We start from the raw sequence: 115,343 nt of genomic DNA on the forward strand, positions 1-115,343 counted from the left end.
AGGCTGGTAGCGATAGCGGTGGTGACCAGCAACCAGAAACCGTGGCGGCGCGGCGCTTCGGCTTCTTCATCCGCAGTTTTACTCACTCCTTCTTTCATCATGCGCACACCAAGCACAAACAGCAGTACAAAGGCTATCCAGTGATCCCACTGCATAATGTACTGGCTGGCGGCCAAACCTGCGGCCCACCCAATAATTGGGGTGATGGCTTCAATAACACCAAAAATCAACCCGGTGCGTAGCGCTTCGCTCACCGGCGGACGTTTTAACATCGCCCCTTTACCGATAGCGGCAGCAAAAGAATCCATCGACATGCCGAAAGCAAGAATACTTATTGCGTAAAAACTCATTGCTGACCCCTAAATGCCCACAGGCGAAGGCAAAAACGCAGACGCTGCGAAAAGAGCGGCAAGAATGCCATAGCCGAATAAAAAACGCAAAAATTACTTATTAATCATAAACATATAGATATTGCTATGTTTTATAGCGCTGGCTATGTTGTACGGCGCCCCACTCATTTGGCTGGTGAATTGAAAGCGATGTGGCATTTGATTTTGTTATATTATAACATTTCACTTCGTAACAAATGATAACCAGGGAGCGCAATATGATCATGAAGAAATCAGCCTTTGTACTTGGCATGGGAGTGCTGCTAATGAGCGCGCCAACGTTGGCGCATGACCACCACCACGGCAAACCGCTTTCAGAAGTGGAGCGTAAAGCCAGCGAAGGCATTTTTGATGATAAGGACGTAAAAGACCGGGCATTGTCCGATTGGGACGGAATCTGGCAATCCGTGAACCCGTATCTGCTAAGGGGCGATCTTGATCCGGTGCTGGAGAAAAAAGCAAAACAAGGCGGTAAAAGCGTTGAAGAGTATCGCGCCTATTACCAAAAAGGTTACGCCACCGATGTAGAAATGATTGGCATAGAAAACAACGTAATGGAATTTCACGTTGGCAAAACGGTCAATTCCTGCCGTTATGATTACGCGGGCTATAAAATCCTGACTTACTCCTCCGGGAAAAAAGGCGTGCGTTATCTCTTTGAATGTAAAGACGCGCAATCAAAAGCGCCAAAATATTTGCAGTTCAGCGACCATATTATCGGCCCGCGCCAGTCGCAACATTTCCATATTTTTATGGGCAACGAATCGCAAGACGCGCTGTTAAAAGAGATGGATAACTGGCCGACATATTATCCGTACAATATGACTAAAGCGCAGATTGTTGACGAAATGCTCCATCACTGATGGTTTAACCGCGGGCGAAAAATCCTTTCTCCCGCGGATGGTCATCCTCAAACGCATTGTCCACCATTCTCTTAACCGGCGCTCCGTTCGTTCTGGCTGGCTTTCAAGGCTTCCGGTGGGCACTCCTGATCAAAATTTCCGCCTCGGCAGAATAATGGATCAGTGCAAAAGTGGCGATTTATACCCTCTCCTCAGTGGAATATGCACTCGATAACCTTACACAGCTTGGTTATTTTAATAATCGAAATATAACCAGATGAGATAAAAAATTTGCCCCAGTTCAGCAGATTTATGAAGGTGGCTTAGCGGCAGTCATCAGTAATGTTAATAAACTTATCGTTGTAGATGATGAACTTGCCTCCTATACCTCGCAGCGAATCATGACGTACGCTTTCGCCAGGACGCAGATACCATGCCTTGCTGTCTTCTTCTTTTGTTTCACAATGTGGTTTCGCCAGTAGCTTAAACCATGTGTTACCACTGTTTTTTACGACGCCAGTTTGTGAGTCATAATCCCATTTGAAATTTACTTGTCGGGGTCGGACGACCAAAATCGTCTCCAGCACGATAACCGGCATTATGCTAACGGCGTTGCTTTTACCACTTCGTATGAGACGATTTTGTGGTGGGATTTCAGCAAATGCCACACGATAGTAACGCTCAATATTGTCTTGAGGTCCCCGATAGTAAAATTTAAAAAAATTACCTTCGCCCGGTTGTAATGTGATCTGGCGTGGTGAAAACAAAAGCTGGCCGTCTGTTAAGCTATGACGGATCTCATGCTCGCCGGGACGGTCAATGGCTGTAATCGAAATACGATACAGGCGCGCTTGTTCATTATTATTAACCACATATTTGCTAATCATTTTTTTATCTGCCGCCATGGAAAAAGTCAGATGCCCGACGGAAATAGCGTTTGATGTTGCGGATAGTCCCGGTAAGAGACAAAAGCAAAGAAGAATCTTTAATATCAATGCCATATAGCCTTCACGCGGATTTCTCCTGATGCGCTGACCTCACCGAACCAATCATCACCAGCGATAGTCTTTTGAGATTCAGGGGCATCCATATTGATTGAGAATGTTAAATTGGTTTTATTCATTACGCCGGAGCCTAGCGCAGGGTCGTACCATGGTGTGGAGAGCCACAATGCGCTGGTGATGTCATGCCATATAGAATCATCGCACCCGACGTCATAGGCTACTGACGCACCGGACTGATTCAAAAAAGACAACGAAGCAGGAAATGGCACTTTTATTTGCCCATCACTGGACGAAAAAATGCAGTATGGCCGCCCATTAATTGACTGTCCTGGACCCGCTACACTCGCCAGCACTTCATCAGCGGCCGTTTTCCCATTGGTAGTTACGATATATTCAAAATCCAGCGATGGCTTGCCACTACCGACCAGGCCCTGTCGATATGGTGCTTGCGAAAAATCTTTTGAGATAATACTTACGCTAAAATCGCGCGGTTTTATTATGAGCTGGCCAGATGTAGACATCTCATACCACCCGGATTCCAGCGCAACAGCATTACGGAAACGGAAATTAAAAAGATCCCGACTATTTATATCACTTATCCCAAGATTCACCATTTGTTTGAAAAAATTGTTTGATAAAAAAAGATAGACTGAATTGGACTTTTTCAAATCATTAAAATTATAGGCATAAGTGGTACCGCTGACCCCTTTCCAATCCTGCCCATTGAGACTGAATTGCATATCATAAGTACCAATCGCTGCCGACAATGCTGCATGATTAACTGAGGGGAAAATAGTAATAGAAGTATTATTCACGCCATTAGTTTGTAAGGTATAATTCAACATCTTACAGGCTAACCCGGAACGTGAACCAATAACCTGCAACTTACAGTCAGAATTCCCCTCCCCAATTGTTGGCATACCATCACTATTGATAAATACTTCCGAAAGCGAGTTGGTATTTAAGAATTTAAGATGTGCGCCTTTGGTGAAAGAAACTTTACGCACATACCATTGCCCACTCGACATTTGTACACAGCGCTCACCCGTCCCTGGCGAGTAATTAACATCTGTTTGGCATGTGTTGATGGTCATTGAAAAGTTGTCTCCAACAGGCATCTGGCGCAGATACTCATAAAACGTGTCAGACATCATCCCATGCATCCAGGTCGTTCCACCCGCCGGGACAGTGACACCATAAAAACCATCCGCATCCGTTAATATTGGCGGAATTAAGCTGGTTATCATATCGCAGCCTGAATACCAGTTAATACATCGTAATCCCAATAAAGGGTACGAAATGGGGCTATTTTCAATCCACATATCGAAATGCCAGCCGTGATTAAGAGGCGTATTGTAACCGTTATCAATATAGCCAAGACTCTGTTGATATATTGTGCCCGAACCATTATATTTCAGCCCGGTCCAACGATTTGAGCCCGTCATTCTTGGATCCAGAACTCCCGCAGGCGTCACAAAATAGTTATCATCGGTATCATTTTCGACAAAAACGTATTCGCGTGTTGCAGCATCGCCCCATACCGTTTTGTTTACCGCCGCTTCACCGCGACAGATAAACATAGCAGCCATGAAAAGAATTAATAGCCTTAGAAGATTACCCCGCATTTTTCGTACCTGGCCGTAGAGTGCTGACATATGATTTCAATCCCTGACAAATCACATCCCCAACCCAAACAGCACCACGTACGTTACTGAGTTCGAGAGCAATTTCGCAGCTTTCATCGCTTCCGTATTGGAAATCAATGACTGGATATTTTTTATCAATATCCATAATAAACTCGCCGTGTTCATCGGTATTGGTACGCCCAATATGATTACTGATACGAGCATGGGTAAGCAATGAGCCATCTTCAGCACGAATTCGGCCAAAAACCGTCACCATTTGCTTGACTTCCGGCCTCACAATAGCAACGTTGCCGGGGTATAACGTGAGCTTACTTTTCTTACCCGCAGAAATATCATAGCTATCTAATGAATCCTGGCTATTCATAATTTCAATTTCATAGCGACTGTAGGGATGCAGCGGAATATAATTTTGTTTTCCCGTCAACTGAAAATTTCGACCATTAATTTTAGCAATTAATTTCCCATCATTTTCCATATCAGTCCGCAATATAACACCTGAATCACCATCATCTTTACCGCTAAGCGCAATTTCATCCCCTTGCCAGCCAAAACTGCCGTTGGCTGACAGGTTAGTGTTGATATATCCATCGACACCGCGATTGATATTTAGCGTTCCGGAAGAGAAACGGGTTTCATAGTTTGTCCATACACCTCCATTAAGGGTTTTATCATCCCCTGCACGGCTACTTATTGCGCGAGAAAGATCGGCTCCCACCCCACGAATAACACCATCATAAAATTGTTTTTGCGCAGATAGGTTCGCCATAGTGTTACCATTTTGATGGGCCATACCTGCACGCAACCAATTACCCAGCGGCAAAGATAAATCCAGTGCTATATATTTTTCAGTTCCATTATCGCGATAGCCATTCTGGTAACGCTGTATCCCGGCACGCAAGCCAAGTGTACCCAGCGAGCCAGTGAAGATCGTCTGTGAATAATCACCTGTGTAATAGTGATTTCCATAAAGAAGATCTTCGTTATAACTACCACTCAATACGCCCAACTTTGACCATAAAGCATTCAGATTGATTGAGCCGCCAATAGCCCGGTTATTCGCATCGCTATGGCGTAATGTATTGCCGGTCATTGTTTTTTCCTGGCTAAGCCAGAGAGAAGAAAAACCACCCGGTAATGTTGCATTAATACTGTAAATACTGCTCCATGAGCGATCACTTGCCACCATATTTTGTAAGTTCAGCGATAATTTTTCCGTAACAGGCCAGGAGAGCTGTGTTTCACCAATTGTGAGTCCGTTATAACTGTAACCCGATGCTGACCACCCCAAGGTGCCAGCGCTGCCGGATAATGAGGCCCCTACCAACATGCTTGCTTTATGGCCGTCTTTTTTTTCAGAACGGGAACGAAATTGATGTGCATCCATCAATATTCTCCCGCCCCAAAACTGCCAGCGTAGCGGCATCCCTGTGCTTCGGTAGCGTGAAAAAATTTTGTTCACACGCTGTGTCGTTTTACTGGTAATTCGCCCATTGACCACAATTTCGACATTGACGTCATAAATACCGTATGGCAATCCACGCGTATCGACTTCATGGTTCCCCATGCCGAAATTCTGTACGCTAAGCAGCTTCCCTTCACGGTAGATATGAACCTCACCCGCAGCTGGCAGAAAGACAATAACAGGCGTGGCTGATTGGGCATTATCAAAAACGGTGGACTGTGCCTGATTTCCCCAGGACACTCCATAAATTTTTCCAGCGGCGATCCCGGTAATGGGGCCAAGCGACTGAATATTCCAGGCATCCAGCATCCCGGCGGCAAAGCGATGACCGGCAAAGTCGCGTTCATACATAAATTTATATAAAGCGCTCTGCCTATTAGACGTACCGATACCATAGAGCGAGCCATCAACCGCAATATGGTGTTCCCGTAATGATGTCACGTTACGATACGAGAGAAAGTTAGAGGTACTGCTACCACCTGCACGCATCTGGTTGTTATAAACACCCAGGTTATAGTTCAAAGTACCGCTCACTGCGTCTGTGCTTGATCCACCAATATCTTCGCTGCGAGAATGCAATACCATCCCCATAGCTTCCTTATTGACAATTAGTTGCAGCCGTAGCTGATGGAGGTTTAACTGAAGCCAGGCGTCGCTGGTTACCGCAACTTTGAGTTGCTCGTCAAACTTGACCTCTGTTATCGCAATCAGTTTTTGCTGCGTATTTTTGTTCAGAGTGGCATTTCCCTCGTGATCTTCGAGCTGAATCTGTCCAACTCGTAATTGGTAATCATCCAGCCAAACCGAAGCATTTCCCACGCGTTGATCGCTACGCGTTCCCTCTGTGCCATTCAGGTGTAAAAAGAGAGGAATTTTCATACCGTCGCGCAGTGCCAGGGTAAAAGCCTCAGGAATAATAATACCTGCGATCTGTTTAATTTTTGATGTACTTCCAGCGGTCGAATTAGCCACACCCAAAAAAAATAATGTACTGCACGTGATTAATTCCTTTAATCGAATTTTCATTACTGGAAAAGCCACAAATCGCCCCGTAAAAAAAGTTATTTAATCGGTACGAATTGATCGGACTGCCATAGAGCAACGTGTCCTTTTTTATTCGCGACATTCACCCGGGAAAAGATGCGGGATTTACCCGGCATCACATAATAATTTTCACGACAACTCTCTCCATCTTCAATTTTCTGACATGGACCATAAGCAATTACGCGGAGAGTTGCATTACCATTATTAATAATTTTCCCATCACGATAATGATGTGAAAAATTCACCTTACGTGGGACTACCACCAGGATCGTACTGATACGAGCAGACGCAGTCGCGACGGCATTTCGCTTCGATCCATTCTCCGTAGCATCGCTTAAAGCCTGATCAAGCCAAACAATACGATAATATCTTTCTTTATCATCCTGTGGCCCGTGGTAAAAAAAACGAATAACTTCTTTACTATTCGCAGGCATTAATAAACTTCCTGGCGTAAGTAATAGCTCGTTTTCATTATCCATCGGGAGCGCTACACCATCATCAAGTGGAGATGATACTTTTTCGATACGAACGTTAACTAAACGTCCGGTAGTCGTTGTATTTTTAATTTCCTTACTCGTAACAGAACGATCACTGCTGATAAATGTAGAAATATCTCCAACATCCAGTGCTCGAGCAGAAAAATTAAACACTAAAAAAGCAAAGAAAAGTATAAAAACATTCCTCATGAAACACCTTTAATATTAAACAGGGGAAACGTTAAAGCCTCCCCGATTTATATTGTCAAGAGTTAACTGGTCCAGGTTGCATCAAATTGAACACTAACATCACCACTCCAAATCCCTTCTGGTAGCTGGTTAAGGTCTGTTTCTGGAGTGGTACCATCAGATGTGGCACCAATAATAGAAAACGTAAAATCGTCCTGGGCCGTGGTACGTCCGGCCTGGGCAAAGTTATTAGACAATGCGCTAAGATTTCCCCCCTGAATGCCTGCAGAAGTATCAATCATGACAGTAGGTGTAGTTTTATCCAGAGCTGCCCCCAAATATTTCACACCAACGTCGAGTGTTGATCCAGAACCATCAAGCTGTGTCAGCGTATTGGCAACCAGACGGGAAGTAAGTTTAAATTCTTGTGCAGAAGTGTCGCCTTCAATCGCCACATCAAAGAGTCCTTTTTGTTCATTAAATCCTTTAATCCCTTCAGCATACTGAAAGGACAAAGAGCCTAGCGGTGTTACGACAAGCTTACTGGTCGTGTCTTTTTTTGCTGTGGCAGCCCAGGTTGCAACCGCCTGCGCTGTTGTATCTACAGCCATGGCATTTCCCATGCCGAGCGCAAGAATAAAAGGAATAGAGAGTAAATTACGCTTCATTCTGTCATCCGAATAATATGGTTAGAAATATTAAAAATCGTATACATCACTATTAACAATCACCATCGCTAACAATAAAAAGCGATTAATAATGATTGATAATATCCAGCTTAAAACATTAAAAAACAAACAACGCTGATAAATTGCCGATTCATTGTACAAATGAAAATGCATTTTTCAGACCAAGAGCCTATCACTGGCCTTTGACACAAAAAATATAAAATATATTATTAAGATAAAAAATAAGAAAGTAATGTCAAAATTAAAATCTTAAATGCATTCTTAAATACTCCAGATAACAGCAACCAGAACTTCACATGAACATTCAGGAGAAAAAAAACTGGCAAACGCTACTAAAATGAGAACATCGCTTCATGAGGTTTCAATAATATTGGTGATGGACCTGGCATGATTAATTCATCACCAAATAATATGACTAACACCACCCAAAAGAATGATTAAAATTCACATCTATTTTCTGAGTAATTTCCTTACCAAAACCCATATGTTACTGTGAGATATGCACGCAAAAGAGCCTTCAAATAAGCATTGAAGATGTATCACGACTCTCGTTGAATTAATACCGGCCACAACCGCAGCGTCGTGTCGATAATCTGCTGCAGCTTATCCAGACTGGCACCTTCGCGCGCGCTGACCGACATGCCATGAATAATACAGCTTAAAAAAAGCGCGGTGGTTTGCACATCTGTTTGCGACGGAATCTCACCACGCAACTGGCGTTGCAGCAAAAAAGCCAGCAGCGTTTGCTCCTGCGCCGTTTGCCGTTCCCGGATAGAGTCCGCTATCGGTTCCGATGAAGCGGAAACCGTAGCAGAAGTATTGATCAAGAAGCAGCCTGCCGGAGTATCACTACCGGCAAAACAACTGGCTAGCGCGTGCAGATAATCGCGCAACGCCTGCTCAACCGTTTTCTCTTCGCAGAAAAGCGCGGCCCTGTGTTTGGCAGAAAAGCGAGCCATATAGTGATCAAGCGCGGCTCTGAACAATCCCTCTTTATTGTTAAATTCCGCATACAGCGTCGGTGCTTTTGCGCCAGTGGCTTCAACCAGGTCTGCCAGCGATGTAGCTTCATAACCCTGCTGCCAGAACAGCATCATCGCTTTATCCAGCATTGCGTCCCGATCGAAAATTTTTGGCCGTCCGCGACCTTTTCTCGTACAGCATGTGACGTCGGTTGCCATTGTTCCTCCCTCGTTCACATCAATTTAGTTAATAATCATTATAAAAACATTACAAAGCGGCTGACCAGCGGAAATTTTTCGAAAAAATACACGACATATCCATTTGAATAATAAGTTATTTTAAATTATTTAAACGATCATTATAAAAATAGTATTGACGAGTGATGCAGATCACATTTATGATTTACCTATCGATCGTTAAGTTAATGCTTACGACCTCACACAAATCCAGATTCAGAAGGCAAAATTATGAAAACCATCAAATCCCTGATCGCCGTCGCTGTACTTAGTTCCCTATCTTTCGCAAGCGTAGCCGCCGTCGAAGTGCAGTCCACTCCGGCTGACCAACAAAAAGTGGGCGTGATTTCTGCCAATGCCGGCACCAATCTCTCCTCTTTGCAAAGCGAACTGGCGCAGAAAGCCGATGAAATGGGCGCGAAATCGTTCCGTATTACTTCCGTGACCGGCCCGAACACCCTGCACGGCACCGCGGTGATTTACAAATAAACGCTGCCGCATAAAACCGGCATTCATAACAGATGTTGAATCGGGCGTTATCGCCCAGCACAAATAAAAATTTAAGGAATAACATTATGAAAACCATCAATTCACTTGCTGTCGCTACTGTGCTTTCCGTCCTCTCATTTGGCGCTTTCGCTCAGAGTGTAACCGCCACGGCGTCCACGCTTGACGAGGCGGAATCCTTAATTGCTGCCAAAGCACAGCAGGCAGGCGCTTCATATAAAATCATTGAAGCCAACACTAATAATAATGTTCATATGACGGCTGAACTGACCAAATAAGTCTGCCGTTGTCGAACAACACACTCTAAGCGCCTGCGGGCGCTTTTTTTATGGGTAAAACGGTATTTTCCGTAGCGTGAATATCAGGGAGGGAATGTTGAAAGGTCGACTCATCTCAATAGCACTGTCTTTTTTAATTGGTATGGGGTGTTAATTTCCATCGTATTTATCACACCCCGTTTAAATTACTGAGTGGGATTACGTGGATCGATTCTCAAATGGGTATCACCGTTAGTATTCATATTGGCATAATTAACCGCAATTAACGCCAGACCTCTGTAATCGGCAATACTGTCAGCTCTGGAAGATACGAGGGCCGCACTTGACTTCCACAGCAGATTTACGCGGTTACTTTTCAGATATACCTTAGTGTCGTATGCATTGAGTGCTACCGCTGTTCCATACGATGTATTGGTGACTGTTGTGTCATATGCCCCGGTAATTCCATAGGTCGGTGTGTAGACCGTCGTTGCGCTGCCTGTAGTGTTCGACGTTAAGTTACCGCCACCGAGATAGTTATATGTGGTATTGGCATTTCCGTATGTCGTCGCTGAACTAATACCGGTCTGACCATAGATCGGCACAGTGACATTCCGTGTGCTGGTCACCGCCCCACTTCTTGCAAATCCTAATAATATTCCCTGATCGGCTTTTTCCGGCTCGTTAACTTGTATATATCCCTGACGTGTCAGCGATGCAGAAACTACTGCGGCAATTTGATTGTATTCAATCTGGTTAGCGTCATAGAGCGCCTGACTGGCTGGCAGGATGATGAAGCGCTTCCCTACACTCTGGCCTGAAGATAACGCATTTACCGTTACGAGTGGTTGTTGAGCGCATCCACTTAAAATCGAAATAGACAATAGAGCTATAAGTTTTCTCATCACGATCATCCCTATCAATAAAATGGCGATAAATTCAACATGCGTGCATAATGTTATGAACCGGCCATTAATATACACGCCACAAATTTTATTTGCGCGCGCCATGTGTAGGTCCTGCTAAATACAAAATATATCTTTAACGGGAGAGGATGAGATATTTCCGATTTACGTTCTGTCAGCTTCACGAGATATGCAGCGCCGGATTATTTAATCCAGCATGTTGTTATTGTCATAGATGAAGTATCGACAATGAAGCGAGGTATGATATGACGCGATGTCGCGTTACGTCTTGCATGCTCAACACGAAAAATGCCGGGTCGGACAAAACAAAATCAATGAATCGTAACTGGTTAATTTTGAAGGGAAGGTGGTGCGATAATAGGAATAGAACCCGCATCACAACTTATTGATAAAAATCAGTATTTCATGTTTAGAATAACCACATGCCCCCAATAATGCCCCCACTATCACCGAAGCTCAAAAACACGCATAAAATATGCACCAATGTCCCTATCATCCCGAATCTGGTTTTGGGCGAGCTTGTAGCTAATGGTATGCCATTTAGTAGAAGCATCTGGTCCGTTTAGAATTGAAGCACTTCAAGCTATACCTCTACACTTCAAAGAAGATGAAATACGCCAGCGCTCTTCAAGTCCTATAGATTCTTCTTGCGATATCACTCTATGTACGTATGACCTCTGATTGCCGAGGCAAGATACTTCAATAGTTTTTGGCAACTCAAAAGCGAGCACTCAAAATCCCCTGCAAAAGCTTTTTGCCATTACCTTGATGATTTAATGGAGGTAAGAACCTTATAGCTTCAAAAGGGATAAAGAGGTTGAAATCGCTTAAAAAATGATCAATTTTGTTGGGGGGTTGTTCGCTTTTGACTGGTCGGAGAAAGTGTAATGGGTGATGAAAGTCAGAAAAATCATAAAATTAGAGTCGCTCAGTATCTGAGGATGTCCACAGACCATCAACAATTCTCAATCGACAATCAGGCTCTTTATCTAAAAAAATATGCAGAAGATCACAATATGGTGATTGTAGAAACTTATGATGATGAAGGTAAAAGCGGAGTCTCCGCTTCAGGTAGAAAAAACTTCAACAGACTAATAGAAGATGTCGTTACAGGAAGAGTAAAAATAGAAGCTGTTCTTGTTTATGATGTCAGTCGGTTTGGTCGATGGCAAGATAATGATGAGGCAGGGCATTATAGTTATCTACTAAAATATCATGGGGTTAGGATTATTTATTGTGCTGAGAACTTAACAGATGAATCGCCTGAAATCCAAATGCTTACACTTCCTGCTCTTAGATATGCTGCTGGAGCTTTCAGTAGGAATCTTTCAGTAAAAGTTTTTGCGGGACATGTAAACCTTGTTAAAAGGGGATACTATCAGGGAGGAATACCAGGATATGGATTAAGAAGAAAGTTAATTGATAATAAAAATAGACCAAAAATGATACTTTGTCCTGGTGAAAGAAAGAGCTTGCAAACTGACAGAGTAGTTCTTATTCCTGGTACAAAAAAAGAAATAACGCTGGTAAAAAAGATATTTAATATGTTTATTTTTGATGGATTAAATGAATATCTTATCGCAACAAAACTAAACAGAGAGGGGTATACATATAGTGATAAAACAGAATGGAACAGGAGCAGAATACATTCAATTCTAATCAATATTCGCTACACAGGGAAATATACTTATAATCGTACTTCACAGAAATTGAACACCCAAAGAATTCAGAATCCACAAGAAGAGTGGATCGAATATGATTCATTTTTCAAGCCTATAATTTCACCAGAGAAATTTAGATTAGCTAAAGAAATCATTGATAATCGTTCAAAAAGAATGACCAATGAAGAAATACTTAATTTTTTGAAAAAAGTTCTCATTAAACATGGTAAAATTTCAGGTTTCATTATCGATGAAGATGATAATGGTCCGTCGAGTAGTGTCGTAGCAAGTCGTTTTGGTGGGCTTTTGAATGCCTATAAACTCATCAATTACACACCAGAAAGAGATTATCGATTTATAGAAATAAACTCAGCATTAAGGGTTAAACATGCCGACACTATTAAGACAATATGCAAGGAAATTACAAATAGTGAAGTAACAATATCTGAAAACAAACTCATTACGATCAATAAAAGCTTAACCTTTACCATAATACTTGCACGCTGTAGAATAACCTCTACAGATAAATGCAGATGGATTGTGAGATTAGACAGAAGCATTAATTCTGACATCAACATAATTGTAAGGATGAATAGCCTTAATAGCGTCCCCCTTGATTACTATATCCTCCCTTCTATTGATTCATTTGAAAATGAATTAAACCTAAAAGAAAATAACAGCCTTCTTTTTGAGATGTATCGATTCGACGATATCAACATATTTTTTAAAATGCTTTCGACCAATAAAAAGGAAGTAGCTTAAATGAAAGATGATCAAATCCACATGATTAAGATATCCGATATAAAAGTAGTCATCCCACGTTCACGAAATAAACTTCGACATTCGGAAATTACTGAAAGTATCGACACAAGTGGACTGAGAAAGCCAATAACCGTACGTCGAATCGTGGACAAAAAGTATCAATTCGCTTTAATTTGTGGTCAAGGAAGGCTCGAATCATTGACAGCTTTAGGAGAAGAATTAACACCAGCAATCGTACTTGATATAGATGAAAACAAAGCCTACATAATGAGTCTGGTTGAAAATATGGCAAGAGTAGTTCCTCGTGCTGGTGAACAGTTCCAACGTATAAAGGAAATGACAGAGCAAGGATTAACCAATAAGGAAATATCTAACTCGACTGGATTATCATTACACTGGATAACAAGTCTGACAATGCTTATCAGTAAAGGTGAAAATAAATTATTATCCGCTGTAGAATCAGGAAGCATACCTATCTCGCTTGCTGTTGAGATTGCAAGAGTCGATTTTGAAGGTGGTCAGGAATTGTTAATTAAAGCATTTGATAAAGGTCTAATAAAACACAAAGATGTAGGAAAAATACGTGAGATACTTGACTCACGAGATGAAGGCTTGAAAGGATACCTAAATAATAACTTTGGGATAACAAAGAAAAAGAAAAAAATGACTACAGATGAATTAAAAAAAATCTATCAAGATAACATTTCTCAGCACAGAAAGATTAAAAACAAAGCAGAATACGTTGAGATGAATTTGTTGATAGCAAATCAAATCTTTAAAGAACTTGTCAATGATGAAGAGTTTTTACGGATATTAGATGAAGAAAGCCTAAATGAAGTAGTAAATATTATAGTTAAAAACACGACCACTTGAGGTGCAAAATGATTAAATATTGCTTTAGTGAAAAAACAATCACTTTCAAATTATCTGATCTTGTTCATACTAAAAAGCTGCCTACTAACTTCAAAAATAGTAAAAAATATTCCCAGATCAAAAGCACCATATCAGCGTTGGGACTTGTTGAACCGATATTAATTTACATCGATCAAAGTGATAAAACTGCTAAAATAATCGACGGACACCTTAGAGTCGAAGCACTAAAAGATATTGGGGAAGATAAAGCAAACTGCCTAATTTCAACTACATATGATACTTATACACCGAACAAAAAAGTTAACCGTATAACAATTATACAAATACAGAGAATGCTGAAAGAAGCTGTAAGAGTGGGAGTGCCTGAAGAAATGTTATGTACATCATTAAATATAAGTATAGATTCTCTAAGAACCAACATGTCCGTATTGAAAGGGATATGCCCTCAAGTAGTTGATTTATTTAATGATAAAGATATTCCCATAAATACTTTTAGGGTTTTAAAAAGAATGGTTCCTTTCAGACAAATAGAATGTGCTAATTTAATGATAAGGTTTGATAATTACTCAAAACTTTTTGCTGAGTCTCTATATCATAGTTCCTCCCCTGAGTTGTTAATTGACAAAACTAAAAATAATATAGATACAAAAACTGGTAATAGAAAAGCTATTGAACGACTTGAGAAAGAAATGGCTCAGGTTCATTTTGACACACAATCAATACAAGAGAGTTATGGCTCAAATAGCTTGAAACTGACAATTCTCATTTCTCACATTAAAAAACTTCTTGAGAACCCTAAAATATTTCACTGGCTCCTTAGGAACAAAAATGAATACCTTAATGAACTGACTAAAATCTCTGACATTGATAAATTAAATTGAATCTTATTTTTTTTTGGGTTTACAAATTTTCTTTTTATAAATTGTGGGGTCTACATCTATCTTGCAGATCCTAACTTCGTATCCGAAATTAGAAATAGTTTTATTAAAATTCTTCAAATTTATCTTAGAAAACAAAGGCAAGTCATCTGGGAGGTTTTTACTTGTGGCAATCGCGAAAACTATTTTGTATTTCTGAGCCTCTGGCCTTAATGTATGGTCAGCTAATTTTATATGCGCTGGCAATTTTTCATTAAGCTTCCATCGAAATTCAGAATCGCTTATGAAAAGTTCAGAGCTTATAAATCCTTGTGAAAATAGATGGCTCATGCTTTGCGCACCGCTATAATATTTCACATGAATAAAATCAGTTGCACCTCTAATAATATCGCAAAATTCAATTTTACTTCGCCCACCACCATGATATATGAACTTTTGATCCATATGAGTAAAGCTTTGATCAGTAAGACAAGTTTCTTTATTGTATTGCTCTTCTCTTTTATAAGAATAAATCGGGAATTTGTCGGCTTCCTCATACAGCTTAATTCGTTTAATTTCATTATCAATGGTGGAAACAAACTTTCTATCAGCCACGTACCAAATTGAATCTCTCAGGATATAGTTTTGATCACCTTCCTTTATCTCAGCATACAGACATCTATAAAGAGACCATTTTTTTAAAGACTGATAATCTGCATCTAAAACATGCAAACTGCTTCCTTTGAGATCATTTAAAGTAATTTCAATCTTTTTGCTTTCAAAATACTCACAAATATGACTAACCGACAAACTTTCATAAATCATGCTTCTTTGCCGCTTCTCAAAACAATAGCCTATCTGATTCTCCCAATCTACAATTTCAGGTTCACCCAGCCATATGTCATTAAAATCTTTCGCCTTTATTAAATCGACCAGAATTGAATCAAGTATCTCAACTTCTGCTTCATCTGCCTCTTTTATATTATTAACCCATTCAAACTCTTCAGGGAGAGGCTGAGAATAAATGGAGTCTATTTTATTTAACAACTCTGGGATGGATTTCAGGTCAATATCAGGCATAATTACAAATGCATCTTTACCCGTTATTTTATTACCTAAAACATCTTCAGTGGAAGTCCCTGTCAGAGTGGTAAGTATATCCATCTCGGAATCAATTTTAAGGTTAAAAATATCAACCTCTTTACTACTTTGACTACGAGTTAATAAATTTGTTTCATTATGGCTGCCTTTATCCAAACTACGAATTTTGTTATGTTCAATACAATTAAGCGTAGTTTTAAGACCAAAACCTTTGACAATACTATTATCATTAATTAAGTGATGCCCTGTCCCGAAAGGAATTAGATATCTTGAGTTATTCATTTCAACAACTAAGACTGCACCAGTGCTACTATTTTTCCCGAAGAAATTATGATCCAATTCTGGCTTTTGGCTTGTAAATAAAGTTGTCCACTCAGGAGGCTTGGGATCTAAGAATTGTTTTGCATACAAGTACACTTTTGCCTCATCTATGTTGAACTCAATCGGATTTCTCACTCTCTCCAAATTCAAAACTTTTTCAATATCATCATTGAATCTTTTTGCTTTATATATCGAGAGTTTAATCTTCATTTCATTCCCTCCTGAACTCTTTAGCGGGCCAGAATATTTAACGAGTTCAATAATTGAGTATCCAATGTTTCAGTTGCTGGCGTTGGTAGTCCCTTCGCAATTCGGTAATTTTTTATAGACTGCCTTGTGGAGGGCCCCATTATGCCGTCAATATTCCCGTTGTAATAACCGTTGTCCAGCAAAGCGAATTGAACCCGCATGATTAAGCGCTTACGCTTTTCTGTACCAGAAGTCAGCCCATTACTTGCACGGTTAGCTTCTGTAGTTCCAACTGAATTCGTAGTAGTAGAATTATTGTCGTTAGAACGAAGCGAACGCACAGAAGAGGACGATGAGGAACTTGTTCCTGAACTTGAAGAACCAGATGAGCTTGGTGAGCTGTATGTTTTTGGATAATAAGGAGTGCTGCCACCATAGTACCCGCCACCTGATGATGATCGGTGAGAACTATGGCTCCGGTGGGAGCTATGACTGCGATGCCCTGCAATGTAGAATGGAACTTCGGTGTTAAGTGGTGCTATCACTAAATCATGTTCATTAAGAGTCATACCAGGCAAATCACTTGCTCCGGTGGATGAATCACTTGCCCATACAGAATTATTGAGCGCCAAAAATCCCGGAAGTAGAGCAGCAAAATTAAATTTTTTCATAAAATTGGTCTCGGTGGTTGATGAAAACGGCCTGTTGAGGAACTGAAATAACCAGTACAGGAAGACTTCTGAGTGCATTCATCACATTCTTTAGGATAGTAATTTTTCCAATCAGAGATCGACTGAGCAGCAAGATCCCAAGCTCTTTCAGGAAGATGACACAAAGGATAATTAAAAATTGTTAGAGGTATACCTGACCTGTGTGCAGCGTCTATGGCGGAGATTATTTTCTCACTATAACCGCTGTGCTCAATGAAGATTGTTGACCAATTCTTTCGTGCCCAACCGATTGATTCCAGCCCCATAAGGGAAATCTGATTGATGTTGGAGAACACACGGCCAACGAACTCTACAATATCATCCAATTCTGTATAGTTAGCCAGTGTCGGAATAACTCTAAGTTCGATATTAATCCCTGAGTTTCCTGCATTAATTAACCCCTTAACCGTTTCATTAAATGCGCCATCACTCCCTACAAGATGATCATGCACAAGTGGTCTTGATGAGTAGAGCGGGATACCAAAGGTGATTTTGATCTTTTTGCTTCGCTTTGCCATTTCCTGAGTAAAGTTGGTATCAGCGAATTTGCGTCCGTTTGTTAAAACATGCAAAGCAGTATCTGGTGAATTCTCGATGATAAAATCAATGAAGTGAAGGAAATCATCTCCATACAGCAAAGGTTCACCACCGCTGACCCCAACAACTCCATTTAAACCAAATGAAGCTATAGCAAGAGCTGATTGGGTAAGTAGCCAGTCATCATTTGATTTCTTTGGTGGCTGCGAACAAAACAGACACAAGTTATTGCAACGTTCCGTAACTAAGACAGTATTATGATTGGCTCTGCGGGATAGAATAACGCGTATCATATTGCCATTGTTGATTATCCCAATATCTCCATCTTCAATTGACTCAAATAATTCAGTGCTAATAACAGAGTAATCAAAGCATGGTAGAATCGCATCATTATTGCTTTCAGCAACTACCAGTAAATTGGGTAAAAAGAATAAAGGGTTCACTGGTTTTTTTTTGCATAACCGATAGAACCCCGTGGGCACATTATTTTTTGAAGCAAAATGAAAGATATCGTTCCTGATAACCTCAGACATATGCCCATCCTTTTAGCATCTCAGCCTTCGGACCACCTTCTGAGATGCAGTTCATCAGATACCTGAACATCCCCTTGTGATACTGACAAAACGTTGAACGACTCCTATCACCGACAGGCTCACCCTGTACACTTATGTTCTGGCATGGATCTGCACCGCAAAATGGTTGATATGCACACGTATCACAACCTGGCAGAGCAAAATTGAACGATGAACTCAATACTGCGTTATAGTAAGGACTCTTGGAAAATGATAGCGTCTTAACCTCACCCGCACTGAACTCCGTTTCAGGATTCACCTTCTGCAACATACGGCTCTCATCGCTACCATATACTCGACCGTCATAATTGAAAAGAATACTGTTAAGCACGACCCCGCTTGGCGACTTTAAATCCGCATAACCACTAAAGCCGGGATTGAAGATCCTTTTAAGATGAATGGAGGCCGAATGTTCCACAACCCTTATCCCTTCATTATTCATCTTAAGGATTTCATCTATCAACGAGGCATAGAAACTGAAGTATTCCTCCATAGAAAATGTGAACGATGCTTTTTGTGCAAACCCATAGGGACTTACAGGTCGGATAAACATGTCCTTGAGGCCAAGAGACAAGTGAGCCTGGACAATCGATTCAGGATGCCTAATGAGATCTTTAGTAACTGTAGTAACCGTTGCAACGCGACCAGCGCCTAAAGACTGTTTGATAGCCTCTACCCCTGACACTGTTCTACTGTACGCAAGCCCATGACCAAGAATTCGATTACTGTTGTGAACAACTTCCTCACCATCAAGCGAAACAGAGAACGTTATGTTCCTGTCTCTCGACCATTCAAGCATATCCTCATTCAAGACAGACAGGCTTGATGCTATCACCATCTCAAAATCGGTGCTTCCCAACGTTTCAGTACAATGCTCATAGATAGACTGAATTAAATCGAACCGCAAGAGTGGCTCTCCACCCTGTATCTCTATCTTGTAAGGTGGTGTCGATAGTTTTTTGATAGTCGAAATGATATCAGGGATGAGATCGGGATCTAGATCATAACCAGAGGCGTTCACTGAAGCTCTACTGACCTGACAATACTTGCAGGTATGGTCGCAGCGCAATGTGGGCACAATCATGAAAATTGGCCTGATCGCCAGTTCATTCATCAATCGTTTTGCAAAAGCAGAACTTAAAGCATAGGGAGCAATAGCTGATGAGCTTTCGTTGGTTATGAACAGCTTGCTTTCTAGTGCGTTTGATTGCTCCGCACTGATTTGCTCATCAGAAAGATCAAGCAGCTCTTGCTCATTAATGAAGTGATGAAAGCCAGCGAGGTTGCTTATAAAAACCCGTCCATTAGGCAATATGTCAAAATTGAATGGCATCAATTCCATTACGAAAGCCTTTCATCGACACTGCGAAGCACTTTATGGACAATAGAATCTCTCAACGCCCCCGTTTTATGCTGTAGTTTTTCTCGCAAAGCATAATCATTCAGCAGCCTCTCGAATTCATAGAGGCATTCGGGACCATCGTTTTCAAAAGAGATTGTCCAGGAGGATATATCTTCACAAAGTTTCCACTGAGTAAGAGAAGTCATCCAGTACAGGCTATTGCGTATAACCCATTCAGAATAAACATCTTTTTTTAACGTCCTTTCGCACATTGCCATTGCCTCACAAAACTAATAATCACAATCAGCAACCGCTTTAAAGCGGATTTTTCCTATAGAAATGAGGATACACCATTTAATTAATATGTTACAGGATGTTAGCATCTGAATGGCGATTCTGAAAAATGATGTTTCTTATCCCTATGTAAATAATGATATTTTCCGATTATCATCAGCAGCTCGGACAGGTGAAAATTTAGGAGGCTAACATGCCATTATAAGTATGGGCTTCAAGATCTTTTTGTCGGTCATGGGATGAGAGTTATTGCCTCAACAGTGCTTAAAGAGAAAGGATTTCCTCCTGATGTGATTGAAGCTGCGTTAGCACATATCGATACTTACGAAGTCAGGAGAGCCTACAATCGTGCTCACTACCTTGAACTGCGTAGAGAGATGATGCTCTGGTGGGGTGAGTATGTAGAAGCAGCATCCTTTGTTAGAAACTCATCAATAAGTGTTATTGGCAAGTTAACCTCAACAGAAGGATATACCGATTAAAATCTTTAGCTGCTCTCATAATTGAACTTTCTCACATTTATGAGCAAGATAGTGAACATTTTGCATTTCAATCGCACTAAAAATGATTAGTATGTCTATGTAAGAATTCTGATTTATAGCTATGTTCAGTAAAATTTTCATAGGATAAAAAATGTCTAGCATAGAGGAAACACTGCCAGAAAGTGCGATCAGTTCTTGGGGGGGGTTTGTTTACCAAGGGAAAGTAGCTCTTTATCACTGCCTGAAACTATTAACGGCAAAATCATTTCAACAGAGAATAATTGATAATTTTGAGTTGCAATTAGATAGCACAGATGACTTTGCTATTTATTGTGATGGCAAGGTGATATCAACTCATCAAGTGAAAGCAAAGCTATCGCAATATCGTTCTGAATATGTCAAAGCTATTTATAAAGCAGCATGTATAGCTACTGACTGTGATGAAAATACAATCAGATATTTTCATGTAGCTAAAGAACTTGATAATTTTGAAAATTATACAAGTAATGATGGGAAAATAGTGAAGTTTTACAGTTATGGCGATATTAAATACTGTTTACTATCAAAAATAAATGAATTGATTGATGAGCAAATTGAATTGTTTTTAGATACCAATAAGTTGATTAAAACAAAAAATTTAATTATTGAAAAATCCACTTTACTCTCAGAGTTAATAACTAATAAAGTAATTGTAATTCATAATTTAGTTCACAATGGACAAAAACAAGACTACGCAGCATATCATAATAGAATCGCAAGTAGCATTTTTTGGGAATTACTAATATCCCCCCCACTTAATCGGACAGACGAAATATATCAAGCATTATTAACCAAAGAAAAAATAACAAATATTATTGAAACTGAGTTCTATAATGACTTGGACGCTTTTAGCGTGAAGCAAATTGAATCGATATCAAACGTTTTCAGATTTATTTATAGCTTGAATTATAATTCTGCCATACAATTGCATACCTCTTTACAGCCTCACAGACAAAACAATGTTATAAATGAAGATGATGTCCGGGATTATCTTGATGTAGTATCGGCAATATCCCACATACCAAAACTAATGGGCTTGCCTCATTATTCTAAAAAAATAGATAAATATCTCCCAACAGCTTTGACAATTAGAGATGGAAGAAGACGAAACACTTCATTCCAAGAAGAGTTGAAAAATCACATAAGGGATAATGCTACACTTGCATCGTTGCTTTATGAATATAATAATATAATAGCCTATAAAGTATCAGATGATACGATAATTTCAGCAACCTCAGAAAAAATCACAAAAATTAACGACTCTAAAGAGAACAATAACCATATTGTTAGGGAATTTGATTTAAGGGTTATCTCTACTGATAAAGCAGAGGCGGAACTAAATGCTAAATAATTTTATAAAACAAGCTATTGAAGATCACCAATTTATAGAAGTTGAAAGTACGCTAGAAAATATTTCTTTTTTTAAAAAGGAGAAAGATGCATTACGTCGATATATAATAACCTACAGAACTGATAAACTTGAAGATGCGAGTTTCATTAATGAGTTAATTATTAACAACACCCCAACTGAACTTTTAGAAGCTCCAGCTTTTGCAAAAAACACTGATCTTATAATAGTTTTTCAACTCGACAAGCTTTCAAATTACAAGCAATATGAAAAAAGTATATTTGATATAGAAGAAAATGCTTATCATTTCAAAAAGTATGTATTGTATTATTCAAATGAAGAGAATCAATTAATTTCCGGGAAGAACTTTAATAATCTTAGAGCAGTTCTCTCAGATCATGAAGAATTCTCCACATATAAAGCAGATCCATCCCGACCCAGCCTGTATAACATGGCAGCTAGAATTTTCATTAAACTACCTTTTTTAGAAATGCCTGATATAGAAAAGGATATTGTTCCAATTGATCTCCAAATCAACACGCTGGTAGATTCATTAAATTTATCTGAGATATATACTAAGATCAGCACAGCAAATAAACAAAGTGATGTAAATTTAGAAATGCTAATTGAGGAATTAATAAATGAAGAACTGGAAGCTATCAAAGCTGAGAATAAATAACTTCAAAGCGTTTGATAAAGTCGAATTCGATTTTGAGAGTTCTTCTTTGTTGACACTTGAAGGTCCTAATGGATATGGCAAAACAAGCGTATATGATGCTTTAGAATTATTGTTTACAGGAAAAATAAAAAGAATTGTACAACTATGTGAAACAATAATGCCAGGAGGCATTAAAAATTATAGTGATAATCTTTTCTGGAACAAAACAAATGGAGAGGATGATATCGAAATCAGTGTCGAGATGTCGAATGATAATAATGAGAAACTTTACTTTTCACGCAGAGCACATGCAAAAGATTTAAAAATAATACAGAATAATAAAGCTGATAATTTTAGCATATTTAAACTCTATAAATTAGGTTTGTTAGACTCTTACGAAAACAGCACCTTAATTACACAAAATGAACTTGATGAAATATTAGGCGAAAAATTCACTGATAACTACAACTTTCTTAACTATCTTGAACAAGGACAGAGTTCATTTATTTTTGCTAACAGTATTAGGCAGCGAAAAAATGCTATCAGTGGTTTGATGAACGTTAGTGAACTAACTGAAATCATAAATTTATGTGGACGAGTTCAAAGTACATTGACGAGGAAATCAACCGGTCTGAATTTCATTCAAAAGAGGGATTCAATTACATCTCAAATTCAAGCGATAGATGTACCAGGAACAAATGATAATAATCCTGTGCAGTATGAAAAAATATCAACTCATCTGACTACGCCGTCATGGGATGTTGAGAACCCATCAATTTTTTCTGATATTGAAACAACAGAAAAAAATGAGAATAAAATTTCATTACTTAAAAAACTAATTACTAACAAAGAACAGCTTTGCGTAATTATTGATAATGCCAGAATAGAAAATTTCATAAGCAAAAATGAAAAGCTATTAACCGAGGTAATAAAAGTAGGACATCATATTGAAGCCTACCCGGAACTGGCTCAAAAGAATAAGATTAACAATGGGATGAATTTATCTTTAAGCATTTTGCGTAAGAAGGAAGATTCGATAAGTCAGGATGATACTGATAAAATCAAAGATAATACAAATATAAATATTATCGATTTTAAAAGACACTTACAACTTAGAGATAATTACAAAAAAGAAATAGGTGAGAAAAATGCTATTCTTGTAGAGATTAGCCAAGCAAGAAAGAAATTAATAGAAGAACATCAAAAGAAAACTTCTCTATCAGAAAAACATTGTCTACTTTGTGGGCATGACTGGATCACAAAAGATCTGCTATTAGACGCAATCGATATTAAAAGTAAATCTTTAGAAAGTTTATTAGATAATGTAGGGAAACAGCTACAAGCCGAACTCGATGAAATAAAACAATCTAAGGATGCTGAGATTCAGCGTTTGGTAGAAGCACAAACACAGCTTAAATTTGACAAAAAATTATTTGATAGTTTACAAAAGTCAGAAAGCATATTCGAAAAAATAAAAAAAATAAATGAAAGACTTTCACAAATCGGAATATCTTACCCGCAGACCTTTACAGATTTACCAGAAGAAATAGAATCAAGGAAACAATCATTAGTATCGTTGATACGTCAACAAAAGAAAAATGAGCTGATTTCACTTCCTGAAGGATGGGAATCAGTCTTGAATGAATCATTCGCTACACCAGATGATGTTTTCAACATAGACTTAGAACAGATCAATCGAAAAGATAAATATTTCTTATACAAAAAGAATGAAGCGAATAATCTTAGACTTAAAGCTTTAAAAAAAGAGCTTAACGATTTGTTAGATATGGATAAAGCCTTAACAAATGCTAAACAGAAAATTACCACATTAAAGGAACAACTCACTATACTAAACAAAGATTATTCTAAAAAAACCATCGCTGATATAGAGTTAACGTTCCATATTTATAGCGGTAGACTTATCCAAAACTACCAACGTGGCTTAGGACTATTTATAGATGAAGGGAATGGGGATAGACTGAGGTTCTGCACAGCAGAAAAATCAGAACATGACGCAACCATGTCAATGAGTTCTGGACAGCTATCGGCATTAAGCTTGGCCTTTTTCCTATCACTCAATAAAGTGTATGCAAAGTCCCCTCTGGTTCTGATAGATGATCCAGCTCAATCTCTTGACGAGATCAATATAGCTTCTTTAAGCGACTTGCTACGCTGTGAGTTAAATAATAGGCAGTTGATACTCTCATCACATGAAGATAATATTTCTTCATATCTCAGGTTTAGATTTATGCGTGCAGGCTTGACGCAAAAACCTTTCAACATGCAATCACATACTGGCAAGAAATATGATATCAACTAGTATAGTTTCATTCTTGGTTAATACCCTCTCAACTGATGACGTAACTTACTGATAAACAATAAAAAAACAAACTTGACAAAGACAACAAAAAGAAGTATAAATTAGTAGTCATTACCAAAAGGAGGAGCATATGAGAAAAACTTACCAATCAGGCTGCATCGAATCAGGTTGTATTGAGTCAGGCTGCATCGAATAAATTTAATTAATTTAACAAAAACAGAGCTGCGAGGCTCTGTTTTTTTTAGGTGGCTATCATGGCAGAAAAAAAAGAGAAATTAGATGGGAAAGCATTCCCAATTCTAACATTCGGTTTAGCTTTAGGCGTTTTTTTAATTTTACTAATCGTATACACTGTAATGAATTGGGAAACCTTTAAAAATAACATCATTACTGTTATAAATACTAATAACATTGTTCTTTTTGGGATTTTTTTTACATTAGCATTTCTTATTACAGACATTATTAGAATGGTTTTAGTTTCTAAATACCCAGAAATAAAGAAAACATTGAGGGTTATTTCAACGATATTTTTTATATTATTGATTATCGTTTTTTCTGTTTTATCTTCAGAAAATGGTACAAGTTATCAAACATCATTAACTGTTCTTATAAGCTCAATAGTGCTAGGAACAGGATGGTGGATTCAGGCGACAATAAATGCAGCTTCTGCACGTAAGTCCCATACAATCAATACAATAATGAACCAAAGACATAGCGTTCATTATTTCAACAAGTTAGATAATGTCTACCGCCACTTCGGATTAACTAAAACAATCCCACTGAATATTGCAAAACAGTACAGATGTGGTTTTGCTGGAGAAGACAGGAAAGTCAAAAAGGAATTAATTTCAGCTTGTCGTGATGCATCATATATCCTTAATTATTACGAATTCATATCAGCAGGTGTTTTAAGAGGGGATTTTGATGAAAAGTTAATAATGGAATGTTTTTTTGACCCAATGCAAAATTTTGAGCATAGAGCATTTTATATTATCGAGATTTTCCAAAAAGAAGCTGGGTCTAATGCGGGTATTTTTTCCAATTACATTGAGCTTTTAGACAGATGGATCTCGGACAATTCATTAACCACCCGCAAAAAAAATGGTGAAGTTATAAAATTATATGACATGTCTCACAACGAAGATAATTCTTATGAGGATGATATAATAGAAAACAATGAAAATAACAATAACACCGAAAATGTATCTTCACCAGAAATGAAACCCAACCATTTAAATGTTGTCGGGGAATCGGAAGAAAAAGCATCTTCTTAATTTTTTAAGCAAGGGCTAACTCTCAGCATCTCCTTCGGTGATACTTTGAGTTGCTCCTTGTTTTTCGCCCTTTGGTTGAAAAAATTAAAAGCAAAACCAACCACATGCATTGACATTTTCAGCATCTATCATATAAATAAAATAAGCATAATGGACATGCTTATTTTACTTTACTATATGAAAGGAGTTCATATGAATGATAGCAATCATACTTTTAATAAGTTCAAGCCATTCAGAAATTGTAGCTATGAAAATATTACTTCTGCTAAAACACCCTCCCAGCAGACACGTTCTCATTGTATTAGCATCAGATTAAATGATGCCGAGTTATATTACGTTGATGGTTCACGAGAAGATCTCAACCGTGCTGTTTGGATACGTATGTCAGCATTGAATCATCTCCCTCCCAAAATTCCTGAAATAAATCTAACTGTCTGGAAAGACCTTGCCAAAGCATCTCAGGATCTGAACAATCTCGTTCAGCATCTCAACACTAAATCACACGATAGTCCTTTTACTATCACCGAAATTTATACGGTGCAAAAAAGAATAAAAGCACTAAGAGATGCCCTTCTGTCAGCAAATCGATCTGTCAGTGATAAATAATGAAAGGGATGCAAAAAATCCGCAGAGGAAAGAGTTTTGCTGGTGTCGTCCTCTATGCGTTAAAGCCCTGTTCTCATCATAAAAAAGACCCTATCGTAATCGGTGGAAATATAACGATAGTTGGCAATCCCGCTAAAGATCTGATCGCTGAATTTGATAGCACCAAACAGCTTCGCCCTGACGTGCAAAAGGCTGTTTGGCACAACTCGCTTCGCTTACCTAAAGGTGAATCACTAACGGCTAAACAGTGGTCCTGCATCGCAGATGACTACATGACAAGAATGGGGTTCTCTGAAACGCATCTCAGATGCTACATCCTACATGACGACGAAGACGGCCAGCACATCCATATCATCGCAAGCAGAGTTTCTCTTGATGCAGGAAAGCTCTACCTCGGCAAGAACGAGAATCTGGCAAGCACAAGAATAATTCAGCAACTTGAAAGAGATTACAATCTGACAAGAACTAAAGGACCGAAAGCTTCTCCAGCAGCGCCCTCACCTAAACCGAAGCTCAAAAAATCCCGTAATGAGCTGATGATAGAAAAGAGAACTGGTGAGCTATGCCCAAAAGCAATCATCCAAAACGCCCTTAATGAACTGCTTGATACCAGGCAATCGATTACCGACTTCGCGCAACAGCTTATGGCACAAAATATCAGGCCAATCCCTAACATTGCTTCTGCGGGTAAGATGAACGGTTTTTCATTCGTATATAGGGGGATTGCTTTCAAAGCTTCGCAGCTCGGTAAGGGTTATTCTTGGTCAGCGTTGCAGAACAAACTCAACTATCAACCGGAACGTGATAATGCTTTCCTGTTTGAACTGAAAGCATCTGTCAGTGAAGCGCCTTGTACGTTCATTGCTACAGATGCTCCTGAAATCACAACAAGAGAAGTTCACAGCCCCATAGAAGCGCTTATCCATGATAACCGTGCTGGTCAGGACGAACACACTAACGCTTCTGTAAAGCAGTTTCACTTAGAAGATGGTGCTGGTGCTAAAGAATCGTTAAAAAAAGCCCCCGACCGAAGCTATGCAGTTTCAGCATTTAGGTGGTTGGAATACATCCCCTACCTCGATTTAATTTATCGTATGTTGAAAAATCTCAAAATACCAACCCTTAAACGCCCTAGAAAACACAAAACCATCACTGGCGTGAGAGTGGTAGAGATTATGCCTATCCCCCAAAAAACTCTCATCGAATCACCACCTCAATCCAGAAGAGCATCGCTTTCGATGTAAGGCTGGCAAGCCTTTTTTGATTAATATAGCCCAACACATTGATCGTTTATACCGATCGATAATCTAGTGTTGATAGTCTATACCTATCATTAATTCATAATCGATCGGTACAAGTGATTTGCGTTTCTTACGAACTAAGTCAAAATGTCAATTTACATGCAATCATCTAACGATATGATTTAGCTAGTCTATTTACTTATTCATTAGCTCAAACGCAGGGTTTGAAATGGCAACTACCATCTCAACTGTAAGCTTGGACGGTTTCATACATCACCGAATATGACTTCATTTTGAACACTAAGGAACTTGTATGAGCATCTCCGCTACGAAAAGCAGGAAGAAAGAAGCTGAAGCTGGTCTTTCTGATGATCCTCGGCAAACGGAAATCACGACACCCAATTTTGTGTTGTTTGGTGAAACTTTCACATTTATTGAGACTTTCTCTGCCACTGTCATCAACTCCGATCCAGGCAATGGTCATATCTGGGTAAAAACCAACACAGGGGATGAGAAGCAGATTTCTGACTATGGTATCCCTTTCAGAAGTTCACACACTATCCATAAATACGAACTTCGCCAATATAGTGAGGATGGTTCGTATGATACATATAAAGATGCGCTTATCGTTAATAAGAAAACGGGTGAACACGAGGTAAACTTAAAAAGAAAAACTATTATTATCCCCGCTTTTCTGACAATGCTATTTCATACTGCCTCCACAGCATCGTATTACAGAGCAATGCCTGTTCCAAAGTTTCTCACCGTTATTTTCATTTTACTTTGTTCTGCTGCACTTATTTCATTTCTCACACTACCCTGGGGATTTAAAGACGGCTACATGTGGAGCGACCACAAATACATGTGGTTTACATATCTTTTCTCAAGAGTTGGAAGTTTTATTTGTATCAATTTGATGAAAAGACGAAGCCAGAAATTTGAAAATGAACTTAGAAATCTTATTGAGTCAGTAAAGCGCTAAAATTTAAAAATAAAAAAGGAAAGTGTGGTATGAAAAAAATCATAATCGTAGGATTCGTTTTTCTGACCTTGGCAGGTTGTTCCTCAGTAGGCAACCAGTCATTGAAAAATGAGACGCAGGAAAGTGTGAAAACTAAAATTGTTAAAGGCAAAACTACAAAACAGGACGTGTTAGCATCGTTCGGTGAACCTGACAGCCGTTCTTTGATCGATGGTGAAGAGCAATGGTCATACACTATGTATAACAGTCAGTCCAAAGCAACCTCTTTCATCCCCGTTGTGGGACTGCTTGCAGGTGGAGCAGACTCACAAACTAAATCTCTGACAGTTTCTTTCAAAGGCGAAAAAGTCAGCACATACATCTTTAATGCTGGAACAAGCAACGTGAAGACTGGCATTTTTTAGATAAAAGACAAAACCAGCATCAAGGGAAAATTTAGCCCGCAGTTGAAACCTACGGGCTTTTTTACAGAAAACATAAATCACTTTTTAAAGAAAGTGATTATCTTTTTCAGCCTCCCCCAAACTTTGCTCTTCATTTCTACAGTCTCAGTATTTTCCTTTAAAGAGGATTTTATTGGCTCTGGCTCTGGCTCTGGCTCTGGCTCTGGCTCTGGCTCTGGCTCTGGCTCTGGCTCTGGCTCTGGCTCTGGCTCTGGCTCTGGCTCTGGCAAAGGAGTACTAAAATCTAATGAAGTTTCAATATTATATTCATGATTTTTATGGTCTATATCAGATACTGAAATGGGTTGTTCATTCAATGATGATACAGACAGATCATTTTCAATGTAATAATTACTATCATTATATGAGCTTTCAAATTTACCCAAGAAAGCCACATATACTAATTTAAAGTGGTTTGTCTTAAATAGAAACTTATCATTTTCATCCGGCATCCCAAAAAAGAAAACCGTCAGGTATTTTTTAGCATTCCTTTTATCTTTAAGTCCCTTATAATACCTATCAGCTTCCTTCCTTTGCTTTTCATATTCTTTCCAAAACACATCCTTCTGACTTTTATTCCAGTCAGAAACATCAATTTCAAGCGTAAATGGTTTTTGGGTCTTCTTATCCCTTGCGAGGAAAGTAATACAATGTTTATCTGAATCTTCGTGCAGACGAATATTAGACTGGACTACACCATAATAAATTGCAGGTTTGTAATAACGTATGTTGTTTTTGTAAAAAATAAGTTGAAACGTATCTTTATAAGATCGCGTGCCATATGGAGGGATTGATAGCTGTTCATTATGATTGCTATTATTTATGTAATAGTCAACGACTGGCTTAATACTTGATGAAGATACAGGATGTTCATTAGCTTTTTTTTCATCCTTGTGATTTTCATTTTTACTACTTCTGGCATTTTTAACACCACCTCTTGGCTTCACATCAATTTTTAAAAGTGATATAACCGGAGCAGGTGGCGAATTATGTTTTCTTTCGTCATTTGAAGTATGATTGTTTTTATATCTTGGGTCATGAATACCACATCCATCCTTATGTTTATCACCATATCTAAAATATGATTGATTAACATGTTTCATAGTAAAACTACAAGGTGTGGCTTTAATTTTACAAGGCTCGAATGGGCATTCAAAACTCGTTGTCTTAATGTAAAAATCATCCATTCCACGGAGATCATTTCCATGAATGATTTCATCAGTCGAACTATCCTTCGCAATCGTCATATCTTAACCCTATGAAAATCTATGTCCTTCTAAGGATTCTAGCTTTTTCTTATTGACGATCCAATCAAAAAATTGTATTCCAACTTACCAAAATACACTATCAAGCAGAAGTTATTAACTTAAGTGGTATAATTAGTATTTTTCAAAGAAATTAAATGTTCGACAGAACGATGCTGAATAATATCGCTAACCTTAGTAAGGTCAGGGAGTTGTTATACACAACTCCCCTCTATTATCCTTTGTTAAAGGTTCTGGGTATGTATGCATGGTAACAGTAAAAGCATCTTAGAGGATGCTTTTAAGCATTAATTAGATTCATGGAATTATAGATTTACGAATCTAATATTAAAATTTAGACTATAGATTAAGTAAGTTCAATGAAAATCATACAAACACTACAACCCATATCTTTTCTTTTTATCCTTTTTCGATAATTCTCTTTTTAGAGTTGAAGCCTCATATTTCCTTTTCTCATTAGCATAGACTTTCTCTGTTCGGCTACCATTACTGACTATAAAGTTAATCAATGAAGAACATATATTTTTCATACGCTCTTTGTTGATTAAATCATCATCCAGTTTATTTATATGACTATAATATGAAAGTAGCAGAAAGGTTAAAACAACCTCCCTGTTGGAGAAGGTCATTTTTTCGATACCACTTTGGTATTTGATATAAAATCCTGCACAAAAAAGATATGATTGTTCGACAATTCGTTGCTCTGAGAAACCAGATTCAGCGAGTTTATCAACGAATCGATCAAGCAGTAGTAGATACCTTTCCATTAAGTTAATATTTGTTTTATCCATAATATGCATCCTTGCAATAGTGAAATTTTGTCATCCTGACAATTAAAGAAATACCATAATTATTAATCATGTCAATAGTTAAAACCTATCCATTCTATTAAAGGTATTTTGTAGGTAACGGATTATTAAGTTCTTCAATCGTTATTTGTTTAAGGTGAGCATTATAAAGCCATACTTTGAACTGCTCTAAATAGCGTTCATTTAATGCCTTCAAAGCTTCATTTTCTGCTTCAAGTCTTCTAATTCGTTGAGAAGCCACTTTTAAATTAGCAGGTTTTACAGTGTATATTGCACCAGATTTGATAGTGGCTTTTTTCACACTGAAGCTTTCTGCAATCCTTACATGACTACTTAAGGATTGTCTTGATGGCCTTTTGCCAATAATCCTTACTAACCTGTCGCACAAAGCATCCCAGGTTAGTTTTTCATCTATAGACCATGTATTAATAACATCTACAATCTTCTTCTCATGATAACCATTTATATGCTTAGCCATTTATTCTCCTTTTTTTATTCTCTTATGAAATTCATACCATCTATCAGCATTTATGTTCCCATCATTTTTATCATACAGTGTTCTTTTTAAAATTTTATCGTGAATGTTTGAAATCGTTTCGTTATCTAAACCAGAATTCTCAATCGGATAATGTTCACACGGCTTAAACGCATATGAGTGTTTGCAGTAGCCATGTTTTGATACAAGTACTGCACCACTACTAAGTGAATCAAACTCATTAAGATCCACCACTGGAATATCCTTTATTCTGTGCTCATTAACACACACTGATAACTTTTGTTCTCTTATTGCTTTAGACATTTGAAGATGCGATCTGTGGTCATAAGAAACATTTTGAGAAATAAGCTTTCGTCCAGACCAGCGAGCAATACTGAATTCATCCATGCTATTTATTTGAGCAAATGTGTTGAGAAGATGCCTCAGTTGATGTGTTCTTAGCAAATATGGGCTACCATCTTCATTTATATAACCATATCTTTTAAAGATATTAAAATGTCCTTTTATATAATCAGAATCAACAATGTCAGTTTTAAAAAAACTCATTGTAGGTCTGAATAACTTATCTAACATTTTCTTTTTGTTTTGATTTAACTGTCCTTCAGTTAACAAGCAAAGCGCATTAGAATATTCAATTTTCTTCTCTCTATCATACCAAGGGAAATCTTGAGGTATATTCTCTTTAAGGGTCCCCATCGTTGAATTAGAGTGAATTTTTTGAAATTCAGCAGCCAATAACCTCGCTTGACTTGATAATTCTTTTAATCTGCTAATAGCCCTTTTAGCTACAGGTATCATTAAAGTTGGAATCCATTTTATATTACCTTCATACCCTTTTGCTGAAAAAAATCTCAATCCGTATCTTTGAATACCCTTTCCATCACATTCTGTAATTTCACAATCCGCTGGCAAAGCTAAAATTTCTGATATCCTACTTGGTGCGCACATAAGTAAAGCAAGCACAGATGTAGTAAATATATCTCTTGAAGATAATTGTTCATCCCGCTTTGAAAAAATCTCAGCAATCGCAATAACTGATTTGATATCAGGCAATCTAGGATGCCCTTCAAGTGAAGAATCATAACCAGTCCAAGACTGAGTAATCCTATATCTAATTGGATTTACCCAAAATAAATAAGATGAATTAGTCATCATATTATCACTTAAAAATGAACTCAATTTCTCAAGTTCTTTCCCAATAGCAAATGCATGTGCTTTAGAATACTTTTCAGAAGCTATTCTTATGCATTCATCAAAAACTGAATTGTTGCAATAGATTACATTAGCTTGCATATTGATTTTCAGTAAAACGAATTCTACAATCTTCAACATTGATAATGTTGAGTGTTTCGTCTTAGATTTATTGAATGAATGCACATGCAACATATATGCTTTAGCAAAGTTAATAAAACTAACATCTAAGCATTCCTTGCTGTTTAGGTTGTTTTTTGTGTTAAACTTAGTAAACCTATATAAACCTTTCCATTTATTGCTTTCCCAGGAAGTTGTTAAATTATTATTAGAAATGGTATCCTTACAAAACTCGATGAACTTAATAACATTATCGTGTGGGTTGTTTCTATTACTCGGTTCAAAAATAAATATATTATTCATTATACTCTCCAGGGGTTGAATTTTTTACAAGATAAACATTTAAATTCCTCTTCCGTATCTTCTAATAATAAAAATGAATCTAAAACATACTTGATAAAAAAGTTCTTGTTTTCTTCAATCTCTACGCCCATAAGTATTTTAGATAAGGGGTTAAAAAATGCACTTAGTTTCTTATCGATATCATAAACACTGTCAGGATTATTTTTTATATAAATCATAGAAGAGTTTGCTGATTTATGATCTAACGCTTTAGCAATCACCTCAATTGAGGCTCCTTCATTAGCCAGTCGACTCCCTAATGTATATCTGAATCTTCTGGCATTAAGCTCTATATAGCTGTTAGTCCTTTCTGATCTAACATCGAATTTTGAAGGAAAGCGTTTTAATAGCTTTGACATGACTGAATTTTTCATATGGAAAAAATCTGTTGTTAAATCAGATAAAAAACCCTCAATTCTTTTTATTTCCGTAATCTTGTCTAAATCCATGAAGATTGGCAATTCGCCTCTATAGTTATTAATCCCAACACTAAATTTATCTTCGACAAACACCTGATTTTCATTAATTAGCATTGATAAGCTGTCATATAAGAACTTTTCTATCATTACCATGTTAAATTCATTTCTGAATGATTTCCTTTGTTTTACTTTTGGTACATTTAAAAAATACCCTTTCTCATTTTTAATGAGATCCTTAGCTTTTAGAGAGATTAATTGTAATGGCCTTCTTCCTGTTATTGCCAACAGAAGAATATAACAATATAAGAAGCGTTGAATTTTCTTCTGAAGATAAAGTTTGCTAACAGAGTTAAGGATATAATTTAGTTCCGTTTCAGTTAAAGGTCCTTTATTTGGATCTCGTCTTTTAACTGCCTCTCCTGTTTGGTTTGGAATGATTTTTATTTTCTCCAACATTCTAAGGGCAGTCGCTTCTACTCCAGGGTAATTGAGTTTTCTCCATTTAGTGATGAAGGCCTTAACTATGTTTAGCTTGTAGTTTCTCGCTGAACCTAAATAAACATTCAATTGATATATGGCTTTGTCATCAATAGTATCGATAGTCATCGCACCAAACCACTTATAAAATAGATTGTTAATGCTTTGAATATAAAAAGAACTATATTCAGACGCATAGTAAGCCAATGTTTTTAAGTAGCTAAGTTTCATTTTTGTAGGCATTCTATCTACAACTTTATGAGGGTATACGCAGTTTTCTTTATCCAGTTGCCATTTCTTATCTGACAGTTTGAAACTATACCTATTCATCTTAGCAAAAAAGATTTGCTCACTTTCAATACATTTGTTTTCCATACTAAACTCCACTAATTATTTTACTTACTGATTTATAGACCTTTAGGACGACATCCTTCTCTTGTTGCGATATATATTTATAGTTGTATCTATCACACATTATTGACTCCTTTGACCAACCCATTAGATAATTCCTTAAATCTTTCCTTCTACTATATTCTAATTCAGCACCTTCTATTCCTTTAGAATACATATAATTCCAAGAGTGCCTTAACCTATGGCCTGAAAGATTATATAGCTCTGGACTTGCTCGTTTCAGTGTTGATATCACCTTCTCATAAGCTGAAATACTTAAGGGTTCTCCTGCGTTTTTTCCGGTGCAATGAGCCACCAATAAGAAATTATGCTTTTTTCTTTTTGTCATTTTTTCTCTGCTATTGCTTATGTAATCAAAAATTTCACAGGCTAACTCATCAGATAACGGAATAACCCTTTCTCCAGTCTTTACTAATGGTTGATAAGATCTTCCATCTTCTTTTGAATCATGTCTTCTGACTACACTTAAAGTGTTGTCTCTGAGATCAAAATCATCTATTTTAAGATTGAGCAACTCTCCAGCCCTTAAACCTAAATTTAAGAGCAAGGTAAATATTAGTCTGTTCCTGACCTGTACTTCCTTATGGAAAGGGTTTTCAATCCCGCCAATTTCTAATAGACGGAAAAGCACTTTGATCTCTTCTTCATTTAACGATTTTTCAGATATTTCATTCATATTCAATGAACTGTTTCTTGGAATATGTGCTCTGATACTTTCAATAAATACGTCTACTTCATACTTTGCATGAATCCCCTTTGACGAATGAACTAATCCACATAACCACTTAAGGTAGCGTGAAAAAACGTGTATTCTATAACTAAAGGTTCTCTTCGCAATAAACCTATTACTTGCTGATTTTATATTTATAATTTTTTGTCTGTCGAATCTTTGTTTCGCATATCTTACCAGATCATCTATTTCTGCAACGCTGAGATACTTTTCAAGCTCAATTCTATCAACTATATTAATTTTCCTACTATCTAAGAAATTACTAAAAATTAGTAAGTTAGTTGCAACTATTTCCATAGTTGAGGCGGTTGCGCCTCTATTTCTTATGTCGGTAGTAAGAAATAGATTTTGATAGTAAGCTGGTAGATTACTATTTTTATCAAGGATCAGGCATCCTCGCTCCCCATTACTCATGATGAATTTCTTTACTTTATATCCCATTTTGACCTCATTCTTTACAAATTAATATCACTCTCACTTATTAAATATATTCCAATTCAAAATAATTCAAATTTTTTACAATGACTTTAGTTTATTTGGTATATATATTAATGGCTTGGAAAAATTTATTTGACGTCAAATAAACAGGTACGGCTAGTTATTTGTATCCATACCCGATATTAAGAAAACCATCTCTAAATCTTATAGCAAAAGCTCTGCCAGAAAAAAAGTAAAGAATTCCGTTAAATATAGTATTTTTTTAGATTTAAACTTTACAAAACCTCGTTTTTTTTGAAACTCAGTCAGTGAACTTATAAGGCCTATAAATTTATTTTCTTAATATTATTAAAAGTTAAAAGATCGATGTAGCAACATTCCTCTTAAGCAACATGCTTTCTTGAATTCTCTATAGTTAATTGAATCCATTCATCGATTTCGCTTTCGATAAAAGCAATAGCACGAATACCGATCTTTACAGGCTGTGGAAACCGATTTTGGCTGATAAGACGATAAATCCAAGCCTTACCAAATCCGGTTTTATTCATCACTTCTGACAGGCGGATAAGACGTCTGCATGGCTGATTCATGGTATTTCCCTCATCTATGTTGACGGAAATGAATATACGATTGAATCACCAGCAAAAAGAGCGACCTTCAGATCGCCAAGGGTATGGATATCAGTCTTTATCAGAATCCGCGATTTTCATCACGTCTGAAACTCTGATGTTTTTGAGATGACTGTTTTTGTTGATGAACAGATGGAACTGACGGATGAAAGGTATACTGGCTGCTTTTATCGCCAGTGGTCTGTCTGTGTCCCGAATTTGGTGATTGAGGCGGGTCTGTTCTTCATCATCATCGTCGGTGTAAAGGAGGCGTGAAAGTCGATCTTCTGATATGCGAACCTTGTGCAGAGTAGACCATACAAGGATGTCAATCATGGGTATGAGTCTGTAGTTGATGATTTTCTTGATGGTTCCATAGCCAAACCTGATCGAATCAGATGTATCGGCTTCAATGCCCCGTACTTTACGCCATTGAGGTAGCGCGGCTTTCAAAGATTCAGCTATTTCCTCATCAGTTCCATTCGCAAGGTCTATTTCGACCATGACAGTATCTCTGAACAGCTTAGGGAGAGCTTCGGATACAGGGCTATCGAGAAATTCTCGGTTAACCGAATACTCATCACTTCCATCCCAGAAAAATAATGAATTCCGTAATCCAACGATGCTGAGCTGAGCCAGCCGTTCTGTCGTGGTCAAAAAGAAATGTGGGGGTTGGTAAAGGGTGTCCTCTCTCGTGAGGTATCCGAGATGTTGCTCTGTAATAAGAAACGGTTTTCCGCTGAAAATTCGGTCAATATAGAGGTTCACGGCTTTCGCTTCGAATTCCTCATGATAAGGCTTAAAGAACAGTGTCCTTGCAAGCAGCTCATGGTAAAGCTGTATGAGAGTCAGATCTTCAAATCCTCGATAGGTATTGATATCCAACCATTTTTTAACTTCTTTGGTGTGTTCCGTTGACCAGTTTCTCATGATTGCCATTTGGTGCCTTTGTTATTCCATTCAGAAATGGATAGTTGAACTCATCTGAGCGACCAGAAGCAATAATTATAAAAAATGCAGTCATATAAAAGAGCTACGCTCACCGAGACATAGCCCTTAGTTCAGCATCAGCTTCCTCTATGCACGTCGATTAAACGTCCCATGCATCACATTGCCACCACCATTCTCAAGGCTATCCATATAGTCAGCATACCATTGCAGCATCTCACGTCTGCCATCAAGATATTGCGCATGGTTATAGGTACCACGGATAGCATTCTTATCAAGATGCGCAAGCTGGGTTTCAATCCATGCGGTGTTGTAGCCTTGTTCATGAAGAACGGTGCTCATGGTATGACGGAATCCATGCCCCGTAACGCGGCCGGTATAGCCAATTCGCTTAAACACCTGATTGATACTGGCTTCGCTCATTGTTTTACTTGGATCATTACGACCGGGGAACATTAGATGAAAATTACCAGTCATTGCCCTGATTTTTTCAATAATTTCCAATGCCTGCACGGATAACGGAACAATATGAGGCCGCCGCATTTTCATGCGTTTGGCAGAAATTTCCCATAACCCTTTATCAGTATAAATTTCAGACCATAACGCACCACGTAATTCACCCGTTCGAACACCAGTGATGATCATTAGTCGGGCGGCTAACACTACCAACTCACTACCAGAGTAGCCAGCAAGGGCTTTAAAAAAGGCTGGAAGCTCCTCAATGGTCAGGAATGGATAATGTTTAGACTCATGCCCCTGCATAGCACTGGTGAGATCTGGTGCGGGGTTATACTCGGCTCTGCCTGTAACTATGGCGTAGCGAAACACTTCACCACACCGCTGACGTACTTTCTTAGCTTTCTCAGTCGCTCCTCGCTCTTCCATCTTTTTAAGCACGTTAAGCAATTCCAACGGCTTGATGTCTGCAACAGGACGTTGACCGATGAACGGGAAGACATCTTTGTTGAAGGCTTCAAGAATGTCAGAGGCATATCCCGCAGACCATTTCTTCACTTTCATGTTGTGCCATTCGAGCGCAATTTGCTGAAAGGTGTTTTTTACTTCTTCGATTTGGGCTAGTTTGCTTTCTTTCTTAAACGCACTCGGATCAACGCCATTAACCAGCAGCTTTTTAGCATCATCTCTTTTGCTTCTGGCATCAGCTAAGGTAATGGTCGGGTAAACACCAAACACCACACGTTTTTCTTTACCTGCGATACGGTATTTCATGCGCCAGCTTTTGGTGCCGTTAGGGAACACCTCCAGATACATGCCCCCACCATCTGCTAACTTATAGGGTTTATCTTTAGGCTTGGCAGTCTCGACCTGTCTGGCATTGAGCTTCATTTGGGGGCATCTCCTCTAGACCGAATACATCATGCCCCCATCGATGCCCCCAACTCACCGTAGATTTTCGTGAACGTGAGTAGACGAGCAGAGACAACAAGGGCCGTGAAACGGCGTATTATAAGGATTTAAAGGGTGTTTGAGTAGACTTAGGGAGACGTTAAAATAGGTAGGATGGTGCCGATAATAGGAGTCGAACCTACGACCTTCGCATTACGAATGCGCTGCTCTACCAACTGAGCTATATCGGCCCTGCGATGTGTTCACGAGCGTGAATCACGGAGTAGAAGGTTAAAACTAAGCGGGTGATGCGTCAATGCCCTTGGGAATCAACCGGCTACTTTTGCATCACCCTTTTTCAATTAAGCACGAATCGTGTCGTCGCCGAAGCCAATCCACTTATAGGTTGTCAACGCTTCCAGCCCCATCGGGCCACGCGCGTGCAACTTCTGCGTGCTGACAGCGACTTCCGCTCCGAGGCCAAACTGCCCGCCGTCGGTAAAACGCGTAGACGCATTCACATACACTGCGGAGGAGTCCACCTCGTTAATAAAGCGGTCTGCATTGCGCAGTGTACGGGTGAGGATGGCATCAGAGTGCTGAGTGCCGTGCTGGCGAATATGATCGATGGCGTCATCCAGACCCGCCACGATTTTCACATTCAAATCCAGTGATAAAAACTCGTCGTCATACTGCTCCGCTTTTACCGCTTCCACTTTTGCCGGGCCGTTTTGCAACAGCGCCAACGCCTGTTCATCAGCATGCAATGTCACGCCACTTTCCGCCATCTGCTTACTCAGCGCGGGCAGGAATCGCTGCGCGATATCCTGATGCACCAGCAGTGTTTCCACCGTGTTGCAGGTACTGGGGCGTTGGGTTTTAGCGTTAACGATGATTTTTAACGCCGGATCGATTTCCGCAGAGTCATCAACCACGATATGACACACGCCGATACCTCCGGTGATCACCGGGATGGTCGACTGTTCGCGGCACAGCTTATGTAAACCAGCGCCACCGCGCGGGATCAGCATGTCGATGTATTTATCCATGCGCAGCATTTCATTCACCAACGCGCGATCCGGGCTTTCGATAGCCTGCACCGCGCCGGCCGGTAAGCCGCACTCTTCCAGCGCCTGCTGGATAACTTTTACCGTGGCGGCGTTGGTGCGCCAGGTCTCTTTACCACCGCGCAGGATCGCGGCATTACCGGTTTTCAGGCACAAAGAAGCGACATCCACAGTGACGTTTGGACGCGCTTCATAAATCACACCAATCACGCCCAGCGGCACGCGGCGGCGCTCAATGCGCAATCCGCTGTCCAACAGACCACCCTCAATCACCTGGCCTACCGGATCCGCCAGTTTGCAAACCTGGCGCACATCATTGGCGATCGCGGTTAAGCGCGCCGGGTTGAGCGCCAGCCGGTCAAGCATCGCGTCGCTCAGCCCGTTGCGGCGAGCTTCCAGCAGATCCTGTTCGTTCGCGAGCAGGATCTCTTGCGCCTGCGCTTCGAGATAATCAGCGATTTTTTCCAGCACGCGATTTTTCTCGCGGCTGGAGAGCAATGCCAGCTTGTATGACGCTGCTTTGGCAGCGATGCCCATTTGTTCCAGCATACTTCTGCTCCTTAACGGGTAATCATGTCGTCGCGGTGCACCGCGACAGGGCCATATTCGTAGCCCAGAATGGCGTCAATCTGCTGCGAATGTTGCCCGGCAATGCGACGCAGCGCATCGCTGTTATAACGGCTTACGCCGTGGGCGATATCGCGACCTTGCAGATTACGAATGCGGATCACTTCACCACGGGAAAAGTTGCCTGTCACGCTTTTAATGCCTTTGGGCAACAAGGAGCTGCCGCGTTCCAGAATGGCCGCCGTTGCGCCTTCATCAACGGTGATTTCACCGGCAGGCGGCGCGCCAAAGATCCAGCGTTTACGGTTTTCCAGCGGCGACTCCTGGGCGTGAAAGCGCGTGCCGACGGAAATCCCTTCCACAACATCGCCAATCACGCCTGGCTTGCTGCCCGCAGCGATAATGGTGTCGATCCCCGCGCGGCAGGCAACGTCAGCCGCTTGCAGCTTGGTGCCCATCCCGCCCGTACCGAGGCCGGAAACGCTGTCCCCGGCAATCGCGCGCAGCGCATCGTCGATGCCGTAAACGTCTTTAATCAGTTCCGCGTCCGGGTTGCTACGCGGATCGGCGGTAAACAGGCCTTGCTGATCGGTCAGCAGTAGCAGTTTGTCGGCACCGGCAAGGATAGCGGCGAGCGCGGAGAGGTTATCATTATCGCCGACTTTGATTTCCGTGGTGGCTACGGCGTCGTTTTCGTTAATCACCGGCACGATATTGTTGTCGAGCAGCGCACGCAGCGTGTCGCGCGCATTGAGGAAACGCTCCCGATCTTCCATATCGGCGCGCGTCAGCAGCATCTGCCCAATATGAATCCCGTAAATGGAAAACAGTTGTTCCCACAGTTGAATCAAACGGCTCTGCCCTACCGCCGCCAGCAGCTGTTTCGACGCGATAGTCGCGGGGAGTTCCGGGTAGCCCAGATGCTCGCGTCCGGCGGCAATCGCGCCAGACGTCACAATTACAATTCTATGCCCGGCGGCGTGTTGCTGTGCGCACTGGCGCACCAGTTCAACAATATGGGCGCGGTTCAGGCGACGGGATCCGCCCGTTAAAACACTGGTACCGAGTTTTACCACCAGCGTCTGGCTGTCACTCATGATTCTCTGCCGTTTTTTTAAGGAAATATAAGGAAAGTAAATCGTCGTCAGACGTTGTAACAGGAGTGAGAGCGATTGCCAACTGCCAGAGCTGTCAGCCCACTTTTTTGTTGCGCGGGATCAGCAAGCGTAGCGGCAGGATTTGACACTTTTATGGCAAATACAAAAAAACATAACTTTTTAAAAATATTCTTAATTTGTCATAAATCTTTAATTTCGCAGCGTTAAAACCCTTCCTGTTTTTCACGGGGCGTATGCCCAGCGAATATTAGCGCGTTAGTCAAATCAGGAATCAAAATGAAAAAGAGCACTCTGGCATTAATGGTGATGAGCGTTGTCGCTTCTGCTTCTTCTGTTCATGCAGCCGAAGTTTATAACAAGAACGGCAACAAACTGGACGTGTACGGCAAAGTAAAAGCCATGCACTACTTCAGTGACGATACCACCAACGACGGTGACAAAACTTACGTGCGTTTCGGTTTCAAAGGCGAAACACAGATTAACGATCAGCTGACCGGTTTCGGCCGTTGGGAAGCTGAATTTGCTGGTAACAACGACGAAACCAACAACAACAACTCAGCGACCAGCCAGAAAACCCGTCTGGCGTTTGCTGGTTTGAAAATCAAAGATTTTGGTTCTATCGACTATGGTCGTAACCTGGGCGTGCTGTACGACGTGGCTTCCGTAACGGATATGTTCCCGGAATTCGGTGGTGACGGCCTGACTCGTACCGATAACTTCATGACCAAGCGTACCTCTGGTGTTGCAACTTACCGCAACACCGACTTCTTCGGCATGATCGACGGTCTGAATATGACCCTGCAGTACCAGGGTAAAAACGAAAGCAACCGCGCTGTCAATAAACAGAACGGCGACGGCTGGGGTACTTCTCTCTCCTATAACTTCGGCGGCAGCGCATTCAGCCTGATTGGCGCGTATGCGAACTCTGATCGTACCAACGCACAGAACACCGCAGCGTTTGGTCGCGGCGAGAAAGCCGAAGCCTGGGCAACCGGCGCGAAATACGATGCGAACAACCTGTATATCGCCACCATGTACGGCGTCGCTTACAACATGACACCAGTATCTGCCGCAGCGAGCACCGGGCTGGGTTCGGGTTTTGCTAACAAAACCGAGAACTTCGAAGCGGTTGTCCAGTACCAGTTCGACTTCGGTCTGCGTCCGTCTCTGGGTTATGTCCTGACTAAAGGCAAGGATCTGGAAAAAGGTGTTGGCGACGAAGATCTGGTTAACTACATCGACGTTGGCGCAACTTACTACTTTAACAAAAACTTCTCTGCGATGGTTGACTACAAAATCAACCAGTTGAAAGACGACAACAAACTGGGTCTGGCGAACGACGACGTTGTTGCGGTTGGCGTGACTTACCAGTTCTAAGTTGTCGCACCGGTAATACCCCTCGTTATATCGAATGCCCTCGCAAGAGGGCATTTATTTAACCTGATTCAGGTGGAAGGCCGGAAAACTGCGGCCAGGCCCGATAAGCGCGAGCTATCGGGCTTTTTTTAAGCGGGGAGTTACGCGGTGAGCTTCAACTGTTCTTTGAAGTCTTCGGCAGGTTCCAGCTTCAGCTCAAGTGAAGCCAGCAGGGTTTTCGCACGTTCGTGAAAATCGCGCAGCGTGTGCTCTAAACGATTGGTCACTTCCTGATCTTTTATCGCCGTAGGTTTCCATTGCCCTTCTTTATCAAAAAGGCCGAACTGATAACGGTAGGTAAAACGTGTCTCCTGCGCTTCCATTTCCATCCACCAGCCCCAGAACTCTCGTTTTTCCGGCGCGGGTTTAACATTCACGCAAACTGCCAGGCAATCAAAGAAAAAACGGTTCTCTTCGCATTGCTCTTCGCGGATATAAGGCCCCAGCGCAGTAAACTTTTTAATCAACCTGCTTCTCGGATGTCCACTCGGTAACGTCATTGCGATCTCCTTTTGTGAAGCAACTGTTTTACCAAACCGATAGAATTTATCAATCTATTAACGAAAATGATGGTTGATCCATCCGGTTATTTGTTGCAACGCCTTATCAAAATTTCGATAAACCGGGTTAAACGGGATTTCCAGCAGTTTGCCGTTGCCAGATGACGAGGTGATTAAACGCGACTCCTCCTCCGGGCTGAAGGGATCGTTTTGCCAGTAACCGGAAAGCATCGGCGTGGGGCAACGTCTGCCGAGTAAACCCTGGGTTTTCAGCGAATAGCGATTCAGCTCCACGCGCAGCGCCTCGTCGGAAGCGTCGTGCATCCCCAGGCGGCTGGCGAGCACATCCAGATACATCTCCGGCACGCGTCCCTGGCGTTGCGGGTCGCTCAGCAATGCATGCACCACCGGCCCAAGGCAAGCCACCGCTTTCAGGCGCGACGATTCAAGATATGCCAGGCGCACCGCCACATTCGCGCCAAAGCGAAAGCCAAACGCCGCCACCCGCGTGTGATCGATCCAGGGAATGTTCGGCAGCGCTTGCAGTGCATGCTGATGCAGCAGGCTGGAATCCTGTGTCAGTTTCCACTTCGAAGAGAAGCCAACCGACGGCATATCCAGCGTCAGCATCGCGATGCCTTGCGGCGCGAAATAGCGTTCAAACAGGGTGTAATAGTCGCTTTGCAGGCTATCCAGCCCGCCGCACATTAATACCGTCGGAAACGGGCCATTGCCAGGCGGCATATGCAAAAATCCGGTGACCGGCGTGCCGCCGGGAATGGCGAACTGCAGCTCTTTGATCTCGCCCGGCAGACGCTGCACTGCCTCTTCATACGCGCGGTTCGCCAGCGCTTGCGCCTGCTCAGCGAGCGAATCACCTTTAATATGAGGATAAGCAGCAATGCTGAACAAACTGGACGCATGCAGCCAGTGTTTGCCACTGATTTCTGGCGCGGGTTCCTGCATCGCTTTTTGCTGCCACGACATAGCCTGCACGGACCATTCATAGATCCAGTTGCCGTTACGGTAACCCACCACCGTGTCATACAATTCCGGATCAGTGCGTTCAGCCTGGCTCATCACAATACGCGCCTGTACTTCGAGGATCTCTCGCGGATCCACGCCGCGCCAAACCCACATCAGCCGGTTGAGCATGCGATACCAGTGCGGCACATTTTTGCCATCAAGGGTCGACAGGATCGGCGATTGCGCGCCACGATTAAACCGGCGTACCAACGTGGAAGTTTCAGGGTGCTTGAAGCGGGGTTTGAATAACGTTTCGCTAAGATTGGGCTGTGACATTGCGCGCAGGCTCCATGTATCTATCACCGGCGGTTATTGTAACCTGTTGCGCGCTAAAAAAAACAACGCCCGGCAAAACCGGGCGTGAGCAAATGTTTCAAAGCAGAATTAACGGCCGCTGATTGGCGGCACAAACACCACACCCATATCCCACGGCTGTTCAATCCAGGTGTCCTGCGGGATATCGATCACGTAATCGTCAACCAGCGGGCGACCTGCCGGTTTGGCGAAAATAGTGACGAAATGCGCTTTGGGATACATTTCACGAATGGCGACAGCGGTACCGCCGGTGTCCACCAGATCGTCGATCACGATAAAACCTTCGCCGTCACCTTCTGCGCGTTTCAGGACTTTCAGCTCGCGCTGGTTGTCGTGGTCGTAGCTGGAGATACATACGGTATCAACATGACGAATGCCCAGCTCACGCGCCAGCAATGCGCCTGGCACCAGACCACCACGGCTTACGGCAATAATGCCTTTCCATTGTTCTGAAGGCATCAATCGGGCGGCCAGTTTGCGTGCGTGAATCTGCAACATGTCCCAGGTGACGACGTATTTTTCGCTCATGTGAAGTGTCCCAGCCTGTGTTTTACGGCTTAAAAATTATTCGAGGGGGAAATAGGTTGCGCGAGATTATAGAGATCTGAAGCGCTAAAAACCAGTATTACCCGGCATTACCGGCGCTTTTTCCGCGCCCTGGTGCTCGCAGCGCGGCAATAAAGTGTTATTCTCAACGCCATCTCGCAAGCTGACGGCTTGCGATGTTCGTTTATTTAACCCTGTGACCTGCAAGGTATGTTGCGCAGGCTCTTCGTAAGGAGACTCATCGTGTCTGAACTGTCTCACCTATCGCCACAGCCGCTGTGGGATATTTTTGCCAAAATTTGTTCTATTCCGCACCCGTCCTACCATGAAGAACAACTCGCCGGTCACATTATGGGCTGGGCGAAAGAAAAGGGGTTGCATGCGGAACGCGACCAGGTTGGCAACATTCTGATCCGTAAACCAGCCACCGCTGGCATGGAAAACCGCAAGCCGGTAGTTCTGCAAGCACACCTTGATATGGTGCCGCAGAAAAATAACGACACAGTACACGATTTCACCACCGATCCGATTCGCCCGTATGTAGACGGTGAATGGGTTAAAGCGCGCGGCACCACGCTCGGCGCGGATAACGGTATCGGCATGGCTTCCGCGCTGGCGGTGCTGGCAGATGACAGCGTTGAACACGGTCCGCTGGAAGTGCTGCTGACCATGACCGAAGAAGCAGGCATGGATGGCGCGTTTGGTCTGCAAGCGAACTGGCTGCAGGCGGACATTCTGATTAACACCGACTCTGAAGAAGAGGGTGAAATCTACATGGGTTGCGCAGGTGGTATCGATTTTATCACCACCCTGCCACTCACCCGCGAAGCCGTACCGGCCGGGTATGAAACCTTCAAGCTGACGCTGAAAGGGCTGAAAGGCGGCCACTCTGGTGCCGAAATTCATGTCGGTTTAGGTAACGCCAACAAACTGCTGGCGCGCTTCCTGGCCGGTCACGCGGCGGAGCTGGATCTGCGTCTGCTGGATTTCACTGGCGGTACGTTGCGTAACGCGATTCCGCGCGAAGCGATTGCTGTTTTCGCCATTCCGGCAGATAAAGCCGCGCAGCTGAAAACGCTGGCCAGCGAATATCAGGCAATCCTGAAAAACGAGCTGGAAGCCAAAGAGAAGAATCTGGTGGTACTGCTGGACAGCGCAAGCAGCGATAAAGCGGCGCTGACCACCGCCTCGCGCGATACGTTTGTGCGCCTGCTGAACGCGACGCCGAACGGGGTTATTCGCAACTCTGACGTCGCCAAAGGCGTGGTAGAAACCTCGCTGAACGTGGGCGTGGTAACGCTGCAAGACGACAACGCCGAGATCATCTGCCTGATCCGCTCGCTGGTAGATAGCGGGAAAGATTATGTGGTGAGCATGCTGGAGTCACTGGGTGCGCTGGCGGGAGCGAAAACCGCACCGAAAGGGGGTTACCCGGGCTGGCAGCCGGACGCGCGTTCACCGGTGATGGCGCTGGTGCGTGAAACTTATCAGCGTCTGTTCAACAAAACGCCGAACATTCAGGTGATCCACGCGGGTCTGGAGTGCGGTCTGTTCAAAAAACCGTACCCGGATATGGATATGGTATCGATTGGGCCAACCATCACCGGCCCGCACTCACCGGATGAGCAAGTGCATATCGAAAGCGTGGGCCATTACTGGACCTTGCTGACCGAATTGCTGAAAGCGATTCCGGCGAAATAAGCCTGTTGTCCGCGCCGCCCGGCGCGGACATTTTCCCCGACTCTACACTGCCTTAAATGCCATCCCTTTAAACGCGCGCAGCGGGTTTCTCCCCGTTCAATCTGCGGGTGAAACAATCGACCTTCCGATTTCAGCCTCGCGCGTTCAGCATCCTTTATTTGTTGCAGACGATGAGCAATCAGCAAGGTTGCCAGCCGTTTAGTAGAAATATTTTCCGAAGCGAGATGGCAAAGAGAATTGCCCGTATCTCCTTTTATATATGAACAAATAAAAGGGACCGGCAGACGAAACCGGGGTTACAGGAACGACAAAGAGACATCAGGGCACGGTGAAATGCCTGTGCAGTAATGTGAAATAAACGTCGGGGATAAAGAAGCGTGTAATAGATCCGTAGCGTAATTTTATAGCCCTAACACCAGTTGCCGTTCCAGTTGAGGATCAAGCAGCGTGACATGCAACCCAACCAGCCGGACACCGCGCCCGCTGCGGCGGTCGTTCCAGGTTTTTTGCGCCGTCGCCAGTAAATCCTCTTTATTTAACCGCGGCCAGACATGCTCCTGAGTCGTAAGCTGGAAATCATTAAATTTCAGTTTTATCCCCTGGCGAGCAATTAACAGATCCGGTTTTACTTTTGCCAACCGCCGCTCAAGCTCAGGGTAGAGATGATCGATAATCGCTTCGCACTCTTCCCAGCTGTGAATATCTTCCGCCAGTGTCCGCTCCACGCCCACCGATTTACGCAACCGTTCGCTGTTAATTTCCCGCTCGTCAATGCCCTGACTGCGCTCCCATAAAATACGGCCAAATTTACCAAAGCGTTTAAGCAGCATGGCCAGGTCGCTCTTTTGCACATCTTCACAGGTGCGCAGCCCCAGCGTTTCCAGTTTTGCCGCTGATACCTTCCCCACACCGGGGATTTTGCCGAGCGGTAGCGTGCGCAGAAAGGCCGGGACATCAGCGGGCGTAATCACATATTGCCCGTTGGGTTTGTTGAGATCGGAGGCAATTTTGGCGAGAAACTTCACCGGCGCAACGCCCGCCGACGCAGTCAGTTGGGTTTCATTAAAAATGGTCTGGCGAATCTCCTGCGCCATTAGCGTCGCCGAACCGTGGCAGTGCGGGCTATCGGTAACATCAAGATAGGCTTCATCCAGCGAGAGCGGTTCAATACGCGAGGTGTAACGAGAGAAGATATCGCGGATCTGGTTAGACGCTTCTTTATAAGCGTCAAAACGGCCGGGCAATAGCGTGAGGTGCGGGCAGAGTTTAAGCGCCATCGCTGTTGGCATCGCGCTGCGTACGCCAAATTTGCGTGCCGGATAGTTCGCCGTGCTGATCACGCCGCGTTGTACCCGGCTGCCGCCGATAGCGATGGGAATATCGCGCAGGGCCGGGTTATCGCGCATCTCAACCGCCGCGAAAAAGCAGTCCATATCAACATGTATGATTTTGCGCATGTGTACGCCCTCACAGAATACTGGATAAGTATACAGCACACTTACAGTAATTGAGAAGCCAGTACGTAAATCCGACGAAAAGAGAGGAATATAAGCGGTAATTCAGGCTTTTTACTCGCATAATAGTCGCCAGCTTTCGGCCAAGCGTTTGATACATAATCCTCAATCTTATTCGCGCGAGACAAAAGCGAAGCCAATAAAGAGGCAGCGTGAAAGACGACATAGATTGGGGCTTGCGAAAAAATGCCGTAATGCTAATGTGGGCGCTCCAAAACAGAATAGTCTGAATTTTGGGCTTCTTTTGCCGTCCTGGCAATGTGGTATTAGCTTTATCAAGGAAACAAGTAGTATGCGCAAAATCGCATTATTTATTGCGATGCTTCTGCTTCCGTGCGTCTCTTTTGCTGGCCTGGTGAGCAGCAACGGTTCAGTAACGCCGGTCAGCAAAGAATATAAGCAGCAGTTGATGGGGTCGCCGGTTTATATCCAGATCTTCAAAGAAGAGCGCACCCTTGATCTTTACGTCAAGATGGGCGAGCAATATCAGTTGCTCGACAGCTACAAGATTTGTAATTACTCCGGCGGGTTAGGCCCCAAGCAGCGCCAGGGTGATTTTAAAAGCCCGGAGGGTTTCTACTCCGTACAGCGCAGCCAGTTGAAGCCGGATAGCCGCTTCTATAAAGCCATTAATATTGGGTTTCCGAATAACTACGATCGCGCCCACGGCTATGAAGGCAAATACCTGATGATCCACGGCGCTTGCGTGTCGATTGGTTGCTACGCAATGACGGATTCCGGTATTGATGAGATCTTCCAGTTTGTTACCGCCGCGCTGGTTTTCGGACAGCCGAACGTGCAGGTGAGTATCTATCCGTTCCGCATGACCGACGCCAATATGCAGCGCCATAAATATTCAACTTATGCGGATTTCTGGAAGCAATTGAAGCCGGGTTATGACTACTTCGCCACCACCCACCAGCCGCCGGTTGTCTCGGTCGTGGATGGTCGCTATGTGGTTAGTAAGCCGCTGAACACCGCTGTTCAGCCGCAGCTGGCGTCAAACTACACGCTCCCCCAGGCAAAATAATGCCCATTCGCCTGGCATAATCTTTTGCCAGGTTTCATTGCCGGTTAACGGCTGGGTGGCAATCACGGTAACCACATCGTTTGGTGTGGTTTCCCGCTGAAAATCAATTTCCACATCCTGATCCAGCAGCTTCGCTACGCCAAACGGCGCACGGCGGGTGATCCAGAACAGGTTGGTCGAACAAAACGCCATTACATAACGCCCGTCTGACAGCAGCATATTAAAAACGCCCTTCTCGCGCAGTTCCGTTGCCAGTGCCGCAATATATTTAAACACGGCCGCCATATTGCCCGGTGTGCGCGGGTAGCGTTCGGTCAGCTTGTGCAATAGCCAGCAAAAGGCTTTCTCGCTGTCGGTTTCGCCAATTGGGCGGAAATTACCGGTCTCCAGCGATTTATAGCCTGTGAGCTGCCCGTTGTGCGCATAGGTCCAGTTGCGCCCCCACAGTTCGCGGGTAAACGGATGGGTATTTTCCAGCGCCACTTCGCCACGATTCGCCTGGCGAATATGGGCAATCACCGAACGGGATTTGATCGGATAGTCCTGTACTAATTTCGCAATAGGGGAATTAAAACTCGGTTGCGGATCTTTGAACGTGCGACAGCCCTTGCCTTCGTAAAAGGTAATGCCCCAGCCATCTTTATGCGGCCCGGTTCCGCCGCCACGCTGGACGAGACCGGTAAAACTAAAGCAGATATCGGTTGGCACATTTGCGCTCATACCGAGCAGTTCGCACATACACACCCCCACACAGCGCCCTTATCAGAGAAGGCGTAATTGGTGCAGCCAGTTGGCATACGGACAGTGCGCCGATTCACTGCACACAGACAGGATCTCGGGCACTGCCGGAGTCAAAAAGGCAAAGTCGCCTTCCTTAAGCCTTAACCATCTCTTTTTCAATCAACTGAATCAGGATATGGATCACTTTAATGTGAATTTCCTGAATACGGTCAGCATATCCAAAATGCGGCACGCGAATTTCAACATCTGCGCTGCCCGCCATTTTGCCGCCGTCTTTACCGGTCAGGGTGATCACTTTCATTCCCTTCTCACGCGCCGCCGCAACCGCTTTGATCACGTTGCCAGAGTTACCGGAAGTGGAGATCCCCAGCAGCACGTCGCCTTCGCGGCCAACGGCTTCCACATAACGGGAGAAAACATAGTCGTAACCGAAGTCGTTGCTGACGCAGGAGAGATGGCTCACATCAGAGATGGCAATCGCCGGGTAACCCGGACGGTTTTCACGGTAGCGCCCGGTTAACTCTTCTGCGAAATGCATCGCATCACAATGCGAGCCGCCGTTACCACAGGACAACACTTTGCCGCCGGCTTTAAAGCTGTCGGCCAGCAATACCGCCGCGCGCTGAATAGCGTGAATATTGGCATCATCTTTCAAGAAGTTCGCCAGCGTTTCGGCCGCTTCGTTCAGTTCGTTACGAATAAGATCCTGGTACATGAGGATATCCTTCAGCATAAATGTAAATAACACTGCGCAGTGTACCGGATACTATTCCAGGCGAGAAGTTAAAGCCGTAGCGCCCCGTCGTTTTCATTTTCCGTGCGCAAAAAGCCCTCAACAATGTGAACCAGGTTGTAATTATTTTGTAAACACATTGCTAAAAGAAATCACATCCACTACAACCAATACATCACAAGTGGTCAGACCTCCTACAAGCAAGGGAGCTTTTCTTTATGATGATTTTGAGCATTATCGCAACGGTTGTTCTGCTCGGCGCGCTGTTTTACCACCGCGTTAACCTGCTGCTCAGCAGCGTGATCCTGCTGGCGTGGACCGCCGCGCTCGGCGTTGCGGGCCTGTGGTCTATCTGGGTGCTGCTGCCGCTCGCGATTATTCTGGTGCCGTTTAACCTGCCGCCGATGCGTAAAGCGTTGATTTCCGCACCGGCATTCCGTGGTTTCCGTAAAGTGATGCCGCCAATGTCGCGTACCGAAAAAGAGGCCATCGACGCCGGGACAACCTGGTGGGAAGGCGATCTGTTTCGCGGTAACCCGGACTGGAAAAAACTGCATAACTACCCGCAGCCGCGCCTGACCGCCGAAGAGCAGGCGTTTATCGACGGCCCGGTGGAAGAAGCCTGTCGCATGGCGAATGACTTCCAGATCACCCACGAAATGGCCGATCTGCCGCCGGAACTGTGGGCGTTCTTAAAAGAGCACCGCTTCTTTGCGATGATCATCAAAAAAGAGTACGGCGGGCTGGAATTCTCAGCTTATGCCCAGTCCCGTGTGCTGCAAAAACTCGCGGGTGTCTCCGGTATTCTGGCGATCACCGTCGGCGTACCGAACTCCTTAGGCCCGGGTGAATTGCTGCAACACTACGGCACCCAGGAGCAAAAAGATCACTATCTGCCGCGCCTGGCGCGCGGTGTAGAAATCCCCTGCTTCGCACTGACCAGCCCGGAAGCTGGCTCCGATGCGGGCGCCATTCCGGATACCGGCATCGTTTGCATGGGTGACTGGCAGGGCGAACAGGTGCTCGGTATGCGCCTGACCTGGAACAAACGCTACATTACGCTCGCGCCAATCGCTACGGTTCTGGGGCTGGCGTTCAAACTCTCTGACCCGGATAAACTGCTGGGTGGCGAGGAAGAATTAGGCATTACCTGTGCGCTGATCCCCACCTCTACGCCGGGCGTGGAAATTGGCCGCCGTCACTTCCCGTTGAACGTGCCGTTCCAGAATGGCCCGACCCGCGGCGACGATATTTTTGTGCCGATTGATTACATTATTGGCGGGCCGAAGATGGCTGGTCAGGGCTGGCGTATGCTGGTGGAATGTCTGTCGGTAGGTCGCGGTATTACGCTGCCGTCCAACTCCACTGGCGGCGTTAAATCCGTCGCGATGGGGATTGGCGCGTACGCTCATATCCGCCGCCAGTTCAAAGTGTCGATTGGTAAAATGGAAGGCATCGAAGAGCCGCTGGCGCGCATTGGCGGTAACGCCTACGCCATGGATGCAGCCGCATCGCTGGTGACCTACGGCATTATGCTCGGTGAAAAACCAGCGGTGCTTTCGGCAATCGTTAAGTATCACTGTACCCACCGTGGTCAGCAGTCAATCATTGATGCGATGGATATTGCCGGCGGTAAAGGCATCATGCTCGGCGAGGGCAACTTCCTGGCGCGTAGCTACCAGGGTGCGCCGATCGCCATTACCGTAGAAGGCGCGAATATCCTCACCCGTACCATGATGATCTTCGGCCAGGGCGCTATCCGCTGCCATCCGTATGTGCTGGAAGAGATGGCCGCCGCGCAGAATAACGACGTGGACGCCTTCGATAAACTGCTGTTCAAACATATCGGCCATGTCGGCAGCAATATGATGCGCAGTTTCTGGCTCGGCCTGACACGCGGTTTAACCAGCGCCACGCCAACCCGTGACGCCACCAAACGTTACTACCAGCATCTGAACCGTGTGAGTGCCAACCTCGCGCTGCTCTCGGATGTGTCTATGGCGGTGCTTGGCGGCAGCCTGAAACGCCGCGAACGCATCTCGGCACGTCTTGGCGATGTGTTAAGCCAGCTCTATCTCGCCTCGGCGGTGCTGAAACGCTATGACGACGAAGGCCGTCAGGAAGCGGATCTGCCGCTGGTACACTGGGGCGTGCAGGATGCGCTCTACCAGGCGGAACAGGCAATGCATGATTTACTGGAGAACTTCCCGAACCGCTTTGTAGCTGGTGCCCTGAGCCTGGTGATTTTCCCGACCGGTCGTCACTACCGCGCGCCGTCCGACAAACTGGATCACAAAATAGCGAAGATCCTGCAAACCCCGAGCGCAACGCGTTCACGTATTGGTCGCGGCCAGTACCTGACGCCGAGCGAGCATAACCCGGTCGGCTTGCTGGAAGAGGCGCTGGTTGATGTGATGGCAGCGGATCCGATTCATCAGCGCATCTGCAAAGAGTTAGGCAAAAACCTGCCGTTCACCCGTCTGGACGTGCTGGCTCAGCAGGCGCTGGCAAGCGGGCTGATTAATCAGGAAGAGGCCGCGCTGTTGAACAAAGCCGAGGTCAGCCGCCTGCGGAGTATCAACGTTGACGACTTTGAACCGGAGGCACTGGCGACTCAGCCGGTGGTAAAAACGCCGGAGAAAGTGCGTAAACCGGAAGCTGCCTGACGCAGTAAGCGGCTGAAAACCCTCTCCTCTTATCGAAACCCGCATCATGCGGGTTTTTTTATTTATCCTCATGCTACAGTGTGCAGATGCTGTCTTACGGGGAGTTGCTATTGTGCCTGGTTTAAAAATTACGCTGTTACAACAACCGTTAGTCTGGATGGATGGCCCCGCTAACCTGCGCCATTTCGATATCCAGTTAGAAGACGTCACCGGGCGTGATGTGATTGTGCTGCCGGAAATGTTCACCACCGGTTTTGCCATGGAGGCGGCGAAACAATCCATGCCGCAAGATGAGGTCATCGCCTGGATGCGGGATAAAGCCCAACAGACCAAGGCGCTGATCGCCGGTAGCGCCGCGCTGCAAACCGAACGCGGGCCGGTCAACCGCTTTCTGCTCGTCGAACCGGAAGGCAAAGTGCATTTCTACGATAAACGCCATCTGTTCCGCATGGCCGATGAGCACCACCATTACGAAGCGGGTAACGAGCGCGTGGTGTTTGAGTGGCGCGGCTGGCGTATTCTGCCGCTGGTCTGTTACGACCTGCGCTTTCCGGTGTGGTCGCGCAACCGCAATGATTACGATCTGCTGCTTTATGTTGCCAACTGGCCAGCACCTCGCTCGCTGCACTGGCAATCGCTGCTGGTGGCCCGCGCGATTGAGAACCTCGCCTGGGTGGCGGGCTGTAACCGCGTCGGCACCGATGGCAACGGTCATCACTATCGTGGCGACAGCCGGGTTATCAGCCCGCAGGGCGAAATCATCGCCACCGCCGAGCCGCACCAGGCGACGCGCATTGACGCCGAGCTGTCACTCAGCGCGTTACGGGAGTACCGCGAGAAGTTTCCCGCCTGGCAGGATGCCGATCCCTTTACGCTGGGGTAAGGCGATCCCCTCTCCCCGCCGGGAGAGGGTACTCATCAACTCACTAACGCCTGCCCGTCTTTGCGGCTTTCGGTCGCTGCGACATAGTGGCCTTCCGGCATCCGGTAAATGACCTGCGCGCCGCCAAAGTTATAGCCAGCCAGCGGATCTTCTACCGTTATCACATGCCCGCGCTCACGCAGCGCCGCAATCACGTTGCGATCAAAGCTTGATTCCAGCGCCACTTCGCGCCCCTGAATCACGCGCCAGCGCGGCGCATCAATCGCCGCCTGCGGGTTTTGCCCATGCAACATAATGCGCAGCGCCATCTGCATATGTCCCTGCGCCTGCATCGGCCCGCCCATCACGCCAAACGACATTAGCGGTTTACCGTCGGCCCCCATCGCAAAACCGGGAATAATGGTGTGGAACGGGCGCTTGCTGCCCGCCAGCGCATTCGGGTGTTTTGGATCAAGCACAAAACCGCAGCCCCGATTTTGCAGGCTGATGCCAGTGTCCGGCACCACAACGCCGGAGCCAAAACCCATAAAGTTGGACTGAATAAACGACACCATCATGCCGCTGGCATCAGCGGTAGAAAGATAAACCGTACCGCTTTGCGTCGGTGCGCCATAGACAAAATCAGACGCGTTATCGGGGTCGATCAGCGCCGCACGCGATTTCAGATAGTCGTCACTGAGCAGCAGTTCGGCGGCAAACTCCAGGTGTGCGTCATCGGCAACATAGCGGTCAAGGTCGGCCAGAGCCAGCTTCATGGCTTCAATGGCAAGGTGCAGCGACTGCACAGAGTCCGGGTGATAACGCCCCATATCGCACTGCTCAAGAATGCCGAGCGCAATCAGCGTGGCGATCCCCTGCCCGTTCGGCGGTAACTCCTGCACGGAACCGCCGGCGAACTCACGCGACAGCAACGTGACCCAATCGGCTTTGTGGTTCGCCAGGTCAGCCTCGCTCAGGTGCGCACCGTGTGCTTTGGCGAATGCGGCAATCTTCTGTGCCAGCTCACCGCGATAGAAGGCTTCACCGTTAGTCTGCGCAATCAACTCCAGCGTGCGCGCCTGCGCCGGATTACGGAAAATTTCACCGATCTTCGGCGCGCGCCCTTCAGGTGCAAAGCAGGCGCTAAAGCCTGGCTGATCTTTGAGTTTGTTATAGCCGCGCTGCCACAAGTGACCAATCAGCGGCGAGACGGGAAAACCGTGGCGCGCATACTCAATGGCCGGTTGCGCCAGCGTGGTCAGCGGCAGTGTGGCAAAACGTTCCGCCAGCGCCACCCAACCTGATACCGCGCCCGGCACGGTGACAGCATCCCAGCCCAGTTCAGGCACTGCCGTTTTCCCGGCGAACATATCCGCATGCCAGCTCGCGGGCGAACGCCCGGAAGCATTCAATCCGTGTAATTGCGTGCCATCCCAGACAATAGCAAAGGCATCGCTGCCGATCCCGCAGCCAGTCGGTTCGACGACGGTGAGCGCCATCGCGGTGGCAATCGCCGCATCCACCGCGTTACCACCGAGTGCGAGCATACGCATCCCGGCCTGCGCCGCCAGCGGCTGTGAGGTGGCAACCGCGTTGCGGCCAATCATCGGCGCGCGATGTGAGGCGTAATTTACATTGAAATCAATCGCTTTTGTCATCAGAACTCCTTAGTCGTGGCGCGGATCAAGCGCGTCGCGCAGCCCGTCGCCGAGTAAATTAAATCCCTGCACGGTCAGAAAGATGGTTACGCCGGGGAAAATAGACATCCAGGGAGCCTGTTCCAGAAAGCCCTTCGCGGTGTTCAGCATTGCCCCCCACGACGGATAGGGCGGCTGCTGGCCAAGGCCGAGAAACGACAGGCTCGCTTCGGTAATGATCGCCGAAGCGATCGCCAGCGTGGCCTGCACGAGGATCGGCGACATCACATTCGGCAACACGTAGCGCAGGATGATCCAGCGATCCGGCAGACCAATCGCCCGCGCGCCGTCGATATACTCTTCGTTGCGAATCGCGATCACCTGGCCGCGCGTCAGGCGGGCAAAGATGGGCATCGCCGACAAGCCAATGGCGATCATCGCATTGGTCAGGCTGGGGCCAAGAAACGCCCCCAGTGCAATGGCCATAATCAGAAACGGACAGGCGAGCAGCGCTTCGATAACGCGGGAAATCACCCCATCCCAGACGCCCTGGAAGTAACCCGCCAGCAAACCGAGCGGTACGCCAATCACCACGGCGATCACCACCGACACACACCCCGCCAGCAGCGAAGTGCGCGCCCCCCAGATCATGCGTGAGAGAATATCGCGCCCCAGCTCATCGGTGCCGAACCAGTAAAGCTCCGACGGCGGTTTGCGTACTGCCAGGAAGTTCGCTTTGACCGGATCAAACGGTGCGATCCACGGCGCGAACAGCGCAATCAGCACAAACACGCCGACAATCACCGCGCCAATCACCGCGCTACGGTTAGCGAGGAATTTTTTCAGTACCCGGTTTTCCGTACGCGGCAGCGATGCCGCCACGCCGGTGGTGGACAGTTCTGCCATTATTCACTCCGCATTTTTGGGTTGATTAACACATACAGCACATCCGCCAGCAGGTTCAGCGCGAGAAAACCGATTGCCACCACCAGCACGACACCCTGCACCACCGCGTAGTCACGGTTGAACACCGAATCGACAATCATCTTGCCGAAACCGGGAATGGTAAACACCTGCTCAGTCAGCACCGCGCCCCCCAGCAGCTCGCCAAACAGCAGCGTGGTCAGGGTGATCACCGGCACCAGCGCATTACGAAACGCATGCTTCATGATCACCGCTTTTGGCAGCAACCCCTTCGCGCGTGCGGTGCGAATATAATCCGCTTTCAGCACCGCAATCATCGACGCGCGAGTATGGCGCATTAACGTCGCCGCCAGCCCCGTTCCCAGCACCAGCGCGGGCAACAACAGCGTGCGCAAGTTCTGCAATGGATCTTCACTAAATGGCACAAAACCAGACGCCGGCAGCCATTGCAGGTTGACGGAAAAGATGAGGATCAACAGGATCCCCAGCCAGAAATGCGGCACCGAAATGCCGGATATCGCCACAAAATTAGCGCCGTGATCGATCCAGCTATTCCTGTTCACCGCCGCCAGAATGCCCATGCTGATGCCGAACAGCAGCGCAATAACCATCGCCAGTAGCGACATCTCAAGCGTCACCGGCAGCTTGGTGGCAATCAGGTGCGTGACCGGCTCCTGCGTACGCAGTGAGACGCCAAGATCGCCCTGCAATGCGCGGGTTAGCCAGTGAAAATATTGCACCGGAATCGGCGCATCCAGGTTCAGCTCCGCGCGCAACTGGGCGATGACCGCCGGATCGCGCTCCTCGCCCAGCATCGCGGTGAGCGGATCGCCGGGTAGCAGCTTTTGCAGCCCGAACACCATCATGCTGACCAGCAGCAAGGTCGGAACGGCGAGCAGCAGGCGTTTGCAAATCAATTCCAGCATGGTTTCTCCAGGCGACGCCGTTTAGTTGGCAAGCGACAAACCCGCCAGACGCACAATGCCGTCCGGGTAAGGTTTAAAGCCCTGCACTTTTTTGTTCATACCAAACAGGCGCGGTTCAAAGTAGAGGTAGGCAATCGGCATATCGGTTTGCAACTGCTTCACGACCTTTTCATACAACGCCTGACGAGTTGCCGGATCGTTGTGCAAACGCGCCTGCGTCAGCCACTCATCGACCTGCGGGTTGCTGTAACGACCATCGTTAAGCGTCCCTTTGCTATTAATGAAGCCGAAGATGCTGCCATCGGGATCGGGGCGACCAGACCAGCCGGAGTAGCTAAGCTGAAAATTGCCGCTTTGCTGCCTGTCCAGCAGGGTGGCGAATTCCGTCATCTGCAGATTGACATTGAAACCGGCTTCGGCGGTCATCGCCTGCAACACCTGGCCCACTTGTTGTGACGTCGGGTTGTTCGGCACCAGCAGTGAGACGGTGATCGGCGTCTTCACCCCTGCGGCTTGCAGCAGCGCTTTGGCTTTTTCCACATCGCGCGGGGGCACCGGCAATTTGACGTGATAGGGGCTGACTGGCGAAAACGCCTGGTTCGCCGGGGCGTATAACCCTTCGAATACCACCTGGTTGAGTGCATCGCGATCTATCGCCAGCGAGAACGCCTCACGCACGCGCGCATCTTTGAACGGATCGTTGGCCGGGACGTTGCCGTTATTGATATTAAACGTGATGCCCTGATACCCAAGCCCTGTCACTTTCGCCAGCTGAAGTTTGTTGTCGGCCTCTACGGTTTTCACATCGCTGGCGGCAATCCCTTCGGTCAGATCGAGATCGCCCGCACGCAGGTTCGCCAGTCGCACCGAGGCATCCGGGATCGGCAGGTAAATAACTTTGTCGAAGTGGTACGCACCTTTGTTCCAGTAGTTATCAAAACGCGACAACACAATGCGGTCTTGTGAAACGCGGCTGTCGAATTTATACGGACCAGAACAGACCGGGTGGGCGGCAAAATCCGCTTTCTTCGCCGCCACGGGGGCCAGCATCGCGCCGGCGCGATCGGTTAACTGCATCAGCAACGCCGAGTCCGGCGTTTTCAAATGCAACTTAATTTGCAGCGGTCCGCTGACCTCCACCGACTCGATAGAGGAGATTTCACTTTTTCGCAGCGAACCAGGCAGCGTCAGCGCACGATCGAGACTGAATTTCGCCGCAGCGGCGTCAAACTTCTCGCCATCGTGGAAGGTCACGCCCTCACGCAGATCCATGGTCAGGGTTTTGCCATCCTCGCTCCACGACCAGGCCTTCGCCAGCCCGGGCACCACTTTCAGGTTTTCATCCACGTCCACCAGCCGATCGCACAGTGAAGCGAAGACAAAACGGCCATAGTAAGTACGCGCCAGGTGCGGATCGAGCATATCCGGATCCGCGCCAAGACCCACGCGCAGCACACTTTCAGCCTGGGCAGGCAGTGCCGCGCCCAGCAACATGACACTTCCCAGAACGGTCAAAAGCGAATTTCGCATCATCATTATTGTTTCCTTTAAGGGGAGGAGTGAGAGGCCGCGTGTTCAAACAGCGCGCGACGGCGCAAGAACGCGGCTGAGGGGGGAGCAATCTGAATCACGCTGCGGTCGCGGTTAATCTCCTGCCAGCGATGACAAGAGACCTGGCGACCACCTTCGAGTACCTGTGTGATGGGCTCACGTTGCTGGCACTCGTCTGTCGCAAACGGGCAGCGAGTATGAAAACGGCAGCCCTGCGGCGGGCTTGCGGGATTGGGTAAATCGCCCTGCAACAGCGGCGTTTCGCGCACAATGCCGGGCTGCGGTTGCGGAGCAGACGCCATCAGCGCCTGCGTGTAGGGATGCAACGGCGCATCGAAGATTTCATCCACCGTTGCCATTTCCACAATTTGCCCAAGGTACATCACCGCCACACGGTCGCTCATATGGCGGATCACCGCCAGCCCGTGCGCGACGATGATCATGGTTAAACCAAGCTGCTGTTTCAGCGTCTCCAGCAGGTTGACCACCTGCGCTTGCACCGACACATCCAGTGCGGAAACGGGTTCATCGCCAAGCAGCAATTTCGGCCCGGAAGCCAGCGCGCGGGCAATGCCAATACGCTGACGCTGGCCGCCGGAAAACTCATGCGGGTAGCGTCTGGCCCACGCCGCAGGCAGACCCACGGTGCCAAGCAGCTCGGCAACGCGTGCCTGACGTTCCGCTTTACCGATTTTCTGGTGCAACCACAGCGGCTCACCAACAATCTGCTCTACCGTCATACGCGGGTTGAGCGAAGCAAACGGATCCTGAAAGATAATTTGCAGCTCGCGCCGAAGCTGGTTTAATCGCGCGCCGCTGGCATGGGTGATCTCCTCTCCCTGGTAGTAAACGCGCCCTTCGGACGCCGCCAGCAAACGCAATAGCAGGCGACCAAGCGTCGATTTTCCTGAACCGGACTCCCCCACAATCGCCAGCGTTTCGCCGGGGTAAACCGCCAGGGAAATACGATCCACCGCCGTGACATAACGTTTTGGCGCAAACAAGCGGGTTGGCCCGGCAAAGCGTTTGCTCAGGTCGAAAGCTTCGAGGATCGGCGTGCTCATGCGGTTTCCCCCAGCGCGATGTGCTGTTCAAGTGGCACACGGAAACAGGCCACCAGATGGCCCTTCCCTTGCGGTGTTAGTGGGGGTTTTTGCTGCTGGCAGCGTGCCTGGGCAAACGGGCAACGGGTGGCGAAACGGCAGCCTTGCGGCATCGCTTCCGGTAACGGCACCGCACCGGGAATGGTCGACAGTTGCCCTTTGCGCGCCCCCAGCGAGGGAATCGATCCCATCAGACCAATGGTGTACGGGTGCTGTGGGTCGGCAAAAATCGCCTCCACGCTGCCCTGCTCCACCACTTGTCCGGCGTACATCACCGCCACCTGCTGCGCCACTTCCGCCACCACACCGAGATCGTGGGTGATCATCAATACCGCCGTGCCGGTTTCGGCTTTCAGGGTGTTGAGCAGCGCGAGGATCTGCGCCTGAATTGTTACATCCAGTGCGGTTGTCGGTTCGTCGGCAATTAACAGGCGCGGCTTGTTGATGAGTGCCATCGCGATCATCACGCGCTGGCGCATACCGCCGGAAAGCTGGTGTGGATACGCTTTCAGGCGCATCTCCGCTGCCGGGATCTGCACTTTTTCCAGAATGTGGAGCGCCGCCTCGCGCGCCGCATTCGCCGACACGTTCTGGTGGCGTATCACCGCTTCGCTGAGCTGGTCGCCGAGCGTAAATGCCGGGTTGAGCGAGGTCATCGGTTCCTGAAAAATCATCGCCAGTTCATTACCGCGCAGGTCGGCATATTCGCGCGCAGTGAGCTGGCGCAAGTTGCGCCCGCGAAACTGCATCTCACCGCCAAGGATCTGCGCACTGGCGGGCAGCAGCCCCATCAGTGCCAGCGAGGTAATACTTTTGCCGCAGCCGGACTCACCGACCAGCGCCAGCGTTTCTCCACTTTTGACAGAGAGCGAAATCCTGTCCAGTACGCTCACCGGGCTGCCAGCAAACTGCACTTCCAGGTTATGCAGACGCAGCACCGGCGCAGCCTCTTTAAACGGGATCGTCGTCATGGGGTATCGTCCTCAAGATGAATGGCCTGGATCAGCGCATGTTGCAGGTCGAGCAGGTGTTCGCGCATCGCCGTCGCCGCCTCATGCGGCTGGCGCTGGCGAATGGCAATCATGATGCGGTGGTGGTGATCGTTGTAGCGATCCACTTTCGCTGGCGTTCGCGCCAGTTCCCGCAGATGGTGCCAGGCAGGTTCGCGCCGCACCGCGTCTAGCGTGTCAAAAAGACCGAGCATCAGACGGTTTCCTGCCGCCTCGGCGATAGCCCGGTGAAAAGCGCTGTCCCACAGCTCATTCAGATCCGGATCATCCGGGTTAACGTTGTCGATGCGTTCCAGCATGCGCTGCATCAGCGCAAGATTTTCCGGGCTGGCGCGAAGTGCCGCCAGACGCGCAAGACCGGGCTCGATTTGCAGGCGGGCTTCCATCACTTCCAGCATATTGGTTTGTTGCACCAGTCCCTGTAGTGCAAGAGGTGCAACCGGTGCCGCAGGGCCAATAAAGGTGCCTTTGCCCTGTTTGCGCCAGATCCGCCCCTCCTCTTCCAGCACGTCCAGCGCGCGACGCACTTCGCGTCGCCCGACGCCTAAGTTTTCCGCCAGTTCACGTTCCGTGGGCAGAGGAGTCCCTGGTGTTGACTCATGCTGGTGAATTAGCCCACGAAGTTGTTCCAGCGCCGTACTGGAATTTGCCAGATAGCGTGACGGTTTTTCCATATTGGTTCATCCGCGTTTCGCGTTATCTTTTTATTTAATTACAGACAGTTAGTTATCATGCCGTCTGTACGCCTCGTTATTTACTAAGCAATTTGCGAACCAATACGGCATTGGTTCGATAAATTTTTGTTAATACTTTGATTTATTAATGTTTATTTTTTGGCTAAGGCAGAGGAGGTAGCAGGCACCTGCGGATGCAGGCGATGAAATGCACAGTTAGCGTGCAAACCATGCACTAAAAGGGAAGAAAGAGACCAAAGGGGGAACGACCTGAACACGACAGGGACGTAGTGATGAGGAGGCGAAATGACCCGTTCTCAATCACTACGTCGAAGACAGAAACCAACACAACCTGCCGCGCCTGCCAGCCCGGCCTGTTATCAGCATGGCGAATTCACTATCACAGCAGCCGCGGTTCAGGTGTGCCCGAACAGAATGGCAGGCTGATATTTTTACCGTTAACCCCGATAACCGCACGCTGACACGGTAGTAACAGCTTGACGCTACGCCGCGTGAATAAGCCTTCCTACCGCAAGGCTCAGGGCGCGCAGCGCCTGGGCGACATCGCTACAGGCCACGCTTTCCGCCGGGTGATGGCTGATGCCTTTATAACAACGCACAAACAGCATGGCGGAAGGCCAGCGCTCCGCAATGGCGATAGCATCATGTCCTGCTCCACTCGGCAGAGATAAAACCTTCCCCTGCACGGTATGTACCGCATCGGCCAGCTCTTCACGCAGTGGCATATCACACGGCGTGGCGGCGATGGTGTAAAAAATGTCGTGGCGGAACTCAAGTCTGCGTTGCCGGGCGATGCGGGTGGCTTCATCCAGCAAGTGGTTGAGCAACGCTTCTCGCTTATCATCGTGCGGGCTACGGATATCGAGCGTAAGCCCAACTGCGCCGGGGATCACATTCACCGCGCCGGGTTCGCATTGCAATGTGCCAACGGTGGCAACCATCTCCGGGCCAGCCTCGATCGTTGCCTGTTCGATAATCTGTATCCATTCGGCGGCAGCGGTCAGCGCATCACGGCGATGACGCATCGGCACCGTACCGGCGTGCCCGGCCTCACCGGTAAAACGGCAGCTAAGCCGCCGCGCACCGTTGATGGCCGTGACCACGCCGAGCGCCAGATCCGCGTCTTCCAGCACCGGTCCCTGTTCAATATGCAGCTCCAGATAGGCGGAAAAATCCCCGACCGGGCGCTGCGCCGTAGCAATCTGTGCGGCATCCAACCCGGCCTGTTCCAGCGCCTGTGCCACGCTGATACCCTGCGCATCTTCACAGGCCAGCCACGCTTGTGGCCAGCTGCCGGTTAGCCCACGGCTACCCAGCAGCGCGATGTTAAATCTTGTGCCCTCTTCGTCAGCAAAACCGACAATCTCGATCGCCTGCCTGCCGCGCAGGTTAGCCCGATTCAGGCCATCAACAACTTCAATCGCCGCCAGTACACCAAGCATGCCGTCGTAACGCCCGGCATCGCGCACGGTATCAAGATGCGAACCGAGCAGCAGCGCCTGGCTTCCCGCTTCGATACCTTCGTAACGGCCAAAAATATTGCCGACTGCATCCTGCCAGGTGCGCATCCCCGCCTGCTGCATCCACCCGGCAACCAGCGCATTTGCCTGCAAATGCTGGGGCGAGAGATAAACACGGGTAAGCTGACCCGGCGTTTCGCTGATTTGCGCCAGCGCGTCACAGCGTTGCATAACCCGGCTGGCGGCTTGTGCGGCATCGAAAGGCGTTATCATTAACTGACTCCTTCGTAAATATCCCATGCCGCCTGCATACCCGCTCCCTGAATGGTGCGAAAACCCAGCCGGTTCAACACCGCTTCCAGCGCGGTCAGCGTTTGCAGCACGCAATCTTTGCGTGCGTTATAGCCCATGGTGCCGATGCGCCAGATCTTGCCCTGCAGCGGGCCAAACGAGGTGCCAATTTCAATATGGAAATCATCCAGCAGACGTTTACGCACCTCTTCGCCATGCACTTCCTGCGGGATTTGTACGCCGAGGACGTTGTTCATCTTGTGCCGGATATCGCCAAACACTTCCAGCCCCATTCCCTGGATGCCCGCCAGCAGCGCGCGCCCGTGCAGTTCGTGGCGCGCAATCAGCTTATCCATCCCCTCTTCGAGCATAATGCGCGCGCATTCGCGGGCGGCGAACAGCATGCTGGTCGCTTCCGTGTGGTGATTCAGACGTTCCGGCCCCCAGTAATCCATCACCATGCCGAGATCGAAATAGTTGGAGTAGATCATCTCCTGTGCGCCGTCCTGATGCGCCTCGGTGCGAATGCCCTGTTCTACGCATTTGCGCGCCCGCACGGCGGCTTCCATTCGTGGGCTAAGGGTAATGGGCGAACTCCCGGACGGGCCACCAAGGCACTTCTGCAACCCGGCGGAAACGGCATCCAGGCCCCACACATCGCTTTCTAACCGGTTACCACCGAGCGAAGCGGTGGCGTCGGTATAAAACAACACATCGTGCCGGCGGCAAATCTCACCTAGTTGCTCCAGCGGTTGCAGCATGGTGGTCGAGGTATCGCCGTGTACCGTTAGCAGCAGGCGCGGCTTGATGCGAACAATGGCATCTTCAATCCGATCCGGGCTAAACACCTCGCCCCACGGCACCTCAATGGTGTGGACTTCAGCGCGGCAGCGGCGGGCAATTTCACACAGCAGATGACCAAAACGGCCAAACACCGGCACCAGCACCTTATCACCAGGGCGAATGGCGGAAACGAGGATCGCCTCAATACCCGCGCGAGAGGTACCATCCACCAGCATCGTCCAGCGGTTTTCCGTGCGAAACACCTCGCGGTAAAGCGCCATCACTTCATTCATGTAGCCGGTCATCACCGGATCGTATTGCCCTATCAACTGGCTCGCCATCGCCCGCAGAACACGCGGGTCGGCATTGATTGGCCCCGGCCCCATCAACAGGCGCGAAGGTGGATTAATTTGCGGGAACTGCTGGAAATCAAACATGGGCGCGTCCTTTAGTCTGCGACAGCGTGAAATATGAAACAAAAGATTCTTTGAATTAATTTCTGCAACTAATGTGCCACAGACAAAAAAACGACACCAGCGCTGGATAGCCGCTATTTCATGTCAAAAACCATAACAAAAAGGGGCGCTTAACGCCCCGTCATAACACATCAGGATGGTGCAAAAGCACCTTTATGGTGCGTTAACGGTGTTCAAGCTCATCCAGTTCATCGTACAGGGAAGCGATGTGGTGAATGCGCTGACGCCCTTCGCTCAGCGCGGTGTGCAGCACGGCATTGGACAGCAAATTAACCAGGCTCATGGCGCTGCTGTAGCTGTCGAACGCGGAGACGCTCTCCAGCGGCAAACCGATGTGCCAGCGGCACAGCGGCTTAATGCTGGCCGCCTGCGGCTCACTGATTGCCAGCAGCGGAATGCCCTGCTGATGCAACACCGCCAGCAGCGGGCGCACCACGCGCGGGCGGCGGCGAAACGCCACCACCACCACCATATCCTGCGGGGTGATATCGACCACTTCTTCCGCCAGCGTCTGCCCCGGCTGCGGCATCAGCAGCACCTGACCACGGCTTTGCAGCAGCTGCTGGCGCAGGTGTAAGGCCACAGGGGCGCTGTTACGCAGCCCCAAAATAAAAACCCGCTTCGCGGTATTAAGCGCGGTGACGATTTCGGCGAATTGCCCGGCATCCAGCGTATTGACCCACAGCGTCAGGTTCGCCATCTCCTGCTTGTAATGGCGCGCCAGCAGTGTGTTGCCCTGCACCGCGTCGCGGTTCTCGGTCAACGGCATACCGCTCTGGCGCAGCGTGCGCAGTTCATCGCGCATCTCTTTGAAACGATCGTAGCCGAGGCGCTTAAACAAGCGGCTGACAGTCGCTTTCGATACCCCGCTCAAGCGCGCCAGCTCGGCGCTGTTATAGCTCACCAGATCGTCGAAATGATCGATGATAAACGAGGCAACCCGTTGTTCCTGCGGGGATAGCTCGTCAAAGCTCGCCCGTAAACGCTCATCCAGCTGCTGCATAGCTTCTCCTGCAACTTTTGTTTCAGGCTAAGCTGACACAGTGAAACGCCTGTCGTCAATCTGGAACAGCTCTTGCTTAGTGTTCTGCACTTACCCGCAAAAACAGGAAGCGTGACGATGCAAAGTAATATGGCCCCCTCCGGCATGGCGGTAACACCGCACCATCTCGCCAGCGAATCGGCGTTGTCGGTGTTGCGCCACGGCGGCGACGCGATTGAAGCGATGGTGGCGGCAGCAGCAACCATTGCAGTGGCCTACCCGCACATGAACGGCATCGGTGGCGATGGCTTCTGGTTGATTGTGCCGCCAGAAGGCGAACCGCTCGCCATCGACGCCAGCGGCGCGGCCGGACAACACGCAACGCGCGAATTTTATGCCGGTCACGCACATATTCCCCATCGCGGTACGCTTGCTGCGCTGACCGTACCCGGCACGCTCAGCGGCTGGGATGAGGCGCTGAAGGTCTCCGCCACGCTCGGTGGCGGGCAGCTTCCGCTCTCACGGTTACTGGCCGATGCGATCCGCTACGCCGCCGACGGCATCCCGGTGACCCAGTCGCAGGCCAGCGCCACGCAAAGTAAATATGCGGAACTGGTGGATATCCCCGGTTTTGCAGACACCTTTTTACCGCAAGGCAACGCCCCACTGGCCGGCAGCCGCTTTTGCCAGCCTAAACTCGCCCGCACGCTGACCCAGCTTGCCACCGAAGGGCTGGAGAGCTTTTACCGTGGCTCGCTGGCGCAGGTGATCGCCCGTGAAATGCAGATGTTGGGTTTGCCCGTGACCGCCCAGGATCTGGCGAACCATCGCGCCCAGCGCCGCGTGCCGTTGAAGCTCAGCCATAGCCAGGGCGAAATTTTCAATATGACGCCGCCGACGCAGGGGCTGGTATCGCTGGCCATCCTCGGCATTACCGACCATCTGGAGATGGCGCAGGCCAGCGACGTGCAGACCATTCACCGCATTGTGGAAGCGACCAAGAAAGCCTTCGCCCTGCGCGATCGCTACATCACCGATCCTCGCCACGTCACGCTGCCGGTACAGAGCCTGCTGGAACAAGCGCCGCTGGAGCAACTGGCGGCCAGCATTGATGAGCAACGCGCCGCGCCCTGGGGTCAGGGGAAAGGGCCAGGCGATACCGTGTGGATGGGAGTTATCGACAAAAACGGGCTGGCGGTGTCGTTTATCCAGAGTATTTATCACGAATTTGGCAGCGGCGTGGTGCTACCGGAAAGTGGCGTGCTGCTGCAAAACCGTGGCGCGGCCTTTAGCCTCGATCCGGCGCATCTGCTGGCGCTGATGCCTGGCAAACAGCCGTTCCACACCTTAAACCCCGCCGCCGCGCGGCTGAAAGACGGGCGCACGCTGGTTTACGGCACCATGGGCGGCGACGGGCAGCCGCAAACGCAGGCCGCTATTTTTACCCGCCATGTCATGCAGGGCATGCCGTTGCAGGAGGCGGTTTGCGCCCCACGCTGGTTGCTGGGCCGCACGTGGGGGCAGCTTTCCGATAGCCTGAAACTGGAAGGACGCTTTAGCGAAGAGACATTTCAGGCGCTGCGCGTGCTGGGGCATGACGTTGAGTGGTTGCCGGGAATGAGCGAAGCCACCGGGCACGCAGGGGCGATTGTGCGCCACCCCAGCGGCATGCTGGAAGGGGCTTACGATCCGCGCAGTAACGGCAGCGCAGCAGGGTTTTAAGGAGCAATGATGAATACACCATTTGACTGGCCGACCTATATCCGACTGATGGAACAACTGCTTGATGTCCCGCTGGATGATGCACGCCGCGCCGAACTGGAAATCCAGCTCGCCAGAATCGCCGCGATGGCGCAACCGCTGATGGCCTTTACGCTGCCGCACCGCCAGGAAGGCGCAGGAGAGTACCGGTTATGAATTTATCGATTGCTGATATCCGGCGCGGTCTGCGGGAAAAAACCTTCAGCGCCTGCGAGCTGGCGCAGCAGACGCTGGCGCACGTTGAGCGCGACAATCCGCGCATCAACGCCTTCACCGCCATCACTGCCATGCGAATGCTGGCTGAGGCCGCGCAAATCGACCGGCAAATCGCGAAGGGCGAAGCATTGCCCGCGCTGGCAGGCGTGCCGTATGGAGTAAAAAACCTGTTTGATGTTGAAGGTGTCACCACGCTTGCCGGGGCGAAACTCTTCAGCCAGCAGCCACCAGCTACGGAAGATGCCTTCGCACTTCGCCAGTTGACGCGCGCGGGCGCGATGCTCGCCGGGGCGCTGAATATGGATGCCTACGCCTATGGTTTTACCACCGAAAACAGCCACTACGGCGCAACGCGCAACCCACGCGATCCCGAGCGTATTGCGGGCGGCTCGTCCGGCGGTTCGGCGGCGGCTGTCGCCGCGGGGATGGTCAATTTTTCGCTCGGTAGTGACACCAACGGATCAATCCGCGTACCCGCCTCCCTGTGCGGTATTAACGGGCTGAAACCGACATTTGGCCGTCTGTCGCGTAGCGGTAGCCACCCGTTTGTCGCCAGCCTTGATCATATCGGTCCGTTGGCGCGTAGCGTTGAGGATTTAACGCAGGTGTATGACGCTTTGCAGGGGCACGATCCCGACGATCGCTGGCAGTCCGATCGCGCCAGTGATGCCGCCTTGCCGCAGTTGCATGGGGAAAGCAGGCTGCGCTGCGCCGTGCTGGAGGGGTATTTCACTACCTGGTGCGATGATGATGCGCGCAAGGCCGTTGCCCGTGTCGCGCGAGCGCTGAATGCTGACAATGCGATAACGCTGCCGGAAGCGGAACTGGCGCGAACGGCGGCCTTTTTGCTGTCGGCGGCGGAAGGCGGCAACCACTATTTACCCGCCCTGCGCACCGACGCTGACGCGTTCGAACCCAATTCGCGCGAACGCCTGCTGGCGGGCGCGATGACCCCCTCGGCCTGGTACACGCAGGCACAGCGGTTTCGCGCCTGGTTTCGCGACAAAACGCTGCCGCTTTTCGATGACGTTGATCTGCTGTTAGCCCCGGCAACGCCCTGCTGTGCCACGCCGATTGGCGCACAGACCATGCATATCAATGGTGTCGATTTACCCATAAAAGCAAGCATGGGGATGCTGACGCAGCCAATCTCCTTTCTTGGCTTGCCGGTGGTCACCGTGGCGCTGAAAACCGCCAGCGGTTTACCGACAGGCGTACAGATTATTGGCGCGCCCTGGCAGGAAGCGCGCTGTTTACAGGCGGCATGGCGGCTGGAGCAGGCCGGTCTTCTTTTTCCACAGGATGCAGCATGAACCGAGATAATGTTGATCGCCCGGCGATCCTCAATGAAGTGACCACCGCGTTTTACCGCTATGAGCAGGCGCTTATCAGCAACGATATCAATGTGCTGGACGAGTTGTTCTGGGATGACGCACGCACCGTGCGTTACGGCGCCACCGAAAACCTGTACGGCATTGCCGCGATCCGCGATTTTCGCAACGCTCGCCCCTCAAGCGGGCTTGAGCGCGTGCTACGCAATACCACTATCACCACTTTTGGCGATGATATGGCGGTAGCGAGCACCGAGTTTACGCGGGAAAACAGCGAGAAAATTGGCCGCCAGATGCAGACCTGGGTGAAGTTCCCGTGGGGCTGGCGCATTGTGGCGGCACATGTGAGTGTGATGGGGTAACAACAGCCCTCTCCGGTAAAGGAGAGGGAGAACATTAACCTTCATGCAGCCCGCATTCGCGTTTCAGGCCAAAGAAGCGGGTCTCTTCTTCTGCCATGCCTGGCTCCCATTTGCGGGTGGTATGCGTGTCGCCCACCGAAAGGTAGCCCTGATCCCACAGCGGGTGGTAGTTCAGCCCGTGTTTTTGCAGATACTGGTAGACCGTGCGGTTATCCCAGTCGATGATCGGCAGCACTTTGAACACGCCGCGCTGAATAGCCAGCACCGGCAATGTGGCGCGGCTGCCGGATTGCTCGCGGCGCAGCCCGGCGAACCAGGTTTTCGCGTTCAGTTCGGCCAGCGCGCGGTTCATCGGCTCAACTTTGTTGATGTGATTGTATTTTTCAATCCCCTCAACGCCCTGCTCCCACAGCTTGCCGTAGCGCGCCTCCTGCCAGGCCGGGCTGTGCTCGGCGCGGTAGATTTTCAGGTTCAGCTTGAGCTTGTCCGTGAGCTCGTCGATAAACTGGTAGGTTTCCGGAAACAGATAGCCGGTATCGGTGAGGATCACCGGGATATCCGGACGCACCTGGTTTACCAGATGCAGGCTCACCGCCGCCTGAATACCAAAACTTGAGGAGAGCACATATTCACCCGGCAGGTTTTCCAGCGCCCAGGCGACACGCTCTTCAGCGCTGAGTTTCTCAAGCTGCGCGTTGGTTTCAGAAAGCTGCAGTATGCGGTCTACTTTGGGCAGCTCGTTTAGCGCGTTCAGATCCAGTACGGACATATTGACCTCTCTTATCACCTCTTCCTCCCCGATCGGGGAGGAAGGAATCAGGCGTTATTCCCAGAAATCCCGCGCCGGATCGAGCACCGGGCGGATAATTCCAGCGCGGATGGTGAAGTCGCCAAAACCTTCGCCCTCTTCACGCTCGTGCGCCCAGCGTGCGACCAGTTCGTCGATAGCGCCAAGGATTTCGGGTTCAGTAATGTTTTCGCGGTACATGCGCGGAATGCGTGTACCACTGCGATTACCGCCGATATGCAAGTTATAGCGTCCCGGCGCTTTACCCACCAGTCCGATCTCCGCCAGCATCGCACGACCGCAGCCGTTCGGGCAGCCGGTCACACGCAGCACAATATGGTCATCGCCCACGCCGTGTTTTTCCATCAGCGCTTCGACTTTATCGACAAACGAAGGCAGGAAACGCTCGGCTTCCGCCATCGCCAGCGGGCAGGTCGGGAATGACACACAGGCCATGGAGTTTTCGCGCTGCGGTTTTACCGCGTCCATCAGCCCGTGGCTGCGCGCCAGTTTTTCGATCTTCGCTTTCTGGCTTTCCGGCACACCGGCGATGATCAGGTTCTGGTTAGCGGTAATGCGGAACTCGCCTTTGTGGATCTTCGCAATTTCCAGCAGGCCGGTTTTCAGCGGGCGTCCCGGGTAATCCAGAATACGGCCGTTTTCAATAAACAGCGTCAGATGCCATTTATTGTCGATGCCTTTCACCCAACCGATGCGATCGCCACGACCGGTAAACTCATACGGACGGATCGGTTCAAATTTGATCCCGGCACGGCGTTCAACTTCCGCTTTGAAGGTTTCAACGCCCACGCGCTCAAGGGTGTATTTGGTTTTGGCGTTTTTACGATCGGTACGGTTACCCCAGTCGCGCTGCGTCGTAACCACCGCTTCCGCGACCGCCAGCGTGTGCTCCAGCGGCAGATAACCGAATTCGCTCGCCGTGCGGGCGTAAGTTTTCTTGTTGCCATGCTCGATCGACAAACCGCCGCCAACCAGCAGGTTAAAGCCCACCAGCTTGCCGTTTTCCGCAATCGCCACGAAGTTCATGTCGTTGGCGTGCAGATCGATGTCGTTCTGCGGCGGGATAACCACCGTAGTTTTAAACTTACGCGGCAAGTAAGTCTGGCCTAAGATCGGCTCTTCATCCGTGGTGGCCACTTTTTCCTGATCGAGCCAGATCTCGGCATAAGCCCGGGTGCGCGGCAGCAGATGTTCGGAGATCTTTTTCGCCCATTCGTAGGCTTCAGCGTGCAGTTCAGATTCGTACGGGTTCGAGGTACAGAGCACGTTACGGTTCATGTCGTTGGCGGTTGCCAGTGCGTCCAGCCCAACGGAGTGCAGCATCTGGTGCGCCGGTTTCACATTTTTCTTCAAAATGCCGTGAAACTGGAACGTCTGACGGTTGGTCAGGCGGATGCTGCCGTAAATGGTGTTGTCATGGGCGAATTGATCAATCGCCTGCCACTGTTTGGTGGTAATAACGCCGCCCGGCAGGCGGCAACGCAGCATCATCGCGTGGCGCGGCTCCAGCTTTTGCTCAGCACGCTCGGCGCGGATATCGCGATCGTCTTGCTGATACATGCCGTGAAAACGGATCAGCAGAAAATTGTCGCCTTTGAAGCCGCCGGTCAGACCGTCATGCAAATCTTCCGCAATCGTACCGCGCAGGTAGTTGCTTTCGCGTTTCATGCGTTCGGCGTCGGTCAGTTTGCCTTCGACCACCAGTGGGCCGGGGTGTTTTTCGCTCATTAGTAGACATCTCGCTGATAACGGCGCTCAACGCGCAGCTCACTTAAAAATTCATCCGCCGCTTCGGTGTCCATGCCACCAAATTCGGCAATCACATCCAGTAAAGCCTGCTCAACGTCTTTCGCCATGCGATTGGCGTCGCCGCAGACATAAATGTGCGCGCCGTCGTTGATCCAGCGCCACAGTTCCGCGCCCTGTTCGCGCAGTTTGTCTTGTACGTAAACTTTTTCTTTTTGATCTCTGGACCAGGCCAAATCGATGCGGTTCAGCACGCCCTCTTTCACATAGAGCTGCCACTCAATCTGGTAGAGGAAATCTTCGGTAAAGTGTGGGTTGCCAAAGAACAACCAGTTTTTGCCTGGCGCTTCATCGGCGGCGCGCTGTTGCATAAAGGCGCGGAACGGCGCAATACCGGTGCCCGGCCCAATCATGATCACCGGCGTTTGCGGGTTCGCCGGCAGACGGAAGTTATCGTTATGCTCGATAAATACGCGAACTTCGCCCTCTTCTTCTACGCGATCGGCGAGGAAGCTTGAAGCACCGCCCGCGCGGGCACGGCCTTCGACGTCATAACGCACCACGCCAACGGTGATATGTACTTCACTCTCCACTTCTGCCTGCGAAGAGGCAATAGAGTAAAGGCGCGGCGTCAGCGGGCGCAGCAGGCCAATCAGCGCGTCCGCATCCAGCTGCGCCGGAGAGAAACGCACCATATCGACAATCGGCGTGGTCGCGGCGTAGTGCTGCAACTGCGCTTTATCACCGACCAGCGGCAGCAACGATTCGCTGCGCGTCAGGGTGGCGTAATTTTCCACGATATTGGCGGTGTTGACCGTCAACTCGAAATGCCACTGCAACGCTTCGGCAAGCGGCAGGGTTTTGCCATCGACCGTGACGGGCTCATCACCTTTCAGCCACAGCAGTTCAACCAGCTCTTTGACTAACGCAGGATCGTTCTGATACCAGACGCCGAGCGCATCGCCCGGCTGGTAACGCAGACCGGAGTCGCCCAAATCGATCTCGATATGACGCACATCTTTTTCTGAATTACGCCCGGTGATTTTCTGGTTAACCGACAGGCTTGCACTCAGCGGTGCTTCTTTGGTGTACGGGCTGGAGACGATTTCATTCACCGCACCGCTGGCGGCAACAGCAGCTTGCACAGGCGAAGAGGCTGGCGCACGGGCTTTCAGCACTTCAACCACACGGGCGCGCCACTCTGCGGCGGCGGCCTGGTACTCCACATCGGCATCGACGCGATCCAGCAGACGTTCAGCACCCAGCTCAGCCAGTTTGCTGTCAAAATCTTTCCCGGCCTGGCAGAAAAACTCATACGAGGTGTCGCCCAGACCGAAGACCGCAAAAGCGGTGCCATCCAGTTTTGGCGCTTTTTTCGAGAACAGGAACTTATGCAGCGCAACAGCTTCTTCCGGCGCTTCGCCTTCACCCTGCGTTGAAGCAACGACGATCAGCAGTTTTTCGTTGGCGATCTGTTTGAATTTGTAGTCGCCCGCGTTGACCAGCGTAACATTGAGTTTCGCGGCCAATAAATCATCGCGCAGCGCTTCGGCTACACGGCGGGCGTTACCGGTCTGCGAGGCGGAAATCAGCGTAATAGAGGACGCTTCTGCGACCGGCGTCGCAGCGGCAACCGCGCCGGCTGGCTGCTGATTCAGCACGCCCCAGAAATAGCCGGAAACCCAGGCGAGCTGGGTGGGTGTTAAATCAGTGGTGGCCGCCTGGAGGCGCGCCAGTTGCTCCGGGTTAAGCGGAAGCAACGCGGAAGGTGGGACCTGGGTCGTCATGCGTCGTATTGTTCCAGTAGCAATTCCCTTTCGTCTTTCGCGCAGCCTGTGAACGCGCCAACGCCGCGAAATCCATGGGGATATAATTTTAAAAAAGTGAAGTGAAACTAAGGTTAACGGTGGGGATAATAACAATTAAAGAAAGGTTGGAAATAATAAATAACCAAATGGACTAACCTGTTTTAGTTATAGTTGATAACACTAAAACAGGTTAAATAACTTATTGAATTACATTGATAAAACGAATGTATTGCGGTTCGGCTTCTGTCGTAACCGCTTTTAGTGATTTTAATTAATGCTAAAAAAGGTCATTTCCGCTACCATGCGGCGGTTTTTTGGAAGCCTGAGAGTTCATTATGTCGACCACGTTGTTTAAAGATTTCACTTTCGAAGCCGCGCATCACCTGCCGCATGTCCCGCAGGGGCACAAATGCGGTCGTCTGCATGGCCACTCGTTTATGGTGCGCCTGGAGATCACCGGCGAGGTGGATCCTTATACCGGCTGGATTATGGACTTCGCCGAGCTGAAAGCCGCGTTTAAACCGCTTTACGAGCGCCTGGATCACTACTATTTGAATGAGATCCCAGGGCTGGAAAACCCCACCAGCGAAGTGCTGGCGAAATGGATTTGGGATCAGATGAAACCGGTGGTGCCGCTGCTGAGCGCGGTGATGGTAAAAGAGACCTGCACGGCGGGTTGTGTTTATCGCGGCGAATAAACGATTTTCGTACCGTCAACCTGCGAGCCGGCCAGCCCTGCGGGTTGACAGCACATTTGCCCACGCTTTATCTGCTCCGCTCACCCTCTCCAGTCTATTTAACGCACCAGATAGCCGCCATCAACAACCAGTAAATGACCATTTACATAATCTGAGGCGCGGCTGGCGAGAAAAATAACTGCGCCCATTAAATCCTGCGTATCTCCCCAGCGCATAGCCGGTGTGTGATCAATTCCCCATTTATATTGTTTGCGATCGTTACGAATTATCTGCGTGATATCCGTGGAGAAATATCCCGGCGCAATACCGTTTACCTGAATATTAAATTGCGCTAATTCGTCGCAATAGGCTTTTGTTAAACCGGCCAGCGCATGTTTTGTCGCGGAATAGGCGGGAGATCCCTGTTGACCTAAAAATGAACGCACCGAACAAATATTGATAATTTTTCCGCGAAGGTTTTTCGCCATCACTTTTGCCGCTTCATGACATAATTCAAAGGCGGCCGTCAAATTCACGTTAATCATCGGATCCCAGTCAGTGCGATTAAACTCCCAGACATTATTCATTTTGCAGATGCCCGCGTTATTCACCAGGATATCAACCGTACCAAAACGTTCGCAGCAGGCGGCAATAATTTTTTTTGGCGCATCTTTTTCAGTGATATCAATCGCCATGAATTCAGCTTCTGCCCCCTGCTGCTTAATGGCTTCTTCTGTTTCCCCACTGTCATCGCTGATAGCGGGAATAAAAACATTTGCCCCCGCTTTCGCCAGTGCGACAGAAAATGCCTGCCCTAACCCACTATTACCACCGGTGACAATCGCAGTTTTACCCTGCAAGGAAAAAAAACTCATTGAGAAATTATTAATTGATCTTATTGACATTACTTGTTCCAAAATCCTTTTAGAAAAAGCGAAACCTCATAATAATGAGACAAACTTATTTTGAGAGATAAAACAACGAATGACTTCTATCACAGTAAAACAATGTTACATTTGATAAAGGTCAAATTTAAATTACCACCACAATTTACTTCGGAATAATCACCAATATTTAGCTTGCGTATTAATAAAAAACCCGCCAGCGGCGGGTTTTTTATTAAGCAATATTGAGATATTTGTGCGTCTGCATTGACAGCCGCCAGTTGCGGGCAATACAGATTTCAATACACAAGCGTGTCGCATCCTCTTTCTGGCTTATCGGCTGCAAGGCGATTACCCGCTGCTTATCATCGTGCAGCTGCGCCAAAAGCTCGTCCAGCGCTTCAATATCGCGCACGCGGCCAACAGGGTGCTTAATCTCATCGGCGCGTTCCAGCGCTTGCTGGAGGACATCATAACCGCCGCGCATATTTACTTTCGGCGATACGGTGACCCAGGTGGCATGCGACGTACGAACGTCGTGCGTGCCGCTGGTTTCAATCTGACAGCTAAAGCCGTTGTGCTCCAGCAATGTGGTCAACGGGGTGAGATCGTGAATGCAGGGTTCACCGCCGGTAATCACCACATGGCGCGCAGTCCAGCCCTGGCGCTGGATAATGGCGAGCAGATCTTCACTGCTTGCCGCGCCCCATTTATCGCTCTCTTTGGTCTTCGCGAGAATGCTGTACAGCGAAACCTCCCGATCCGCGAGCTTATCCCAGGTGTGTTTGGTATCGCACCAGGCGCAACCAACCGGGCATCCCTGTAAACGAATAAAAATGGCGGGAACGCCGGTGAAGTAACCCTCGCCTTGCAGGGTCTGGAACATCTCGTTAATCGGGTACTGCATCGTCGCTCTTATTAGCAGGGAAAAACGCCATTATTGCAGATAACCCGCAGGGGATCATGTGCCATTTGCGCCGCGCACGGCGGGCTATTTAACCTGCTGATAATGAAAACTATCAGTTATGGCAAATTGTCATTACCTGCTATCAGCCGCTATCCTATGACGGTTCTTTCTCTGGTTTGCCCCGCAAGGATGATGCAAATGGCGCGCATATTGGCCCTGTTGCTGGTGCTGAGTTTTACCCTTCCGGCGCTGGCTGTGCCTGTTCCAGCGATGAATGGCGTGGTTAACGATCCCGAAAATCAGTTAAGCCTCTGGCAGCGTAAGGCGCTTATCCAGCAGGTGAGCGATCTGAATGCCCGCACGGGTACGCAAACCGCCGTACTGCTGATATCCACGACAAATGGCGAAACCATTGAACACTTTGCTAACGCGGTTTTTAACCGCTGGCGGCCTGGCGATGCCCGGCGTAATGATGGCGTGCTGGTGCTGGTCGCCTGGCAGGACAGAAAAGTGCGTATCGAGGTAGGAAGCGGCCTTGAGGGCATGTTAACCAACGCGCTGGCGAAGCAAATCATTGATGAATATATGATTCCAGCCTTCCGGCAGAATGACCTGAATACCGGAATTGTGCGCGGCGTTGAGGGGATCAGCACCGTGCTTGCCAGCCAGCCACTGCCCAAAGCTCAACCACCGTCATTTTTCGAGCAAATGGCTGCCTGGTTTTCCCTGTGGAAGAGTTTAATTATATTGGCGGTGGTTATCATTGCCCTGACGGTCAAAGGCAAAATCCTCACGCTGACAGGACTGTTTCTTACCGCCTGCCCTCTGGCCGTGATTTTGTTCGCTTACAGTGAACAACACCCTTTGCTGCTGCCTTTTACGATATTCTGCGCTACCGTGCCCGCCTTTATTTTGCTGATGATTTTGTGCGTATGGTTGATTTACCCGCAGCGGCTTACCGCCGCAGGCCGGCAAAAATATCGTGAGAGCAGGCAACTTACTTATTCGCGTGGAGGCGAGACCAGCACCGACACGACCACTTATACCAGCAGCGAGAGTTCCAGCCATAGCAGTAGCGACAGTTCCAGTGGTGGTGGCGGTTCGAGTGACGGCGGCGGCGCTTCGGGGAACTGGTGAGCCATAAAGCGCAAAAGAAATGGTGTAACCAGATATTATTTATTTTACATTTTGAATTGAATTTATACATAATTTGCAGGCTAACAAAATAAAAATAATCCATTAAATATCATCGATATAAATATTTCCCACAGCGTGACGGAATCTTTTTATTTTATTGGTTGTCGTAGTCAAATCCCCTGAGTTTTCTTCCTTAAAACCAGCTTAAGAAACCCCGTTTTTGTACGCCATTTTATTGATATGGCGTTTAGCTTTCTGTGCCTACAATCCGCCAGAACAACCATGATGAGAAAGCGTTGATGAATACATTATTGATTACGGGTGTCACTGGGTTTCTTGGCGGGGCAGTATTAGAAAAAATTCTTCACGACAATCTACCGATGAATTTATTGCTGCTGGTTCGTGCCGAAGATAGCGAAGCCGGGCTTGCGCGCGTTAAAAGCAATATGCGCAAGTTCAACCTCAGTGATGAGGTACTGAACTCACTTTCAACGTCGCAGATCCTGCTCGGTGATTTGGGCGAACCAGAAGGTTTTATTACCGATCCACGGCTGGAAAATGTCACCCACGTACTGAACTGCGCAGCGGTGGCCTCTTTTGGTAATAATCCGCTGGTCTGGAAAGTCAACGTGGAAGGCACGCTGACGTTTGCACGCCGGATGTCGCAAGTCGCCGGGTTACAGCGTTTTCTGCACGTGGGCACCGCGATGTCATGCACCCCGGAGCCAGATTCACTGGTACCGGAAAGCAGCGAGTTTCGCGAGAATGCCGAGCATCTGGTGACCTATACGCACTCCAAATCCACTATCGAACAACTGATGCGCAAAGAGTGCCCGCAGTTGCCGCTGGTGATCGCACGTCCGTCGATTGTTGTCGGCCATACCAGCCATGGCTGCACCCCGTCTACCAGTATCTTCTGGGTGTTCAGCATGGGACTGATGCTGCAAAAATTTATGTGTTCACTGGAAGATCGCGTGGATGTGATCCCGGTGGATTACTGCGCCGACGCGCTGCTGATGCTGCTTAGCGGAGAGATTGCACAGGGTGAAGTGGTGCATATCTCGGCCGGGGAAGAGAATAGCGTCCGCTTTGCCGATATCGACAGGGCAATGGCGAAGGCGCTGGAAAAAGCCCCGGTTGGCGATAAATACGCGCAGGTGAGCTATGAAACGCTGGTGAAAATGCGCCGCGAGCTGAAGGATATCTTCGGGCCGTGCAACGAGCGCCTGATGCTGAAAGCGATGCGTCTTTACGGAGCGTTTGCCACGCTTAACGTGCGTTTCAGCAATGACAAGCTGCTCAGCATGGGTATGCCGAAGCCGCCGCGCTTTACCGATTATATCGCCCGCTGCGTGCAGACAACGCGCGGCCTGACGATTCCGCAGCAAATGGAAGTCGACTTCAAATAGTCAAAAGCCTAAAAAAAATGCCAGTCGACTGACTGGCATTTTTATTTGATCAACGCTTAGCGATTACGCCTGGCCTTTGATCTCTTTGCGACCGTTGAACGGCGCTTGTTCACCCAGCGCTTCTTCGATACGAATCAGCTGGTTGTATTTAGCAACGCGGTCAGAACGGCTCATAGAACCAGTTTTGATCTGGCCTGCAGCGGTACCAACAGCCAGGTCAGCGATGGTAGCGTCTTCAGTTTCGCCAGAACGGTGAGAGATGACAGCGGTGTAGCCAGCGTCTTTCGCCATTTTGATCGCAGCCAGCGTTTCGGTCAGAGAACCGATCTGGTTGAATTTGATCAGGATGGAGTTAACGATGCCTTTTTCGATGCCTTCTTTCAGGATCTTGGTGTTGGTTACGAACAGGTCGTCGCCAACCAGCTGGATTTTGTCGCCCAGCACTTTGGTCTGGTAAGCAAAGCCAGTCCAGTCAGATTCGTCCAGACCATCTTCGATGGAAACGATCGGATACTGTTTGGTCAGATCTTCCAGGAAGTGAGTGAACTCTTCAGAGGTGAACGCTTTGTTGCCTTCGCCAGCCAGAACGTATTTACCGTCTTTGTAGAACTCAGATGCTGCACAGTCCATCGCCAGAGTGATGTCTTTGCCCAGCTCGTAGCCCGCAGCTTTAACCGCTTCAGCGATAACAGCCAGTGCTTCTGCGTTGGAACCCAGGTTCGGCGCGTAGCCACCTTCGTCACCCACAGCGGTGTTCATGCCTTTGGATTTCAGTACTTTCGCCAGGTTATGGAACACTTCTGAACCCATACGTACAGCTTCTTTCAGGGTTTTCGCGCCAACCGGCTGAATCATGAATTCCTGAATGTCGACGTTGTTATCAGCGTGCTCACCACCGTTGATGATGTTCATCATCGGAACCGGCATGGAGTATTTACCCGGGGTGCCGTTCAGTTCAGCGATGTGTGCGTACAGCGGCAAGCCTTTAGAAGCAGCAGCAGCTTTAGCGGTAGCCAGAGAAACAGCCAGGATTGCGTTCGCGCCGAAGTTGGATTTGTTTTCGGTACCATCCAGATCGATCATGATTTTGTCGATGCCGGCCTGGTCTTTCGCGTCTTTACCCAGGATTGCCTGAGCGATCGGGCCGTTAACCGCGCCAACCGCTTTCAGTACGCCTTTACCCATGAAGCGGGATTTGTCGCCATCGCGCAGTTCCAGCGCTTCGCGGGAACCAGTGGAAGCACCTGACGGCGCAGCAGCCAGACCTACGAAACCACCTTCCAGGTGTACTTCGGCTTCAACAGTCGGGTTACCACGGGAGTCGATGATTTCACGACCGATGACTTTAACGATTTTGGACATTAGGTTTTCCTCAGTACAAGTTAAACTAAAACTCCAGACAAACAACGCGTACCGATGGTACGCGTTGCTGTTGTAACTTTTTTACTTCGCCTGGCGCTTCTGATACTCGCTGGCGGCTTTCACAAAACCGGCAAACAGCGGATGTCCATCACGCGGCGTAGAAGTAAATTCCGGGTGGAACTGACAAGCGACGAACCACGGATGATTCGGCACTTCGATGATCTCGACCAACTGATCATCCCCGGAACGGCCCGCAACACGCAGACCCGCAGCTTCGATTTGTTTCAACAGCATATTGTTGACTTCGTAACGATGGCGATGGCGTTCAATAATGGTTGGCGCGCCATACAGCTGGCGAACCAGGCTGTCATCACCAAGCTGGCACTGCTGTGCGCCGAGGCGCATGGTGCCACCGAGATCGCTCTTCTCCGAACGCTGCTCAACGTTGCCGTCTTCGTCACGCCATTCGGTAATAAGCGCCACAACCGGGTATTTACAGTCTGGCACAAATTCCGTGGAGTTGGCGTTCTCCATTCCGACTACGTTACGAGCAAATTCAATCAACGCAACCTGCATACCCAGGCAAATACCCAGGTAAGGAATATTGTTTTCACGCGCATAGCGTGCGGTGGCGATCTTGCCTTCCACACCGCGGTAGCCGAAGCCGCCAGGGATAAGAATGGCATCAAGACCTTTCAGGATCTCTACGCCACGCGTTTCAACATCCTGCGAGTCAATCAGCTTGATGTTGACGGTTACGCGGTTTTTCAGACCACCGTGTTTCAGTGCTTCAATAACCGATTTATATGCGTCCGGAAGTTCAATGTACTTACCGACCATACCAATGGTGACTTCGCCTGACGGATTCGCTTCTTCGTAAATAACCTGTTCCCATTCGGCCAGGTTTGCTTCCGGACAGTTCAAGCTGAATCGTTTACAAATATAATCGTCCAGCCCCTGGGATTTCAACAGGCCCGGGATTTTATAAATGGAATCGACGTCTTTCAGAGAAATCACAGCTTTTTCTGGAACGTTACAGAACAAAGCAATTTTTGCGCGTTCATTAGCAGGAACCGCGCGATCGGAACGGCAAATCAGAATATCTGGCTGAATACCGATAGAGAGCAGCTCTTTAACAGAGTGCTGCGTCGGCTTGGTTTTCACCTCACCGGAAGCCGCCATATAAGGCACCAGCGTCAGGTGCATGTAGAGAGTGCGCTCGCGGCCCACTTCTACCGCCATCTGACGGATAGCTTCAAGGAACGGCAGGGATTCGATGTCACCCACCGTACCGCCGATTTCTACCAGCGCAACGTCATGGCCTTCGCCACCGGCAATAATGCGCTCTTTAATCGCGTTGGTGATGTGCGGAATAACCTGTACGGTTGCACCCAGATAGTCGCCACGGCGCTCTTTACGCAAAACCTCGGAGTAGATACGACCAGTGGTGAAGTTATTGCGACGGGTCATTTTGGTGCGGATAAAACGCTCGTAGTGACCCAAATCCAGATCGGTTTCAGCGCCGTCTTCGGTAACGAACACTTCACCATGCTGGATTGGACTCATAGTCCCTGGATCGACGTTAATGTACGGATCCAATTTCATCATGGTGACGTTGAGGCCACGGGCTTCAAGAATGGCTGCCAGGGAGGCTGCGGCAATGCCTTTACCCAGAGAGGATACGACCCCGCCGGTCACAAAAATATAGTTCGTTGTCATGCTGAACCTGAGAAGTTAGGTTTAAAAGACGATGGAATAACCAGGACGGGAAAGCAGTATACCCGATGATGGTCTACGCCACAAACTTTCATTGCCCCTCTCCTCTGTTCTTCAGGCCGCATCTGCATTGGCTTCTGTCACTCACCCCAGACGCGGCGCATTTCGCTGCGTCTGAAGATTCGCTCGGTTGCCGCCTTGCTGCGACCCGAATTACTCGAAGAGGCGATTCTCAAGGCATTTCAACAAACTTAAGGAGTGTGAAAATAGCCACTTTTGAGTAAATGTTTTTGACGCAAATCAAGCGCTTGTTATTTAAAAAACCACGCAAATCGCGCTTACTGGAACAAATGCTTTAAAGATCATGTTCCTGGCGTTTTACCTGTTGCCAGACATTTTCCATTGTTTCCAGATCTACACCGGTCATTTCCAGACCGCGTTCGCGCACAATACGCTCAACTTCGCGAAAACGCCGCTCAAATTTCAGGTTGGCTTTTTGCAACGCCACTTCCGCTTTGACGCCTAGATGACGCGAAAGGTTGACGGTCGCGAAGAGCAAATCGCCGACTTCCTCTTCCAGTTTCGCTTCATCAACCACCGCTTGTTTGGCTTCGTCCATGACTTCGTCAATCTCTTCGTACACTTTATCAAGCACCGGGCCAAGCGACGTCCAGTCAAAGCCGACGGTCGAGCAGCGTTTCTGGATTTTGTGCGCGCGCATCAGCGCAGGCAGGCTGTGGGGAATGTCGTCCAGCGCTGAGTGCTGAGATTTTTCTGCACGCTCTTCGCTTTTAATTTGCTCCCAACGCGCCAGCACTTCCGTGCTGTTTCCCGCATGTGCATCACCGAAAATATGTGGGTGACGACGCTCCAGTTTGTCGCTGATAGCGGCGCAAATGTCGTTGAAACCGAAACGCCCTTCTTCCTGCGCCATCTGCGCATAAAAAACCACCTGGAACAGCAGGTCACCCAGCTCACCGCGTAAATCGTCAAAATCTTCGCGCGAAATAGCGTCCAGCACTTCGTACGTCTCTTCCAGCGTGTAAGGCGCAATGGTGGCGTAAGTCTGCTCTTTGTCCCACGGGCAGCCGTTTTCCGGGTCGCGCAGGCGTTGCATAATCCCCAGCAGACGATCGATTTGAGTCATGAGAAATCCCTGGTAATAAGTGTTGAGCCTCGCCTATCAGGACGAGGCTCGGATGAAGAGAAAATCAGCCACCGTGCAGGCGGCGAGCGTCGATGACGTCCGGCACTTGGTTGAGTTTGCCGAGCACGCGGCCCAGCACTTGCAGGTTGTAGATTTCGATATTCATATCGATGGTGGCCAGCTGTTCTTTGGTGTCGCTGCGGCTGGCAACGCCGAGCACGTTCACCTTCTCATTGGCGAGAATTGTGGTGATGTCGCGCAGCAGACCGCTACGGTCATTCGCCGTGACGCGCACCACCAGCGAGTAACCCGCCGAGTAGCTTTCGCCCCAGACGGCATCAACGATACGTTCCGGCGCCACGTTACGCAGCTCTTCCAGTTGATCGCAGTCGGCGCGGTGAATAGAGATCCCGCGCCCCTGAGTAATAAACCCGACGATTTCATCACCCGGGATCGGCTGGCAGCAACGCGCAATATGGTGCATCAGATTGCCTACGCCTTCGACAACAACGCGGCCATTGTCTTTGCTGCGGCTTTGCGGCGTATACGTTTTCTGTTGCAGCTGCTTCAGCGCGGCGGCGTCCTGCTCCTCAGCACTCGGTTTATTGAACTGCGACTGCAGGAAATTCACCATCTGATTGAGACGGATATCCCCACCGCCAATCGCCGCCAGCAACTCGTCCAGTTCGTTAAAGTTGTAGCGCGGCAGCAGGAATTTTTCCGCCTCTTTCAGGCTGATACCAAGATGCGCCAGCTCATCGTCGAGGATCTGACGCCCCGCAAGAATATTTTTGTCGCGATCTTGTTTGCGGAACCAGGCGTGGATCTTCGAGCGCCCACGGCTGGTGGTCACATAGCCCAGGTTCGGGTTCAGCCAGTCACGGCTTGGGTTCGGTTGCTTCTGGGTGATAATTTCGATCTGATCGCCCATCTGCAATTGATAAGTGAACGGTACGATGCGCCCACCGATTTTTGCGCCGATGCAACGGTGACCGACATCGCTGTGAATATGGTAAGCAAAATCCAGCGGCGTCGAACCTGCAGGCAAGTCCACCACATCGCCTTTCGGGGTAAAGACATACACACGGTCGTCGAACACCTGGCTGCGAACTTCGTCGAGCATCTCGCCGGAATCGGCCATCTCTTCCTGCCAGGCGATCAGTTTACGCAGCCATGCAATGCGGTCTTCGTGCGCCGAACGCGGGCCGCCAACGGTAGCGGTGCCCTCTTTGTACTTCCAGTGCGCAGCGACGCCAAGCTCTGCATCTTCATGCATCTGCCGGGTACGAATCTGGATTTCAACGGTTTTCCCGCCCGGCCCAAGCACTACCGTGTGGATAGACTGGTAACCATTCGGCTTTGGGTTAGCAACATAGTCGTCAAACTCATCCGGCAGATGGCGGTAATGGGTGTGTACAATCCCGAGCGCAGCGTAGCAGTCCTGTAAACGCTCGGCGACGATACGCACGGCACGCACATCAAACAGCTCATCAAAGGCGAGGTGTTTTTTCTGCATTTTGCGCCAGATGCTGTAGATGTGTTTCGGGCGGCCATACACTTCCGCTTTGACGCCTTCGGTCTTCATTTCGGCACGCAAATGCCCGACAAATTCGTCGATGTAGTGTTCGCGATCGATACGGCGTTCGTGCAGCAGCTTGGCGATGCGTTTGTACTCCGCCGGATGCAGATAACGGAAGCAGTAATCTTCCAGTTCCCATTTGAGCTGCCCGATGCCCAGCCGGTTCGCCAGCGGGGCGTAGATATTAGTACACTCTTTCGCCGCCAGTACGCGCTCATCTTCCGGCGCATCTTTCACTTCGCGCAGATGAGCGATACGTTCCGCCAGCTTGATAACTACGCAGCGGAAATCATCCACCATCGCCAGCAGCATACGACGAACGTTATCGACTTGTTCGGAGGAGACGGAATCGGTGTGGGTGGCTTTCAGCTGGCGGATAGCCGCCATATCGCGTACGCCATGAATCAGGTTGACCACCGACGTGCCGACGCTTTCGCGCAGCACCTCTTCGCTGACCACTTCCGCATCGGCCAGCGGGAACAGCAGCGCCGCGCGCAGCGTGTCGGTATCCATGCTCAGCATGGAGAGGATCTCCACCATCTCGACGCCGCGCCACAGCAGTAATTCCGCGTTCGGGTGTCCCTGTGTTTGTCGCAGACAATATGCCCAGGTTTCGGTTAAGCGTTCACACGACGGCTGACTGGTGATGCCCAGACTCGCGATCCATTTGGCCGGATCGAATTCACCCGCTTTGTTCAAATGCGCACTGCGTACCGCAACCATTGTCCTCTCCTTTCAGGGACCGGGCCTGCCGAACTCGACAAGCCGAAATTAATCATTTGTGATTCACAAACAACACCATCGATTCCAGGTGGCCAGTGTGCGGGAACATGTCCAGCATCGCCAGCCGCTGGATCTGGTAACCCGCATCCAATAGCGCTTCACTGTCGCGGGCAAGGGTGGCGGGGTTACAGGAAACGTACACCACTCTGCCCGGCGACAATTTTAGAATATGTTTCATCACTCCGGCAGCGCCTGCGCGTGCCGGGTCGAGTAAAACTTTGTCAAATCCACGGCTTGCCCAGGGCTGTTTCGTGACATCTTCCTCCAGATTTTCATGAAAGAATGTCACATTCTGCAAGCCATTCTGTTGCGCGTTATCCTGTGCTTTCGCCACCAAATCGGCGACGCCCTCCACACCGACCACGCTGGCCGCGCGTTTCGCCAGCGGTAGCGTGAAATTGCCCATGCCGCAGAACAGATCCAGCACCCGGTCGCCGGGCTGCACATCAAGCCACTCCAGCGCTCGCGCCACCATTTGCTGGTTAACACCATCGTTAACCTGAATAAAGTCCCGCGGGCTGAACGTTAAGCGTAGCCCGTCAGAGCTGTACCAGGGAGATTCTCCGCTAACCTGTTCCAGTATCTCGCTTTGTGGCGCGAGATACAGCGAGAGTTCCTGAGAATGCGAAAACTGTTCCAGTTTTTCTCTGTCTGTTGCACTTAATGCAACAGTGTGACGCAAAACCATTAATGGGCCATTATCGGCTTCCACCAGCTCAACATGTCCAAGCTGACGCACGGCCTGCAACCCGCTCAGGCATTCACGCAGCGGCGCCAGTAATGCCTCAAGACGGGGCACCAACACCGGGCAGCGCGTGATATTAATAATGTCGTTACCGCCCGCTTTACGAAACCCCATCTCCAGACACTGGCTTTTGGGCTGCCAGCTCAGGCTGAGCCGCGCGCGGCGGCGATAGCCCCAGGGTTCGCCTGCAATCACTTCATCGACGTCCCGTTTCATCAAACGCGCCAGCGCCGCACTTTTGCTGCGCTGTTGCAGGGCAATACTGGCATGCTGCTGCTGGCAGCCACCGCAGACGCCAAAATGCGGGCACAGCGGCGTAACGCGCTCGTCGCTATCATTCAGGCGACGTTTCACCTCACCGCGTGAAAACTGCCGCTTCTCCTCTTTCAGCACAATGTCCGCCGTTTCGCCAGGTAACAGCCCGGGGATGAACAGCGCTTTCCCGTTATGGCGCGCAACCCCCTGCCCAAAGGGATCAAGATCAGTTACGGTTACGGTTACTTTTTGACTAGTCGTCACACGTCGTTTTGCAGAGTAGAATTGCGCCATTGCAGGGATTTATCTCATTTACAGATTAATGGCCTAATTCTCCCATAACGGAACTCCATGACCAACTACAGCTTGCGCGCACGCATGATGATCCTGATTCTGGCGCCCACCGTGCTTATCGGTGTGCTGCTCAGCATCTTCTTTGTCGTTCACCGCTATAACGATTTGCAGCGTCAACTGGAAGACGCCGGTGCCAGCATCATTGAGCCGCTGGCGGTCTCGAGCGAATACAGCATGACGTTGCAGGACAAAGATGCGATAGGCCAACTGGTGAGCGTTTTGCATCGCCGCCATTCCGATATTGTGCGGGCAATTTCCATTTACGATGGGCAGAATAACGTATTCGTTTCCTCTAATTTCCAGCTTGATGGCGATAATCTCCGGCTGGCGGAAGGGCAACCTTTTCCGCGCAGGCTCAGCGTCTCCCGGCGCGGCGATGTGATGATCCTGCGCACGCCCATTCTTTCCGAAGGATTTACGCAAACCAACACCGCGCTACCAGCGGATAAAATTACCGGCAACATGCTCGGCTATGTGGCGCTGGAGCTGGATCTCAAATCGGTTCGTTTGCAGCAGTACAAAGAGATTTTTATCTCCAGCTTGATGATTTTGTTCTGTATAGGCATTGCGCTGATTTTCGGCTGGCGCTTAATGCGCGACGTAACCAGCCCGATCCGTAATATGGTCAACACCGTTGACCGCATTCGTCGCGGGCAGCTCGACAGCCGCGTGGAAGGTTTTATGCTCGGTGAGCTGGATATGCTGAAAAACGGCATCAACTCGATGGCGATGTCGCTGGCGGCCTACCACGAAGAGATGCAGCACAACATTGACCAGTCCACTTCCGATCTGCGTGAAACGCTGGAGCAGATGGAGATCCAGAACGTCGAGTTGGATCTGGCGAAAAAACGCGCCCAGGAAGCGGCGCGCATCAAATCTGAGTTCCTCGCCAATATGTCCCATGAGCTGCGCACGCCACTGAACGGCGTGATTGGCTTTACCCGCCTGACACTGAAATCTGAGCTTAACCCCACGCAGCGCGATCACCTGCTGACGATTGAACGTTCGGCGAACAACCTGCTGGCGATCATTAACGACGTGCTGGATTTCTCCAAGCTGGAGGCGGGCAAGTTAATTCTGGAAAGCATCCCGTTCCCGCTGCGTAATACGCTCGATGAGGTCGTCATCCTGCTGGCACACTCGGCGCACGACAAGGGGCTGGAACTGACGCTGAATATCAAAAACGATGTGCCGGATAACGTAATTGGTGACCCGCTGCGTCTGCAACAGGTGATCACCAATCTTGTCGGTAACGCCATCAAATTCACCGAACATGGCAATATCGACATTGTGGTTGAGAAGCGCGCCATCAGTAACAACAAAGTGCAGGTTGAGATGCAGATCCGCGATACCGGCATCGGCATCCCCGAGCGCGATCAGTCGCGGTTGTTCCAGGCGTTTCGTCAGGCCGATGCCAGCATCTCTCGCCGTCACGGCGGCACCGGCCTGGGGCTGGTGATAACCCAAAGGCTGGTCAATGAAATGGGCGGCGATATCTCCTTCCATAGCCAGCCGAATCGCGGATCCACCTTCTGGTTCCACATTAATCTCGATCTCAATCCAAATGCCATCAGCGAAGCGCCTGCCACAGGCTGTCTGGCGGGCAAACGCCTTGCCTATGTCGAGCCCAATGCGACAGCCGCGCAAAGCACGCTGGACGTGTTGCACGAAACGCCGCTGGAGGTGATTTACAGCCCGTCGTTCTCGGCGCTGCCGCAGGCGCATTACGACATTCTGCTGATGGCGATTCCGGTGACGGTGCGTGAGCCGCTCAACATGCAGCACGACCGCCTCGCACGAGCCGCCGCCATGACCGACTACCTGCTGTTAGCGCTGCCTTGCCATGCGCAGGTAAACGCCGAGGAGCTGAAGCAAGATGGCGCGGCGGCCTGTCTGCTGAAACCGCTGACCACCACCCGCCTGCTGCCCGCGCTCACAGAATATTGCCGTGCGACCCGGCTCACGCAGGCTCAGCCGGTAGATGAAACAAAACTGCCGATGACGGTAATGGCGGTGGACGATAACCCGGCCAACCTGAAACTCATCGGCGCGTTGCTGGAAGATCAGGTGCAGCATGTCGAGCTGTGCGAAAGCGGTATACAGGCCATTGAGCGCGCCCGCCAGCTACAGTTCGATCTGATCCTGATGGATATTCAGATGCCGGACATGGATGGCATTCGCGCCTGCGAGCTAATTCGCCAGTTGCCGCACCAGCAGCAAACGCCGGTCATCGCCGTTACGGCCCATGCGATGGCCGGACAAAAAGAGAAACTGCTCAGCGCCGGGATGAACGATTATCTGGCGAAACCCATTGAAGAGGATAAGCTGCGCAGCCTGCTGCGCCGTTATAAGCCCGGCCCGGATATCGGCAGTTGGCTGATGCCACCGGAACAGGCAGTAGCACCGGCAGACATTGTAGTTGACGCCGACACCACGCTTGACTGGCAACTGGCGCTGCGCCAGGCTGCCGGGAAATCGGATCTGGCGCGCGAGATGCTGCATATGCTGGTCGAGTTCCTGCCGGAGATCCGCAATATGGTGGAAGAACAGCTGGTTGGCGAAGCGCCGCAAGGGCTTTCTGAAGGGATCCATAAGTTACACGGCAGTTGCGGTTACAGCGGCGTACCGCGGCTGAAAAACCTCTGCCAGCTGATTGAACAGCAGTTACGCAGCGGCGTTGCGGCCGAAGAGCTGGAACCGGAGTTTCTGGAATTGCTCGATGAGATGGATAACGTCACCCGCGAAGCACACAAATTGCTGGGGTAGTCAGGCGCATAACCGCTGACTGGAATTGAGGTTAGACACGTTGTTTATCCGCGAGTGGATAAACAACACATTGATTATCCACTCAACACGCCGCCACCAGGCCAGTGAAAACGCGTTAGAACAAGCCCGATAAGCCAGCATGCTATCGGGCGGTTTGCGGTTACAGCTTTTGCCCTGCTTTCAGCACTGCCGCCACGTTGCGCGCGGTCATGCGGACATTTTCGCCGGCATTTTCCAGCGCGTCTTCCAGCGAACAGACCTTGTAGATCACACTGAACACCGCATCGATACCGTGATGGTGCACCACGCCAACATCGGCGGTCAGGCTGCCGGCGATGCCAATCACTGGAATATTATGGCGCTTCGCCACTTTCGCCACGCCCACCGGCACTTTGCCGTGCACCGTCTGGCTATCGATACGCCCTTCGCCGGTGATCACCAAGTCAGCGCCAATCACGTACTCATCCAGCGCCAGCGCATCGGTGACAATCTCGATACCCTGGCGCAACTCTGCGCCGCAAAACGCATACAGCGCGGCACCCATCCCCCCTGCCGCGCCGCCGCCCGCCAGGTGCAGCACGTCCAAATCCAGGTCGCGGGCAATGATCCGCGCATAATGCCCGAGCGCTTTATCGAGCCTGTCGATCATCTCCGGCGTCGCCCCTTTCTGCGGGCCAAACACCGCCGACGCGCCCTCTTTTCCGGTGAGTGGATTGGTCACATCGCAGGCCACTTCGATACGGCACCCGGCAAGGCGTTTATCCAGTTGCGCGGTATCAATTCGCGCCAGCGTTTCCAGCGCCGCACCACCCAGCGCAATCTGCTGGCCATTCTCATCCAGCAGCTTTGCGCCCAGCGCCTGCACCATGCCAGCACCACCGTCATTGGTCGCACTGCCGCCAATGCCAATGATGATATGTTTAACGCCCGCGTCCAGCGCATGGCGAATCAACTCGCCGGTGCCCCAGGACGTGGTGATGAGCGGATCGCGTTTGGCGGGGGGTACCATTTCCAGCCCGCTGGCGGCGGCCATTTCGATAAAAGCGGATTGCTCGTCGCCAGAAATCCCGTAGAACCCTTCAGCCTGCTCGCCGAGCGGCCCTTTTACCGCAACCTTAACGATACGCCCGTCGGTAGCGGCGACCATGGCTTCAACCGTCCCTTCGCCGCCGTCCGCCACCGGTATTTTGACGTATTCCGCCGTGGGGAAAATTTCACGAAAACCGCTCTCAATCGCGGTCGCCACATCCAGGGCACTTAAACTTTCTTTGTAAGAGTCTGGTGCGATCACAATTTTCATAAGCCATCCTTACGCATATTCACGGCTTTAAGCATACACCCAGCAAAGATGAGGAAATGCCAGCCCCCGCAAGGACTGGCAATTTCATCAACGCACCATGCACGGACGTTTGTTATCAAATTTCCAGTTCGGGATCAGGTATTGCATTCCCATTGCATCGTCACGCGCGCCGAGGCCATGTTTTTGATACAGCTCGTTGGCTTTCATCACCTGGTCCATATCCAGCTCTACGCCAAGACCCGGTTTGTTTGGCACCTGCACCATCCCGCCTTTAATTTCGAACGGTTGTTTAGTCAGGCGCTGGTTGCCCTCCTGCCAGATCCAGTGCGTATCGATAGCGGTGATATTGCCCGGTGCCGCAGCGGCAACATGGGTGAACATCGCCAGCGAAATATCAAAGTGGTTATTCGAGTGCGAGCCCCAGGTCAGACCGAACTCGTGGCACATTTGCGCCACACGTACCGACCCCTGCATGGTCCAGAAGTGCGGGTCAGCCAGCGGGATATCCACCGATTGCAGTGACAGCGTATGGCCCATTTGACGCCAGTCGGTGGCAATCATATTGGTGGCGGTCGGCAGGCCGGTCGCGCGGCGGAACTCCGCCATCACTTCACGACCGGAGAAGCCCTGTTCCGCGCCGCACGGATCTTCTGCGTACGCCAGCACGCCTTTCAGGTGCTTACCAATTTTTATCGCTTCATCCAGTGACCAGGCACCGTTCGGATCGAGCGTGACGCGCGCCTGCGGGAAGCGTTTTGCCAGCGCGGAAATCGCTTCGGCTTCTTCCATTCCCGCCAGCACGCCGCCTTTCAGTTTGAAATCGTTAAAACCATATTTCTCATACGCGGCTTCTGCCAGACGCACTACGCGATCCGGCGTCATCGCCTCTTCGTGACGCACGCGATACCAGTCGCACTTGTCATCCGGCTGGCTCTGGTACGGCAGCGGCGTTTTTTTGCTGTCGCCAACGAAGAACAGGTAACCGAGCATCTCTACTTCGCTGCGCTGCTGGCCTTCGCCAAGCAGGGAAGCGACGTTCACACCGAGGTGCTGACCGAGCAGATCCAGCATCGCCGCTTCAATGCCGGTCACCACGTGGATCGTAGTACGCAGATCGAAAGTTTGCAGGCCACGGCCACCGGCGTCGCGGTCGGCAAAGTTATTGCGCACGGTGTTGAGGATATTTTTGTACTCACCCAGCGTCTTACCGACCACCAGCGGAATAGCGTCTTCCAGCGTTTGACGGATTTTCTCGCCGCCGGGGATTTCCCCCACACCGGTGTGGCCAGCGTTGTCTTTAATCACCACGATATTGCGGGTGAAGAACGGGGCGTGCGCGCCGCTCAGGTTCATCAACATGCTGTCGTGGCCCGCAACCGGGATAACCTGCATGGAGGAGACAACGGGTGTCGAACTGTATGTGCTCATTTTTTTTAATCCTTTTGGTCTATCAATGACGTCCAAAAACGGGGCGTTTTTTGTCAAACGTCCAGCCTGGGATGAGGTACTGCATCGGGCCTGCGTCATTGCGCGCGCCGCCGGGCAGCGTCTTGTATGCCGCGTGCGCTTTTTCGATTTGCGTCCAGTCGATCTCTACACCAAGGCCTGGCGCATCGGGTACGGCGATTTTCCCCTGGCGGATCTCCAGCGGCTGTTTGGTCAGGCGTGCGTCGCCCTCCTGCCAGATCCAGTGCGTGTCGATGGCGGTCGGCGTTCCCGGTGCTGCCGCGCCAACGTGGGTGAACATCGCCAGCGAGATATCGAAATGGTTGTTGGAGTGGCAGCCCCAGGTTAATCCCCAGTCGTCGCACAGTTGCGCCACGCGTACCGCGCCGGAAAGCGTCCAGAAGTGCGGATCCGCCAGCGGGATATCCACCGCGTTTAACATCACCGCATGGCCCATTTCACGCCAGTTGGTGGCAATCATATTGGTCGCTACCGGCAAGCCGGTGGCGCGGCGGAACTCCGCTATCACTTCACGCCCGGAAAAGCCCTGTTCCGCGCCGCACGGATCTTCCGCGTAGGTCAGCACATCATTAAGGCCTTTGCACAGGCTGATAGCTTCGTCGAGCAGCCAGGCGCCGTTGGGATCAACCGTGATGCGCGCGTCCGGGAAACGTTTTTTCAGCGCCCGCACGGTGTCGATCTCTTTTTCGCCCGGCAGTACGCCGCCCTTGAGTTTGAAATCTTTAAAGCCGTAGCGATCCTGCGACGCTTCTGCCAGGCGCACGACCGCATCGCTGTTCATCGCTTCCTGATGACGCAGGTGATACCACTCATGGTTGCCAGGCGTCGCGGCCAGGTATGGCAGATCGGTTTTGGTGCGATCGCCGACATAAAACAGATAACCCAGCACCGTCACCGCATCGCGCTGTTTACCGGGGCCAAGCAGTTCGCACACCGGGACGTTCAGCGCTTTGCCTAACAGATCCAGCAGAGCGGCTTCCAGTGCCGCCACCGCATTCACGCGCAGCTCAAATGTCCAGGCACCTTTTCCGAAAGTGTCGAAATCCGCCGCCTGGTTGCCTTTGTGTACGCGCTGCACCACTTTATTCAATCGCGCCACTTCCTGCCCCACCACCATCGGCGTGGCGTCAACCAATGTTTTGTAGATCACGTCGCCGCCCGGCGCTTCACCGACGCCAGTGTTACCGGCGTTGTCGGTGAGCACCACGATGTTGCGGGTAAAGTAAGCGTTATGCGCGCCACCGATGTTCATCAGCATGCTGTCATGCCCGGCCACCGGAATGACCTTCATGTCGGTGATAATGGGGCTTGCTTGTGTGTTCATCATTCACGTCCTGTCACAGGTTTCAGCACGATACGCTTGATATCCCCCACCAGAACCAGGTAACTGAGTACCGCCACCAGCGCATGGATACCGACATAAATCAGCGCGCCGTTAAACGAGCCGGTCGTGCCGACGATGTAGCCAATGGCAATCGGCGTCACAATGCCGGAGATATTACCGAACATGTTGAACAGACCGCCGCTCAGGCCGCTGATCTCTTTCGGCGCAGTGTCTGCCATCACCGCCCAGCCCAGCGCACCGATACCTTTACCGAAGAAAGCCAGCGCCATGAAAGCGATAATCAGCGTTTCGGAGTTGGTGTAGTTACAGAACACCATGCTCATGGAGAGCAGCATTCCCAATACAATTGGCGTCTTGCGCGCCACGTTCAGCGAGCCGTAACGGCGCATTAACCAGTCGGAAATAATCCCGCCCAGTACGCCCCCCACAAAGCCGCAGATCGCCGGGATTGAAGCAACAAAACCCGCTTTCAAAATCGACATGCCGCGTGCCTGCACCAGATAAACCGGGAACCAGGTGATAAAGAAATAGGTCAGGGCGTTAATACAGTACTGGCCCAGATAGACGCCGATCATCATGCGGGAACCCAGCAGCTGTTTGATCTGTCCCCATTTTTCTGAGAATGGAACATGGTGCGCGCTTTTCGCCTGATCCATGTTGATCAGTGCGCCACCTTCTGCAATGTACTCCAGCTCTTTTTTGTTTACGCCCGGATGCTGGTTCGGCTCGTGGATCATTTTCTGCCACAGGAAGCTGATGAAAATGCCGAGACCGCCCATAAAGAAGAACACATGTGACCAGCCCACGGCGTGCGTCAGCCAGCCCATGATCGGCGCGAAGATCACCGTCGCGAAGTATTGCGCGGAGTTAAAAATCGCCACCGCCGTACCCCTCTCCTGCGCCGGGAACCAGGCTGCAACGATGCGGCTGTTGCCCGGGAAGGAAGGAGATTCAGCCAGACCGACCATAAAGCGCAGGGTGAAGAGCGCAACGATGATGCCAAAGCCGCTAAAGATATCGACGAAACCTTGCAGCAAGGTAAACAGCGACCAGGTGAAGATAGACCAGAAATAGACGCGTTTTGATCCGAAGCGGTCAAGCAACCAGCCGCCCGGTATCTGGCCAATCACATAAGCCCAGGAAAACGCGGAGAAAACATAACCCATACCGACCGGATCCAGGCCTATCGCTTTGGACATCTCTGAACCGGCAATCGACAACGTGGCGCGATCGCCATAGTTGAAGGATGTGACGATAAACAGCATCACCACTATCCAGTAGCGGGCGTTGGTACGCTTTTCAGCGCCGCTCGCCGCCTGGCTAAATGTACTCATGGTTGTACTCCCGAAGCATAAATGTTCTTTTGTCCATTCATCCTGTACGGCGCAACCTGTAGGGGAAGACAGGATGATGTCATTGTGTTTTTGCTGCTCCTGCCGGGTTTGCCACACCCGGCGGGCCGCGTTTTTTTTACTGGCGAGAAAAAGTATATGGAGCGCCTTTTCAACTCTCACCGTGCAACAACACAACATTCGCCGGGCGCGGCTATGCCCTTTAAGGCATTAGCCCAGGCGGATGGGGAGTACTTCACGGAAATGAAAATGGAGCAGACCGAAGGTGGTCAAAAGAGAGGCAGCGTTAAAGAGTGTGAAATGCGTCGCTTGACGCGGCAAAAAGAGAGGTTTCCTCCCCGCTTACGGAGAGGAAGACAGCTTATTTCAGCAGGGTCGCCCAGTGCTCAACCCACGGATTAGAGACGGTTTCAGGTTCCGGGTCTTCGCTGGCGTCAATCAGCAACATCTCGCCGATACGCTGTGCACCTTGCTCTTGCAGCAGGGCATCAAACTGCTTACCCCCGCCGCAGAAATGGGCGTATGTGCTATCGCCCAGGGCAATCACGCCATAGTGCAGATCAGGCTGATACCCCACGGTATCGCGCAGATAATGGAACAGCGGCGCAATACTTTCCGGCAAATCGCCCTGACCGGTCGTGGAGGTCACTATCAGCGCGTAATTGCCTTTGTTGTTTTCCCAGTCGCTGGCTTCGGGATCTTCAAATACCGTCGCCTTGTGGCCCTGCGCCTGTAAGATCTCCTGCGCTTCTTCCGCCACCAGCAGCGAATTGCCGTACATGGTGCCAACAAAAATTCCGACCTTCGCCATGCTCATCACTCCTTGCGTGATTCCAGATTGCCCTCATCCTGGCGGCTCACTGGCAAGAACTCAACCCTTTCATTTTCAGGGAGAAGCCCGCGCCAGCCAAAGTGCGACAGCGCGCCCATCCAGGTTTCATCCAGCCCGGCGCGGATCGTTAACGGCTCGCCGGTAAAAGGGTGAGTGAGCGTTAACTGGCTAGCATGCAGCATCAAGCGGTTGCAGCCAAAGTGTTCCGCCGCGCTACGATTTTGCCGTAAATCGCCGTGTTTACTGTCGCCAATAATCGGATGGCGCAAATGCGCCAGATGGCGACGCAATTGGTGCTTGCGGCCCGTCTTCGGTTCCAGTTCAACCAGACCATAGCGCGTGGTGGGAAATTTGCTCGTTGCCACTGGCATTTCGCACGTTGCCAGCCCGCGATAGTACGTTACGGCTGGCTGCGCCTCTTTATCGGCGCGGGCGAACTTGTCGGCCACTTTATCCAGCTCTTCGACCAGCGGATAATCCAGCAACGCCTCTTCCATCAGCCAGCCACGCACAATGGCGTGATAGCGTTTTTGAATCTGATGTTGCTCAAATTGCTGTGCTAAGCGGCGACCGGCCTCGCTGGATAAGCCCATTAACAACACGCCGGAAGTGGGCCTGTCGAGGCGATGGGCGGTAAAAACGTGCTGGCCGATTTGGTCACGCACCGTTTGCATGACCACCACTTTTTCATCGCGATCTAACCAGCTACGGTGAACCAGCCAGCCGGAAGGTTTATTCACCGCCACCAGCCACTCATCCTGGTAAATAATCTCCAGCATCAGGCGTTTTCGTCGCTGAACAGCGCATCGAGCTGCTGTAAATGCACCAGCATCACTTCTCGGGACGGATGGGTCGCCTCAAGGGCAATTTCATAGTATGGCGCGATGGCGAATGCCTGCGGCAAAGGCTGTTGACTATCCAGCAGAGCGTGCATACGCGGAATAAGCACCCATTGCAGCCATTCGAATGGCTCAAGGGTATCCATGCAAAAAGGCTGCGTGCTTTCAAAGGCGCTTGCCGCTGGCGCGTTGGTTTGCCAAAGATTCTGTTCGCGCAATTGCGCTTCGAGAAGATGAAGTTGCTCACGCACACGTTGATGTTGAGTCATATAAACCCCCGGAATAATCAGACTGGCGCGCAGCATACCAAAGAGCGGAACAAATAAAAAAAGGGAGCACTGTAAAAACAGTGCTCCCGGTTCGTTTCGCAGCAGTCCCGCTACTCGTATGCTCCCTGCTCATCCATGAAAACTTTTCCTGCGGTCTCCTGACCCGTTCATCCTTAAACAGCGCATCTTGCTCACACCACCCCGATGTGACTTGGCCTCATCCGTAAAGCGTGTCCTGGATCTTCCTGATCTGCCGGGTATCCTTACCGGCTCTCATTCTCCGTCCTGGAGGTGTCCGTTAACGCATTCCAGCGATGTCCCTTTGCTTCGTCCTGAAGCCTTTCCTTGCAGCACCGTCCTGGTGAGTCCTCGAAACAACATCATCCTGATGTACGCTTCGTTGTCAGACTCCGTGTCGACACAGATAGAATCACCGATTCTGTGACGTCTTACAAGAAGACTTAACACAAATTCAGCTTTGAATGAAACCACAACAGGAAAAGGGTTTTAGATTAACCTCATGATTTATATTAATTATGAATGAGAAGGCGCATCAGAATTATGGAAAAAGACCTGGCGATCTCTTACAGGTCGTGTAAGAGATCTCTCACAAGATGAGTAGTATTGAGGATTACACAACGGGTTCGAGCTGGTCGAGGAATGCCGCGAGGCTTGGGGCGAGAACGGTGCGCTGACGCGTACCCAGCGTCTCTTTCACCACTTCGCCGCTCAGGTTACACAGCGAAATCACATCCAGTTCGCTGTCGAGCGTAGCAATAAAAAGTGTAGGCGATAACTTCAGTCTTTTTTGCGTAACCAGGTGACCAATCAGATTTTCCTGCATACGCACGAAGTCATCCTCACTCCACGTTTGCAGCAGCGTCAGGGTCAGTTCGCCAAAACGCGCGGTCATATCACCGGCAAATTGTGTGGTGTAAAAGGTATGGAGCGGCGTTTGTACCACAATTTCCATGGCCTGTTCAATTGGGTTTACATTTCGTTCTGGTACGAACGGTTTTGGCTGCCAGATAACGTATTTGTCGGTAGAAGAAATAATGCACGGCGAGGGAATACCGTAAAGCGCTTCGCTTTGCGGCCAGCTGTCTCGCAGTTCGTGCCACGCATTACAGTAACGTTCCGTAAAGGCTTTCAGGGCATGCGCCGTCTCTTTTTCCACCGATTTCTCTCTTCACATAAGCCAGGATAAACTCTGCGTCATAGTTTACCTGCAAAATGGCGATGAAACATGTCCTCTTATGATAACCATCAGGCGCTGGCTGGCCTGACGCTTGGCAAAACCACCGATTACCGCGACACCTATGACGCCAGCTTGCTGCAAGGCGTTCCCCGTTCGTTAAACCGCGATCCGTTAGGCTTAAAAGCCGACAGCTTGCCTTTTCGCGGCGCGGATATCTGGACGTTGTATGAACTCTCCTGGCTCAATGCGAAGGGTTTGCCGCAGGTGGCGGTTGGCCACGTTGAGCTGGATCACGCCAGCGTCAATTTGGTGGAATCGAAAAGCTTCAAGCTCTATCTCAACAGTTTTAACCAGACACGTTTTACCAGCTGGCAAGAGGTACACGACACGTTGCAACGCGATTTAAGCGCCTGCGCGCAAGGCGCCGTGAACGTGGTGCTGTATCGCATTGATGAGCTGGAAGGGCAGCCGATTGCGCATTTCCCTGGGGTCTGTATCGACGACCAGGATATTGAGATCGCAAATTACGAATTTGACGCCGCGCTGTTAACCGATGCCGCCAGCGGAAAGGTTGTGGAAGAGACGCTGGTCAGCCATTTATTAAAATCGAACTGCCTGATCACCCACCAGCCAGATTGGGGCTCAGTGCAAATCCAGTATCGCGGCGCGCAAATCGACCGTGAAAAATTGCTGCGCTACCTGGTCTCTTTCCGTCATCACAATGAGTTTCATGAGCAGTGTGTCGAGCGCATCTTCTCGGATATTCTGCGTTTCTGCCAGCCTGAAAGCCTGAGCGTGTACGCGCGCTATACCCGACGCGGCGGGCTGGATATCAATCCGTGGCGCACCAATACCGATTTTGTCCCTGCAACCGGTCGGTTAGTACGCCAGTAAATCACAACTTTTTATCGCTCTGCGTGGAAGATCCCACGCGACAGGTTGTTAAACGTCATAAGCCAGGGCTATTGTAATCACGGGAAAGATAAAATTTTCGTCCCGTAAGGAGTTCACTTGATTACACATATTAGCCCGCTTGGCTCAATGGATATGCTGTCGCAGCTGGAAGTCGATATGCTTAAACGCACGGCCAGCAGTGACCTGTATCAACTGTTTCGCAACTGCTCGCTCGCTGTACTGAACTCAGGGAGCCAGACCGACAGCAGCAAAGAGCTGCTCTCCCGTAACGAAAGTTTTGATATCAACGTGTTACGCCGTGAACGCGGCGTAAAGCTGGAGTTGATCAACCCACCGGAAGAGGCCTTTGTCGACGGGCGCATTATCCGCTCGCTGCAGGCCAACCTGTTTGCTGTTCTGCGCGACATTCTCTTCGTTAATGGACAGATACATAACGCCGGACGCGTTCAGCATTTAAATCTGGAAAGCTCCATTCATATCACCAACCTGGTGTTTTCCATTTTGCGTAACGCCCGCGCGCTGCATGTCGGCGAAGCGCCGAGCATGGTGGTCTGCTGGGGCGGCCACTCGATTAACGAAACCGAGTACCTCTACGCGCGCCGCGTGGGAACCCAGCTTGGCCTGCGTGAGCTGAACATCTGTACGGGCTGTGGCCCAGGCGCGATGGAAGCGCCCATGAAAGGTGCCGCCGTCGGTCACGCGCAGCAACGTTATAAAGAGGGCCGTTTTATTGGCATGACCGAACCGTCGATCATTGCCGCTGAACCGCCAAACCCGCTGGTCAACGAACTGATCATCATGCCGGATATTGAAAAACGTCTGGAAGCGTTTGTCCGTATCGCGCACGGCATCATCATCTTCCCGGGAGGCGTAGGCACGGCGGAAGAGTTGTTGTATCTGCTGGGGATTTTGATGAACCCGGCCAACAAAAACCAGGTACTACCGCTGATCCTGACCGGGCCAAAAGAGAGTGCGGACTATTTCCGTGTGCTGGACGAATTTATCGTCAACACGCTGGGCGAAGCCGCGCGACAACACTACACCATCATCATTAATGATGCGGCTGAAGTGGCGCGGCAGATGAAAAAAGCGATGCCGCGCGTGAAAGAGAACCGTCGTGAAACCGGGGATGCCTATAGTTTCAACTGGTCTATCCGTATCGCGCCGGATCTGCAGGTGCCGTTTGAACCGACGCACGAAAATATGGCTAACCTGAAACTTTATCCGGATCAGCCGGTAGAAACGTTAGCCGCGGATCTGCGCCGGGCGTTCTCAGGCATCGTGGCGGGTAACGTGAAAGAGCACGGCATTCGGGCGATTGAGGAGTTCGGCCCGTATAAAATTCATGGCGATAGCGACATGATGCGCCGTATGGATGACCTGCTACAGGGCTTTGTCGCCCAGCATCGTATGAAACTGCCAGGCAGCGCGTACATTCCTTGCTACGAAATCTGCGCCTGATCTTCCAGGGCGACGTATAAGTCGCCCTTATACCTCGGATTTTCCCCGTATAACTCGCATGCCTATCACCAGCATATTCCTATGTTACAGCGCCCCTTAAACGTCGATAAATCACTGCGATAGCGGTTTTTTACAGGGTATTTATCGTCTTTCAGCGGTGTGCGTTTGATCGCAAATCTTGCTGGTGATAGCCTTCGCGCCCATAAATTTCATCTCTCGATCATTAAGTAGAGAGATGGTCTAAATATATCCACATAAAAAGTGATTTATTGCAATTGCGATCCCGATCACTGATAGAGTCATAACATAAATGTATCTTTCCGCCGCAAATAATTGCGGAAAGAAATTATAAAAAAACCGTGATTGACCGAATTTAATATTACCGCCAGCCTGTCAGGCATTGTATTCGCCCGTCATGCCAGCATTTTGCTTTTCCCAGGAGATTTATAAATGGAAACCACTCAAACCAGTACGCTGGCCACATCGGCTACACGAAGTTCATGGCGCAAAACGGATACCATGTGGATGCTGGGCCTGTACGGTACTGCCATCGGCGCTGGTGTACTGTTCCTGCCAATTAACGCCGGCGTTGGCGGTTTAATTCCGCTGATCATCATGGCCATCCTCGCTTTCCCAATGACTTACTTCGCACACCGCGGTCTGACTCGCTTTGTGCTGTCGGGTAAAAACCCGGGTGAAGACATCACCGAGGTGGTTGAAGAGCACTTCGGTATCGGCGCGGGTAAACTGATTACCCTGCTCTACTTCTTCGCTATCTACCCGATCCTGCTGGTCTACAGCGTGGCGATCACTAACACCGTTGACAGCTTTATGACCCACCAGTTGGGTATGACGCCGCCGCCGCGCGCCATTCTGTCGCTGATCCTGATTGTCGGCATGATGACCATCGTGCGTTTTGGCGAGCAGATGATTGTTAAAGCGATGAGTATTCTGGTGTTCCCGTTTGTTATCGCCCTGATGTTGCTGGCGGTTTACCTGATCCCGCAGTGGAACGGCGCAGCACTCGACACGCTGTCTTTGAACAGCACTTCCGCGACCGGTAACGGCCTGTGGATGACCTTGTGGCTGGCTATTCCGGTGATGGTGTTCTCCTTTAACCACTCGCCGATCATCTCCTCGTTTGCGGTGGCAAAACGTGAAGAGTACGGCAACGAAGCAGAGAGCAAATGTTCACGTATTTTGGCGTTCGCACACATCATGATGGTGCTGACGGTAATGTTCTTCGTATTCAGCTGCGTACTGAGCCTTTCTCCGGCTGACCTGGCATCGGCGAAACAGCAGAACATCTCGATTCTTTCTTACCTGGCAAACCACTTTAATGCACCGATCATCGCCTGGATGGCACCGATCATTGCGATGATCGCCATCACCAAATCTTTCCTCGGCCACTATCTGGGTGCGCGTGAAGGTTTCAACGGTATGGTGATCAAGTCCCTGCGTGGCAAAGGTAAAAGCATCGAAATCAACAAGCTGAACCGCATTACCGCGCTGTTTATGCTGCTGACCACCTGGGCTGTAGCAACCTGGAACCCGAGCATCCTCGGAATGATTGAAACTCTGGGCGGCCCGATTATCGCGATGATCCTGTTCCTGATGCCGATGTACGCCATCGCCAAAGTACCGGCAATGCGTAAATACAGCGGTAAAATCAGCAACATCTTCATTGTTATCATGGGTCTTATCGCTATCTCCGCGATCTTCTACTCTCTGTTCAGCTAATCTCTTTCGCGCCGCTCTCCACGGGCGGCGCGACTCTCATTGCAATGGATAATGCGTCATGATCAGCGTATTCGATATTTTTAAAATCGGCATTGGCCCTTCCAGCTCGCATACCGTTGGCCCAATGAAAGCCGGTAAACAATTCACTGACGATCTGATTGCTCGCCGCATGCTGCACGACGTGACCCGTGTAGTAGTAGACGTTTACGGTTCCCTCTCTCTGACCGGTAAAGGGCACCATACCGATATCGCTATCATTATGGGTCTGGCGGGTAACCTGCCGGATAGCGTTGATATCGATGCTATTCCAGGATTTATTCAGGACGTAAACACGCACGGCCGCCTGCTGCTGGCTAACGGCGAGCACGAAGTCGAGTTTCCGGTCGATCAATGCATGAACTTCCATGCCGATAACCTCTCGCTACATGAGAACGGCATGCGTATTACCGCGCTCGCGAGCGACAGGGTTCTCTATAGCCAGACCTATTACTCCATCGGCGGCGGTTTTATTGTCGACGAAGAACATTTTGGCCAGACCAACAACGCGCCTGTCGCCGTACCTTATCCGTACAAAAATGCGGCGGATCTGCAACGTCACTGTCAGGAAACCGGGCTTTCACTCTCTGGTCTGATGATGAAGAACGAACTGGCGCTGCACAGCAAAGAGGAGCTGGAACAGCACCTCGCGCGAGTCTGGGAAGTGATGCAGGGCGGTATTGAGCGCGGAATTACCACCGAAGGCGTGTTGCCGGGCAAATTACGCGTGCCGCGCCGCGCCGCGGCGCTGCGCCGTATGCTGGTCAGCAGTGATAACACCAGTAAAGATCCGATGCAGGTCGTCGACTGGATCAACATGTTTGCGCTGGCGGTTAACGAAGAGAACGCCGCCGGTGGTCGCGTGGTGACTGCGCCAACCAATGGCGCGTGCGGCATTGTGCCGGCAGTACTGGCTTATTACGACAAGTTTATTCGTCAGGTGAACGCGAATTCACTGGCTCGCTATCTGCTGGTCGCCAGCGCGATTGGCTCGCTCTATAAAATGAACGCCTCCATCTCCGGCGCGGAAGTAGGCTGCCAGGGCGAAGTGGGTGTTGCCTGTTCGATGGCCGCCGCAGGCCTTGCGGAACTGCTCGGCGCAAGCCCGGCGCAGGTCTGCATCGCGGCGGAAATCGGTATGGAACACAACCTCGGTCTGACCTGCGATCCGGTCGCAGGCCAGGTACAGGTGCCATGCATCGAGCGCAACGCCATTGCGTCAGTAAAAGCGGTAAACGCCGCGCGTATGGCGCTGCGCCGTACCAGCGAGCCGCGCGTCTGCCTGGATAAAGTCATCGAAACCATGTACGAAACCGGGAAAGATATGAACGCCAAGTACCGCGAAACCTCACGCGGTGGGCTGGCGATGAAGATCGTGACCTGCGATTAAGCCCTGCCAGATGCCTCGTTTTGCGAGGCATCTTCCTGATTATCCCCCGCTTCATAGCCTCACGCCGCACGCGATGTTACCCTTAGGCACGATTTCAAGGAGGGTATCTGTGGCTCATCTGTTAATTGTCGACGCGCTTAATCTTATCCGCCGGATCCACGCGGTACAGGGATCGCCCTGTGTAGACACCTGCCTGCACGCGCTGGAACAACTCGTCGTTCACAGCCAGCCGACGCACGCTGTGGCGGTGTTTGATGATGAGGCTCGCAGCCAGGGCTGGCGTCACCAGTTATTACCCGACTATAAAGCCGGGCGACCGCCCATGCCGGAGACGCTGCATGCCGAGATGCCCGCTTTGCGCAGCGCTTTTGAACAGCGCGGCATTCGTTGCTGGGCCACGCCGGGTAACGAAGCGGACGATCTCGCCGCGACGCTGGCGGTAAAAATGGCGCAGGCCGGGCAGCAGGCGACAATTGTTTCCACGGACAAAGGCTATTGCCAGTTGCTTTCCCCAACCATTCGTATCCGCGACTATTTTCAGAAACGCTGGCTGGATGCGCCCTTTATCGCGCAGGAATATGGTGTCACGCCGCAACAATTGCCGGATTACTGGGGGCTGGCGGGGATCAGCAGTTCTAAAGTGCCAGGCGTTGCCGGTATTGGCCCGAAAAGCGCCACCCAACTGTTAAACACCTTCCCGACGCTGGAAGTATTGTACGAGAATCTTGCGGACGTGCCGGAAAAGTGGCGGCAAAAACTGGAAGCGCATAAAGCAATGGCCTTTACATGTCGCGATGTGGCGCGACTGCAAACGGATCTGCAACTGGACGGCAACTTACAACAGCTGCGGCTGACACGCTGAGTAAAGCCCGCTCGGCGGCGGGCTATTCGCTTTGCTTCAGTCCTTATTTCAGCCCTTATAAGGATGGTGCTTTAGCCAATGTTCGGCGATATCCTGGCGACGGCAGATCCAGACATCGCTGTGGCTTTGCACGTAATCAAGAAAACGCTGCAGTGCACGAAAGCGCCCGGGCCGCCCGAGCAGGCGGCAGTGCATGCCAATCGACATCATCTTTGGCGCATACGCCCCTTCTTCGTACAACACATCAAAACTGTCTTTCAGATAGGTATAAAACTGTTCAGCGGTGTTAAAACCCTGAGCCGTGGCAAAGCGCATATCGTTGGCATCAAGCGTATACGGCACAATCAGATGCGGCTTCCCTTCCACCGTGGTCCAGAAGGGTAAATCATCGCCGTAATAGTCGCTGTCGTAGAGAAAATCGCCCTGCTCGACCACCAGCTTACGGGTGTTTGGGCTGTCACGCCCGGTGTACCAGCCAAGCGGCTTTTTGCCAAACAGCGTTTGCAGGATCTCAATCGCCTGCTGCATGTGCTGGCGTTCGGTTTGAATATCAAGATCCTGATAATGGATCCAGCGCCAGCCGTGGCTTACCACGTCGTAGTCTGCCGCTTTGATCGCCTCGACGATTTCCGGGTTACGCGCCAGCGCCATTGCCACGCCAAAAACCGTGAGCGGCAGACCACGTTGCTGAAAAGCCTGATGAATACGCCAGAACCCTGCGCGCGATCCATACTCGTACAGTGAGTCCATCGACATATGCCGCGCGGGATAGCTGGCAGCGCCAATAATATCTGACAAAAATTGCTCTGAACCCGCGTCACCATGCAGCACATGGTTCTCGCCGCCTTCTTCAAAATTAAGGACAAACTGGACGGCAATGCGCGCGCCACCCGGCCAGCGGGCATGCGGCGGTTTTCCCGCATAACCCGCCATATCGCGGGGGTAGTTGGCGGTGAAATGCCAGAAAGGTTTGTCCGTTGCTGATTGCATGCTGATTCGACCTCTTTACGGGGCCGCTTTCAGCAAAGCTGTTCGAAACATCCTGAAAGCGGCTTTTTATTGGGATACGCGAGATCGCCGTATTTGCTGGTGCCAAGCCCCAGCGCGAGAAGGGATTCCGCCATCTTCACCGCGGCCATAACGCCGTCGATCACCGGCATGCCAAGCTCTTGCGTCAACTCGCTGGCAAGGTTCGCCATGCCGCCGCAGCCCAGCACAATGGCGCCGCTATGATCTTCCCGTTTAGCTTGTATACAACGTTCGCGTACCTTTTGCTGAGCAAGACCCGTGCCATCTTCCAGCGCCAGTACCGGTAAATCGATAGCATGCAGCGCGGCGCAGTGATGTTCGAAGCCATACTGGCGCAATAAATGACGGGCGATAATCACCGTGCGTGGCAGCGTGGTAACAATCGAGAACCGCGTCGCCACAAGCGTTGCCATGTGCATAGCCGCTTCAGCAATACCGATAACCGGCCCGCTCGCCAACTCGCGCGCCGCCAGTAATCCGGGGTCGCCAAAACAGGCAATCACGTGTCCCTGTGCGCCTTGGGTTTTACCCTGTTTGATTTGCTCCAGCACGCCAATCGCCGCAATGGCTTCATCAAAATGTCCTTCGATTGATTCCACTCCCTGCGAGGGGCAACTGGCAAGAATGGTGGTGCCAGGCGACGCCACGCTGCGCGCCACGCTGGCAATGGTGGCGGTCATTTCCGGGCTGGTATTGGGATTGATAACTTGTATACAAAACTGGCTCATCAGTGTTCTCCTGGCGCACCAAACAGGCGGGCGAAGTCCGGTACTGTCTCGCCGCTGCGCTCAAAGCGCAGGCTGGAAACAATGTGATCAAAGTGGTGGGCCATCGCATCACTGAGCCCCGGCAGATCCTTTTTACGCAGCAGCGTAACCAGTTGGTCATGATCGTCACAGCGGCAACCGCGCTGCCAGGGCGCGCCCCAGGCGGCTATCACCAGCGACGAACGCTGCGCCAGCGTGGTAATAATGTCAGTCACCACCGCATTACCGGAAATGGCCTGCAGCTGGATATGGAAAGCCGCAGAGTGGCGGATAGCCGCCGCGCCATCATGGTTTTGATGCGCCTCTTCTTCCTGCGCGATGATGTTTTCCAGCCCGGCAAGGTGTGGCGGCTGAAGATGTTCCAGCACCAGCGGCAGGTTGGCGCATTCGATCATTTTACGGGTAGTAAAGATAGCTTTTGACTCTTCAACGCCGGGGTTGGCGACAAATGCACCACGTCTGGGCGTCATGGTGATCATTTGCACCGTCGCAAGGCGGGTTAAGACTTTGCGGATCCCGGTACGGCTGACGCCAAAAACTTCCGCCAGCGCCTCTTCCGGCAGTTTACTTCCCGGTGGCAATTGATGTTCAACGATGGCGGTCATTAACGATTGCCAAATGACATGCTCTTTATCTTCCAGATCTGCAGGGGTTCGCAGCCCTATTTGCTGGTTCATAGCGCAATTCCTTTGTTACTCAATTCATCTATTTTTGTATACACCGTTAATTTATTTTGTATACAAAAAATTAAAACCTGGCCTGGTTAATGCAATGAGGGATAGCAGACAACACGTCACTATCTGTATTCAGAGGAGCAGAATCCATGCCAAACCTTGAACCAAATTACGATGCCCGCTACAGCCCGCGCCTGACTAATGAAGATTTAGCACCGACCCGCCATCAGACCTGGAGCTGGTACAATATTTTCTCTTTCTGGATGTCCGATGTGCATAGCATGGGCGGCTATGTGGTCGCCGCCAGCTTCTTCGCCTTAGGGCTTGCCAGCTGGCAGGTGCTACTTTGCCTGCTGTTGGGGATCTGTATTGTGCAGCTGTGCGCAAACCTGGTGGCGAAACCGAGCCAAATGGCCGGTGTGCCGTATGCCGTGATCTGCCGTCAGGCATTTGGCGTATTCGGTGCGAATATCCCGGCGGTGATCCGCGGGTTGATTGCGTTTGCGTGGTACGGCATTCAGACCTATCTGGCCGCCAACGCATTGATGCTGGTGATCCTGAAGTTTTGGCCCGCCCTTACTCCCCTGACCAACGGCCATTTCCTTGGCCTGTCACATTTGGGCTGGCTCTGTTTCGGCATTATGTGGGTGCTGCAAGCGCTGGTGTTCTGGCACGGGATGAGCGCGATTAAACGCTTTATCGATATCGCCGGCCCGGCGGTATACGTGGTGATGATGGCGCTGGCGGGATGGATCCTCTGGCAAACGGGTTTCGACGGTATCTCTTTTACCCTCGCCAGCAAACAACTGACGGCAGGTGAGCAAACCTGGCAGATGATCACCGCAACGGCGTTAGTGGTTTCATACTTCTCCGGCCCGCTGCTCAATTTTGGCGATTTTTCCCGCTACGGTAAAAGCATGCAGGAGATCCGCCGCGGCAACCGCTGGGGACTGCCGTTTAACTTCCTGCTGTTTTCCATTGTCACTGTGGTGATTGTTTCCGGGACCCAATCGCTGTTTGGCAAGATGATCACCGATCCTATCGAAACAGTGAGCCATGTTGGTAGCAGCCTGGCGATGGCAATTGGCCTGCTGACGATGATCACCGCCACCATCGGCATCAATATTGTGGCGAACTTCGTCTCCCCGGCCTTCGATTTCTCTAACTGTTCTCCGCAAAAAATCAGTTTTCGTACCGGCGGAATGATCGCGGCGGTCGGCTCGGTACTGCTGACGCCGTGGAATTTGTTCCAGTCTCCGGAGTTGATCCACTACACGCTGGATGTGCTCGGCGCGTTTATTGGCCCGTTGTTCGGTATTTTACTGACCGATTTTTATCTGATTAAACGCGGAAATGTGTTTGTCGACGATCTGTTTACCGACTCGCCAAACGGGCGTTACTGGTACAAAAACGGCTTTAACCCGAAAGCGATTGCTGCGCTGGCACCATCAGTGGCGGTTGGGCTGATTATTAGCTTTATTCCGGCGCTGCATGAAGTGGCCAACTTTAGCTGGTTTATTGGCGCGTTCCTCGGGGCGGGATGCTACCGCTTTCTGGCGCGTAACGAACGCGAAGGTGTGAGCAGCACATTTACCGCCCAGCGCGTGGCGGCAAAGGAGTAGAAACGACGAAGGCCTGAATCATTGCTGATTCAGGCCTTCTGAATAGTGGCGGAACGGACGGGACTCGAACCCGCGACCCCCTGCGTGACAGGCAGGTATTCTAACCGACTGAACTACCGCTCCGCGTTGTGTTCCTGTTAGGGAACGAGGCGCATATTACGGATTGCACCTGGTGTCGTCAACGCTTTTTCCATCGTTTTGAATTGTTTGCTGCAAAAATCACCCGTGCGGCGATTTTCCTGCGTTAACAAAACGATTTTACCCGCGCCACAGGCAGCTTCCGCCCTTCTTCTGCACTAAATCGAGCCGTGATTCATGGGCCATCAGCTCCTCATCACTGGCTAAAACCACGCGCAAGCGGTTTGCCTGACGAACAACACGCTGGATCCCCGCATCGCCTGTTTGCGTTTGCCCTTCGCCTTCCATCGCAAATTTCATCGATGTCTGGCCGCCGGTCATCATCAGATAGACATCAGCAAGAATTTGGGAGTCGAGTAATGCGCCGTGCAGCGTACGTTTGCTGTTGTCTATTTCGTAACGCGCGCAGAGCGCATCAAGGCTGTTACGCTTGCCGGGGAACATTTTACGCGCCAGCGCCAGGCTGTCGGTAATTTTGCAAAACGTTTCGGTTTTTGGAATACCGCGGTTCAGCTTGCTGAACTCGTAGTCCATAAAGCCGATATCAAACGACGCGTTGTGAATGACCAGCTCCGCACCGCGGATATACTCAATAAACTCATCGGCGATGTCGGCAAAGGTCGGTTTATCGAGCAGGAATTCGTCGGCGATACCGTGAACGCCAAACGCTTCCGGATCCACCAGCCGGTCAGGCTTGAGATAAATATGGAAGTTGTTACCGGTCAGGCGGCGGTTAATCACCTCCACCGCACCGATCTCAATAATCTTGTGCCCTTCATAGTGGGCGCCAATCTGGTTCATACCGGTGGTTTCGGTATCGAGGACGATCTGTCGTGTAATTGCTGTGCTCATAGCGGCCATTTATGTCAGACTTGTCGTTTTAAACACAGGAAGTCTACCAGAGATGCTTAAACAGGTAGAAATTTTCACCGACGGATCTTGTCTTGGCAACCCGGGTCCGGGCGGTTACGGGGCGATTTTACGCTATCGTCAGCATGAAAGATTGTTTAGCGAAGGCTACCGTCTCACCACCAATAACCGGATGGAACTGATGGCGGCTATTGTCGCACTGGAAGCGTTAAAAGAGCATTGCGAAGTGGTGCTCAGTACCGATAGCCAGTATGTGCGCCAGGGGATCACGCAGTGGATCCATAACTGGAAAAAGCGTGGCTGGAAAACAGCGGAAAAAAAACCGGTCAAGAATGTCGATCTCTGGAAACGACTCGATGCGGCGTTGAGCCAACATCAAATCCGCTGGGAATGGGTTAAAGGCCACGCAGGTCACCCGGAAAACGAACGTTGCGATGAACTGGCGCGCGCCGCCGCGATGAACCCAACGCAGGAAGATGTGGGCTATCAGCCCGAGAGTTAAGACTGGCGGGTCGCGCCCACGGGCTGGCGAACCCGGGGTTTGCTGAGGCTCGACTTCATGGGGTTTAGCGTAAGCGGAATGGTGCGTTTGCGCGCAACAATAAGCTGCATACACCCCAAAGCCGGTAAATGCGTGCTAAGCAGTTTCCCGCCCTGTTTCGTCCAGGGCAGGACGCGAAAGCGGCTATAATGTAACACCTCGAAATTGAGCAACGACAGCCAGTCAAACTGGCGCATCAGGGTGAACATCCGGCTTTTTACCGCGGGTGATCGGCGCGCAAAAGGAACCGCTTTGCAAAGCCCAAGCAGGCTAATCGGGTTGAAACCGCTCATTACCAGCCAGCCGTCGTCAATTAACACGCGATCCACTTCCTGCAATAGCCGATGCGGATCGGTACACCAGGGAAGCGTATGTGCCAGCAAGCAGGCATCCACCGATTTCTCTGCGAACGGTAAATGCAGCGGATCGGCTCTGACCTGCGCTGGTTCGCCGCTAAGGGAAACATTGACCTGGTGGGAAATAGCGCAGCTTTCGGCATTGATTTCCGCGCTCAGATTGCCGATCTTAAGCAAATGAAATCCATACATTTTCGCAAACCACGGCTTAAGTTCTCCTTCCAGCGCTTCGCGGTAATACGCGCCTTTAGGTAAATCGCCCCAGCTTGCCGGTGCGACCAATGTCTTAGGAGTCCTTGCCGGTTTCATCACAACCTTCCGCTACGCTTTGAGAGGTAATTTATGAATCTTAACAGTATTCCGGCGTTCCAGGATAACTACATCTGGGTGCTGAACAATGATGATGGCCACTGCCTGATTGTCGATCCAGGCGAAGCCGCACCGGTATTACGCGCATTAGAAGAAAACCAGTGGCAACCGGAAGCTATCTTGCTCACTCATCATCACAACGACCATGTTGGCGGTGTGAAAGCGTTGCGTCAGCATTTCCCTGATGTGGTGGTTTATGGGCCGGAGGAAACGCAAGATAAAGGAACCACACAGATCGTTAAAGAGGGGGACGTTATCTCCGTTTTAGGACATGATTTTTCCGTCTTTGCCACGCCAGGTCACACTTTAGGACATATCTGTTTCTTCAGTTCTCCTTATCTATTTTGCGGCGACACACTCTTTTCGGGTGGCTGTGGGAGATTATTTGAAGGGACGGCAAGCCAGATGTATCAATCCTTTTGTAAGATTAATGCGCTTCCGGATGATACGGTGATTTGCTGTGCACACGAATATACTTTAGGGAATATGAAGTTTGCGATCAGCATCTTACCGCAGGATCCTGCACTTAACGAATATTATCGAAAAGTTAATGAGTTACGTGCGAAAAATCAAAAAACACTCCCCGTAATTCTGAAAAATGAACGACGAATTAATTTATTTTTACGCACGGAAGACACTGATTTAATTGATGTAATTAACCAAGAAACAAAGTTGCAACACCCAGAGGAGCGTTTCGCATGGTTAAGGTCAAAGAAAGATAACTTCTGATATTTCCGGGTTGCCTTTTAAAGACGACGCCGTTATCATCGCTCGTCTTTTAAGCAACTACTATTGACACACACATGAAGGCAAAAGCGATCTTATTCGCCTCTGTCTTGCTTGCTGGGTGCCAGGCGTCTAACCATGACGGTACGGTACAACAGCACGCACAGAGCCTTTCTGCAGCTGGTCAAGGGGAAGCAGGGAAGTTTACTAGTCAGGCGCGGTGGATGGACGATGGAACATTCGCCGCCCAGAATAACAGTGACTTGTGGACCTCCATTAGCGACGAGCTAAAGATGGGAATTCCGGAAAATACCCGGATTCGCGAACAAAAACTCAAGTATTTAAGCAATAAGAGCTATCTCCACGATGTAACTTTACGGGCAGAGCCGTATATGTACTGGATAGCAGGGCAAGTTAAAAAACGTAACATGCCCATGGAACTGGTACTACTACCCATAGTGGAGAGCGCTTTTGACCCACACGCGACGTCTGGCGCCAATGCCGCAGGCATTTGGCAGATCATACCGAGCACCGGGCGAAATTATGGTTTAAAGCAGACTCGCAGCTACGATGCGCGTCGTGACATTGTGGCCTCTACCACGGCCGCGCTTGACATGATGCAGCGTCTTAACCGCATGTTTGACGGCGACTGGTTACTGACAGTCGCTGCTTATAACAGCGGTGAAGGTCGCGTGTTGAAAGCGATGAAAGCCAATAAATCGCGGGGTAAACCCACCGATTTCTGGTCGCTTTCATTGCCGCAGGAAACCAAGATTTACGTGCCTAAAATGCTGGCTTTGAGCGATATTCTCAAAAACAGTAAGCGCTATGGCGTGAGTCTGCCAACACCAGACGAAAGTCGTGCGCTGGCGCGAGTCAGACTGAGCAGCCCGGTTGAGGTCGATCAGTTGGCGGAAATGGCCGGGATTTCGGTGAACAAACTGAAAACGTTTAACGCTGGCGTTAAAGGTTCGACGTTAGGTTCAGCGGGTCCGCAGTACGTGATGGTGCCGAAGAAACATGCCGATCAACTGCGTGAATCGCTGGCATCAGGCGAAATCGCCGCCGTACAGCCAACCCAGCTGGCAGATAACACCCCGCTGACAGGCCGGAGCTACAAGGTTCGCTCAGGCGATACGCTTTCCGCCATCGCGGCGCGTCTCGGCGTTAGCGCAAAGGATATCCAGCAGTGGAATAACCTGCGCGGTTCGAACCTGAAAGTGGGCCAGAGTCTGACGGTAGGCGCAGGTAGCAGCGCGCAGCGTCTCGCCAGCAACAGCGATAGCATTACTTATCGCGTACGCAAAGGTGATTCGTTATCGAGTATTGCGAAACGTCACGGCGTGAACATCCAGGATGTGATGCGCTGGAATAACGATACCGATAATCTGCAGCCAGGCGATCAGCTGACCCTGTTTGTTAAGAACAGCGCCACACCGGATTCCTGATACAAACCGATAAAAAAGCACCGTTTCCCCACGGTGCTTTTTTTTGTCCATAGAAAACCCCCAGCCAGGCTGGGGTTCCGGAAAGCTTTCAGCTTTAAGCCAGTTATTGCCTGCTTGTCACCCCTCAAGCCGGTTTACCTGGGGTAAATTCCACCAGCAGCGGGTTGTGATCCGATGCGCGCGTGACCAGCACTGACGCTTCCTGCACATTCAAACCACGATAGAAAACAAAATCCAGCGGACGACCAAAGGCGCGGCGGCGATTGTCATCGGTAAAACGAACCTGTCGCAACGACATATCACGCGTAAAGCGATAGAGCGCATTCATCCTCGGCCGGCTCCAGGCGTTGAAATCCCCTGCCATAATCACAGGTCCGGCGTGGCGCATAATCTGATCGCCAATCGGCAACAACTGCTTGCTGTAGACATCCACGCCCAGACTGAAATTCACCGCATGGACATTCACTACCATCAGGTTACGTAAATCAGGCAGCGGGTACACCGTGACCAGCGCTGATTTCGCCAGCCGTAGAATCGGTTCCCGCTCACGTAGCGGGCAGCAATAGACCGGGTGAGCGGACGAAAGCGTCATGACGCCAGAGGGATGTTGCGGCAGCACAAACGCGGGAACCTGATCGGCAGCAAGATAGTTAGTGGTCGCAAACCTGACAAGTTCCGGTGTGGTTTGCGCTTCCTGTAACAGCACGAGATGCGCGTCTTTGCCAAAACTCTGCAGCACCGATAACCATTCGGCGCGCTGCTGCTTAAAGATATTCCATACCAGCACACGGATTTTTTCGTCGCTGCTTAAAGGCACACCTGCAGGCAACGCTTTGCCGATGCTCGCGAAAGACCCCGGCGGTAAAATTCGCTCCGCTGGCTGTCCGGCAACATATCGCATGGCATAGGTATTTTTTGGCACTTTCGGCTTCAAACCTCATTGATTTCCACACCCGGTTACCGGGTGGTCATTCAGTTATAGGGATTTTAGCGCACACTTTCAACGCACAATCGGCAGAAAAACCACCGGTTATAGTTAGTGAGCGCTTATTAACGCCGCCAGCGCCGCGCGTGCGTGGCATCGCAGGCTTCAACATGGTTAAATAGCGTATGGATGAATAATATCGTTGCAGTGTTGCTACAGAGGCAATAATGAAAACCACCTCAGAAGAACTCGCGATTTTTGTGGCTGTTGTCGAAAGCGGCAGCTTCAGCCGGGCAGCGGAACGCCTGGGACAGGCGAACTCGGCGATCAGCCGTGCAGTAAAAAAGCTGGAGAACAAGCTGGGCGTCAATTTGCTTAATCGCACCACGCGCCAGCTCAGTTTAACCGAAGAAGGTGAGCGCTATTTCCGCCGCGTACAAAGCGTATTGCAGGAGATGGCGGCCGCAGAAACAGAGGTGATGGAAACCAAATCCACGCCGCGTGGCACGCTGCGCGTTGATGCGGCAACGCCGGTGGTGCTGCATTTTCTGATGCCGCTGATTAAACCGTTTCGTGAACGCTACCCGGAAATCAACCTTTCTCTGGTCTCAAGCGAGACGTTTATCAATTTGATTG

The 115,343-nt window shown here is 49.5% G+C and carries 102 protein-coding genes, 2 tRNA genes and 1 pseudogene (2 of these 105 running past the window's edge); 38 read left to right on the forward strand and 67 right to left on the reverse strand.

Annotated features, from left to right (window positions below):
• Positions 1-350, reverse strand: the 5' portion of a protein-coding gene (gene mntP, locus O3S68_RS12325; RefSeq protein WP_269231606.1) for a manganese efflux pump MntP. Its footprint begins 220 nt before the window's first position; 350 of the gene's 570 nt are visible here — the first part of the coding sequence; the start codon lies at positions 348-350; the stop codon falls past the left edge of the window.
• 257 nt (positions 351-607) lie between these two features.
• Here mntP and zinT point away from each other — a divergent pair, with 257 nt between their 5' ends.
• Complete coding sequence (zinT, locus tag O3S68_RS12330) at positions 608-1,252, forward strand: metal-binding protein ZinT (RefSeq protein ID WP_269231607.1); 645 nt, start codon at positions 608-610, stop codon at positions 1,250-1,252.
• A 302-nt stretch (positions 1,253-1,554) separates the two neighbouring features.
• Here the strand turns inward: zinT and O3S68_RS12335 are convergent, their stop codons facing one another.
• The 6 genes from O3S68_RS12335 to O3S68_RS12360 all read right to left on the reverse strand — a co-directional run bounded on the left by O3S68_RS12335 (position 1,555) and on the right by O3S68_RS12360 (position 8,922).
• Positions 1,555-2,232 carry a fimbrial biogenesis chaperone gene (locus O3S68_RS12335; RefSeq protein WP_269231608.1) on the reverse strand — a complete coding sequence of 226 codons (678 nt, stop codon included), beginning with the start codon at positions 2,230-2,232 and terminating at the stop codon, positions 1,555-1,557.
• Positions 2,223-3,860, reverse strand: a complete 1,638-nt coding sequence (gene ecpD / locus O3S68_RS12340; RefSeq protein WP_269231689.1) for a fimbrial adhesin EcpD — start codon at positions 3,858-3,860, stop codon at positions 2,223-2,225. The genes O3S68_RS12335 and ecpD overlap by 10 nt, the downstream gene beginning before the upstream one ends.
• Complete coding sequence (locus O3S68_RS12345) at positions 3,850-6,369, reverse strand: TcfC E-set like domain-containing protein (RefSeq protein WP_442913139.1); 2,520 nt, start codon at positions 6,367-6,369, stop codon at positions 3,850-3,852. The genes ecpD and O3S68_RS12345 overlap by 11 nt, the downstream gene beginning before the upstream one ends.
• A gap of 35 nt (positions 6,370-6,404) precedes the next feature.
• Complete coding sequence (locus O3S68_RS12350) at positions 6,405-7,073, reverse strand: hypothetical protein (protein WP_269231609.1); 669 nt, start codon at positions 7,071-7,073, stop codon at positions 6,405-6,407.
• Positions 7,074-7,135: 62 nt separating this feature from the next.
• Positions 7,136-7,720, reverse strand: coding sequence for a common pilus major fimbrillin subunit EcpA (ecpA, locus tag O3S68_RS12355; protein ID WP_045509370.1), 585 nt, complete (start codon positions 7,718-7,720; stop codon positions 7,136-7,138).
• 560 nt (positions 7,721-8,280) lie between these two features.
• Positions 8,281-8,922 (reverse strand): TetR/AcrR family transcriptional regulator, encoded by a 642-nt coding sequence (locus O3S68_RS12360; protein WP_269231610.1) that lies wholly within the window; start codon positions 8,920-8,922, stop codon positions 8,281-8,283.
• A 249-nt stretch (positions 8,923-9,171) separates the two neighbouring features.
• Between O3S68_RS12360 and bhsA the strand changes: the two genes are divergently transcribed.
• The gene (gene bhsA, locus O3S68_RS12365) at positions 9,172-9,429 is read left to right on the forward strand and encodes a multiple stress resistance protein BhsA (RefSeq protein ID WP_017458786.1); all 258 of its coding nucleotides are present in this window, start codon (positions 9,172-9,174) and stop codon (positions 9,427-9,429) included.
• A gap of 86 nt (positions 9,430-9,515) precedes the next feature.
• On the forward strand, positions 9,516-9,725 hold the full coding sequence (locus O3S68_RS12370) for a DUF1471 domain-containing protein (RefSeq protein ID WP_017458785.1): 210 nt from the start codon (positions 9,516-9,518) through the stop codon (positions 9,723-9,725).
• Between the two features lie 185 nt (positions 9,726-9,910).
• Here O3S68_RS12370 and O3S68_RS12375 read toward each other — a convergent pair whose 3' ends face one another.
• A complete protein-coding gene (locus O3S68_RS12375) occupies positions 9,911-10,714 on the reverse strand; it encodes a hypothetical protein (protein WP_269231611.1) in 804 nt (267 codons plus the stop codon).
• 803 nt (positions 10,715-11,517) lie between these two features.
• On the opposite strand from O3S68_RS12375, the gene O3S68_RS12380 reads away from it, so the two are divergent.
• The 3 genes from O3S68_RS12380 to O3S68_RS12390 are packed head-to-tail and all read left to right on the forward strand — an operon-like array spanning position 11,518 to position 14,807.
• Positions 11,518-13,053: a recombinase family protein gene (locus O3S68_RS12380; protein WP_269231612.1), complete on the forward strand. Its 1,536-nt coding sequence runs from the start codon at positions 11,518-11,520 to the stop codon at positions 13,051-13,053.
• A complete protein-coding gene (locus tag O3S68_RS12385) occupies positions 13,054-13,926 on the forward strand; it encodes a ParB N-terminal domain-containing protein (RefSeq protein WP_079972217.1) in 873 nt (290 codons plus the stop codon).
• Between the two features lie 8 nt (positions 13,927-13,934).
• A complete protein-coding gene (locus tag O3S68_RS12390) occupies positions 13,935-14,807 on the forward strand; it encodes a plasmid partitioning protein RepB C-terminal domain-containing protein (protein WP_009652943.1) in 873 nt (290 codons plus the stop codon).
• A 3-nt stretch (positions 14,808-14,810) separates the two neighbouring features.
• Here the strand turns inward: O3S68_RS12390 and O3S68_RS12395 are convergent, their stop codons facing one another.
• From O3S68_RS12395 to hxsD, 5 genes are read right to left on the reverse strand one after another with little or no spacing between them, the layout of a single operon-like run.
• Positions 14,811-16,415 (reverse strand): TIGR04141 family sporadically distributed protein, encoded by a 1,605-nt coding sequence (locus tag O3S68_RS12395; RefSeq protein WP_117044509.1) that lies wholly within the window; start codon positions 16,413-16,415, stop codon positions 14,811-14,813.
• Between the two features lie 20 nt (positions 16,416-16,435).
• A complete protein-coding gene (gene hxsA, locus O3S68_RS12400) occupies positions 16,436-17,065 on the reverse strand; it encodes a His-Xaa-Ser repeat protein HxsA (protein WP_001667894.1) in 630 nt (209 codons plus the stop codon).
• A complete protein-coding gene (gene hxsC / locus O3S68_RS12405) occupies positions 17,062-18,174 on the reverse strand; it encodes a His-Xaa-Ser system radical SAM maturase HxsC (protein ID WP_117044510.1) in 1,113 nt (370 codons plus the stop codon). Before hxsC ends, hxsA begins: the two co-directional genes overlap by 4 nt.
• On the reverse strand, positions 18,167-19,555 hold the full coding sequence (gene hxsB, locus O3S68_RS12410) for a His-Xaa-Ser system radical SAM maturase HxsB (protein ID WP_117044511.1): 1,389 nt from the start codon (positions 19,553-19,555) through the stop codon (positions 18,167-18,169). Before hxsB ends, hxsC begins: the two co-directional genes overlap by 8 nt.
• Positions 19,555-19,827 (reverse strand): His-Xaa-Ser system protein HxsD, encoded by a 273-nt coding sequence (gene hxsD, locus O3S68_RS12415; protein WP_000333417.1) that lies wholly within the window; start codon positions 19,825-19,827, stop codon positions 19,555-19,557. The genes hxsB and hxsD overlap by 1 nt, the downstream gene beginning before the upstream one ends.
• 261 nt (positions 19,828-20,088) lie before the next feature.
• On the opposite strand from hxsD, the gene O3S68_RS12420 reads away from it, so the two are divergent.
• The 9 genes from O3S68_RS12420 to bamE all read left to right on the forward strand — a co-directional run bounded on the left by O3S68_RS12420 (position 20,089) and on the right by bamE (position 29,203).
• Positions 20,089-20,331, forward strand: coding sequence for an integrase (locus tag O3S68_RS12420; protein ID WP_117044512.1), 243 nt, complete (start codon positions 20,089-20,091; stop codon positions 20,329-20,331).
• Positions 20,332-20,482: 151 nt separating this feature from the next.
• Complete coding sequence (locus O3S68_RS12425) at positions 20,483-21,721, forward strand: ABC-three component system protein (RefSeq protein ID WP_117044513.1); 1,239 nt, start codon at positions 20,483-20,485, stop codon at positions 21,719-21,721.
• A complete protein-coding gene (locus O3S68_RS12430) occupies positions 21,711-22,397 on the forward strand; it encodes an ABC-three component system middle component 1 (protein ID WP_000933776.1) in 687 nt (228 codons plus the stop codon). Before O3S68_RS12425 ends, O3S68_RS12430 begins: the two co-directional genes overlap by 11 nt.
• The gene (locus O3S68_RS12435) at positions 22,360-24,696 is read left to right on the forward strand and encodes an AAA family ATPase (RefSeq protein WP_269231613.1); all 2,337 of its coding nucleotides are present in this window, start codon (positions 22,360-22,362) and stop codon (positions 24,694-24,696) included. Before O3S68_RS12430 ends, O3S68_RS12435 begins: the two co-directional genes overlap by 38 nt.
• Positions 24,697-24,950: 254 nt before the next feature.
• Positions 24,951-25,970 (forward strand): DUF4760 domain-containing protein, encoded by a 1,020-nt coding sequence (locus O3S68_RS12440; protein ID WP_097432356.1) that lies wholly within the window; start codon positions 24,951-24,953, stop codon positions 25,968-25,970.
• A 192-nt stretch (positions 25,971-26,162) separates the two neighbouring features.
• Positions 26,163-26,576, forward strand: coding sequence for a hypothetical protein (locus O3S68_RS12445; RefSeq protein WP_075209005.1), 414 nt, complete (start codon positions 26,163-26,165; stop codon positions 26,574-26,576).
• Complete coding sequence (locus tag O3S68_RS12450; protein WP_117044515.1) at positions 26,576-27,820, forward strand: relaxase/mobilization nuclease domain-containing protein; 1,245 nt, start codon at positions 26,576-26,578, stop codon at positions 27,818-27,820. Before O3S68_RS12445 ends, O3S68_RS12450 begins: the two co-directional genes overlap by 1 nt.
• A 310-nt stretch (positions 27,821-28,130) precedes the next feature.
• Positions 28,131-28,799, forward strand: a complete 669-nt coding sequence (locus O3S68_RS12455) for a hypothetical protein (RefSeq protein ID WP_032697199.1) — start codon at positions 28,131-28,133, stop codon at positions 28,797-28,799.
• 101 nt (positions 28,800-28,900) lie between these two features.
• A complete protein-coding gene (gene bamE, locus O3S68_RS12460) occupies positions 28,901-29,203 on the forward strand; it encodes an outer membrane protein assembly factor BamE domain-containing protein (protein WP_001417601.1) in 303 nt (100 codons plus the stop codon).
• Between the two features lie 77 nt (positions 29,204-29,280).
• Here the strand turns inward: bamE and O3S68_RS12465 are convergent, their stop codons facing one another.
• From O3S68_RS12465 to proB, 12 genes are all read right to left on the reverse strand, one after another.
• Positions 29,281-30,489, reverse strand: coding sequence for a hypothetical protein (locus tag O3S68_RS12465; RefSeq protein ID WP_269231614.1), 1,209 nt, complete (start codon positions 30,487-30,489; stop codon positions 29,281-29,283).
• Between the two features lie 395 nt (positions 30,490-30,884).
• Positions 30,885-31,298: a hypothetical protein gene (locus O3S68_RS12470; RefSeq protein WP_049077747.1), complete on the reverse strand. Its 414-nt coding sequence runs from the start codon at positions 31,296-31,298 to the stop codon at positions 30,885-30,887.
• Positions 31,299-31,395: 97 nt separating this feature from the next.
• Positions 31,396-31,794, reverse strand: coding sequence for a hypothetical protein (locus O3S68_RS12475; RefSeq protein ID WP_117044517.1), 399 nt, complete (start codon positions 31,792-31,794; stop codon positions 31,396-31,398).
• The gene (locus O3S68_RS12480) at positions 31,795-33,426 is read right to left on the reverse strand and encodes a DNA-binding protein (RefSeq protein ID WP_269231615.1); all 1,632 of its coding nucleotides are present in this window, start codon (positions 33,424-33,426) and stop codon (positions 31,795-31,797) included. It abuts the gene before it with no gap.
• Positions 33,426-34,736 carry a tyrosine-type recombinase/integrase gene (locus O3S68_RS12485; protein WP_117044519.1) on the reverse strand — a complete coding sequence of 437 codons (1,311 nt, stop codon included), beginning with the start codon at positions 34,734-34,736 and terminating at the stop codon, positions 33,426-33,428. The genes O3S68_RS12480 and O3S68_RS12485 overlap by 1 nt, the downstream gene beginning before the upstream one ends.
• A gap of 1 nt (position 34,737) precedes the next feature.
• Positions 34,738-35,943, reverse strand: coding sequence for a site-specific integrase (locus tag O3S68_RS12490; RefSeq protein ID WP_117044520.1), 1,206 nt, complete (start codon positions 35,941-35,943; stop codon positions 34,738-34,740).
• Positions 35,944-36,323: 380 nt separating this feature from the next.
• Complete coding sequence (locus O3S68_RS12495; RefSeq protein ID WP_117044521.1) at positions 36,324-36,530, reverse strand: helix-turn-helix transcriptional regulator; 207 nt, start codon at positions 36,528-36,530, stop codon at positions 36,324-36,326.
• Between the two features lie 90 nt (positions 36,531-36,620).
• Complete coding sequence (locus O3S68_RS12500) at positions 36,621-37,478, reverse strand: DUF6387 family protein (protein ID WP_001412615.1); 858 nt, start codon at positions 37,476-37,478, stop codon at positions 36,621-36,623.
• 147 nt (positions 37,479-37,625) lie between these two features.
• Positions 37,626-38,843 carry a tyrosine-type recombinase/integrase gene (locus tag O3S68_RS12505; RefSeq protein ID WP_269231616.1) on the reverse strand — a complete coding sequence of 406 codons (1,218 nt, stop codon included), beginning with the start codon at positions 38,841-38,843 and terminating at the stop codon, positions 37,626-37,628.
• A gap of 175 nt (positions 38,844-39,018) precedes the next feature.
• Positions 39,019-39,094 (reverse strand) — tRNA-Thr (locus O3S68_RS12510).
• Between the two features lie 111 nt (positions 39,095-39,205).
• Positions 39,206-40,459, reverse strand: coding sequence for a glutamate-5-semialdehyde dehydrogenase (proA, locus tag O3S68_RS12515; protein ID WP_269231617.1), 1,254 nt, complete (start codon positions 40,457-40,459; stop codon positions 39,206-39,208).
• A gap of 11 nt (positions 40,460-40,470) precedes the next feature.
• Entirely contained in the window at positions 40,471-41,574 is a 1,104-nt protein-coding gene (gene proB, locus O3S68_RS12520; protein WP_020456691.1) for a glutamate 5-kinase, read from the reverse strand.
• Between the two features lie 297 nt (positions 41,575-41,871).
• Between proB and phoE the strand changes: the two genes are divergently transcribed.
• Complete coding sequence (gene phoE / locus O3S68_RS12525; RefSeq protein WP_045509412.1) at positions 41,872-42,972, forward strand: phosphoporin PhoE; 1,101 nt, start codon at positions 41,872-41,874, stop codon at positions 42,970-42,972.
• 140 nt (positions 42,973-43,112) lie between these two features.
• Here phoE and crl read toward each other — a convergent pair whose 3' ends face one another.
• The 3 genes from crl to gpt form a co-directional block, all read right to left on the reverse strand.
• A complete protein-coding gene (gene crl, locus O3S68_RS12530) occupies positions 43,113-43,511 on the reverse strand; it encodes a sigma factor-binding protein Crl (protein ID WP_269231618.1) in 399 nt (132 codons plus the stop codon).
• A 57-nt stretch (positions 43,512-43,568) separates the two neighbouring features.
• Positions 43,569-44,813 (reverse strand): esterase FrsA, encoded by a 1,245-nt coding sequence (gene frsA, locus O3S68_RS12535; protein ID WP_020456689.1) that lies wholly within the window; start codon positions 44,811-44,813, stop codon positions 43,569-43,571.
• 108 nt (positions 44,814-44,921) lie between these two features.
• Positions 44,922-45,380, reverse strand: coding sequence for a xanthine phosphoribosyltransferase (gpt, locus tag O3S68_RS12540; RefSeq protein WP_003863205.1), 459 nt, complete (start codon positions 45,378-45,380; stop codon positions 44,922-44,924).
• Positions 45,381-45,641: 261 nt separating this feature from the next.
• Between gpt and pepD the strand changes: the two genes are divergently transcribed.
• Positions 45,642-47,099: a cytosol nonspecific dipeptidase gene (pepD, locus tag O3S68_RS12545; protein ID WP_097406350.1), complete on the forward strand. Its 1,458-nt coding sequence runs from the start codon at positions 45,642-45,644 to the stop codon at positions 47,097-47,099.
• A gap of 42 nt (positions 47,100-47,141) precedes the next feature.
• On the opposite strand, the pseudogene prfH reads toward pepD, so the two are convergent.
• Positions 47,142-47,305 (reverse strand): annotated as a pseudogene (prfH, locus tag O3S68_RS24205) (peptide chain release factor H); the annotation flags it as partial.
• Between the two features lie 195 nt (positions 47,306-47,500).
• Positions 47,501-48,556, reverse strand: coding sequence for a DNA polymerase IV (dinB, locus tag O3S68_RS12550; RefSeq protein ID WP_269231619.1), 1,056 nt, complete (start codon positions 48,554-48,556; stop codon positions 47,501-47,503).
• A gap of 349 nt (positions 48,557-48,905) precedes the next feature.
• Here dinB and dpaA point away from each other — a divergent pair, with 349 nt between their 5' ends.
• Positions 48,906-49,643, forward strand: a complete 738-nt coding sequence (dpaA, locus tag O3S68_RS12555) for a peptidoglycan meso-diaminopimelic acid protein amidase (protein ID WP_020456686.1) — start codon at positions 48,906-48,908, stop codon at positions 49,641-49,643.
• On the opposite strand, the gene O3S68_RS12560 is transcribed toward dpaA, so the two are convergent.
• Both O3S68_RS12560 and lpcA read right to left on the reverse strand, forming a co-directional pair.
• On the reverse strand, positions 49,614-50,381 hold the full coding sequence (locus O3S68_RS12560) for a class II glutamine amidotransferase (RefSeq protein WP_045513248.1): 768 nt from the start codon (positions 50,379-50,381) through the stop codon (positions 49,614-49,616). The genes dpaA and O3S68_RS12560 overlap by 30 nt on opposite strands.
• Positions 50,382-50,517: 136 nt before the next feature.
• Positions 50,518-51,099 carry a D-sedoheptulose 7-phosphate isomerase gene (lpcA, locus tag O3S68_RS12565; protein ID WP_017458774.1) on the reverse strand — a complete coding sequence of 194 codons (582 nt, stop codon included), beginning with the start codon at positions 51,097-51,099 and terminating at the stop codon, positions 50,518-50,520.
• A 236-nt stretch (positions 51,100-51,335) separates the two neighbouring features.
• Between lpcA and fadE the strand changes: the two genes are divergently transcribed.
• Both fadE and O3S68_RS12575 read left to right on the forward strand, forming a co-directional pair.
• Positions 51,336-53,783: an acyl-CoA dehydrogenase FadE gene (fadE, locus tag O3S68_RS12570; RefSeq protein ID WP_045513253.1), complete on the forward strand. Its 2,448-nt coding sequence runs from the start codon at positions 51,336-51,338 to the stop codon at positions 53,781-53,783.
• Positions 53,784-53,895: 112 nt separating this feature from the next.
• Complete coding sequence (locus tag O3S68_RS12575) at positions 53,896-54,666, forward strand: amidohydrolase (protein WP_020456683.1); 771 nt, start codon at positions 53,896-53,898, stop codon at positions 54,664-54,666.
• A 35-nt stretch (positions 54,667-54,701) separates the two neighbouring features.
• Here the strand turns inward: O3S68_RS12575 and O3S68_RS12580 are convergent, their stop codons facing one another.
• The 10 genes from O3S68_RS12580 to O3S68_RS12625 all read right to left on the reverse strand — a co-directional run bounded on the left by O3S68_RS12580 (position 54,702) and on the right by O3S68_RS12625 (position 66,504).
• On the reverse strand, positions 54,702-56,303 hold the full coding sequence (locus tag O3S68_RS12580) for a gamma-glutamyltransferase family protein (protein WP_269231620.1): 1,602 nt from the start codon (positions 56,301-56,303) through the stop codon (positions 54,702-54,704).
• Positions 56,304-56,312: 9 nt separating this feature from the next.
• Positions 56,313-57,188: an ABC transporter permease gene (locus O3S68_RS12585; RefSeq protein WP_020456681.1), complete on the reverse strand. Its 876-nt coding sequence runs from the start codon at positions 57,186-57,188 to the stop codon at positions 56,313-56,315.
• Entirely contained in the window at positions 57,188-58,132 is a 945-nt protein-coding gene (locus tag O3S68_RS12590; protein WP_269231621.1) for an ABC transporter permease, read from the reverse strand. The genes O3S68_RS12585 and O3S68_RS12590 overlap by 1 nt, the downstream gene beginning before the upstream one ends.
• Before the next feature lie 21 nt (positions 58,133-58,153).
• Positions 58,154-59,668 (reverse strand): ABC transporter substrate-binding protein, encoded by a 1,515-nt coding sequence (locus tag O3S68_RS12595; RefSeq protein WP_269231622.1) that lies wholly within the window; start codon positions 59,666-59,668, stop codon positions 58,154-58,156.
• Between the two features lie 11 nt (positions 59,669-59,679).
• On the reverse strand, positions 59,680-60,747 hold the full coding sequence (locus O3S68_RS12600; protein WP_020456678.1) for an ABC transporter ATP-binding protein: 1,068 nt from the start codon (positions 60,745-60,747) through the stop codon (positions 59,680-59,682).
• Positions 60,744-61,757: an ABC transporter ATP-binding protein gene (locus O3S68_RS12605; protein WP_045513264.1), complete on the reverse strand. Its 1,014-nt coding sequence runs from the start codon at positions 61,755-61,757 to the stop codon at positions 60,744-60,746. The genes O3S68_RS12600 and O3S68_RS12605 overlap by 4 nt, the downstream gene beginning before the upstream one ends.
• Positions 61,754-62,470, reverse strand: a complete 717-nt coding sequence (locus O3S68_RS12610; RefSeq protein ID WP_017458765.1) for a FadR/GntR family transcriptional regulator — start codon at positions 62,468-62,470, stop codon at positions 61,754-61,756. The genes O3S68_RS12605 and O3S68_RS12610 overlap by 4 nt, the downstream gene beginning before the upstream one ends.
• A gap of 503 nt (positions 62,471-62,973) precedes the next feature.
• Positions 62,974-64,224, reverse strand: coding sequence for an allantoate amidohydrolase (hpxK, locus tag O3S68_RS12615; RefSeq protein WP_269231623.1), 1,251 nt, complete (start codon positions 64,222-64,224; stop codon positions 62,974-62,976).
• Entirely contained in the window at positions 64,224-65,462 is a 1,239-nt protein-coding gene (locus tag O3S68_RS12620) for a pyridoxal-phosphate-dependent aminotransferase family protein (RefSeq protein ID WP_269231624.1), read from the reverse strand. Before O3S68_RS12620 ends, hpxK begins: the two co-directional genes overlap by 1 nt.
• 202 nt (positions 65,463-65,664) lie before the next feature.
• Positions 65,665-66,504, reverse strand: coding sequence for a MurR/RpiR family transcriptional regulator (locus O3S68_RS12625; RefSeq protein WP_020456674.1), 840 nt, complete (start codon positions 66,502-66,504; stop codon positions 65,665-65,667).
• Positions 66,505-66,621: 117 nt separating this feature from the next.
• On the opposite strand from O3S68_RS12625, the gene ggt reads away from it, so the two are divergent.
• Genes ggt through hpxZ form a run of 4 tightly spaced genes read left to right on the forward strand, consistent with a single transcriptional unit; the run spans position 66,622 to position 70,153 of the window.
• Positions 66,622-68,205 carry a gamma-glutamyltransferase gene (gene ggt / locus O3S68_RS12630; RefSeq protein WP_269231625.1) on the forward strand — a complete coding sequence of 528 codons (1,584 nt, stop codon included), beginning with the start codon at positions 66,622-66,624 and terminating at the stop codon, positions 68,203-68,205.
• Positions 68,206-68,214: 9 nt separating this feature from the next.
• Entirely contained in the window at positions 68,215-68,400 is a 186-nt protein-coding gene (gene hpxX, locus O3S68_RS12635; protein WP_020456672.1) for an oxalurate catabolism protein HpxX, read from the forward strand.
• The gene (locus O3S68_RS12640) at positions 68,397-69,773 is read left to right on the forward strand and encodes an AtzE family amidohydrolase (RefSeq protein WP_269231626.1); all 1,377 of its coding nucleotides are present in this window, start codon (positions 68,397-68,399) and stop codon (positions 69,771-69,773) included. The genes hpxX and O3S68_RS12640 overlap by 4 nt, the downstream gene beginning before the upstream one ends.
• Entirely contained in the window at positions 69,770-70,153 is a 384-nt protein-coding gene (gene hpxZ / locus O3S68_RS12645; RefSeq protein ID WP_269231627.1) for an oxalurate catabolism protein HpxZ, read from the forward strand. The genes O3S68_RS12640 and hpxZ overlap by 4 nt, the downstream gene beginning before the upstream one ends.
• A gap of 34 nt (positions 70,154-70,187) precedes the next feature.
• On the opposite strand, the gene cysH is transcribed toward hpxZ, so the two are convergent.
• From cysH to cysJ, 3 genes are read right to left on the reverse strand one after another with little or no spacing between them, the layout of a single operon-like run.
• Positions 70,188-70,922, reverse strand: coding sequence for a phosphoadenosine phosphosulfate reductase (cysH, locus tag O3S68_RS12650; RefSeq protein WP_045513282.1), 735 nt, complete (start codon positions 70,920-70,922; stop codon positions 70,188-70,190).
• Between the two features lie 54 nt (positions 70,923-70,976).
• The gene (cysI, locus tag O3S68_RS12655) at positions 70,977-72,689 is read right to left on the reverse strand and encodes an assimilatory sulfite reductase (NADPH) hemoprotein subunit (protein ID WP_045513284.1); all 1,713 of its coding nucleotides are present in this window, start codon (positions 72,687-72,689) and stop codon (positions 70,977-70,979) included.
• Positions 72,689-74,494 (reverse strand): NADPH-dependent assimilatory sulfite reductase flavoprotein subunit, encoded by a 1,806-nt coding sequence (cysJ, locus tag O3S68_RS12660; protein WP_269231628.1) that lies wholly within the window; start codon positions 74,492-74,494, stop codon positions 72,689-72,691. Before cysJ ends, cysI begins: the two co-directional genes overlap by 1 nt.
• 356 nt (positions 74,495-74,850) lie before the next feature.
• On the opposite strand from cysJ, the gene queD reads away from it, so the two are divergent.
• Complete coding sequence (gene queD, locus O3S68_RS12665) at positions 74,851-75,213, forward strand: 6-carboxytetrahydropterin synthase QueD (protein ID WP_017458754.1); 363 nt, start codon at positions 74,851-74,853, stop codon at positions 75,211-75,213.
• 98 nt (positions 75,214-75,311) lie between these two features.
• Here the strand turns inward: queD and O3S68_RS12670 are convergent, their stop codons facing one another.
• Complete coding sequence (locus O3S68_RS12670) at positions 75,312-76,097, reverse strand: SDR family oxidoreductase (protein ID WP_044489573.1); 786 nt, start codon at positions 76,095-76,097, stop codon at positions 75,312-75,314.
• Between the two features lie 214 nt (positions 76,098-76,311).
• Positions 76,312-76,983: a 7-carboxy-7-deazaguanine synthase QueE gene (queE, locus tag O3S68_RS12675; protein WP_269231629.1), complete on the reverse strand. Its 672-nt coding sequence runs from the start codon at positions 76,981-76,983 to the stop codon at positions 76,312-76,314.
• A gap of 198 nt (positions 76,984-77,181) precedes the next feature.
• Between queE and O3S68_RS12680 the strand changes: the two genes are divergently transcribed.
• Both O3S68_RS12680 and O3S68_RS12685 read left to right on the forward strand, forming a co-directional pair.
• Positions 77,182-78,120: a TPM domain-containing protein gene (locus O3S68_RS12680; protein WP_269231630.1), complete on the forward strand. Its 939-nt coding sequence runs from the start codon at positions 77,182-77,184 to the stop codon at positions 78,118-78,120.
• A gap of 299 nt (positions 78,121-78,419) precedes the next feature.
• Positions 78,420-79,529 (forward strand): SDR family oxidoreductase, encoded by a 1,110-nt coding sequence (locus O3S68_RS12685; protein ID WP_020456664.1) that lies wholly within the window; start codon positions 78,420-78,422, stop codon positions 79,527-79,529.
• A gap of 63 nt (positions 79,530-79,592) precedes the next feature.
• Here O3S68_RS12685 and eno read toward each other — a convergent pair whose 3' ends face one another.
• The 5 genes from eno to rlmD all read right to left on the reverse strand — a co-directional run bounded on the left by eno (position 79,593) and on the right by rlmD (position 87,410).
• Positions 79,593-80,891, reverse strand: coding sequence for a phosphopyruvate hydratase (eno, locus tag O3S68_RS12690; protein WP_045513298.1), 1,299 nt, complete (start codon positions 80,889-80,891; stop codon positions 79,593-79,595).
• 81 nt (positions 80,892-80,972) lie between these two features.
• Positions 80,973-82,610 (reverse strand): glutamine hydrolyzing CTP synthase, encoded by a 1,638-nt coding sequence (gene pyrG / locus O3S68_RS12695; protein WP_017458748.1) that lies wholly within the window; start codon positions 82,608-82,610, stop codon positions 80,973-80,975.
• A 352-nt stretch (positions 82,611-82,962) separates the two neighbouring features.
• The gene (gene mazG / locus O3S68_RS12700; protein WP_269231631.1) at positions 82,963-83,754 is read right to left on the reverse strand and encodes a nucleoside triphosphate pyrophosphohydrolase; all 792 of its coding nucleotides are present in this window, start codon (positions 83,752-83,754) and stop codon (positions 82,963-82,965) included.
• 64 nt (positions 83,755-83,818) lie between these two features.
• A complete protein-coding gene (relA, locus tag O3S68_RS12705) occupies positions 83,819-86,056 on the reverse strand; it encodes a GTP diphosphokinase (protein ID WP_017458746.1) in 2,238 nt (745 codons plus the stop codon).
• Positions 86,057-86,108: 52 nt separating this feature from the next.
• Positions 86,109-87,410, reverse strand: a complete 1,302-nt coding sequence (gene rlmD / locus O3S68_RS12710; RefSeq protein WP_269231632.1) for a 23S rRNA (uracil(1939)-C(5))-methyltransferase RlmD — start codon at positions 87,408-87,410, stop codon at positions 86,109-86,111.
• A gap of 57 nt (positions 87,411-87,467) precedes the next feature.
• Between rlmD and barA the strand changes: the two genes are divergently transcribed.
• Entirely contained in the window at positions 87,468-90,236 is a 2,769-nt protein-coding gene (barA, locus tag O3S68_RS12715; protein ID WP_097406368.1) for a two-component sensor histidine kinase BarA, read from the forward strand.
• A 160-nt stretch (positions 90,237-90,396) separates the two neighbouring features.
• Here the strand turns inward: barA and O3S68_RS12720 are convergent, their stop codons facing one another.
• The 8 genes from O3S68_RS12720 to syd all read right to left on the reverse strand — a co-directional run bounded on the left by O3S68_RS12720 (position 90,397) and on the right by syd (position 98,817).
• On the reverse strand, positions 90,397-91,536 hold the full coding sequence (locus O3S68_RS12720; RefSeq protein WP_045513310.1) for a glycerate kinase: 1,140 nt from the start codon (positions 91,534-91,536) through the stop codon (positions 90,397-90,399).
• An 87-nt stretch (positions 91,537-91,623) separates the two neighbouring features.
• The gene (gene gudD / locus O3S68_RS12725) at positions 91,624-92,964 is read right to left on the reverse strand and encodes a glucarate dehydratase (RefSeq protein WP_160271143.1); all 1,341 of its coding nucleotides are present in this window, start codon (positions 92,962-92,964) and stop codon (positions 91,624-91,626) included.
• 22 nt (positions 92,965-92,986) lie between these two features.
• Positions 92,987-94,327, reverse strand: coding sequence for an enolase C-terminal domain-like protein (locus tag O3S68_RS12730; RefSeq protein WP_269231690.1), 1,341 nt, complete (start codon positions 94,325-94,327; stop codon positions 92,987-92,989).
• A complete protein-coding gene (locus O3S68_RS12735) occupies positions 94,327-95,682 on the reverse strand; it encodes an MFS transporter (protein ID WP_020456655.1) in 1,356 nt (451 codons plus the stop codon). Before O3S68_RS12735 ends, O3S68_RS12730 begins: the two co-directional genes overlap by 1 nt.
• Positions 95,683-96,061: 379 nt before the next feature.
• Positions 96,062-96,511 carry a flavodoxin gene (locus O3S68_RS12740; protein ID WP_020456654.1) on the reverse strand — a complete coding sequence of 150 codons (450 nt, stop codon included), beginning with the start codon at positions 96,509-96,511 and terminating at the stop codon, positions 96,062-96,064.
• A 5-nt stretch (positions 96,512-96,516) separates the two neighbouring features.
• Positions 96,517-97,311 carry a tRNA pseudouridine(65) synthase TruC gene (gene truC, locus O3S68_RS12745; RefSeq protein ID WP_269231633.1) on the reverse strand — a complete coding sequence of 265 codons (795 nt, stop codon included), beginning with the start codon at positions 97,309-97,311 and terminating at the stop codon, positions 96,517-96,519.
• The gene (locus O3S68_RS12750) at positions 97,311-97,640 is read right to left on the reverse strand and encodes a YqcC family protein (RefSeq protein ID WP_045513360.1); all 330 of its coding nucleotides are present in this window, start codon (positions 97,638-97,640) and stop codon (positions 97,311-97,313) included. The genes truC and O3S68_RS12750 overlap by 1 nt, the downstream gene beginning before the upstream one ends.
• A 631-nt stretch (positions 97,641-98,271) precedes the next feature.
• Entirely contained in the window at positions 98,272-98,817 is a 546-nt protein-coding gene (gene syd / locus O3S68_RS12755; protein ID WP_097406374.1) for a SecY-interacting protein, read from the reverse strand.
• 69 nt (positions 98,818-98,886) lie between these two features.
• Here syd and queF point away from each other — a divergent pair, with 69 nt between their 5' ends.
• The 5 genes from queF (at position 98,887) to xni (ending at position 105,242) form a co-directional block, all read left to right on the forward strand.
• Positions 98,887-99,732: an NADPH-dependent 7-cyano-7-deazaguanine reductase QueF gene (queF, locus tag O3S68_RS12760; RefSeq protein WP_269231634.1), complete on the forward strand. Its 846-nt coding sequence runs from the start codon at positions 98,887-98,889 to the stop codon at positions 99,730-99,732.
• Positions 99,733-99,849: 117 nt separating this feature from the next.
• Positions 99,850-101,214 carry a nucleotide 5'-monophosphate nucleosidase PpnN gene (gene ppnN / locus O3S68_RS12765; RefSeq protein ID WP_017458733.1) on the forward strand — a complete coding sequence of 455 codons (1,365 nt, stop codon included), beginning with the start codon at positions 99,850-99,852 and terminating at the stop codon, positions 101,212-101,214.
• A 450-nt stretch (positions 101,215-101,664) separates the two neighbouring features.
• Positions 101,665-102,954: an HAAAP family serine/threonine permease gene (locus O3S68_RS12770; protein WP_020456649.1), complete on the forward strand. Its 1,290-nt coding sequence runs from the start codon at positions 101,665-101,667 to the stop codon at positions 102,952-102,954.
• Positions 102,955-103,012: 58 nt separating this feature from the next.
• Positions 103,013-104,380 carry an L-serine ammonia-lyase gene (locus O3S68_RS12775; protein ID WP_269231635.1) on the forward strand — a complete coding sequence of 456 codons (1,368 nt, stop codon included), beginning with the start codon at positions 103,013-103,015 and terminating at the stop codon, positions 104,378-104,380.
• 73 nt (positions 104,381-104,453) lie between these two features.
• Positions 104,454-105,242, forward strand: coding sequence for a flap endonuclease Xni (gene xni / locus O3S68_RS12780; protein WP_269231636.1), 789 nt, complete (start codon positions 104,454-104,456; stop codon positions 105,240-105,242).
• 48 nt (positions 105,243-105,290) lie between these two features.
• Here the strand turns inward: xni and puuE are convergent, their stop codons facing one another.
• Genes puuE through O3S68_RS12795 form a run of 3 tightly spaced genes read right to left on the reverse strand, consistent with a single transcriptional unit; the run spans position 105,291 to position 107,715 of the window.
• Positions 105,291-106,232 (reverse strand): allantoinase PuuE, encoded by a 942-nt coding sequence (puuE, locus tag O3S68_RS12785; RefSeq protein WP_269231637.1) that lies wholly within the window; start codon positions 106,230-106,232, stop codon positions 105,291-105,293.
• A gap of 29 nt (positions 106,233-106,261) precedes the next feature.
• On the reverse strand, positions 106,262-106,999 hold the full coding sequence (locus tag O3S68_RS12790; protein ID WP_269231638.1) for an aspartate/glutamate racemase family protein: 738 nt from the start codon (positions 106,997-106,999) through the stop codon (positions 106,262-106,264).
• The gene (locus O3S68_RS12795; RefSeq protein WP_097406378.1) at positions 106,999-107,715 is read right to left on the reverse strand and encodes a GntR family transcriptional regulator; all 717 of its coding nucleotides are present in this window, start codon (positions 107,713-107,715) and stop codon (positions 106,999-107,001) included. Before O3S68_RS12795 ends, O3S68_RS12790 begins: the two co-directional genes overlap by 1 nt.
• A gap of 146 nt (positions 107,716-107,861) precedes the next feature.
• Between O3S68_RS12795 and O3S68_RS12800 the strand changes: the two genes are divergently transcribed.
• Positions 107,862-109,334, forward strand: a complete 1,473-nt coding sequence (locus O3S68_RS12800; protein ID WP_020456643.1) for an NCS1 family nucleobase:cation symporter-1 — start codon at positions 107,862-107,864, stop codon at positions 109,332-109,334.
• Positions 109,335-109,380: 46 nt separating this feature from the next.
• Here O3S68_RS12800 and O3S68_RS12805 read toward each other — a convergent pair.
• Together O3S68_RS12805 and dnaQ are read right to left on the reverse strand one after the other, a co-directional pair.
• Positions 109,381-109,457, reverse strand: a tRNA-Asp gene (locus O3S68_RS12805).
• Between the two features lie 135 nt (positions 109,458-109,592).
• On the reverse strand, positions 109,593-110,324 hold the full coding sequence (gene dnaQ / locus O3S68_RS12810; protein ID WP_020456642.1) for a DNA polymerase III subunit epsilon: 732 nt from the start codon (positions 110,322-110,324) through the stop codon (positions 109,593-109,595).
• On the opposite strand from dnaQ, the gene rnhA reads away from it, so the two are divergent.
• Entirely contained in the window at positions 110,278-110,844 is a 567-nt protein-coding gene (gene rnhA / locus O3S68_RS12815) for a ribonuclease HI (RefSeq protein WP_161796289.1), read from the forward strand. The genes dnaQ and rnhA overlap by 47 nt on opposite strands.
• Here rnhA and O3S68_RS12820 read toward each other — a convergent pair.
• Positions 110,841-111,548: a class I SAM-dependent methyltransferase gene (locus tag O3S68_RS12820; protein WP_044489570.1), complete on the reverse strand. Its 708-nt coding sequence runs from the start codon at positions 111,546-111,548 to the stop codon at positions 110,841-110,843. The two genes, rnhA and O3S68_RS12820, sit on opposite strands and share 4 nt — an antisense overlap.
• A 33-nt stretch (positions 111,549-111,581) precedes the next feature.
• On the opposite strand from O3S68_RS12820, the gene gloB reads away from it, so the two are divergent.
• Complete coding sequence (gene gloB / locus O3S68_RS12825) at positions 111,582-112,337, forward strand: hydroxyacylglutathione hydrolase (protein WP_269231639.1); 756 nt, start codon at positions 111,582-111,584, stop codon at positions 112,335-112,337.
• Between the two features lie 74 nt (positions 112,338-112,411).
• A complete protein-coding gene (gene mltD / locus O3S68_RS12830; RefSeq protein WP_045513344.1) occupies positions 112,412-113,782 on the forward strand; it encodes a murein transglycosylase D in 1,371 nt (456 codons plus the stop codon).
• 124 nt (positions 113,783-113,906) lie between these two features.
• Here the strand turns inward: mltD and O3S68_RS12835 are convergent, their stop codons facing one another.
• On the reverse strand, positions 113,907-114,704 hold the full coding sequence (locus O3S68_RS12835; protein WP_045513363.1) for an endonuclease/exonuclease/phosphatase family protein: 798 nt from the start codon (positions 114,702-114,704) through the stop codon (positions 113,907-113,909).
• Positions 114,705-114,934: 230 nt separating this feature from the next.
• On the opposite strand from O3S68_RS12835, the gene yafC reads away from it, so the two are divergent.
• Positions 114,935-115,343, forward strand: partial view of a DNA-binding transcriptional regulator YafC gene (gene yafC, locus O3S68_RS12840; RefSeq protein WP_020456637.1) — the start only. The gene runs 479 nt beyond the window's last position; only the first 409 of its 888 coding nucleotides appear in the window; it begins with the start codon at positions 114,935-114,937; its stop codon lies beyond the right edge, outside the window.

The organism is Kosakonia sp. SOY2, assembly GCF_027109175.1.
Lineage (GTDB): Bacteria > Pseudomonadota > Gammaproteobacteria > Enterobacterales > Enterobacteriaceae > Kosakonia.

What these genes read in the sequence shown, in the direction of transcription:
- zinT (WP_269231607.1), top strand. Translation starts at nt 608, where the DNA reads ATGATCATGAAGAAATCAGCCTTTGTACTTGGCATGGGAGTGCTGCTA.
- O3S68_RS12335 (WP_269231608.1), bottom strand. Translation starts at nt 2,232, where the DNA reads ATGGCATTGATATTAAAGATTCTTCTTTGCTTTTGTCTCTTACCGGGA.
- ecpD (WP_269231689.1), bottom strand. Translation starts at nt 3,860, where the DNA reads ATGCGGGGTAATCTTCTAAGGCTATTAATTCTTTTCATGGCTGCTATG.
- O3S68_RS12345 (WP_442913139.1), bottom strand. Translation starts at nt 6,369, where the DNA reads ATGAAAATTCGATTAAAGGAATTAATCACGTGCAGTACATTATTTTTT.
- O3S68_RS12350 (WP_269231609.1), bottom strand. Translation starts at nt 7,073, where the DNA reads ATGAGGAATGTTTTTATACTTTTCTTTGCTTTTTTAGTGTTTAATTTT.
- ecpA (WP_045509370.1), bottom strand. Translation starts at nt 7,720, where the DNA reads ATGAAGCGTAATTTACTCTCTATTCCTTTTATTCTTGCGCTCGGCATG.
- O3S68_RS12360 (WP_269231610.1), bottom strand. Translation starts at nt 8,922, where the DNA reads ATGGCAACCGACGTCACATGCTGTACGAGAAAAGGTCGCGGACGGCCA.
- bhsA (WP_017458786.1), top strand. Translation starts at nt 9,172, where the DNA reads ATGAAAACCATCAAATCCCTGATCGCCGTCGCTGTACTTAGTTCCCTA.
- O3S68_RS12370 (WP_017458785.1), top strand. Translation starts at nt 9,516, where the DNA reads ATGAAAACCATCAATTCACTTGCTGTCGCTACTGTGCTTTCCGTCCTC.
- O3S68_RS12375 (WP_269231611.1), bottom strand. Translation starts at nt 10,714, where the DNA reads ATGGCGCGCGCAAATAAAATTTGTGGCGTGTATATTAATGGCCGGTTC.
- O3S68_RS12380 (WP_269231612.1), top strand. Translation starts at nt 11,518, where the DNA reads ATGGGTGATGAAAGTCAGAAAAATCATAAAATTAGAGTCGCTCAGTAT.
- O3S68_RS12385 (WP_079972217.1), top strand. Translation starts at nt 13,054, where the DNA reads ATGAAAGATGATCAAATCCACATGATTAAGATATCCGATATAAAAGTA.
- O3S68_RS12390 (WP_009652943.1), top strand. Translation starts at nt 13,935, where the DNA reads ATGATTAAATATTGCTTTAGTGAAAAAACAATCACTTTCAAATTATCT.
- O3S68_RS12395 (WP_117044509.1), bottom strand. Translation starts at nt 16,415, where the DNA reads ATGAAGATTAAACTCTCGATATATAAAGCAAAAAGATTCAATGATGAT.
- hxsA (WP_001667894.1), bottom strand. Translation starts at nt 17,065, where the DNA reads ATGAAAAAATTTAATTTTGCTGCTCTACTTCCGGGATTTTTGGCGCTC.
- hxsC (WP_117044510.1), bottom strand. Translation starts at nt 18,174, where the DNA reads ATGTCTGAGGTTATCAGGAACGATATCTTTCATTTTGCTTCAAAAAAT.
- hxsB (WP_117044511.1), bottom strand. Translation starts at nt 19,555, where the DNA reads ATGGAATTGATGCCATTCAATTTTGACATATTGCCTAATGGACGGGTT.
- hxsD (WP_000333417.1), bottom strand. Translation starts at nt 19,827, where the DNA reads ATGTGCGAAAGGACGTTAAAAAAAGATGTTTATTCTGAATGGGTTATA.
- O3S68_RS12420 (WP_117044512.1), top strand. Translation starts at nt 20,089, where the DNA reads ATGAGAGTTATTGCCTCAACAGTGCTTAAAGAGAAAGGATTTCCTCCT.
- O3S68_RS12425 (WP_117044513.1), top strand. Translation starts at nt 20,483, where the DNA reads ATGTCTAGCATAGAGGAAACACTGCCAGAAAGTGCGATCAGTTCTTGG.
- O3S68_RS12430 (WP_000933776.1), top strand. Translation starts at nt 21,711, where the DNA reads ATGCTAAATAATTTTATAAAACAAGCTATTGAAGATCACCAATTTATA.
- O3S68_RS12435 (WP_269231613.1), top strand. Translation starts at nt 22,360, where the DNA reads ATGAAGAACTGGAAGCTATCAAAGCTGAGAATAAATAACTTCAAAGCG.
- O3S68_RS12440 (WP_097432356.1), top strand. Translation starts at nt 24,951, where the DNA reads ATGGCAGAAAAAAAAGAGAAATTAGATGGGAAAGCATTCCCAATTCTA.
- O3S68_RS12445 (WP_075209005.1), top strand. Translation starts at nt 26,163, where the DNA reads ATGAATGATAGCAATCATACTTTTAATAAGTTCAAGCCATTCAGAAAT.
- O3S68_RS12450 (WP_117044515.1), top strand. Translation starts at nt 26,576, where the DNA reads ATGAAAGGGATGCAAAAAATCCGCAGAGGAAAGAGTTTTGCTGGTGTC.
- O3S68_RS12455 (WP_032697199.1), top strand. Translation starts at nt 28,131, where the DNA reads ATGAGCATCTCCGCTACGAAAAGCAGGAAGAAAGAAGCTGAAGCTGGT.
- O3S68_RS12465 (WP_269231614.1), bottom strand. Translation starts at nt 30,489, where the DNA reads ATGACGATTGCGAAGGATAGTTCGACTGATGAAATCATTCATGGAAAT.
- O3S68_RS12470 (WP_049077747.1), bottom strand. Translation starts at nt 31,298, where the DNA reads ATGGATAAAACAAATATTAACTTAATGGAAAGGTATCTACTACTGCTT.
- O3S68_RS12475 (WP_117044517.1), bottom strand. Translation starts at nt 31,794, where the DNA reads ATGGCTAAGCATATAAATGGTTATCATGAGAAGAAGATTGTAGATGTT.
- O3S68_RS12480 (WP_269231615.1), bottom strand. Translation starts at nt 33,426, where the DNA reads ATGAATAATATATTTATTTTTGAACCGAGTAATAGAAACAACCCACAC.
- O3S68_RS12485 (WP_117044519.1), bottom strand. Translation starts at nt 34,736, where the DNA reads ATGGAAAACAAATGTATTGAAAGTGAGCAAATCTTTTTTGCTAAGATG.
- O3S68_RS12490 (WP_117044520.1), bottom strand. Translation starts at nt 35,943, where the DNA reads ATGGGATATAAAGTAAAGAAATTCATCATGAGTAATGGGGAGCGAGGA.
- O3S68_RS12495 (WP_117044521.1), bottom strand. Translation starts at nt 36,530, where the DNA reads ATGAATCAGCCATGCAGACGTCTTATCCGCCTGTCAGAAGTGATGAAT.
- O3S68_RS12500 (WP_001412615.1), bottom strand. Translation starts at nt 37,478, where the DNA reads ATGAGAAACTGGTCAACGGAACACACCAAAGAAGTTAAAAAATGGTTG.
- O3S68_RS12505 (WP_269231616.1), bottom strand. Translation starts at nt 38,843, where the DNA reads ATGAAGCTCAATGCCAGACAGGTCGAGACTGCCAAGCCTAAAGATAAA.
- proA (WP_269231617.1), bottom strand. Translation starts at nt 40,459, where the DNA reads ATGCTGGAACAAATGGGCATCGCTGCCAAAGCAGCGTCATACAAGCTG.
- proB (WP_020456691.1), bottom strand. Translation starts at nt 41,574, where the DNA reads ATGAGTGACAGCCAGACGCTGGTGGTAAAACTCGGTACCAGTGTTTTA.
- phoE (WP_045509412.1), top strand. Translation starts at nt 41,872, where the DNA reads ATGAAAAAGAGCACTCTGGCATTAATGGTGATGAGCGTTGTCGCTTCT.
- crl (WP_269231618.1), bottom strand. Translation starts at nt 43,511, where the DNA reads ATGACGTTACCGAGTGGACATCCGAGAAGCAGGTTGATTAAAAAGTTT.
- frsA (WP_020456689.1), bottom strand. Translation starts at nt 44,813, where the DNA reads ATGTCACAGCCCAATCTTAGCGAAACGTTATTCAAACCCCGCTTCAAG.
- gpt (WP_003863205.1), bottom strand. Translation starts at nt 45,380, where the DNA reads ATGAGCGAAAAATACGTCGTCACCTGGGACATGTTGCAGATTCACGCA.
- dinB (WP_269231619.1), bottom strand. Translation starts at nt 48,556, where the DNA reads ATGCGCAAAATCATACATGTTGATATGGACTGCTTTTTCGCGGCGGTT.
- dpaA (WP_020456686.1), top strand. Translation starts at nt 48,906, where the DNA reads ATGCGCAAAATCGCATTATTTATTGCGATGCTTCTGCTTCCGTGCGTC.
- O3S68_RS12560 (WP_045513248.1), bottom strand. Translation starts at nt 50,381, where the DNA reads ATGTGCGAACTGCTCGGTATGAGCGCAAATGTGCCAACCGATATCTGC.
- lpcA (WP_017458774.1), bottom strand. Translation starts at nt 51,099, where the DNA reads ATGTACCAGGATCTTATTCGTAACGAACTGAACGAAGCGGCCGAAACG.
- fadE (WP_045513253.1), top strand. Translation starts at nt 51,336, where the DNA reads ATGATGATTTTGAGCATTATCGCAACGGTTGTTCTGCTCGGCGCGCTG.
- O3S68_RS12580 (WP_269231620.1), bottom strand. Translation starts at nt 56,303, where the DNA reads ATGACAAAAGCGATTGATTTCAATGTAAATTACGCCTCACATCGCGCG.
- O3S68_RS12585 (WP_020456681.1), bottom strand. Translation starts at nt 57,188, where the DNA reads ATGGCAGAACTGTCCACCACCGGCGTGGCGGCATCGCTGCCGCGTACG.
- O3S68_RS12590 (WP_269231621.1), bottom strand. Translation starts at nt 58,132, where the DNA reads ATGCTGGAATTGATTTGCAAACGCCTGCTGCTCGCCGTTCCGACCTTG.
- O3S68_RS12595 (WP_269231622.1), bottom strand. Translation starts at nt 59,668, where the DNA reads ATGATGATGCGAAATTCGCTTTTGACCGTTCTGGGAAGTGTCATGTTG.
- O3S68_RS12600 (WP_020456678.1), bottom strand. Translation starts at nt 60,747, where the DNA reads ATGAGCACGCCGATCCTCGAAGCTTTCGACCTGAGCAAACGCTTTGCC.
- O3S68_RS12605 (WP_045513264.1), bottom strand. Translation starts at nt 61,757, where the DNA reads ATGACGACGATCCCGTTTAAAGAGGCTGCGCCGGTGCTGCGTCTGCAT.
- O3S68_RS12610 (WP_017458765.1), bottom strand. Translation starts at nt 62,470, where the DNA reads ATGGAAAAACCGTCACGCTATCTGGCAAATTCCAGTACGGCGCTGGAA.
- hpxK (WP_269231623.1), bottom strand. Translation starts at nt 64,224, where the DNA reads ATGATAACGCCTTTCGATGCCGCACAAGCCGCCAGCCGGGTTATGCAA.
- O3S68_RS12620 (WP_269231624.1), bottom strand. Translation starts at nt 65,462, where the DNA reads ATGTTTGATTTCCAGCAGTTCCCGCAAATTAATCCACCTTCGCGCCTG.
- O3S68_RS12625 (WP_020456674.1), bottom strand. Translation starts at nt 66,504, where the DNA reads ATGCAGCAGCTGGATGAGCGTTTACGGGCGAGCTTTGACGAGCTATCC.
- ggt (WP_269231625.1), top strand. Translation starts at nt 66,622, where the DNA reads ATGCAAAGTAATATGGCCCCCTCCGGCATGGCGGTAACACCGCACCAT.
- hpxX (WP_020456672.1), top strand. Translation starts at nt 68,215, where the DNA reads ATGAATACACCATTTGACTGGCCGACCTATATCCGACTGATGGAACAA.
- O3S68_RS12640 (WP_269231626.1), top strand. Translation starts at nt 68,397, where the DNA reads ATGAATTTATCGATTGCTGATATCCGGCGCGGTCTGCGGGAAAAAACC.
- hpxZ (WP_269231627.1), top strand. Translation starts at nt 69,770, where the DNA reads ATGAACCGAGATAATGTTGATCGCCCGGCGATCCTCAATGAAGTGACC.
- cysH (WP_045513282.1), bottom strand. Translation starts at nt 70,922, where the DNA reads ATGTCCGTACTGGATCTGAACGCGCTAAACGAGCTGCCCAAAGTAGAC.
- cysI (WP_045513284.1), bottom strand. Translation starts at nt 72,689, where the DNA reads ATGAGCGAAAAACACCCCGGCCCACTGGTGGTCGAAGGCAAACTGACC.
- cysJ (WP_269231628.1), bottom strand. Translation starts at nt 74,494, where the DNA reads ATGACGACCCAGGTCCCACCTTCCGCGTTGCTTCCGCTTAACCCGGAG.
- queD (WP_017458754.1), top strand. Translation starts at nt 74,851, where the DNA reads ATGTCGACCACGTTGTTTAAAGATTTCACTTTCGAAGCCGCGCATCAC.
- O3S68_RS12670 (WP_044489573.1), bottom strand. Translation starts at nt 76,097, where the DNA reads ATGTCAATAAGATCAATTAATAATTTCTCAATGAGTTTTTTTTCCTTG.
- queE (WP_269231629.1), bottom strand. Translation starts at nt 76,983, where the DNA reads ATGCAGTACCCGATTAACGAGATGTTCCAGACCCTGCAAGGCGAGGGT.
- O3S68_RS12680 (WP_269231630.1), top strand. Translation starts at nt 77,182, where the DNA reads ATGGCGCGCATATTGGCCCTGTTGCTGGTGCTGAGTTTTACCCTTCCG.
- O3S68_RS12685 (WP_020456664.1), top strand. Translation starts at nt 78,420, where the DNA reads ATGAATACATTATTGATTACGGGTGTCACTGGGTTTCTTGGCGGGGCA.
- eno (WP_045513298.1), bottom strand. Translation starts at nt 80,891, where the DNA reads ATGTCCAAAATCGTTAAAGTCATCGGTCGTGAAATCATCGACTCCCGT.
- pyrG (WP_017458748.1), bottom strand. Translation starts at nt 82,610, where the DNA reads ATGACAACGAACTATATTTTTGTGACCGGCGGGGTCGTATCCTCTCTG.
- mazG (WP_269231631.1), bottom strand. Translation starts at nt 83,754, where the DNA reads ATGACTCAAATCGATCGTCTGCTGGGGATTATGCAACGCCTGCGCGAC.
- relA (WP_017458746.1), bottom strand. Translation starts at nt 86,056, where the DNA reads ATGGTTGCGGTACGCAGTGCGCATTTGAACAAAGCGGGTGAATTCGAT.
- rlmD (WP_269231632.1), bottom strand. Translation starts at nt 87,410, where the DNA reads ATGGCGCAATTCTACTCTGCAAAACGACGTGTGACGACTAGTCAAAAA.
- barA (WP_097406368.1), top strand. Translation starts at nt 87,468, where the DNA reads ATGACCAACTACAGCTTGCGCGCACGCATGATGATCCTGATTCTGGCG.
- O3S68_RS12720 (WP_045513310.1), bottom strand. Translation starts at nt 91,536, where the DNA reads ATGAAAATTGTGATCGCACCAGACTCTTACAAAGAAAGTTTAAGTGCC.
- gudD (WP_160271143.1), bottom strand. Translation starts at nt 92,964, where the DNA reads ATGAGCACATACAGTTCGACACCCGTTGTCTCCTCCATGCAGGTTATC.
- O3S68_RS12730 (WP_269231690.1), bottom strand. Translation starts at nt 94,327, where the DNA reads ATGAACACACAAGCAAGCCCCATTATCACCGACATGAAGGTCATTCCG.
- O3S68_RS12735 (WP_020456655.1), bottom strand. Translation starts at nt 95,682, where the DNA reads ATGAGTACATTTAGCCAGGCGGCGAGCGGCGCTGAAAAGCGTACCAAC.
- O3S68_RS12740 (WP_020456654.1), bottom strand. Translation starts at nt 96,511, where the DNA reads ATGGCGAAGGTCGGAATTTTTGTTGGCACCATGTACGGCAATTCGCTG.
- truC (WP_269231633.1), bottom strand. Translation starts at nt 97,311, where the DNA reads ATGCTGGAGATTATTTACCAGGATGAGTGGCTGGTGGCGGTGAATAAA.
- O3S68_RS12750 (WP_045513360.1), bottom strand. Translation starts at nt 97,640, where the DNA reads ATGACTCAACATCAACGTGTGCGTGAGCAACTTCATCTTCTCGAAGCG.
- queF (WP_269231634.1), top strand. Translation starts at nt 98,887, where the DNA reads ATGTCCTCTTATGATAACCATCAGGCGCTGGCTGGCCTGACGCTTGGC.
- O3S68_RS12770 (WP_020456649.1), top strand. Translation starts at nt 101,665, where the DNA reads ATGGAAACCACTCAAACCAGTACGCTGGCCACATCGGCTACACGAAGT.
- O3S68_RS12775 (WP_269231635.1), top strand. Translation starts at nt 103,013, where the DNA reads ATGATCAGCGTATTCGATATTTTTAAAATCGGCATTGGCCCTTCCAGC.
- xni (WP_269231636.1), top strand. Translation starts at nt 104,454, where the DNA reads ATGTTACCCTTAGGCACGATTTCAAGGAGGGTATCTGTGGCTCATCTG.
- puuE (WP_269231637.1), bottom strand. Translation starts at nt 106,232, where the DNA reads ATGCAATCAGCAACGGACAAACCTTTCTGGCATTTCACCGCCAACTAC.
- O3S68_RS12790 (WP_269231638.1), bottom strand. Translation starts at nt 106,999, where the DNA reads ATGAGCCAGTTTTGTATACAAGTTATCAATCCCAATACCAGCCCGGAA.
- O3S68_RS12795 (WP_097406378.1), bottom strand. Translation starts at nt 107,715, where the DNA reads ATGAACCAGCAAATAGGGCTGCGAACCCCTGCAGATCTGGAAGATAAA.
- O3S68_RS12800 (WP_020456643.1), top strand. Translation starts at nt 107,862, where the DNA reads ATGCCAAACCTTGAACCAAATTACGATGCCCGCTACAGCCCGCGCCTG.
- dnaQ (WP_020456642.1), bottom strand. Translation starts at nt 110,324, where the DNA reads ATGAGCACAGCAATTACACGACAGATCGTCCTCGATACCGAAACCACC.
- O3S68_RS12820 (WP_044489570.1), bottom strand. Translation starts at nt 111,548, where the DNA reads ATGAAACCGGCAAGGACTCCTAAGACATTGGTCGCACCGGCAAGCTGG.
- gloB (WP_269231639.1), top strand. Translation starts at nt 111,582, where the DNA reads ATGAATCTTAACAGTATTCCGGCGTTCCAGGATAACTACATCTGGGTG.
- mltD (WP_045513344.1), top strand. Translation starts at nt 112,412, where the DNA reads ATGAAGGCAAAAGCGATCTTATTCGCCTCTGTCTTGCTTGCTGGGTGC.